We start from the raw sequence: 95,734 nt of genomic DNA on the forward strand, positions 1-95,734 counted from the left end.
TTCGAAGGCCGGGCGATCACAGCCGGGCCAGCGACACGTCAGATCGCGGCAGCGCACGAAATCAGCCAACGCCTTCGACGGCACATACCCTGGCTCCGGTGGGGCGTCGCCGGGGTGGGTCAGCGAGACCTGCTTGGCCGTGGCGGCCAACTCGGCGATCAGTTCGGCGCCGATGAGCCCGTCAGCACCCACCAAGGACGCCAGCGGTTCGCCGTGGCGCTCACCGCTGGGTTGTTCGGCAATCACATGGATGATCACCGGGCTTGGCGCGGGCCGCTTTCCGGCCGCGCAATCGCTGCGCCCGCAGCCACAGCCCAACCGCTCGACCCCCCGGCGGCCAAGGCCCCCAACGCATCGGCGCGGCGCTGGTCACGGCTGCGCGGATCATGCTCACAGACCGTGGCCGCCAACGCGCTCAACCGCCGATCCAACACCTGGGCATCCGGGGTCACCAGGGTGCCCTCGATCTGGGAGATCCCGCCGATCCCCTCGTCGATGCGGATCTGGCGATCGCTGTGGTGTTCTTTGCGCCGGCGCAGCGCGTCGGCATCGACGCTGGCCACGATCTTGTCGATCTGAGCACCCAGCGCGCCACCTGCACCGGCCAGCTGGGCATCCACCGCGGCCAACACCTGCCGATCTTCGATCAGCTCGGTGCGATACACCAGCGTCTGAAACGCCCGATAGTCGATATCACCGGCCCGAAACACCGCCGCGACCCGCGGCAACTGCTCCCGCATCGCCCGGGCATAACGCAACCGGCTCGCCGCTAGGCCCTGCCTGATCCGCAACGCGCACCCACCTCGGCCGCCACCGCCTCCATGGTGTCGATCGCCCAATCCTGAGTCTCGCCACTGTGCGCCAGCCGATAGCCAAACAACTCCCCGATGGCAGTCAGCTGCGCGGCCGCGGCCCGATTCTCGGCCCGCGGAGCCGCACACATCTGCTCCACCAACGCCGCCGGCTCCACCCGTGAATCGAACATACATTCGATTATGCCACAGCCGACCGACACCCGGTGCCCGCCGCCAGGCTCGGGGACACCATCAAGGCGTGGGGCACCGGCGCCTTGCGCACTCGCTACGGCCTGGCCACGGCCGTTTCCGCGGCCGCGTCCACGGCGGGCCGGAACCCGTTGTCCGGCGGGCACCTACGTCACCGTGCGCTACTCCGATTCCCGGTACCACGCAACGACGTACACCACCATGGCCGTAGCCAACGCAATCAACACCCAGATCACCACGGCTTGGTCGATCCACGAACCCGCCGGCGGCGAGCCGGGGAGGATATTGCGCAGCGGCACCACGGCGAACAGCATCGCCGCATACCACGTGGAGAACGGTGGTAAGAATTTTCGCCGGCCGGTGACCATCTGGATGGCCACGAACAGGGCCAGCGTCGGCAGCGTGACGAGGACCAGGCAGATTCCCAGGTCGAAGACCAGCGGCCCCTTGGCTCGCTTCAGCGTGATGATCACGTTGTCCGGGCGATCCGAGGTCTGACTCGCGTCCCCGACGCGCTGGACGCTGATGTCCCAGCCTTCCAGCGATCCGGTCACTTCGACGCGGGCGGGCTTGTACTGGCGAGTGTCACCGGCCCCGACCAGCACATCGGCCTGGACGGTGTCGGTGGTGTAGGTGTCGAATGGCCAGTTACCGGGATCGCCGTGCGCCTCGATGGTGGTGGCGACCTGTGCCGGCGATTTCCCCACCGGATACTGCAGGTCACCCAGGTCGTTGGTCGGATAAAGGCGCACCGAAGTGTCGGTGGTCAGCACGTCGAGACGCTTGTCGATCATCGAATCGTCAGGCATCACAAGAACTTTCACGTCGAGGCGATTTGCCACGGTGTGCAGTTGCTCGAATCGCACCAACACCACCGTGTCCTCGGTGGTGCCCACATCCGGCTTGGGCAATGGCCCCGGCGTGCTGGCCAGCCAGTGATAGCCGACCAGCGATAGGACGTAGACAACAGCGACACCGACGATGATCGACACGTCGAGTACCAGGTGTTTCCGCCGCGACATATGCGGGCGGGCCGGCGGCGCCGCCGATCCGCCCGGCGGAGACGCCGTTGAACCGGCCGGTGCACCCGGCTCCGGCGCCGCCGGCGCGTGGTTATCGGTCATCTGCGGTCACCGCCGGAGAGACCGCTGACATGTACCTGCCCCCGAACACGGAGTCAGATGGTAGCAACCGGCGTTCCCGCCGGTGACGTTTCTAGATCAGTCCGATTGCCGGCGGTAGGCGAAGATGAACAGGCTCATCGCCACGATCAATGCGATCAGCACCCATAGCGTGACGGCTTGGTCGATCCAGGAGCCGGGCGGCGGGTTGCCGGGCAGGATATTGCGCAATGGGACCACGGCGAACAGCATGGCGGCGAACCACGTCACGAACGGTGGCAAGAACTTCTTCCTGCCCAACGCCATCGGGATGGACACCCATAGCCCCAAGGTCGGCAGGCTGACCAGGACCAGAATGATGCCCAGGTCGAAGATCAGCGAGCCCTTGGCCCGGTGCAAGGTGATGATGACGTTGTCAGGACGGCTGGTGGTCTGACTGGACTCGCCGACGCGCTGCACGCTGACGTCCCAGCCGTCCAACGACCCGATCACCTCGACCCGGGCGGGTTCTTTCACCCGGCTCTCGCCGGACCCGACAATCACGTCGGCAGAGATGACACCCGTGGTGTAGGAGTCGAACGGCCAGTTGGCGGGATCGCCCTCGGCCTCGATCGCGGTGCTGACCTGCGCCGGCGACTTCCCGACCGGGTACTGCAGGTCGCCGAGGTCGTTCTCCGGATACAACCGCACGGCAAGGTCTTGGGTCAACACGTCGAGGCGTTTGTCGAACTTCGAATCTTCCGGAACGACAAGGACATTCACCGTGAGGCGGTTGGCGACCGTCTCCAGCTTCTCGAGCCGGACCTGCACGACGGTGTCGTCGGTGGTGCCCAGGTCCGGTTCCGGCAGCGGGGGCGCCGACGTGGCCAGCAAGTGCACACCGAATAGGGACAAGGCGTAGACGACCACGATGCCAACGACAGCGGCCATGCCGATCACGAGGCGCGTTCCGCGCGACTTGCCCGTGGCCGGAGCTGGTGTCGGCGCCGGAGCCTGATGGGTCATCGCGACCGGCTCTTCGTGGTGAACACGGGGCAGATGCTAGTGAGCCGCACCGGCGATCAAGCGGCAACGCGCCGGTCCATCGACCCGCAAATTTCTTAGCCTGATCCGCGCTCGGCCACACAGCGGAATCCGATGTGGGTGGTCGCGGTGTCTTGCGATTGCGGCGAGCGGGCCGCCGGTCGGTACCGGTGGCAATACTCCGGCGCACACAGATGGGAGCCGCCCTTGAGCGTTTGGCTGATGGTGGGGTCGGCGGGCCCGGCAGGCGCGCAGCACGCCTTCGGAGGCTGATCGGTCCGGTGGTGCGCGGAGAACTCGGTTGCGGTCCATTCCCAGACGTTGCCGATCATGTCGACCAGACCGAAGCCGTTGGGCGGGAAGGTGCCCACCGGCGAGGTGCCAACCCAGCCCAGTGCGCCGTCGTTGCGGTACGGGAACTTGCCCTGCCAGGTATTGGCCATCAGCTGCCCGCCGGGCTTGGCCTCGTCGCCCCAGGCATATGTCGTCGTGGTTCCCCCGCGCGCCGCGTACTCCCACTCGGCCTCACTCGGCAGCCGCCGGCTTGCCCACCGCGCGTAGGCGGCCGCGTCGGGATAGGCCACCTGCACGACGGGGTGGTCGGGTTTGTCGGCGATATCAGTGTCCGGGCCGAATGGTCGGCGCCAGCTCGCGCCGGGCGCCCAATCCCACCACTGCCGCCAGTCGCGCAGGTCGACCGGGCCAGCGGTCGGAAGGAACACCATCGCCCCCGGACACAGGTCGTCGGCGTTAGCCCCCGGATACAGCGCGGGATCAAGAGGTTGTTCCGCCACGGTCACATACCCGGTGGCAGCGACGAATTCCGCGAACTGTGCATTGGTTACCGGGTGGAGTTCGATGGCAAAGGCGGGCACGGTGACGGTATGAATCGGCGCTTCTTCGGGGTAGAAGCTCGTCGACCCCATGCGGAACGACCCGCCCGGCAGGTCGACCAGTTCGGTTAACACGGCTTCAGGGTATGGCTCAGGGTATGACGACGGCGAAGTCCTGCATCAAAGCCGATTTTGCCGAACGGAAGCCGGGCACCGCCGCGGGGCCCTCCAGGTGGATGGCCACCAGGTAGTTCTTGGTGTTCGTCCAGATGTGAGTGACGCGGTCGGCGAATTCGATCGGACCCGACGATCCCTGCAGCGTGCCGGTCAACAGCTGGCTGCTGAAGCCGCAGAACGGTACCCCGGTGACCAGGAGGTTGAGATGTCGCATCGACCCGCCCAGGCTGGCGGTGTAGGCCAGGAAAGCGCGGTCCGGCTGCAGGTCGGTGGGGGCGATGGTCACGGTCGCCTTCATGCCGTTGGGGCCGGTCAACATCAGTGCCGTAGCACCGCTGCCCGGAGTCGACGTCCAACCGTCCGGCACGCTGATGGTGATCCTGGGCGCGGCCGGGTCGGAGACGCTGGCCAGGGTCGCTCGGCCCTCGCCGGTCAGCGACGGCGAGCAGGCGACCGTGTCGGGCGGGATGTGCTCGGGGTGTGTGGTCACGATGCCGGGCACCGGCTCCGCCGGGCCGGGACGTGCGGGTGCGCCCGGGCCACCACCGCGCTCACCGCAGCCGGCCACGATGCCCGGCAGGCATAGCAGCGTCACTGCCCACAGCAGTCGCGCCAACCGCCTAGTCGCGCGAAAAGGCAAGGGCGAGTTCTTTTTCCACGTCTTCATACGGTCGTCCGGATAGGTCGATCGTCACTTCGGCGATGGTTCCCCCGGTGAATGCGAACGGCGCTTTGTAGCGGCTGGACACCGCCGAACCGCCGTTGTGTCCGACGGTGATGCCGGCACCTGCCAGCCCGAACGTGCCCGGGTGTGTCACTACATCCGCCAGCGTGCCGACCTCGTGGTGGTCGAAGTACATCGCCAGGTCACCCAGCGGGGTGTGGCTGTTGGGCACCGTTCCCGTCCGCGCATAACGCACGCCGAGCAGATGTCGGCCGAGCGGGATCGGGCCGACCGACGAGAGCAGCTGCTGGCGCTCACCAAGGAAGTTGTAGACGTAGTGCAGGCGTCCGTCCTGGATGAACAACACGTGTCCGCCGTGCGCGCCGCCCTGTTTGAAGAGCACACCTTCGGCCCCGGTGGTGTCCACCGTCACCTCGGCCACGACGGCGAACGAACGGCCGCGAATTTCGGCGGCGGCCCCGATACCGACGTCTGCGCAGTCGGGATAGTAGATGTAGGTGGATCGTTCGGTGACCAGGTAGGGCCGCGACCGCATCATGGTCTCCACGATGTTGAGATCCGACAGGGGCAGGCCGTTGTACTTGGCCGCCTCGGAATACCACAGCGCCTTGAGTTCTTCGAGCTTGTCCGGATGCTCGGCGGCGAGGTCATGGCATTGGCTGCGGTCTTTTTCGATGTGGAACAGTTCCCACCGATCGGTGTCGAAATGCGACCAGCCGGCCGGTGTGGCGGCATGGATGGTGTTGGCGAACCACCCTCGATGCCAAATCCCGCGGGTGCCGAGCATGGCGTAGAACTGGGTGTGCTTACCGGTGTCGGTGGCCGAATCGTCAAGGGCTGCTTTGAAACTCACCCCGTCGAGGGGCTTCTGGGTGATGCCCTTGACGGTGTCCGGCGGCGTCATGCCCAGCAGCTCGTAAACGGTCGGGGTGACGTCGGCGACATTGACGTAGTTGTCCCGGACTTCACCGTGGGCCGCGATACCGGCCGGCCAGGAAATGATCGCCGTATCGGCAATCCCGCCCTCGTGCGAGGCGTAGCGCTTGAACAGCTTGTAGGGCGTGTTGAAGGCCATCGCCCACCCGATCGGGTAATGGTTGTACGTTTGCGGTCCCCCCAGGTGGTCGAAGAGCTTCATGCTCTCTTCGACGGTGTCGATATAGCCGTTGAAGAATTTTCCTTCGTTGACCGACCCGTTGGGTCCGCCCTCACCGCTGGCACCGTTGTCGGAAATCACCACGATGACGGTGTTATCCAGCTGTCCCGATTCCTCGAGGTAGTCCAAGATCCGGCCGATCTGCGCGTCGGTGTAGCTCAGGAAACCGGCGAACACCTCGGCCATCCGGCTGAACAGCTTCTTTTCTTCGTCGTTGAGCGAGTCCCAGGGCCGCACGGTGTCCTGCAGCGGCCATGGCTCGCCTTGCGGTCCCTTGACGTCGAGATAGGGGTTGATGGGCGACAATTCGGTCTCCGGCGGCACGATCCCCATCGACTTCTGCCGTTCCAGCACGACCTCGCGATACTTCTCATAGCCCATGTCGAACTTGCCGGCATATTTGTCCGCCCACTCCTTGAAGACGTGGTGCGGTGCATGCCCGGCGCCTGGGCACAGGTAGGTGAACCAGGGTTTGTCCGGCGCGATCACCTTGGCATCGCGGATGAATTGGATCGCCTTGTCCGCCAAGTCCTTCGACAGGTGATAGCCGTCCTCGGGCGTGCCGGGCGGGCTGACCGGGTGGTTGTCGTACACCAGGTCGGGATACCACTGATCGGTCTCGCCACCCATGAATCCGTAGAAACGTTCGAAACCCCGAGACGTGGGCCAATGCCGCTTCGTCGAGGCCATGTTGGCCTCTTCGAGCGGTGTCAGGTGCCACTTGCCCACGCAATAGGTGTTGTAGCCGCGTTCGGCAAGCGCCTCCGAAAGTAGGGCGGTGTCGGCCGGTATGCGTCCGTTGCAGTTGGGGAAACCGTCGGTGAATTCTTCGATGGTGGCCATGCCGACGGTGGTCGCGTTGCGCCCGGTCAGCAGCGACGCCCGCGTCGGCGAACACAGCGCGGTGGTGTGGAATTGCGTCAGCCGCACGCCGCGCTCGGCGATGCGCGTCATGGCGGGCATCTCCACCACGCCACCGAAGCAGTCCCAGGTCGCGATGCCAGTGTCGTCCCAGACCAGATACAAGATGTTGGGCGCGTTCTCGGGCGCGGTCGGCGCCGCGTAGGGACCCCAATCCGGTTCCGAGTCACGGATGTCCAGCTTGATCTTGCCTTGAAACCCGGTTGACCCCGTCGTCACTGCACACCCACTTTCTGTACGCACATTTATCGGCGTCGCGTGGAGATTACCCCGGACAGAGGTGACCCGACCGCACAACGACGCGGCAGTGCACAATTTGGGCGCTTGTCAGATCTTGCGGCCCTCCGCCAGCTTACATTGTCAACATAGTATGACAAATTTTCACTGGGCCGGCATCGGGGTTGACCAGGCGCTCCGCGGTCGCAATGCGTTGCGGCGGTTGCTACCGGTCCACTCCACGAGCGCCAATACCTCGATTTGTTCCCGACGCGGCGCGCAGCAGTGGCTCTCGCGCCGTGCTCCGGCTACCGCACCGACCGCAACGCCCGTTCGATGTTCTGCGCGCGGGATCCGCCTCCGGCTCAACCAGCAACCGGTGCCTGTCGACTCCGGGACGCAGCACGGGGTGTCGGGCGATTCCCCTCACCCACGCAGAGCTGTCATGTCCACGAAGAAGCGCTGGGCCAGGTGAGGGAAAATCAGCTGACCCGGCGCTCAGGAAAACTCTGGTTGCCGTTACTTGGCCTTCTCGAGGATCTCGACCAGCCGCCAGCGTTTGGTCGCTGACAACGGACGCGTCTCCATCAGCGAAACGCGGTCGCCGATACCGGCGATGCTGTTCTCGTCGTGCGCCTTGACCTTCTTGGTGGTGCGAATGATCTTGCCGTACAACGGGTGTCGCACCCGGTCTTCCAGCTCGACCACGATGGTCTTCTGCATCTTGTCGCTCACCACGTAGCCGATACGTGTCTTGCGACGGCCGCGCGGCTTGGGAGCGCTCGGAGTGTGCTTGGGGCCCTTCGCTTTCGAGGGGACATCCTTGGGTACCGCCTCTTTGGACGCTGCCCTGCGTGGGGCTTTAGCCGCCGCGGGTGACGCCTTTGCTCCAGTCTTAGCCTCTGCCATCACGATTCCTTACCTTCGGGACCATCGGGACCATCGGGACCGGAAGCCAGACCCAGTTCTCGTTCGCGCAGCACGGTATAGACGCGTGCGATTTCCCGACGCACCGTGCGGAGCCGGCGGATGTTGTTGAGCTGGCCGGTCGCCATCTGGAAGCGCAGGTTGAACAACTCTGCTTTGGCTTCGCGCAGCCGCTCGGTCAGTTCCTCGTCGGTGAGCTCACGCAGTTCGCCAGGGGAAATTCCCACTGCCATCAGAACTGCTCCTCTCGCGTAATAATGCGTGCCTTGATCGGCAACTTGTGGATCGCACGGGTCAGCGCCGCCCGCGCGATCGCTTCATTGGGGTAGCTGAGCTCGAACAGCACCCGGCCCGGCTTGACGTTGGCCACCCACCACTCCGGGGAGCCCTTGCCCGAACCCATCCGGGTCTCGGCGGGCTTCTTGGTCAACGGGCGGTCCGGGAAGATGTTGATCCACACCTTGCCGCCACGCTTGATGTGCCTGTTGATGGCGATACGGGCCGACTCGATCTGCCGGTTGGTGACATAGGCGTGCTCGAGGGCCTGAATCCCGTAGTCGCCGAAATTCACCGACGTTCCACCGCTGGCGATGCCTCGCTGGCGGGGATGATGCTGCTTGCGGTGCTTGACCTTGCGGGGAATCAACATGATTCATTCACTCCGTACTCTGCGCTTCAACGGCCGGCGCGGCCTCGTTGCCGGCCGCCGCAGTGCCCTCTTCGCCGCCGGCGGCGCGGCCGGCGTCGGTGCCCGTCGCCGTCGTGCCCGAGGCACCGCTGCGGCGCGGACGGGTACCCGCCGGCCGCTCACGGCGCGGCCGTTCGGGGCCCGCGGGGACTGCGGCGGTCAATTCGCGCTTGCCGCCGACGATGTCGCCCTTGTAAATCCACACCTTCACGCCGATCCGGCCGAAGGTGGTCTTCGCCTCGTACAGGCCGTAGTCGATGTCTGCGCGCAAGGTGTGCAGCGGAACCCGGCCTTCGCGGTAGAACTCCGAGCGGCTCATCTCAGCGCCGCCAAGACGGCCCGAGCACTGAACCCTGATCCCCTTGACGTTGGGCTGACGCATCGCCGACTGGATGGCCTTGCGCATCGCGCGGCGGAACGCCACCCGGTTGCTCAACTGCTCGGCAACGCCCTGGGCCACCAATTGAGCTTGCGACTCCGGGTTTTTCACTTCGAGGATGTTGAGCTGAACCTGCTTGCCGGTCAGCTTTTCCAGGTCCGCACGGATGCGGTCCGCCTCGGTGCCGCGGCGGCCGATGACGATTCCCGGGCGCGCGGTGTGAATGTCCACCCGGACCCGATCGCGGGTCCGCTCGATTTCCACGTCGGCGATACCCGCGCGCTCCAGGCCGCTGGACAGTAACCGGCGGATCGCGACGTCCTCCTTGACGTACTCGGCGTACTGCTTGTCGGCATACCAGCGCGACTTCCAGTCGGTGGTGATGCCCAGCCGGAAGCCGTGCGGATTGATCTTCTGGCCCACTAGTCTGAGCCTCCCTTCCCAACGGAATTCTCAGATGCAGAAGTCTCAGATGTGTTTGCGGGTGCCTTCTTGGCGGGCGCTTTCTTGGCCGGGGAGGTGGCCGCCTTCTTGGCGCCTGAACCAGGACCCGCCTTCGCGGCGGCCTTGCTGCCCTCGGCCCGGCGGGCCCTCGACGACTTCGAAGACCGCTCGTCCTTGGCCGGCCGGCTCTCCACCACCACGGTGATGTGGCTGGTGCGCCGGCGAATTCGGAACGCACGACCCTGGGCACGCGGACGGATGCGTTTGGCGGTCGGACCCTCGTCGGCGTAGACCGTGGCGACCACCAACGTCGTCGGGTCCAGGCCGTTGTTGTTCTGCGCGTTGGCAGCGGCACTGGCGATCACCTTGGCCACCGGCTCACTGGCGGCCTGCGGCGCCCAGCGCAGGATGTCGAGTGCGTCCGATACCGAGCGGCCCCGCACCAGATCGATGACCCGGCGCGCCTTTCTCGGCGATACCCGCACAAACCGTGCCTTGGCGACGGCCGACGGATATTCGGTAGTGGTAGTCATCGCCGCTTACTCTTCCGGTCGTCTTTGATGTGCCCCTTGAAGGTGCGCGTCGGCGCAAATTCACCGAGCTTGTGACCCACCATCGCCTCGGTGACGAACACCGGGACATGCTTGCGGCCGTCGTGCACCGCGAAGGTGTGGCCGATGAAGTCGGGGATGATGGTCGAACGCCGCGACCAGGTCTTGATGACCTGCTTGGTGTTCTTCTCGTTCTGTACGTCGACCTTCTTGAGCAGATGGTCGTCGACGAACGGGCCCTTCTTCAGGCTGCGTGGCATAGTTGGCTACTCCCCAAATCTCCTAGCGGCTTCCTAGCGCGAGTGCTTCTTGCCGGTGCGCCGGCGGCGGACGATGAGTTTGTTACTTTGCTTGTTCGGATGGCGGGTGCGCCCTTCCTTCTTGCCCCAGGGGCTGACCGGGTGACGGCCACCGGACGTCTTACCCTCGCCACCACCGTGTGGGTGGTCGACCGGGTTCATCACCACGCCACGAACCGACGGGCGCTTGCCCTTCCACCGCATCCGACCGGCCTTGCCCCAGTTGATGTTCGCTTGCTCGGCGTTGCCCACCTCGCCGACCGTGGCACGGCAGCGGACGTCGACCCGGCGGATCTCACCACTAGGCATGCGCAACGATGCGTAGCTGGCCTCCTTGCCCAGCAACTGGATGCTCGAGCCGGCCGAGCGGGCCAGCTTGGCGCCGCCGCCGGGCCGCAGTTCCACGGCGTGGACCAAGGTGCCCGCCGGGATATTGCGCAACGGCAGGTTGTTACCCGGCTTGATGTCGGCGTTGGGACCCGATTCCACCACGTCGCCTTGCGAAAGCCCGTTCGGCGCAATGATGTAGCGCTTTTCGCCGTCCAGATAATGCAGCAACGCGATCCTGGCGGTGCGGTTCGGGTCGTACTCGATGTGCGCGACCTTGGCGTTGACGCCGTCTTTGTCGTTGCGACGGAAGTCGACAAGCCGGTAGGCGCGCTTGTGGCCGCCGCCCTGGTGGCGTGTGGTGATGCGGCCGTGCGCGTTACGCCCGCCACGATTGTGCAGCGGACGCACCAGCGACTTCTCCGGCGTGGACCGGGTGATCTCGGAGAAGTCGGACACGCTGGCGCCGCGACGACCGGGAGTCGTCGGCTTGTACTTGCGAATTGCCATGTCTAATCAGGTCTTTCTCTCGCGCACGGCTAGGCCGGTGCCCCGAACAAGTCGATCGGCTTACTGCCCGGCGCCAAGGTCACGATCGCGCGCTTGGTGTTCTTACGCTTGCCGTATCCGGTCCGGGTGCGCTTGCGCTTACCCGGCCGATTCGCGGTATTCACCGATGCGACCTTGACGGCGAAGATCTTTTCGATGGCGATCTTGATCTGCGTCTTGTTGGAATCGGGGTGCACTACAAACGTATAGACGTTGTCGTCGAGCAACCCGTAGGACTTTTCCGAGATCACCGGGGACAAGATGATGTCGCGGGGGTCGGCGATGGTCGCCATCAGGCCGAAACCTCCTCGGGAGTGTTGGCGGCTGTATTAGCGGCTATGTAGGCGTTGAGCGCCGCCACGCTGAAAACCACGTCGTCGGCGCGCAGCACGTCGTAGGTGTTGAGTTGGTCGGGCGACAGGACGTGCACACCGGGCAGGTTGCGGACGCTCTTGGCCGCCGTCTCGTCGTCGCGCCCGATGACCACCAGCAGCTGCTTACGGTCGGTCAGCGTGGCCAGAAATGTCTTGGCGCTCTTGGTGGATGGGGTTTGGCCAGCGACCAATTCGGTGACGGCGTGGATGCGCCCGTTGCGCGCCCGGTCCGACAACGCGCCCCGCAACGCGGCGGCGATCATCTTCTTGGGGGTGCGCTGGCTGTAGTCACGGGGCTTGGGACCGTGCACTACGCCGCCGCCGGTGAATTGCGGGGCCCGTGTCGATCCCTGCCGGGCGCGACCGGTGCCCTTCTGCCGGTACGGCTTACGACCCCCGCCACTGACGTCGCCGCGCGTCTTCGTCGAGTGCGTGCCCTGGCGGGCCGCCGCACGCTGCGCGGTGACCACCTGGTGCATCAATGCGATGTTGGTCGGTACGTCGAACAACTCGGCCGGCAGCTCGATGGAGCCCTCGACCTTGCCGGCCGGCGTCTTGACGTCAATCTTGAGGGTGGTGGCAGCCATTACTTCTCACCTCGTTTGATCGCGCTGCGGACCATCACGAGTCCGCCGGTGCGGCCGGGAACCGCACCCTTGATCAGCAGCACGCCATTTTCGGCATCGACCTTGTGCACCAACAGGTTCTGCACGGTTACCCGGTCATTGCCCATCCGGCCGGCCATCCGGGTGCCCTTGAACACCCGTGCCGGGGTGGCGCAACCGCCGATGGAACCTGGACGCCGGTGCACCGCCTGGGCACCGTGCGCGGCTCCCTGACCGCGGAAGCCGTGCCGCTTCATGGTGCCGGCGAAGCCTTTGCCCTTGGAGGTACCGGTCACGTCGACGTAGCTGCCGTCGGCGAAGATCTCGGCCGTCAGCTCCTGGCCGACCTCGTATTCGGCCACCGCGTCCGGGTCGTCCAGGCGCAGCTCGGCCAGGTGCCGCCGCGGATTGACGCCTGCGGCGGTGTACTGACCGGTCAGCGGCTTGGTGACCTTGCGTGGACTGATTTCGCCGTAGGCCAGCTGCACGGCGCTGTAGCCGTCGCGCTCCGGCGTGCGAATGCGCGTCACGACGTTCGGACCCGCCTTGACCACCGTCACCGGTACGACTCTGTTGTTCTCGTCGAATACCTGCGTCATGCCCAGCTTGGTACCGAGAATGCCCTTTCGTGCCATTGCTCTGCAGACTCCTACTGGATATTGACGTCGACGCTGGCCGGAAGATCGATGCGCATGAGTGCGTCAACCGTCTTCGGGGTCGGGTCGAGAATGTCGATCAACCGCTTGTGGGTGCGCATCTCGAAGTGCTCCCGCGAGTCCTTGTACTTATGCGGGGAGCGGATGACGCAATACACGTTCTTCTCGGTCGGCAGTGGCACCGGACCCACGACGCTGGCACCCGTGCGGACGACGGTCTCGACGATCTTGCGCGCCGAAGCGTCGATAGCCTCATGGTCGTAGGCCTTCAGCCTGATGCGGATCTTCTGTCCCGCCACGCTTCTCCTACCTCACTCCAATACTTCAGGCCCGGGTCCGGACCTGGTGCCCCCAGCCCGCCGATCGACCCGGCCGATCCCGGGTCGAACTAGCGTGCGCCGGATACTGCGCCGCTGTTTACCTGTCGTGGTCCACCGACCCCCGCGGTCGGGCGTGTCGCCCGCACGCAGCCTTGTAGGCGGCCGAAATCGGTCGCGCTCCAAGGATGGGGCCGGACGCGCCCGTGTGGGCGCCGGTTGTGTGCCTGGCCAGGCGCAAACCTGGCGCAAGGCAACCTGAACAGTATGCCCCAGATCACGGCTCCGGCCAAATCCCAGGTCATCGACGTCGGCGGGCCGCCCCCGGTCTGTCCAAGGCCGTCCACGGTCGTCGCCGGCAGCGACCCTACCAGCGCTTTTGGCTTGTTCCACCCGCACGCCGGCGGCTACGCGTACGCTCCCATCCCGTGATCGGGCCGGATTTGGGAGAACCTGACGCCGCGCAACCCATGATCGACTGGATCAACGGTGCCCGGCGGCCGAGCTGGCCGCCGAATTGATGGCGGCCTTCGACCCGAACGTGCCCGGGAGTACTCCGGTCCTGGCGTTGACAGAGTTCAGTGACTGGATGTTCCGCGGCTTCCCGCGGCGCAGCGGCCTCATTGCGCCGGCTAGACCGGTGCTCGAGCCGATGCTGGAAGCGATTCAGCTGTTGGAGCATTCCGAACTGATTGTCGTGCGCTGGATCATCAATAACGAGTTCAGGTGGAGCGCTACCCGGCTGGGCTTGGCGACGCTGGCCGAAGGCAAGGCCGCGGTCAGGCGGCGGATCAAGGATCGGACCGGCCAGTAAAACAGCTCAAATTCGTCGAGCGAGAGGCGGATTCGTCCGTTGACTCATGCCGATTCGATGTTGGTGGCAGCCACCGTTCCGTCCCGCCGGCACTGGACGTACAGAAAGCCGTCGACTGCTGCCCGCGCGCATTCCCGATAGTCGAAGTCCGGCAGGGTGCTCAAGCGTCCCAGCACCAGTGGACCGATCAGCAGGGCGATCGCGCGGGATCGGTCGATCTCGCCTAATTCGGCTGCCTCCGGGCTGTCGAAAATTGCGTCAAAAGGCGCCGCATACTGCTGGGCGATGCGTTCGCGCAAGGTGGCGAGCGCAGTGCCGTCATCACCATGGGCGTGCCGCGCTTCCGGCAGTTGTTCAAGATCGCCGCCCAGCGCGACCCAGGCCATCGCAGTCAGCATGCCCGGCGCTTCGGCAATCAGCTCGGCCTGAGCCTGCAACAATGCGATGAGCCGGTCCCGCAGCGAACCTTCCGAAGGCGGCATGGGCGCCGGCGGTATCAGAGTGTTGAACGTCGCGGCCAGCAGGTCATTACCACTGGAGAAGTGCCGGTACAACGTGGCTCTGGCAACGTTGGCGCCACGAGTGACCGCCTCCACGGTCACCGCCTTCGGCCCGCCGGACCGCAGCAGCGCAGCGGCGGCCTCCAACAACCGAGCCCGAGACCGCTCCGGGCGAGGATCAACGCTACTGCCGGTGATCTGCACTACCTCCGTTTAAGAACGAGACTATCCGTCTATATACAAGACCGTTAGTCTCGGCAAGTACTCGCCGCCGGAAGGAGGCGTGCAGCATGGTGAACACCCTCGTCCGGCCTCATCAGCGTACCGACGGGATGCCGTCGGGTACCTCTCATCGCGCTCGAATTTGGACCCTGGCGGTGGCCTGCACGGGCGTGTCACTCGTCGTTGCGTCGATGGTCGCGCTGAACACCGCACTGGGCGACCTCGCGGTGGCGACCTCGGCGACGCAGTCCCAGCTGACCTGGGTGGTCGACGGTTACACCGTGGCGCTGGCCTGCCTGCTGCTACCGGCCGGGGCCATCGGCGACCGTTACGGCCGGCGGGGCGCGCTGCTGTTCGGTCTGACCGTCTTCTCGGTGGCCTCGGTGGCGCCCGCGATGTTCGACACCCCACTGCAAATCATCGCGGCCCGGGCGGTGGCCGGCGCCGGCGCGGCGTTCGTTATGCCCGCGACGCTCTCCCTGCTGACCGTTGCCTATCCAAAAGAAGAACGGATGAAGGCCGTCGGGATCTGGGCCGGAGTGGCCGGCTCGGGAGGGGTGCTGGGCATGTTCGGTTCCGGCATCCTGCTCAGCTTCTGGGATTGGAAATCGATCTTCTGGGCGCTCGGCGCCGCGGGCGCGTTGGTCTTTGTGCTGACGTGCACCGTCGCGTCGTCACGCGAACCCGATGCGCCGCGAGTCGACTGGCTGGGTGCGGTACTGATCGGCGCCGCTGTCGCGGTGTCGGTATTCGGCATCTTGCAAGCACCCCAGCGCGGGTGGAGCGACACCGTCGTCGTCGGCGGCCTGGTCGCCGGAGCGGTCCTTGCCGGGGCGTTCGGTGTCGTCGAATTCCGGCGGCGGCAACCGCTTCTCGACGTGCGACTGTTCGCCGATCCCGGCTTTGCGACCGGGGTGGGAACAATCGTCATGCTGTTCGGGGCCACCTTCGGCTTCTTCTACCTCGGCATGCAATACGTTCAGCAGATCATGGACTACTCCGCTCTGATGACGGCGGTCGCCTTCGGCCCGTTCATGGTGCCGCTGGGCATCTTGTCGGCACTGTCGTTCTGGTACGTCCCGAAACTTGGTCTGCGGCTGGTGCTGTTCGTAGGAATGGTGGTGATGTCGGTCGGCTTCCTGTGCATGCGCGGGCTGTCGGTGGACTCGTCGTATTTCGACCTGGCGTGGCCCGCGTTGATACTCAGCGCCGGCATCGGGTTATGCACGGCACCAACGACTTCGGCGATCATGGCGGCTGTTCCCGACGAAAAGCAAGGCGTGGCATCGGCGGTCAACGACACCACCCGGGAGGTGGGCGGAGCGTTGGGAATCGCGGTGGCCGGCTCGATACTGGCCGGACGCTACGCGCAACAGCTCGCGACGAGTTTGTCGGCCTTCCCGCCGGCCGTCCGCGACCCGGCGACCGATTCGCTGGCCAAGGCCGTGGAGGTGGCCAATAGGCTTGGGCCCCAGGGAAAGCAGCTTGCGGACGTCAGCAAGGCGGCGTTCCTGACCGCCATGCACGCCTCGACGCTGGTGATGGCCGTGATCGTGGCCGTGGCAGCGGTGCTGATCGGATTGTGGGCACCCGGCCGGGATGGCCGCCAACTGGGTCCGATCCGCCGGATCGTCGCACCGGCGCCGGCAAAAGCAGGACGGCACCGAGCCTGACGCTCATACGACGAACTGGGCCGCCCGATGCCCCAGCATCACAATGGTGGCATGCGGACCGCGGCTGGTGATCACCGGCAGGACGGAACCGTCGATCACCCAGAGGTTTTGGATACCGTATACCCGGCACCGGACGTCGACGACCCCCCGCGGGTCACCGTCGACCCCCATCGGGGCACTGCCACACAGGTGTTGTGACGTCGACCACGCCGCATGTCCGACATCGGTTGCGCCACCGGCTATTTCGCGGACAGAATCGACGCCACGCCGCAGAGCGGCGACGTCGGCCGGCTCGCTGTCGTAGCGATGCTCGATCCGCGGCGGCACGTCGGGATCCGCCGAGACCAGCGTGATCCGCCCGCGCGCCCGCGGACGCATCAGCGCCACCCCGATATGCGGCCAATCAGGCTGTCCGCCAGTGCCATTACCGGTCATCGAAACGAAACCACCTGTATAGGGCCTGATCTCGAGGTCTTCTGCGGTGTGGAGCACCACCTCCAGCACCGGCCGTTCGGGAGCCACGCTCCATGTCGTGGGGAGAACCCATTCCGGATGGTCGCTGCAGTTCATTCCGACCGGCAGCGCCGCCACCACCGGCACGCCGACCGCACGCAGCATTGCCTCGTCACCGATGCCGGACAGCATGAGCAGATGCGCCGACTCAATCGCACCGGCGCACAGAACAATTCGGTCGGCCGTCAGGGTAATCGGCCCGGATGGGCCGACCGCGTCGACACCGACGGCTCTGCTGCCGGAGAAGCACAACCGCAATGCCCGTGTCTGCTCCAGCAGTGTCAGGTTTGGTCGTCGCAGCACGGGCAGCAGATACCCGGCGCCGGACCCGGTCCGGACGCCGTCCACGATGTTCAGCGGGACCGGGCCCACCCCCGAGACACTCGACGGTCCAACGTCGTTGAGGTCGTCGATCCAGGAGAACCCGGCGCGCTCGGCGGCAGTGATGAAGCGCTGGGTGATGCCGGTCATCTGGTGCGTCCGCCGCACCAGGATGGGGCCGGCGCTGCCGTGCGCGGGCGTGCTGAAATCCAGATCGGTCTCGATGGCCCGGAAGTGTTCGAGTACGTCGGGCCAGGTCCAGCCGGGTAGCGCAGCACGATCGAAATCCTGTGGTAGTCCGCGGCAGAAGTAGCCGCCGTTGATCGCACCGCAACCACCGAGCGTCGCTCCGCGCACGATCGCCAGCCGGCGAATCGGCCGGTCGGTGAGCTGGGCCTGGTAACGGCGGACCAGCGGACTGCCGATGCCGATCGGCAGCCGGAAACCATCGGAGGTTTGTGCCAGCAGCTGCGGATCGGCCAGGCCGGGACCCGCCTCGAGGACGGTCACGACACAGCGGGGATCGGCAGAAAGACGGGCGGCCACAACCGATCCGGCGCTGCCCGCGCCGACGATCAACACGTCGCTGTGCCCGGCGGCAGCAGTCAAGGTGGCCGTTACACCCGAATTTGCGGTTTGAGCGCGCCGACATTGCGTTCGCGCACCACGCCGTACCACAGGCCCAGGCCGTAGGCGAGGTCGTCGACGCGCTTGAGTAACACGTAGGTCAGCACGCCGATGGGTTCGGCATCGCCGGCGTCGCCATCCCTGGCCTCTTTGCGGCGCAGCCAGTCGACCACGCCGTCGATGATCGCGGCGACCAGCACGACCCGCCGACAACGCCGAAACAGCAGGGCCGCGACCAAGGTCACCGGCCAGTAGTGCCGGCACATAGCCGACGCCAACTGCAAAGCCGCGGAACATAATCCGCGTGTGGTGACTACCAGCACATCCGACAGTGAGGTGTCGGCGCTGCGCATGGTCCTGGCGATGCGGCGACCGGTCACCACCGCGATGACCAGCGACGCCAGCTGCCAAAGCCCGGTGCCCAGTGACATCAGGATCCAGGCCGTCAGGGCCCAGCCGGAAATCACCAGCGGCGCGGTCTTGTCGGGGTGCCGCACCGACAGGGGCGCGGCCGAACCGCCGTAGAAGGCCTTGCGCGCGATCCAGTCCCGTAGCTGGGTGCGATGGTCGTGCGCGACCAGCGCGATCGGCTCGTAGCGCAGCCGGGCGCCGGCTTCGATCAACCGCCAGCACAGGTCGACGTCCTCCCCCGAGTGCAGCGTCTCGTCGAAACCGCCCACACCGCGCAGGGCGGCGGCACGACAGACGATCGCGGCGCTCGGCACATAGGACACCGGGCTGTGCGGTAACACCGGCGCCTCCCGCAGACCGAGATCGAGCGACGAGCGCACCGCCTCGTAACGAGCCACCAGGTTCTCGCTTTGCGCCATCCCGACGATGCGGGGCGCGACCAAGGCGACGGTGGGATCACAGAAGTGGCCCAGCAGCGCTTCGAGCCATCCCCGGCGTGGCGCCACGTCGGAATCCAGGAATGCCACAAAGTCGGTGGCGCAGGCCGCCAGACCGGTGTTACGTGCCGCCGCCGGACCCTTGCTGCGCGGGTGATGCAGCACCTCGATGTCGCAACGCGCCCCGGGAAAGTCTTCTAACTCGACCGGGCACGCCGACCCGTCGTCGACCACGATGACGCGCAATCCACGCAGTGAGGCCACCAGCCGGCGCGCACCAGATATGTTGTCGCGCACCGGTATAACCACGGTGACGTCGCGATGCGAGGGACCGCTGGCGGGGCGCGGATGCGCCACCGTGGCATCCAGCAGGGTGCGGGCCAGCTGCGCGCTGAGCTCGTCGCGTACCTTGAGCCGGCCGTCGGAAAGCATGTCCTGCGCGGCGGGAGCCAGCCGCAGCAGCCGGGTCGGTGAACCACCGAGCAGGGCCGAGCCGTCGCCGAGCACCCGCACGCGGCGGTCGACCTGCACCGCGAACCCATCCGGCAGTCGGGTCTGGGTCATGCCAGCATTCCGTCGGGTCCGGGCAACCACCGGGCGATCCGACGCCGGCAATCATCGACCATCTCCGCGAAGATCCGTCTCCCCGCCGCCGCCGTCGCCGTGGTCGGGTCGCCCAGCACCCCGGTCGGGCTGACGGCCGCGACTCCGCCGCGCCGCATCGACGGCAGCAATTCCGGCAGCGGCGCGCCGTTGCCGGCCAGCAACCGGTCGGTCAGCACATCGTCCGGCGAAATATGCAGCAACACCGATGTTTCGGTGTGACCGGCATGGGCGTCGGTGCCCACGGCGCTGCACGAGCACCATCCGGCGTCACGACCTTCGGAGCGCAGCAGGCCGACCGCGCGGCGCAACGCCTCGACATTGCCGCCGTGACCGTTGACGAAAACCAGCCGATCGGCCCAGCAGCTGGCCGACCTGCCGTACTCCACCAGCAGCACGGCCAGCGCGTCGATACCGATGGAGATGGTCCCGGCAAAACTCTGATGCTCACCGCTGGCGCCGTAGGCGATCGCGGGAGCCACCAGCCAGTCCGGCCGGGACATGCGCGCGGCCACCGCCCGGGCGACGGCGGTCGCGATCCGGGTGTCGGTATCCAGTGGCAGGTGCGGTCCGTGCTGTTCGGTAGACCCTAATGGAACCACTATCGACGGCGAGATGCTTGGTAGCTGGCTCGACGTCGAGTTCCCCAGTTCGCCGCGTACGGGCACTCGCCGATGGTAGGCCGAATTTACCTGCCGTGCACCGATTGTTACCTCTTCTACTGAATTTTTTTCGGCGCCACCGATATTGACGCAGCCGGAATTTACTTGGAAGTTACACACCCAATGCCCGAGCGAAACCGGCGGGCACGATGATGTCGTCCGGCCGCAGGTCATGGACCGAACTATGCGCGAGACCCATCAGCGCCGAGTCGATGCCGCTGCGCAGGATGTCGAGGACGTTTTCCACGCCGGCTTGGCCGTTGGCGGCCAGTCCCCAGAGGTACGCGCGGCCGATCATCACCGCGCGCGCTCCCAACGCCACCGCCTTGACGACGTCGCTGCCCCGCCGGATACCGCCGTCCAGCAACACCTCGATCTGGTTGCCCACCGCTGCCGCCACGGCGGGCAGAGCACGAATCGAGGCGGGCGTGCCGTCCAGGTTGTTGCCGCCGTGGTTGGATACCGATATCGCGGAAACGCCGGCGTCGACAGCTCTTTTGGCGTCGTCAACCCGCATCACTCCCTTGAGCATGAACGGGCCACCCCACAGCTCGCGCAGCCAGGCGATGTCTTCCCAGGTCGGCGGCGGTGTGCCCAGCCACTCGCCGTAGGCGGCGAAGAACGTTGGCCCGGGTTCGCCGCGGCGGCCCTGATTGGGCACCCGCAGATCCGGTGGGCGCAGCGTCTTGCCGAACTTCCACAACCAGCGCGGCCGGACGATCGCCTCCGGGAACCGCTGTACCACCGACCACAAGCTCATCTCTTCGGGGATCTTGGGGCTACCCCAGTCGCGCCCATGCGAGAACGACCAGTCGGTGGTGACGATCAGCCCCACCGCTCCGGCCTGCCGTGCCCGTTCGACACGTTCGGCGATGGCGTCGCGGCCGCCGAGCCAGTAGATCTGGAAGAAGATCTTAGGATTGGCGGCGACGACCTCCTCGATCGGTTTGCTGGCGAACGAAGACAAGCCCATCGCGGTGCCCCGGGACGCCGCCGCCCGGGCGACGGCCACCTCGGCGTCGGGATCGACCGCCTGCACACCGGTCGGTGAAATGATCACCGGCAGCGAAATGTCTTGGCCCATAACGGTCGTGGCCAAGTCACGCTTTTCCGTCGCACCAATGACGTGTGGCGCGAGGCCGAGTTCAGCGAATGCCGCGACATTGTCGGCGACCGTGATTCCGTTTTCGCTTGCCGCGATCAGCGACGAGTACACCGACTTGGGCAATCGCCGTTTTGCGCGTTGCTGGGCGATCGCCACCGTTTCGAACCAGGCATCGGCCATGACTACAGCGGGCTTTCGTTGCAGAGCCTGGCCGGCGGGTGCGCCGGCGGACGGACGGTCAGCGTCAGGGGCACCGGTCCATTCTTCTTCCGGGAGTGGTCGACGCGGGGGCGCGGGGTATCGCGGTCCCGGGCCAGGGCCGGCATACCGTGTCCTTGGACGCATTCGGGATCCGGCCCGTCCAGCGGCAGGCCGGTGAAGAACTTGGCCGCCATGCAGCCGCCTCGGCAGCTGTCGTAGTGCCCGCAGCTGCCGCAGGCGCCCGCGGACTGCGGCGCCCGCAGTTCACGAAATAACGGAGCGTTCTTCCAAACGTTGTCGAAGCCAGTCCCAAAACCGGAGTCGGACAACACGTTTCCGGCCAGGAAGCGCTCATGGATGGCGAACGGGCAGGCATACACGTCGCCCACCGGGTCGATCAGGCAGACCACCCGACCGGCGCCGCACATGTTGAGGCCGGCCAGCGCCCCGGATTCGCCCAGCGGGGAAAGGTGGAAGAAGGAATCGCCGGTGAGCACCTTCTCGCCGTTGAGCACCAGCCAGTCGTAGAGCTGCACCTGCTGATCGGCGGTGGGGTGCAGGTCCTCCCAGACATCGGCGCCCCGCCCCGACGGGCGCAGCCGGGTGATCCGCAAGGTGGCGCCGTAACGGCTTGCCAGCGCAGCGAATTCGTCGAGCTGGGAGACGTTGTGGCGGGTGACCACCACCGAGATCTTGGCGGCTCCGGTCTTGCCGAAGCCGGCCTTGGCCAGGTTCTCCAAAGCGCGCACCGCCATCGCATATGACCCGGTGCCGCGGACCGCGTCGTTGACCTCGGCGGTCGCGCCGTCGAGGGATATCTGGACGTCGACGTAGTCGCTGGCCGCCAACCGCGCTGCCACCTCGGGGGTGACCCGAACGCCGTTGGTGGAGAACTTCACGCCGACGCGGTGGGCGGTCGCGTAATCCACCAGCTCCCAAAAGTCGGGACGCACCGTGGGTTCACCACCGCCGATGTTCACGTAGAACACCTGCATGCGTTCCAGCTCGTCGATGATGTCCTTGCACTGGCGCGTGGACAGCTCGCGCGGATCACGTCTGCCGGACGACGAAAGGCAGTGCACACACGCCAGGTTGCAGGCGTAGGTCAGCTCCCACGTCAGACAGATCGGCGCGTCCAGCCCGTGTTCGAACTGCTCGATGAGCCGGGGCACCGTCACCGGCCCTCCCGCGGAACCAGCATCGCCGAAGCGGCCAGCACACCCAGCGCATGCAGATAGGGACCCTGCGCCGCGTCGTCGACACCCGCGCCGCGACATGCGGAGCGCACGTCGGGGTAGTCGGCCAGCGACTGCACCACCGTGAGGATGGTGCGATTCTTCAGAAACGACAGCTTGCGGGTGCCGAAGTGATACAGCAACGCACCGAACGGCTCGGGCCGAACCGCCACCTGCGGATGCAGTCGCCAGCCGCGATCCGGGTCGAAGTCGTCCGGCACGCCCGGCGGCGATGCGGGCCGCGTAGCGGCCCGAGGAGAAGCCGGGCAATCCGGCACCGCGTCAGTAGACCCCGCACATGCCGTCAATGGAAACCTCTTCAACCAGGGTCTCGGTGACGAGCTCGACGTCGGTGTCAGTCTCGTGGTCCACGTGGATACCTTTCGTCCTGGGTCGTCCCGGGCCTCGACAATGTGAGGTGGTACTGGTCACACTGATCGCCAGAATATGGCATCGAGTGCCGAAATGAAAGGGCGGGGTCTGATGCTGCACCAGTCGCGGGTGGGCCGGCGCCGCTCGACGACGAAGCATCACATCACCGACGTTGCCATCGAGTTGTTCGCCGCCCGCGGTTTCGCCGAGGTCAGCGTCGACGACGTCGCACAGGCGGCCGGCATCGCCCGTCGCACCCTCTTTCGCTACTACGCATCCAAGAACGCGATTCCGTGGGGTGACTTCGACGCTCACCTCGCGCAGTTACAGCACCTGCTCGACAACATCGATCCGCAGATCCGACTAGGCGCGGCCTTGCGCGCGGCGCTGCTGGCGTTCAACACCTTCGACGACTCCGAGACCGTCCGGCACCGCCAGCGCATGCGTATCATCCTGGAAACTGCTGAGCTGCAGGCATATTCGATGACGATGTATGCCGGCTGGCGAGCGGTGATCGCCGGGTTCGTGGCCCGCAGGCTCGGCGGCAAGACCACCGACCTATTGCCTCAGACCATCGCCTGGACGATGCTCGGGGTCGCTTTGAGCGCCTACGAATACTGGCTGGGTGACGAATCCGTCTCGCTGCCCGAGGCACTCGGGAATGCCTTCGACGTCGCCGGCGCCGGATTGGACCGGCTGGGATGAGCGGCCCCACGAACAGGGAGCACCTGCTGCACACCCTGCGATCGCAGGGACGGTTCTGCGCCGGCTCCGGCTCGCCGATGTACGGCGACCTGTCCGAACTTGTGGCCGCCGACGTCGAAGCGGGCGGGGTCTTCGCGACCATCCTGGCCGGCCACGAGGACGACCCAGCACGCCACGCGGTGCCGCTGCGTCTGCTCGGCGGCCTGCACCGGTTGGTGCTCGACGGCCGGGCGCCGACGTTGCGCCGCTGGTATCCGAGCACCGGCGGCAGCTGGGATGCCACAGCCGCCTGGCCAGACATCGTGCGCGTCGCGGTCAATCGCACCGATGCGTTGCTCGCGGCCCTGGACCAACCACCACAAACCAACGAGGTCGGCCGATCCGCCGCGCTGATCGGCGGCCTGCTACACGCCAACCACGAATTCAACTTGCCGATAAGACTTTTCGAGATCGGTGCCAGCGCCGGTCTGAATCTGCGGGCAGACCGGTACCGCTACCGCTACGACGGCGGCCAGTGGGGACCGGCCGAGACACCGGTGACGATCGACGACGCGTGGCACGGTCGGTTGCCGCCGCCCGCTGCGGTGCGCATCGTCGAGCGCCACGGCTACGACATCTCGCCCATCGATGTGACCGACGCCGACGGCGAATTGACCGTGCTGAGCTTCGTCTGGCCCGACCAGCACGCCCGACTGCAACGGCTGCGTGGCGCCATCGAGGTCGCCCGGAAGGTTCCGGCGCAACTGCACCGTCGGACCGCGGCCGAGGCGGTCGGCGCTCTGACACTGGCCGACGGCGCGCTGACGGTGCTGTGGCATTCGATCACCTGGCAGTACCTGTCCGCCGACGAGCGGGCCGCGATCCGCGCCGCGGTCGAGCATCTGGGCGCGCAAGCCGGCACCCGCACCCCGTTCGCGCACCTGACGCTCGAGCCGGCGCGCAGCGGACCCGGCAGTCCGCTGAAGTTCCTGATCCGCGCCGCCAGCTGGCCTGACGGGCGGATGCGGGTCCTGGGCGAATGTCATCCGCATGGGCCGCCGGTGACCTGGCAGTAGTGTTTGTCGCGCCTACATCGCGGGCCTGTCTGCCGATCGGACGACATTACCCGCGCCATTAGGGGGCCACCGCACCGGCACGCACCGGACCATCAGCCCCGAGGAGACATGGCAGGCCGTACAACCCCTGCTTTCCGCCGCCGGTATCACTCGCGTCGCCGATATCACCTGGCTGGACAGTCTCGGTATTCCCACCGTGCAGGCGGTGCGCCCGGCGTCACTGACGGCATCGGTGAGCCAGGGAAAAGCGACCAGCTACCGCGCGGCCAGGTTTCGGCCGTGATGGAGTCGCTGGAGTATTGGCATGCTGAGAACGCCACCGCCGACTTGAGGTTTACCTCCGCCGATGATCTCGACCCGGCGTTGACCTACGATTCCGGTTCGCATCACCGCGGCGCCGGGCTCGACCGGATGGCCGCGACAACTCTGCTGGCCGTGGTCCGTTGTGGCGGTGGATATTTCGGTGAACGACCGGTGGGAACCACCGATGTTCACCATGCACACCCAAGGCTGGCGTCCGGCAACAGCTATTGCGAGGCCGCTTTACACGGGCTGTACGAGATCATGGAACGACATGCCGTGGGTACGGCGGTGGCCGGATCGACGATGTGGGCTGTGCGGCCACCGGATCTCGATGGCGCTGACTGCGCCGATCTGGTCGACCAGGTTCATCGAGCCGGCAGTCAATTGCGCATTGCCCGCCTGGACGTGTGGCAGGACCATTACTGCTTTGCAGCCGAACTGATTTCACCGACATCGAGCGTGCAGTTCGGCGGCAGCGGCTTGCAGCATGACCCGAAGGTGGCCTTGTCGCGGGCGATCACCTTGGCCGCTCAATCCCGGCTCACCGCTATCAGCGGCACGCGTGAAGACATCCCGGCAACGATCTATGAGCGGCTCACCGAAGCGCCGGCCGCCAGCGATGTCCGATCGGCAACCCGTATTCCGGTGGCGGCCCCGGCGTCGTGGTGGGTACCGGACACCGATTCGTTGCCGACCCTGGTAGCAGCAGCCGCGACGGCGGTTGCGCGTCGGACCGGGATAGAAGCGGTGGCGGTGGTGTGCGATTCCCCCGGCGCCTGCGTTCCCGTCGTGAAAGTCGTCGCGGTCCGGCCTGTCGTTGTCCTCGGTGGCGTCACCGATGCGAACCCCGCTGCAGGAGGTCGGCTGAGCGTGCCCGAACGCGAGCTCGCCGTCGGCCCGGCCGAGTATCCTCGGATGCTGTTGTGAGCGCGACACCGATAGTTCTGTGCGGCAGCAACTACGGCGCCTGCTACGTCCCGTCGCTGCAGGAACTGACCGACTCGTTCGAGTTGGTCGGCATACAAGCCGCCGGCAGCGAGCGTTCCGCGCGGCGACATGTTCCGCTCTGGACAAGCGTCGCCGAAGTTGCCGACGAGGCGCGGGCCGCCATCGTCGCGCTTCCGCCGCCAACCCCGGGAATGGTGACCGCACAGCTGCTGCGCCGCGGTGTCCACGTCCTGATGGAGCACCCGGTGCGCGCCGACCTACTCCGGAACTGCGTCAAGACGCCTTGTCGGCGAAGGTGATTCACGCCGTCAACTGCCACTTCGGGGAGCCCGGCGCGTGCGTTCGTCGGCGAATGCCGTCAGCGCCGTGCGTCGAACCCGCCGACGTACGCCTCCGTCGTTACCGCGCCCCGATCGGCGTATGCCACATTCGATCTGCTCGGGCGTGGGCTCACTGGCCGGGTCGGCACTGGAGCGCGAAGTGGCGCCTAGCGCTACACCACAACACCCGTTCACGAGCTTCCGCGGGGTGATCGACGACGTGCCGGTACGCGTGCAATGCAGCCATGACGTCGGCGCCGCCGACGACGGGAGCGACAGCCCCGTGCCGCAGCGCATCGAAATCGGATTCCCAGACGGCAGTCTGCTGCTGCACTCATACGCCGGCCCGGTCATCTGGCTGCAGACGTCCGAATGCAGTTGCGCGGCACCACGATCCGCTGTGGCAAACGTGCGCACCGGAGATTACACGTTTTCGGGATTGATGGACGAGCGTGTGCAGGCGAACCGTCGAGCGTTACGGGAATTCCGTCAGCAAATCGACACCGGAAATCAGCCGGACCACCAGACGGCCGAATGGCTGACCGCCGTGGCAGAGCTGGCAACGGCCACGCGGACCCGTCAGACCCTCGCTGAATGAGGCTCAACCGGCATCCGGTGATTCCAGCACTTCGGAGATGGGCGCGCCGGCGGCGATCTTGGACCGCAGCTTCATGACCTTGCCCGGCATCGCGCCACCTACGACACCGACCAGCACACCATCGCGCTCGTAGTAGGCCAGGAACCTTCGGCCGTCGTCCTCGACGAGGTGGACGATATCGGTGGCGTGCGGCTCACCCAGGCACTGGATCTTGACGTCATACTGATCGCTCCAGAAATAGGGGACGACCACGTTGGACGGTACATCGCGGCCCAGCATCGCCGGCACCACCACCCGGGCCTGGTCGGCAACATTGCTCCAATGTTCCACGCGCACTTGGTGTCCCATCGGATCCCGCCAGGAGGCGACGTCACCGAGCGCCCATACGTTGGGCGCACTGGTGCGTCCGGCTGCGTCACAGATCACGCCGTTGTCGACTTTGACGCTGCTTCCGTCGAGCCAGCGGGTCGCCGGATGCGACCCGATTCCGACAACCACCAGGTCGGCCGGCAGTTCGGTGCCGTCGGTCAGGACCACCATGTCGACATGGCCCGCACCGCGGACCTCGGCCACGCCGATGCCGGTGCGCACGTCGACGCCCTCGGCCCGATGCAGACGGGCGACCAGCTGACCGATCTGCTCGCCGAGCACCGACGCCAGCGGCGTTGGCTGCGGCTCGACCAGCACCACGGCCACACCCAGACCGCGCAGGCTGGCAGCCACCTCGCAGCCGATAAAGCCGGCCCCGACGACGACGGCGCGGGTGGCGGCCGACGCGTGGGAGCGCAACGCCATGCACTCGTCGTAGGACCGCAGCACCCGAATGCCCTCGATGTCCGGGAACGTCGGAATCCGCCGCGGCACCAGACCGGTCGCGATGACGAGCTCGTCGTAGCCCAACACGGTTCCGTCGGCCAGGGTCAGTGACTGCGCGACGGTGTCGAGGCCGGTGGCCGCCGAACCCAGGCGAAGGGTGATGTCCTTCTCGTCGTACCACTCGCGGGGTTTGAGGGCGACGTCGTCGACCTCCTTGCGCAGCACTTCCTTGGACAACGGCGGCCGATCGTAGGGGAGGTGGACCTCGTCGCTGACGATCGTGAGGCGACCCGCGTAGCCGGCCCGGCGCAGTTGCTCGGCGGTCCGGGCTGCGGCCAGTCCCCCACCGACGATCACGATCCCGTTACCAGAACCGGAGTCCGGGCTGGTCTCCGGGCCCGCGTCAACTTCGTTTACGCTTTCGCTACTGGTCACCTGCAGTTCATACACGATCGCGCGTCAGTACTTCAAGGCGCCCTTGTCGACGGGTATCTGCGTTCCGGTCAGCGTGCCCGAGCCGTCGCCGGCCAACCACACGACCACGTCGGATACCTCATCGGGGGTCATGAATCCCTTGGGCTGCAACGGCATTGGCGGAAAGCTGTGCACATAGCCGGGGTGCTTGGCAAATATCTGCATCATCACTTTCGGCTCGATCATCGGGCTGTCGACCGAATACGGGTGGATGGAGTTGACCCGGATCCCGAATTCGCCGAGCTCGAGCGCCAGCGTGTTGGTCAACGCAACCAATCCGTGCTTGCTCGCCGCGTAGTGTCCGTTACCCGGCGTGGCCTTCAGCCCCGCCGCAGAGCTGACCACCACGATCGACCCGCCGTTGCCCGCCTCGATCATGGCGGGCACCGCGGCGCGTAGCGTCTGCCAGGTGCCGGTGAGGTTGATCCCGACGACGGTGTCCCACTGCTCATCGGTGAGTTCCCAGAGCCGCCCCCAGCCCAGCACTCCGGCATTGGCCACCAGGATGTCCAACCGACCGAACGCCTCGATGCCATCGGCCACCAGCTGCTGTAGCGCCGCGCCGTCGCGGACATCGGCCTCGCGCGCCAGCACCTTGCGGCCCTCCGCCTCTACCGCGCGGACGGTCTCGTTGAGGTCCTCCGGCGTGGCCGCGGGGTAGGTGAGACAGTCGGACGCCGGCGCGCAGATGTCCAGCGCGATGATGTCGGCCCCCTCCCGGGCCAGCCGCACCGCGTGCGACCGTCCCTGAGCGCGGGCAGCTCCGGTGACGAATGCGACCCGTCCCTGTAGTGATCCAGCCACGTGCACCCCTTTCGCCGCCTGTCAGGCTAGCAGCGGAATTGGAACGTGTTCTAACGCCCGGCAACGGGGTGACGACGCGGCCCGGGCCGGCGGTGTGGCCCACCGAAAGCCCTACCCGAGCGGGCTGGACGGCCGCTCGGATCGCCGCTACTGGGTCCAACGGGCCGGCGACTGGCCCGCTCAGATCTCGGCGATGATCTGGGCGCGCCGGCTGGCGTACTCCTGATCGTTCACCACGCCGCTGGCCCGCAGCGACTCCAGCTCCTGCAGCCGCTCGGCGATCGACGCCTGCGAGGCGGCCGGCTGGGATGCCGGCGCCTGCTGCTCGGCCGCCCGTCGCACCACCGCTTGGATCTGCTGGCGCAACGCCGGATTCGACCGGATGTCGACCATTCGGTTGAGTGGAATGCCATTGGCCTTCAGGATCTGCAGGATCTCCATCAGCGGGCCGGCCTGACCGCTCAAGTCGTAGGTCTTGTTGTCCTCGGCCAGGGTGAACTGCGCCGGGAGCAGGCCGTTGACCAGAGAGCTGCGCTCCCAGTCGATCAGGTATTGCTGGGTGGTCGGATCGACCAGGACGACGAGCTTGCGTGCGGTCAGGTTGCCGAGCCGGGTCACGCTGGCGATGACCCGGTCTTCGCTGTCGAACGGCATGATGCCGGGTCCGGCGATGTGCAGGTGCACCTTGACCACTGGTTGGTCGTTGATCCGGGTCCCGGTTTCGGTGAGGCCGGTGATTTGCGCGAGCACCAATACGCCGCGCTGCTCGAGTTCGGCCGTCTTGGCCGCCGTCTTGGCGCCCCAATTGGTCAATGCCAGCGCGATCAGCACATCCGCCACGGTGATCAGGAGACCGACATAGAACATCCACGACAGCAGGCTGCCCACGCCCAGCGTGAAATAGACGATCAAGAAGATCGGCCCGACCAGACCGCCGCACAACAGCACCAACAACTGCATCTTGATATAGCGCGCCAGCATGTGCCTGCTCCTCGCTTTACGGTTAGGTCGTGTCAGATTAGCGCGCATGCTCGGCTACCGATCACATACTGCGCCGCGGCCCCGGTCGCTTGCCGAGGGCAACAAGCACCAGGCCCGGATTGCCGTGATCGGCAATCCGGGCCTGGTGATGAACCGGTTAGCGCTACTTGATGATCTTGGTGACCCGGCCGGCGCCGACGGTGCGGCCGCCTTCACGGATCGCGAACCGAAGACCTTCGTCCATAGCCACGGGCTGGATCAGCTTCACCGCGATGTTGGTGTTGTCACCGGGCATCACCATCTCGGTGCCCTCCGGCAGCGTCACCACACCGGTCACGTCGGTGGTGCGGAAGTAGAACTGCGGACGGTAGTTGTTGAAGAACGGCGTGTGCCGGCCGCCCTCGTCCTTGGACAGGATGTAGACCTGGCCCTCGAACTCGGTGTGCGGGGTGGTGGTGCCGGGCTTGATGACGACCTGGCCGCGCTCGACGTCCTCACGCTTGACGCCACGCAGCAACAGCCCGACGTTGTCGCCGGCCTGGCCCTGGTCGAGCAGCTTGCGGAACATCTCCACACCGGTGACGGTGGTCTTGGTGGTCGTCGGGCGGATGCCGACGATCTCGACTTCCTCGTTGACGTTGACCACGCCGCGCTCCACACGACCGGTGACCACGGTGCCGCGGCCGGTGATCGTGAAGACGTCCTCGACGGGCATCAGGAACGGCTTGTCGGTCTCACGGACCGGGTCGGGGATCGACTCGTCGACCGCATCCATCAGCTGCTCCACCGACTCCACCCACTTGGGGTCGCCCTCGAGGGCCTTCAGTGCCGAGACCCGCACTACCGGGGCGTCCTCGTCGAACTCCTGCGCGGCCAGCAGCTCGCGGACCTCCATCTCGACGAGCTCGAGCAGCTCCTCGTCGTCGACGGCGTCGGCCTTGTTCAGCGCGACCAAGATGTAGGGCACACCCACCTGACGCGCGAGCAGCACGTGCTCACGGGTCTGCGGCATCGGGCCGTCGGTGGCGGCGACCACCAGGATCGCACCGTCCATCTGAGCGGCGCCGGTGATCATGTTCTTGATGTAGTCGGCGTGGCCCGGCGCGTCGACGTGTGCGTAGTGCCGCTTCTCGGTCTGGTACTCCACGTGCGCGATGTTGATGGTGATACCGCGCTGACGCTCCTCAGGCGCGTTGTCGATCTGGTCGAACGCCTTCGACTCGTTCAGGTCCGGGAACTTGTCGTGCAGGACCTTGGTGATAGCCGCGGTCAGGGTGGTCTTGCCGTGGTCAACGTGACCGATGGTCCCGATGTTGACGTGGGGCTTGGTCCGCTGGAACTTCGCCTTCGCCACTTTTGTGTCCTCCTGGACTGTTGGTGCTTATAAAAGCAGTTTTGATGTTTTTCAGTTATGCCGCGGTGTTGACCGGGCTAGCTTACGCGCAACGCTCGGCTCACTCGCCCGTCGCCTTCGCTGTGCTCATTGCTCGACTCCTTGCCGAGTAGGCTTGTCCCGATTGCTCGGGTCCTCACTCGTGAGCTTCGCTCACTCGCCGTCACCTCGCGCCGCCTACTCGCCCGTCGCCTTCGCGATGATCTCCTTCGACACCTGAGCCGGCACTTCGGCATAGGAGTCGAACACCATCGAGTAGTTCGCCCGGCCTTGAGTCTTGGACCGCAGGTCGCCGACGTAGCCGAACATCTCCGACAGCGGCACGTGCGCCTTGACGACACGCGAACCGCCCCGCTCCTCCATGGCCTGAATCTGACCACGGCGGGAGTTCAAGTCGCCGATCACATCGCCCATGTAGGTTTCGGGCGTGGTGACCTCGACGGCCATGATCGGCTCCAGGATGACCGGCTGCGCCTGTGCCGCCGCCTTCTTCAGCGCCTGGGAACCGGCGATCTTGAATGCCATTTCTGAGGAGTCGACCTCGTGGAAGGCACCGTCGAGCAGGGTGACCTTCAGATTCACCAGCGGGTAGCCGGCAAGGACGCCGTATTGCATGGCGTCTTGGGCTCCGGCATCGACCGACGGGATGTACTCGCGCGGGATACGGCCACCGGTGACCTTGTTCTCGAACTCGTAGGTCGCACCGTCTTCGCCGGTGAACGGCTCCAGTTTGATGATCACCTTGGCGAACTGGCCGGAGCCGCCCGTCTGCTTCTTGTGGGTGTACTCGACGGTGTCCACCACGCGGCGAATGGTCTCCTTGTAGGCCACCTGCGGCTTGCCGACATTGGCCTCGACCTTGAACTCCCGACGCATCCGGTCCACCAGGATGTCCAGGTGCAGCTCGCCCATCCCGCCGATCACGGTCTGACCGGTCTCTTGATCCAGATGCACCTTGAAGGTGGGATCCTCCTCGGCCAGCTTCTGGATCGACAGGCTCAGCTTCTCCTGGTCGCTCTTGGTCTTGGGCTCGATGGCCACCTCGATCACCGGGTCGGGGAAGGTCATCGACTCGAGCACGATCTGGTTGTTCGGGTCGGCCAGCGTGTCACCGGTCGTGGTGTCCTTGAGGCCGATCACCGCGTAGATGTGGCCGGCGCTGGCCCGTTCGACAGGGTTCTCCTTGTTGGAATGCATCTGGAACAGCTTGCCCAGCCGCTCCTTTTTGCCCTTGGTGGCGTTGATGACCTGGCTGCCGGACTCGACGGTGCCCGAGTACACCCGGATGTAGGTCAACTTGCCGAAGAACGGGTGAGTCGCGATCTTGAACGCCAGCGCGGCGAAGGGCTCGTCAGTGGTCGCATTGCGGACGACCTCTTCGTCCTCCTTGCCGGGCGGGTGGCCGATGGCCGGCGGCACGTCCAGCGGCGACGGCAGATAGTCCACGACGGCGTCGAGCATCGGCTGCACGCCCTTGTTCTTGAAGGCGCTGCCGCACAGCACCGGGTAGATCTCACTGGCGATCGTCAGCTTGCGGATCCCGGCCTTGATCTCGGCGACGGTGAGTTCCTCGCCGCCGAGGTATTTCTCCAGCAACTCCTCGTCGGTCTCGGCGACGGTCTCGATCAGCTTGGTGCGGTATTCCTCGGCCTTTTCCTGCAGGTCGGCCGGGATTTCGATGGTGTCGTAGGTCTCGCCCAGCTTGGTCTCGCCGCGCCACACCTTGGCGTTCATCTCGACCAGGTCGACGACGCCCTCGAAGTCGGCCTCCGAGCCGATGGGCAACTGGATCGGCACGGCGTTGGCCCCCAGCCGCTCCTCCATGGTGCGCACCGAGAAGTAGAAGTCGGCGCCGATCTTGTCCATCTTGTTGACGAAGCAGATGCGCGGCACGTCGTACTTGTCGGCTTGGCGCCAGACTTGCTCGGACTGCGGCTCGACGCCCTCTTTCCCGTCGAAAACGGCGACGGCCCCGTCGAGCACCCGCAGGTTGCGTTCCACCTCGACGGTGAAGTCGACGTGTCCCGGCGTGTCAATGATGTTGAGCTGGTTGTCTTTCCAGAACGTCGTCGTCGCAGCAGAGGTGATGGTGATGCCGCGCTCCTGCTCCTGCTCCATCCAGTCCATCGTCGCGGCGCCGTCGTGCACCTCACCGATCTTGTAGTTGATGCCGGTGTAGTACAGGATTCGCTCGGTCGTCGTGGTTTTGCCGGCATCGATGTGTGCCATGATGCCGAAGTTGCGGACCCTGCTCAGGTCAGTTAGCACGTCCTTCTGTGCCACAGAAGTCTTCCCACTCTTTCGGTTGCGTATTTAGTTCGCGTTAGTTCGCGTTAGTTCGCTGTCGGTTGCGCCCGGCCGCTTTTCGCCGGCGGCTCTCACCAGCGATAATGCGCAAAGGCGCGGTTCGCCTCGGCCATCTTGTGGGTGTCCTCACGCCGTTTGACAGAGGCCCCGAGGCCGTTGCTGGCATCCAGAATCTCGTTTGCCAACCGTTCGATCATCGTCTTCTCCCGGCGTTGCCGCGAGTAGCCGACGAGCCAGCGCAGCGCCAACGTGGTCGACCGGTCCGGGCGCACCTCGACCGGCACCTGGTAGGTCGCACCACCGACGCGGCGGCTGCGGACCTCCAAGGCCGGTTTGACGTTGTCGAGAGCGCGCTTGAGGGTGATGACGGGATCGGTGCCGGTCTTGTCGCGGGCATGTTCGAGCGCACCATAAACAATGCGCTCGGCCAACGATTTCTTCCCCTTCAGCAGAACCTTGTTCACCAGTTGGGTGACCAGCTGCGACCCGTACACCGGGTCGTTGACCAACGGACGCTTGGGCGCCGGCCCCTTGCGCGGCATCAGCTCTTCTCCTTCTTGGCGCCGTAACGGCTGCGAGCCTGCTTGCGGTTCTTCACTCCCTGGGTGTCGAGCGAACCGCGGATGATTTTGTACCGCACACCGGGCAGGTCTTTCACCCGGCCGCCACGGACCAGCACCATCGAGTGCTCCTGCAGGTTGTGACCCTCGCCGGGGATGTACGCCGTGACCTCGACCTGGCTCGTCAGCTTCACCCGCGCGACCTTGCGAAGCGCCGAGTTCGGCTTCTTCGGAGTGGTGGTGTACACCCGGGTGCACACGCCACGGCGCTGCGGGCTGCCCTTGAGGGCCGCGGTCTTGACCTTGGCGATCTTGTCCCGACGACCCTTTCGGACCAGCTGCTGAATGGTTGGCATCTACCGGCTTTCTGTGTCGCTGTCTGAGGGTCCGGTACCGGTCCCCGTACTGTTAGTTGTCAAGTCTTGTACTGCAGTTATGCCCTGCCTCGGAATAAACGTCGTATAAACGCCGTACCCCGCTGCCGGGTGTGTCGCATGCGGTTGGCCTCCGAACTCAATCCGCCTCGTCCTTGACATCTCGGTGACATCATGGACATGCGAATTGGCCCGGCATCCACGCCCTCAAGTCGGGCGCTGTAGGCCGCCAGGCACGAGCAACCACAATACCGCTCGCCGGTCAGGCAGGTCAAAGTGGTGCCCGGACCAAGCGGAGATCCGTTACCCGGGCGTCCCCAATCAGCGTTAGGCCTGCTTGGCACCGTGCTCCGCGGTGCGCTTTTCCATCCCCGCCGCCAGGCGCAACACCATGTCGGAGAACACCGCGTCGGTATCGATCTCATCCATCACGCCGGTCATTTCCAGCAGCACAAACCCGTGTAGTGCCGACCAGAACTCCAGCGCCGCGTAAAAGGCCTCTTCGCCTTCCAGGCCGTAGGACGACAACACGGCGATCACCGGCGCGGCGGCGCTTCTGGTCGCCGCGGCGTAGTCGGGATCGTCGCCGCCCAACGGCATCCGGGTGAATGCCGAGTACCGACCGGGATGGTGGTGGGCATAGCTGCGGTACGCACCGGCCATCACCAATACCGCGTCATCGCGGGCGCGCCCCTCGCCAACCCTGTTCAGCATCGTGATGATGTCGTCGATCACCCGCACCCGCACCGCGCGGCGCAGGTCTTCGAGGCTGTCCACGTGGTTGTACAGCGACGGCCCCTTGGTCCCCAGTTGGTTGGCCAGCGCGTTGATGGTCAGCGAATCCCAGCCCTCCCGGTCCAGGAAAGTCAGGGCGCCCTCGACGATGGTGTCTCGGCTCAACTTGGCCGGCCGCGCCGCAACTTTCACGGCACGCTGGCGCCCAGCCGTCGACGGGGGTTCCGGCGAAGCTGCCATGACGATCGTCCTTCAATTGCTCCACGTGCGAATGACAGTGGGTCATCGCCGCTGCGGTTGTGGGAGGTCAACGGTGGGTCAACTAATGACTCTAGTTGACGCGACCGTGGATCGACCGGGCCAAACGCGGCCGCGGCGGGGTGCCAACCAAATGAGCTCAACGCTGTCGTCGGGCAGGGGACTACACCTAGGCTAGGTGCACACCTCAATCGAGCACCGATCACGCGCCCAACGGAGGGGGGCCCGCTGTGAAATGGACAACCGCCGCCGCGTCACTGGCCAGCTGCGTCGTCACCATCGTCACCACCGCCGTCACGTCAACCGCGCTACCACCGGCCGCGCACGCGAAAAATGGCGACACCCATATCACCGGCGAGGGCCTCGAGCAGGTCTTGGACTGCAACGATTCCACGCTGTTGGTCAACGGCACCGCCAATATCATCACCGCGAAGGGAACGTGCTGGGCGGTGACGGTGATGGGCTCGTCCAACACCGTCGTTGCCGACACGGTGATCAACGACATCACCGTCTACGGTTGGGATCAGACGGTGTTCTTCAAGAACGGCGATCCGTTCATCTGGGATCGCGGCCGCGAACTGGGTATGGTCAACCGGCTCCAGCGAGTGGGCCCCTAAGGAATCGAGGAGCCTATGCGCGCTCACGTCCCTACCTCGCGGCTGTCCGCGATCGCTCTGACACTGGCACTGGGCGCAACGGCCGTCGGGCTGGTCGGCTGCAGTTCGACGGCCAATCCCCCGCCGGCCACCAGCAGCTCCGCAAAGCCCACAACCGCGACGAGCAGCGGTACCGCGGCGCCGTCCACATCGGCCGGCCCCCCGACAACCGCATCGATCGAGATCGGCAACACGCTGAACTACGGATCGATCGGGACGACCGCCACCCTGGACTGCGCCGACGGCAAGTCACTGAATGTCGCCGGTTCGGAAAACACCCTGACCGTCAACGGCACCTGCTCGACGGTGACCATCGGCGGAACCAACAACAAGATCACCTTCGACAAGATCGACCAGCAGCTGAGCGTGTTGGGGCTCAACAACACCATCACCTACAAGAACGGTGACCCGAAAGTCGACAACATCGGATCGGGCAACACCATCAACAAGGGCGGCTGACGCGCCGTCGGGTCACGCCGGCGCGCCGTGGCGGCCGGCACCCCCCGCGAAGCGTGCGGCCCCCGCCGAGGCCTCGGCCGCCACCCGGGAGATGCTGGCGAATTCCAGATCGAGCGCCGCCGACTCCGGCAGTCCCCATTGGTGCAGCACCGACAACCGATCCGACCGCAGACACTGCTGAGGCAGGGCCGCCAACTCGGCCGCCATTGCCTCGGCCGCCTGCCTCGCCTGCCCCTTGGGCACCACCCGATTGGCCAGTCCCATCGCCAGCGCCTCATCGGCCGCCACCGCCCGGCCGGTAAGGATCATGTCCATCGCCCGGCTGTGCCCGATCAGCCGCGGCAGCCGCACCGTGCCGCCGTCGATCAGCGGTACGCCCCAGCGGCGGCAGAACACGCCGAACACGGCGCCCTCCTCGGCCACCCGCAGGTCGCACCACAAGGCCAATTCCAGACCACCGGCTACGGCGTAGCCACTGACGGCGGCGATCACCGGTTTGGACAACACCATCCGCGTGGGCCCCATCGGACCTGGCCCCGTCCGGTGTACGGCATTGGCCTCCGCTGTGCCGAAAGCCTTCAAATCGGCTCCGGCGCAAAAGGTTCCACCATTGCCGCACAGCACCGCTACCGATGCGGTGTCGTCGCGGTCGAATTGCTCGAACGCTGAGTAGAGCGCGGCGGCCGTCGGGCCGTTGACCGCGTTGCGTGCCGCCGGCCGGTTGATGACCACCGTGGTCACCGAACCGTTGCGGTCCACGTGCACCAGATCGCTCATGTCGCCTCCAGGAGTTGGGATGTGTCAAGGCGTTTCGCCAGCTCGATGGCGAAGTCGTGGTATGCCTCACGCAGCCGGGTTCCCGGCCACTGCGCGGGCAACAGCTCGGTGGGCAGCATCGGGTCGGTCAGCAAATGACGGACCATCGCGGCGGCCACCGCGAAGCGGCCGGGAATGTCTGCCGCGTGGGAGATCTCCTCCAGCAATTGCTGGCCGGCGTCGGCCCACTCGGCGAGGTCCCATAGTCGCGCGGCCAGCTCGGTGGGTGCGTCATCGCGCGCTCTGAACACCCGCACCCGGGCGCGCATGTCGGGGGCCAGTTTCAGGTCGAGATTGTCGGGACGAAGCCACACCCCTTCACGCAGTTCACCGAACCGCTTGTCCTGCAGGGTGGTTCGCAGTGCAGCGCGGGTGCGGGCGTCGTCGCCGACACTGGTGACGACGATCATGTGCCAGTAGCCGTGCCAGGCCCGTACCGGCGAACGCATGGCCTCATCCTGGCGCCGCTGGCGGGCCAGCAACCGATCCGAAAGCCGATACCCGTCGGCGGACCGGACCAGATCACCGGCGCTCACCATGCGGGTCAGCGCCACCCGCAACGCCGTTTCCTTGATACCGAAATCGGCGGTAAGCCTGATTAATTCGCTGGCACTGGCCCACGCGGGATGCGCGCCGAGCAGCACGCTGAGCACCACGGACCGGGCGGTCATGCGCGCCAGCGATTTCGGCATGAAGCTACACTCCTGACGCTTTCCGGCCGTAGTCCCCGAACGGCTCGTCGCGGTGTTTGACCGCATCCCGGAAGCCGTGCTCGACCGCGTCGGCGACGAAGGCGTGTCCCTCGGGCGTGTGCCGGGCGATGCCGTCGAACACCGTGCTGACCATTCTGCTGGTGGCCACACCCTGTTGCAGCAGAGCCGAATTGAGCGCCAGCTTGATCATGACCAGCTGATTGACCGGCAGCGCGGCGATCCGCTGCACCAGCCGCTCGGTGCGTTCGTCGAGGTCTTTCGGATCCGGCGCCTCGACGGCGAGGCCCCATTCGGCCGCTTGGGCGCCGGTGAGGCAATCGCCGGTGAACAGCAGGCGTTTGGCACGCTGGTCACCGAGCCGGTGTGCCCACAACCCAGCCGCGGGTACACCCCAGACCCGGGTCGGCGGGTAGCCGATCTTGGCGTCGGCGGCGGCGATCACCTGATCGGCGTGCAGCGCGATGTCGGTGCCGCCGGCCACGCAGTAGCCGTGGATCTTGACCACCGTCGGCTTGTCGGCATGCATCAGGCTGGAGAACCCGCGCACGAACCGGCTCATCATCTGGTAGTCGATCATCGGGTCCCAGGGCTGGTTGGGCAGGTGGTTGACGGTCTGGGTCTTACCGTCCAGCACCGTGCCCTGGTATGCGCCGGTGCCGCCCGCCGAGCCGGTGCGATCCGCGTAAGCGGACAGGTCGAAGCCGGCGCAGAAACCGTCGCCGCGTCCCGAGACCAGAATGACGTGCACGTTGGGATCGAGGTCAGCGCGCTCGACCAGCGCCGACAACTCGAGCGGGGTATCCGCGACGATCGCGTTGCCCTTCTCGGGCCGGTTGAACGTGATCCGCGCGACCCGGTCGGTGACCTCGTAGGTCATCGTTTTCAGATTGTCGAACTCGACCGGTCGGATCGCGTGTGTCATCCCTTGACTAAAGCACGCTCGAGGATGGGGGCCAGATCCAGTCCGGTCGGCATGGTGCCGAAGGCCCCGCCCCACTGGCCGCCGAGCCGGGTGGCCAAGAACGCCTCGGCGACGGCCGGATGCCCGTGGCGCACCAGCAGCGAGCCCTGCAGGGCCAGGCAGATGTCCTCGGCGATCTTGCGGGCCCGGTATTGGATGGTGTCGAGGTCACTCAGCTGCGGCCCTAGCTTCTCGACATGGCCGTCCAGCCGGGCGTCCTGTCCCGCGCTCTGCGCCAGGTCTTCGAACAGCACCTCGACGCATTCGGGCCGAGTTGCCATGGCCCGCAACGTGTCCAGTGCGCTGACATTGCCCGAGCCCTCCCAAATGCCCATCAGCGGCGCCTCGCGGTACAGCCGCGGCATACCGGAGTCCTCGACATAGCCGTTGCCGCCCAGGCATTCCAGCGCTTCGGCGGCGTGCGGGGTGGAGCGCTTGCACACCCAGTACTTGCTGGCGGCCAGGCCGATGCGGCGCAGCAGCGCTTCTTTGTCGTCGCCGCGTGCCGCGTTGTCGGTGGCCCCGGCCATCCTCATCGCGACGATCGTGGCCGCCTCGGCCTCCACTGCCAGGTCGGCCAGTACGTTGCGCATCAACGGCTGGTCAATGAGGTAGGCGCCGAACGCCTTCCGGTGCTGAGCGTGGTGGATGGCCCGGGTCAGCCCGGTACGCATGCTGGTGGCGCTGCCCAGGGTGCAATCCAGCCGGGTGAGGTTGACCATTTCGATGATGGTGGGGACGCCGCGGCCCTCCTCGCCGACCAGCCACGCGATGGCGCCGTCGTATTCGACCTCGCTGGAGGCGTTGGCGTGATTGCCGAGCTTGTCCTTCAGGCGCTGCAGCAGCATCCGGTTGCGGGTGCCGTCGGGCAGGATCCGCGGCAGCATGAAGCAGGACAACCCCTTTGGGGCCTGCGCGAGCACCAGAAAGATGTCGCACATCGGCGCGGAGGTGAACCACTTGTGGCCGGTCAGGCTGTAGGTGCCGTCGGCGTTCGGGGTCGCCTCGGTGGTGCCGGCACGCACGTCGGAGCCGCCCTGCTTCTCGGTCATCGACATGCCCGCGGTGATACCGCGTTTCGTGGTGGCGAGCTTGAGCTCCGGATCGTACTCGCGGCTGGTCAGCAGCGGCTCGTAAACGCTGGCCAGCTCGGGGTTGTGGCGCAGCGCCGGGACGACGGCGTAGGTCATCGAGATCGGACAGATATGGCCGGGCTCGACGGTCCACACGGACGTCTTGGCGGCCCGCACCACGTGGGCGCCCGGCCGGTCGTCGGCCCAGGGCGCGGCGTGCAGCCCGTGCGCGATCGCGGTGCGCATCAGTTCGTGGTAAGCCGGGTCGTATTCCACCTCGTCGATGCGGTGGCCCACCCGGTCATGGGTGTGCAGGACGGGCCGGTTGCGATCGGCCAGCTCACCCCAGCGCTGGGCTTGGTGGCCGCCCGAGATCGCCCCGAGCTCGTTCACCTCGTCCAGTCCCCACTGTCCGCCCTCGCGGATCAGGGCTTCGACAAGCATCGGAGAAGTAGCGGGATTGTGGTTGTCCAGCGGCGGGACCTGATTGGTGACGACATGGGTGTCTGGCATGCCACCAATATTACATTTTCCTGACAACCGTACAAGAGGTGTAATGGTCTTGCTCAGCTGGGATGGGCGACGAAGAACTCCCACAGCATTTCGGTGGCCACCGATGGCCACTCATGGCCACCGTCGTCAACGGTGACCAGCACCACGCTGCGGTTGTTCGGGCATGCGGCGCTCGACGTGGTAATCCGGCCACTGGTCGTGGTGGCAGGGGTCGCACATTGATCAACATTGCGCCAGAACGCATTCAGCTCCTCGACCGGCGGCCCGTCGATCTGGGCGAAGCCGGCCCCCGGCCCGCCGAAGTAGCGGACAAGCGGATCTCCGGTGCCGTGAATATGCATGACCGAGGCCGGATGCGGGGATGGGCACGGGTCCAGTTGCGTTCCCGAAACCGGGCCGATCGCGGCGAAGATCCCGGTGTTGCAGGCCAGGGTATAGGCCATGATGGCGCCGTTGCTCATGCCGGTGGCGTAGATCCTGGTCGGTTCGACGGGCACGTTCGCGGCGACGTCGGCAACCACCGCCCTGACAAAGGCGACGTCGTCGACGCCTTCGCGTGCGGACCGGCCGCAGCAGCCGCCGCCGTTGGCGTTCCACGCTCTGTTCAGACCGTCGGGGTAGGCGACGACGAACTTCTCCGAATCGGCCAATTCGTCCCAGTCGTAAGATCTTTCAGCCTGTCGGGAGCTGCCGAAACCGCCGTGCAGCATGACGACCAGCGGTGCCGACGAGGGCAGTCCCGCGGGCTTGTAGAGTCGGTAGGAGCGCTGGACTCCGCCGACGTCGATGGTATGGAAGCTGGTGCCGTTTCCGAAGCCGGCGGGCGGCGGGGGCGGAGCGTGCGCGCAGCCAACGAGCATTCCCACGACGCCCAGCAGCGTGACGAACCGGCGAACCATAGGTTAACGGTAGGCCCGCGACACTTGCTTAACGAGTTTTAAATGAGCCGTGAAATCAGCCGTTGACTTTTTCCCGCAGAAACGCGATGTCGTCCTTGCGGCCCTCGTCGGCGGTTTCGCAGATCACCGGGGCATCGGCGGCCTTCACCACCGCGACCAGGTGGTCGGGATCGATCTGACCGTTGCCGATGTTGGCGTGCCGGTCGGCGCCTGAGCCCGCGGCGTCGCGCGAGTCGTTGCAGTGCACCAGGTCGATGCGGCCGGTCAAGGCCTTGATCCGGTCGACCGCGTCGATCAGCTGCTCACCCGCGGCCCAGGCGTGGCAGGTGTCCAGGCAGAAGCCAATTCCCTTGTCGCCGATGCGATCCCACAGCCTGCCGATGGTATCGAAGTAACGGGCTATCGCGTGGTCGCCGCCCGCGGTGTTCTCCAGGTACACCGGCACGTCTGTTTCGAGGTAGTCCAGCGCCTTGACCCAGCGCTCGAAACCGGCCTCCATGTCGTTGTCGTCGGCGTGGCCGCCGTGCACGATGACCGCCGTCGCGTTGATGGCCGCGGCCGCGTCACAGGTGTCCTGCAGGATCTTGCGCGACGGGATGCGGATGCGGTTGTTCGCCGATGCGACGTTGATCAGATACGGCGCGTGGACGTACAGCGGAAATGTCGACGCCTTCAGCGTCTCGGCGTCGTCTCGCGGCTTGGGCTTCTTCCAGCTCTGCGGGTTGCCGAGGAAGAACTGCACCACGTCGGCGCCGTCGGCCTGGGCGGCGGCCAGGGGATCGTCCGAGTGGACATGGGAACCTATCAGCACCCGGCCAGTGTAATGCGGCCAGCAGACACAGAATCGCACTGCGCGAGCCCGCAACGTGCGACTCTGTGTCTGCTCGGCAGTGAAAAAAAGCCCCGGGCATGGCCCGGGGCTTTTTTTACCGGTAGTCGCTGTAGCCGTAGTCGTCCAGCGGAACGGCGGCGCCGGTGGCCTGGCCGAAGTCCGGGCTGTAGTACTGATCCTCGTAGGACGGGATCGTATAGGCGGCTGCGCGGGCTTCCTCGGTCGGCTGCACCGCGATGTTGCGATACCGGTTGATGCCGGTACCGGCCGGAATCAGCTTGCCGATGATCACGTTCTCCTTCAGACCATTGAGCTTGTCGCTGCGGCAGTTGATCGCCGCATCGGTCAGCACCCGGGTAGTCTCCTGGAACGACGCCGCGCTCAGCCACGAGTCGGTGGCCAGCGACGCCTTGGTGATACCCATCAGCACCGGACGGCCGGCGGCGGGCTCGCCGCCCTCGGCCACCACCCGACGGTTCTCCGCCTCGAACTCGGCACGGTCGATCAACGAGCCAGGCAGGAACTCCGTCGAGCCGGAGTCGATGATGGTGACCCGGCGCAGCATCTGGCGAACGATCACCTCGATGTGCTTGTCGTGGATCGACACACCCTGCGCGCGGTAGACCTCCTGGACCTCGCGGACCAGGTGGATCTGCACCTCGCGGGGACCCTGGACCCGCAGCACCTCGTGCGGGTCGGCCGAGCCTTCCATCAGCTGCTGGCCCACCTCGACGTGGTCGCCGTCGGAGAGCACCCGCTCCGAGCCGTCCTCGTGCTTGAACACCCGCAGCCGCTGCCGCTTGGAGAGCTTGTCGTACACGACCTCCTCGCTGCCGTCGTCGGGCACGATGGTGATCTTGTAGAAGCGCTCACCGTCTTCCAGCCTGACGCGGCCGGTGACGTCGGCGATCGGCGCCTTGCCGCGCGGCACCCGGGCCTCGAACAGCTCCTGCACCCGTGGCAGACCGCCGGTGATGTCCTCGCCGACACCACCCTGATGGAAGGTACGCATGGTCAACTGGGTGCCCGGCTCACCAATGGACTGGGCGGCCACAATACCGACGGCTTCGCCGATGTCGACCAGCTTGCCGGTGGCCATCGAGCGCCCATAACACGTCGCGCACACGCCGGTGCCGGTGGTGCAGGTCAGCACCGAACGCACCTTCACCTGCGTGATCCCCGCGGCCAGCAGCGCATCGATCTCCGGATCACCCAGATCCTCGCCGCGCGCGACGACCACGTTGCCCGCCTCGTCGACCGCGTCGATACCCAGAGTCCTTGCGTATGCCGAGGTTTCGATGTACGGGTCGCGGATCAGCGTTCCGTCGGGCTGACGCTCGGCCAGCTCGACGACGATGCCGCGCTCGGTGCCGCAGTCGTGCTCGCGCACGATGACGTCCTGGCTCACGTCCACCAGACGACGGGTCAGGTAGCCCGAGTCGGCGGTACGCAACGCGGTGTCGGCCAAGCCCTTTCGAGCACCGTGGGTGTTGATGAAGTACTCCAGCACGGTCAGTCCCTCACGGAACGACGACTTGACCGGACGCGGGATGAACTCACCCTTGGGGTTGGTCACCAGACCCTTCATTCCGGCCAGCGTCCGGGTCTGGGTGAAGTTACCCGTGGCACCCGAGTCGACGATGGTGATGATTGGGTTGTCGCTGGGATAGTGCTCCCGCAGCGCCTGACCCACCTCGTCGGTGGCTTCCTTCCAGATCTCCACCAAGGCCTCGTTGCGTTCGTCGTGGTTCAACGCACCACGCTGGAACTGCTTTTCGACCTTGTCGGCGCGATCCTCGTAGCGGTCGAGGATCTCCTTCTTGCGGGGCGGAACCAGCACGTCGGCCATCGAGACCGTGACACCGCTTCGGGTTGCCCAGTAGAACCCGGCGTCCTTGAGCTTGTCGACGGTCTGCGCCACCACGATCATCGGGTAGCGCTCGGCCAGGTCGTTGATGATCGCGGCCTGAACCTTCTTGTGCATCTGCTTGTTCACGAACGGATAGCCCGGCGGCAGCAGCTCGTTGAACAGCACCCGGCCCAGCGTCGTCTCGGCAATCCACGGCTCGCCCGGATGCCAGCCGTGGGCCCCGAACAGCTCGGTCTCGATCTCGGCCGACGGACGCAACTGGGTCAGCCGGACCTTGATCTTGGCCCGCACCGAGAGCACACCGCGGTCGGCCGCCATGATGGCTTCGGCCGGCGAAGAGTACACCCCCGACTCGGGAAGCTCGGGTGCGGCCGGCTGGTATTCGCCGGTGTCGCCGTCGACCTCGGTGGTCAAGTAGTACAACCCGGTCACCATGTCCAGACGCGGCATGGCCAACGGGCGACCGGAAGCGGGCGACAGGATGTTGTTGGACGACAGCATCAGGATGCGGGCCTCTGCCTGCGCCTCGGCGGACAGCGGCAGGTGCACGGCCATCTGGTCACCGTCGAAGTCGGCGTTGAACGCCTCACACACCAGCGGGTGCAGCTGGATCGCCTTGCCCTCGATCAGCATCGGCTCGAACGCCTGGATACCCAGCCGGTGCAGGGTGGGCGCCCGGTTCAGCAACACCGGGTGCTCGGCGATGACCTCCTCCAGCACATCCCACACCTGCGGACGCTGACGCTCCACCATCCGCTTGGCGCTCTTGATGTTCTGCGCGTGGTTGAGGTCGACCAGGCGCTTCATCACGAACGGCTTGAACAGCTCCAGCGCCATCAGCTTGGGCAGACCGCACTGATGCAGCTTGAGCTGCGGACCGACCACAATAACGGACCTGCCCGAGTAATCGACACGCTTGCCGAGCAGGTTTTGACGGAACCGGCCCTGCTTGCCCTTGAGCAGATCGCTCAGCGACTTGAGCGGACGGTTGCCCGGCCCGGTGACCGGACGGCCGCGGCGGCCATTGTCGAACAGCGCGTCGACCGACTCCTGCAGCATCCGCTTCTCGTTGTTGACGATGATCTCGGGTGCGCCGAGGTCGATCAGTCGCTTGAGCCGGTTGTTGCGGTTGATCACCCGGCGGTATAGGTCGTTGAGGTCGCTGGTGGCAAACCGGCCACCGTCGAGCTGCACCATCGGGCGCAGCTCCGGCGGGATCACCGGGACGGCGTCGAGCACCATGCCCATCGGCGAGTTGCCGGACTGCTGGAAAGCGGCGACCACCTTCAGGCGCTTGAGGGCGCGAAGCTTCTTCTGCCCCTTGCCGCTTCGGATGACCTCACGCAGCGACTCGGCTTCGGCGTCGATGTCGAAGTTCTCGATGAGCTTCTGGATCGACTCCGCACCCATGGCGCCGGTGAAGTATTCGCCGTAGCGGTCCTGCAGCTCGCGGTAGAGGTTCTCGTCGACAATCAGCTGCTTGGGCGCCAGCTTGGTGAAGGTGTTCCAGATGTCCTCCAGCCGGTCCAGCTCGCGCTGGGCACGGTCGCGGAGCTGGCGCATCTCGCGCTCGCCGCCGTCGCGAACCTTGCGCCGGGCGTCGGCCTTGGCGCCCTCGGCCTCCAGCTGGGCCAGGTCGGCCTCCAGCTTTTGGGCACGCGCCTCCAAGTCCGCGTCCCGCTGGTCCTCAACGGCCTTGCGCTCCACCATCATTTCGGCCTCGAGCGTGGACAGCTCGTTATGCCGCATCTCCTCGTCGACCGCGGTGATCACATATGCGGCGAAGTAGATGATCTTCTCGAGGTCCTTGGGCGCCAGGTCCAGCAGGTACCCCAGGCGCGACGGCACGCCCTTGAAGTACCAGATGTGGGTGACGGGTGCGGCCAACTCGATGTGGCCCATCCGCTCGCGGCGCACCTTGGCGCGCGTCACCTCGACACCGCAACGCTCGCAGATGATGCCCTTGAAGCGCACCCGCTTGTACTTGCCGCAGTAGCACTCCCAGTCGCGAGTCGGCCCGAAGATCTTCTCGCAGAACAAGCCATCCTTCTCCGGCTTGAGCGTGCGGTAATTGATGGTCTCCGGCTTCTTGACCTCGCCGTAGGACCACTGCCGGATGTCCTCCGCAGTGGCCAGGCCGATGCGGAGTTCATCGAAGAAGTTGACGTCTAGCACGTAACTCCCTTTCCCCTTGCGGGTTTAGTTACTTCCAAGAAGGATCAGGCCAAGTCCTCGACAGAGGCGGATTCGTTGCGGGACAAGTTAATTCCGAGGTTCGCCGCCGCGCGCTCCAGATCCTCGTCCTCACCTTCGCGCAGCTCGATCGCCGCGCCGTCGGACGACAGCACCTCCACGTTGAGGCACAGCGACTGCAGCTCTTTGAGCAGCACCTTGAACGACTCGGGGATGCCCGGCTCGGGGATGTTCTCGCCCTTGACGATCGCTTCGTAGACCTTGACCCGGCCGACGGTGTCGTCGGACTTGATGGTCAACAGCTCCTGCAGCGTGTACGCCGCGCCGTAGGCCTGCATGGCCCAGCACTCCATCTCGCCGAACCGCTGGCCACCGAACTGCGCCTTACCGCCCAGAGGCTGCTGGGTGATCATCGAGTACGGGCCGGTAGAACGGGCGTGGATCTTGTCGTCCACCAGGTGGTGCAGCTTCATGATGTACATGTAGCCAACGGTCACCGGGTACGGGAACGGCTCGCCGCTACGGCCGTCAAAGAGCACCGCCTTGCCGTCGCCGTCGACCAGTACGTCGCCGTCGCGGTTGGGCAGTGTCGATGACAACAGCCCCTGGAGCTCGGCCTCCTGGGCGCCGTCGAACACCGGAGTCGACACGATCTGGTTCGGCTCGGCGCTGCGCAACGCCTCGGGCAGGTTGGCCGCCCAGTCGGGTGAACCAGCGATCTGCCACCCGCTGTGCGCGCACCACCCCAGGTGGGTTTCCAGGATCTGGCCGATGTTCATCCGTCGCGGCACACCGTGGGTGTTCAGGATGATGTCCACCGGGGTTCCGTCCGGAAGGAACGGCATGTCCTCTTGCGCCAGGATCTTGCCGATGACGCCCTTGTTGCCGTGTCGCCCCGCCAGCTTGTCGCCGTCGGAGATCTTTCGCTTCTGCGCGACGTAGACGCGGACCAGCTCGTTGACGCCGGCGGGCAGCTCGTCATCGTCCTCGCGGGAGAACACCCGGATGCCGATCACCTTGCCGGACTCGCCGTGCGGCACCTTCAGCGAGGTGTCGCGGACCTCACGGGCCTTTTCGCCGAAGATCGCCCGCAGCAGCCGCTCCTCGGGCGTCAGCTCGGTCTCACCTTTCGGGGTCACCTTCCCGACCAGGATGTCGCCGTCGCGGACTTCGGCGCCGATGCGCACGATGCCACGCTCATCCAGGTCGGCCAGCACCTCGTCGGAGACGTTCGGGATGTCCCGGGTGATCTCCTCGGCGCCCAGCTTGGTGTCGCGGGCGTCGATCTCGTGCTCCTCGATGTGGATCGAGGTGAGGATGTCTTCCTCGACGAGCCGGTTGGACAGGATGATGGCGTCCTCGTAGTTGTGACCCTCCCACGGCATGATGGCCACCAGCAGGTTCTTGCCCAGCGCCATCTCGCCGTTCTGGGTACACGGACCGTCGGCGATGACCTGGCCGGCCTCGACCCGGTCGCCAGCGTCCACGATCGGCGACTGGTTGGCGCAGGTGCCGTGGTTGGAGCGGGCGAACTTACGCATCCGGTAGGTGTGCCGGGTGCCGTCGTCGGCCATCACGGTGATGTAGTCGGCGGACACCTCCTCGATCACCCCCGACTTCTCGGCGACGACGACGTCGCCGGCGTCGATGGCGGCACGCAACTCCATGCCGGTGCCCACCAGCGGCGCCTCGCTGCGCACCAGCGGAACCGCCTGGCGCTGCATGTTGGCACCCATCAGAGCCCGGTTGGCGTCGTCGTGCTCGAGGAACGGAATCATGGCCGTGGCCACCGACACCATCTGGCGCGGTGAGACGTCCATGTAGTCCACCTCCGACGAGGCCACGTACTCCACCTCGCCGGCCTTGCGGCGCACCAGCACCCGCGGCTCAGCAAAAAGGGAAGCACCGGCCTCATTGATCTTTAGCGGCGAGTTGGCCTGCGCCACGACGTGGCGGTCCTCCTCGTCGGCCGTCAAGTAGTGGATCTCATCGGTGACCAGCCCGTCGATCACCTTGCGGTACGGCGTCTCGATGAAGCCGAACGGGTTGACCCGTGCGTACACCGACAGGGAGCCGATCAGGCCGATGTTGGGACCCTCCGGGGTCTCGATCGGACACATCCGGCCGTAGTGCGACGGGTGCACGTCGCGGACTTCCAGGCCGGCACGCTCACGGGACAGACCGCCGGGGCCCAGCGCCGAAAGCCGGCGCTTGTGGGTCAGGCCCGACAACGGGTTGTTCTGGTCCATGAACTGCGACAGCTGGCTGGTGCCGAAGAACTCCTTGATGGCGGCGACCACCGGGCGGATGTTGATCAGTGTCTGCGGCGTGATGGCCTCGACGTCCTGAGTGGTCATCCGCTCCCGGACGACGCGCTCCATCCTGGACATGCCGACCCGGATCTGGTTTTGGATTAGCTCACCCACCGTGCGCAGCCGGCGGTTGCCGAAGTGGTCGATGTCGTCGGTTTCCACCGGCACCTCGACCCCGCCCGGCACGGTCATGACGGCGGGCTGGCCATCCTGAGAGGCGTGGTGCAGGCGGACCAGATACTCGATGGTGGCGACGACGTCTTCTTCCGTCAGCGTCGTCGTGGTGATCGGGTGATCGGTGTTCAAGCCCAGCTTCTTGTTGACCTTATAGCGGCCAACTCGGGCCAGGTCGTAGCGCTTCTCCTTGAAGAACAGGTTCTCCAGCAGGGTCTGGGCGGACTCCTTGGTCGGCGGCTCGCCCGGACGCAGCTTGCGATAGATGTCCAGCAGCGCCTCGTCGGTGCCGGCGGTGTTGTCTTTTTCCAGCGTCGACATCATGATCTCGGAGAACCCGAACCGCTCGGTGATCCGCTCGCTGGTCCAGCCGAGGGCCTTGAGCAGCACGGTGACCGGCTGCCGGCGCTTGCGGTCGATGCGCACGCCGACGGTGTCACGCTTGTCGACGTCGAACTCCAGCCAGGCCCCCCGACTGGGGATCACCTTGACGCTATGCAGCGTCTTGTCGGTGGACTTGTCGATGGTCTCGTCGAAGTAGACACCGGGCGACCGGACAAGCTGGCTGACCACGACGCGCTCGGTGCCGTTGATGATGAACGTGCCCTTCTCGGTCATCATCGGGAAATCACCCATGAACACCGTCTGGCTCTTGATCTCGCCGGTGTTGTTGTTGATGAATTCGGCCGTCACGAACAGCGGGGCCGCGTAGGTCATGTCCTTGTCTTTGCACTCGTCGACCGGTGCCTTGACCTCGTCGAAACGGGGGTCGGAGAAAGACAGCGACATCGACCCGGAGAAGTCCTCGATCGGCGAGAGCTCGTCGAGCACCTCTTCGAGGCCTCCGATCACGTTCACAGCGCCACGTGCGGCGGCAGCTTCACGCCAGCTCGGCTCGCCAATCAGCCACTTGAACGAGTCGACTTGCACATCAAGCAAGAATGGAACCTCGAGCGGTTCGCGGAGCTTGGCGAAGGAAACCCGATTTGGGGCTCCGGGCACGGAGCTGTTTGAAGAACTTTGCGGGCGACTCTGAGCGGGACTAGCGTCTGTTTTGCTTTGGCGGAAATCAGCCAAGATGCGTCCTTCCAGCACCTCGTGCGACTACCTGGAGCCGGCGGTCACCGGACCTGTTCGCCGCAGATAATTGTGTCGGTTAGGCCGGCGAACGACTGTCCGGATCTCACGCACGCAACCGAACAACTGAGCCGGAAACTGGGCTCAGGCTTAGACCACGATGTCAAGTGGCGGGTGAGGTGGGCAGGAGGTAGCCAGCGCAACGTCCTACACTAGCGCAGGACGGCGCATTCCTCAAATAGCTACCAATATGTGTCCCCGGGAAGCGGGCGCTGGCTGGCATTTCGACTTGCCCTGGTACAGGTACAACACATGCTGCCCAACAGATTGACCCGTTTACGCCCCGTCGTCAAGGGGACGGGCGGCAAGTGACCGCAAGTTAGCGTGAATTCTTGCTCACCGGCCGCCCGCGAACACGACCACTGTTAGTTACGTCACCGCGCATGAGATTGACTGAACAGCCGCCGTCACCGCTACCGGGCACGGCGCTTCGGCCGGCGTGTCGCTGGGGCTAGCCGCCGAACTCGCTCGCGTGATACTTGTGCGTGCCCTCGAGATCGTCGAGGATCGCCTCCTGGGCCTTCTTCGGCAACGTGTGCAGCATCGCGCGCACCCGGGCCTGGCGCCGCCCCACCGCTTTGCGCTCCGGCATGCCCGGCGTCGCGGTGATCTGCGGCGGCACGCCCTCGATCTCTTCGACGCCACCCGCCTGGTGACCGGCGTCGAGCAGCGCCTGCTCTTCGGCCATGGTGGCCTCGTCCTTCTCCTCGGACATGCCGATCGGCCCGATGCGCCGGCCGTTGAGGAACTGTCGCACCACCGGCTCGTCGCTGGTCAGCAGCACTTCGCGAGGGCCGAACATGACCAGGTGCTTGCGGAACAACATGCCCATGTTGTCGGGCACCGTGCGGGCGATGTTGATGTTGTGGGTCACGATGAGGATGGTCGCGTCGATCTGGGCATTGATGTCCATGATCAGCTGGCTCAGATAAGCGGTACGGACGGGGTCCAGACCTGAGTCGGGCTCGTCGCAGAGAATGATCTGCGGGTCGAGAACCAGGGCCCGGGCCAGGCCGGCACGCTTGCGCATACCGCCGGAGATCTCGCCGGGGAACTTCTTCTCGTCACCGCCCAAGCCGACCAGCGCCAGCTTCTCCATGACGATGTCACGGATCTCTTTTTCTTTTTTCTTGGTGTGCTCGCGCAGCGGAAAAGCGGTGTTGTCGAACAGGTTCATCGACCCGAACAACGCACCGTCCTGGAAAAGCACACCAAACAACGTCCGGATCTCGTAGAGCTCCTTGGCCGAACACTCGATGATGTCGGTGCCGTCGATGACGATCGAGCCGCGTTCCGGCCGAAGCAGGCCGATCAGGGACTTCAGGAACACCGACTTGCCAGTACCCGACGGTCCCAGCAACACGCTGACCTCGCCGGCGGGGATCGTGAGCGTGACGTCCTCCCAGATCCTCGAGGAACCGAAGGACTTCGTGAGTCCGTTGACCTCGATAGCGACGCCCATGGGAAATCCTTCCGACGCTCAACATTTGCAAGATGCCCGCCACCTGCCACTTTATGTGGCTTGAGTCACTGTAGCGCACCGCTGGGGCGCGACATCAGGGTTGGATACATAACAATCCTCGCCGAGGCCGGCGGGCGGTGTCCGGGCGCCTCAAGGAGTCGCCGGCGCCCAGTTGCCGTGGAAGCCCATCGGGACCCGCTGCGGCAGGTGCACGGTAGCCATCAATTCGCACGTCTGGGCGTCCAGCAACAACAGCTGGCCCTCGGCGCGGTCGCGGTGGTAGCCGTACCCCATAAGGATGCCGTCGTCCTCCGCCCTTTCCCCCGACGTACCCGATGGATTCGGGACGAAGCACATCTCACCGATCAGCAGGGCGGCATCCAGCGGGGCCACCTGACAGGATCCGGTCTCGTAGTCGTGCTTGTAGAGCGAGGTGGACATTTCCGTCGTTCCGCCGGTCAGGTAGCCGCCGTCCACGCCGAGGGTGTAGCCGAACCGATGCCGGCCGCCCAGCACGGTCTCGTTGATCCGGGGAAACTCCTGCGGCCGGTCGTCGCGGCATTCGGTGGTGACGGCACCGGTGGCCAGGTTGACGGTCCAGCGATCCAATGACGGACGAGTGTCGCCGGGGCCGTGCCGGTCGTGGTCGAACATTCGCGCATACCGCACCACGTCGAGTATCAACAGCTCGGACCCGTCTCGGGTTTCGGTGTAGGCGTTGAGCGGGTGGTAGACGTAGCAGGGTTCGATGTCGAACCACCGGACGTCCTCATTGCCGCCGTCTCGGGGCATGACTCCGATACGGGCCGGATAGTCGGCGTTCCAGGCGTAGGGCATGCGATCAGACGGCTTGGGGTTGCGGTTCATCATCGCGGCGATCGGGCCGGGAACCCGGACGTGACCGATCACCGCCTGCATTACCAGTCGCGCGGGCAAACTCAGCCAGCGCGGCAGCTTCGCGGGTAGCACCTGCGACGCGTCGAAGGTGACCGGCAGGTCGTAGATCACCACGTACTTGTCGGTCAAGGAGAAGTCGTGCATCATCGGCGACCCGGTCACCTCGATATCTACGGTGCGCCGGGCCCGCCCTCGAGTATCGATCACGGAATACTGCACGGTCCGTCCGCGAGCAAACGAGTACGACACCGCATGCAGTTCGCCGGTCCGCGGGTCGCGGTGCGGGTGGGCGGTGTAGCCGCCGGTGAGGGTGCCGTCGAAGTCGCATGTCCCGACGGTGTCGAGGTCCTCGGTGAGCTCGTAATTGGCGACGCCGCCCTCGACGAGCGCCACGGTTCGTCCGGCGTGGGACAGCACGCTGGTGTTGGCGCCCAGGGACAGCATGCCCGCCCGGGGATCGAGCCTGCTCGGAGCCGGCTCTCCGAGGGCCGCGCAGACCGGCAGGCTGCGCACCCAGCGGTTGCGATACCAGCTGGCTCCCCCTTGACGAAGGGCGACCCCGTGGACCATCCCGTCACCGCTGAACCAGTGATAGACGGCGGGATCGACCTCGGCGACCGGGTTGGGCCCGTTGCGCAGATACCGTCCGTCGAGATGCTCCGGGATCTGCCCGGTGACCTTCAGATCGGTCGCGGTCACTTCGGCGTGCACCGGCGCCAGCGGACCCTCGAGATAGGGGTTCCCGACTTGGTCGGTTCGCATTGTCGTCACGGCCGAACTCCTATAACGTCGTTATTTCAGTGTTATTCGGACCGTACGCCTGCGCTGAGACGATGGCAAGGGGATGACGAGAAATGACTGAACAAGCCCAACCCGCCATTCGCGGTGTTCGCGGCGAGATGCTGCACGCCGCCGTCGCCCTGCTCGACGAGCACGGACCCGATGCCCTGCAAACCCGCAAAGTGTCCGGGGCCGCCGGGACCTCGACGATGTCGGTCTACACCCATTTCGGTGGCATGCGGGAACTTATCGCCGCGGTGGCTGAAGAGGGCTTGCGGCAGTTCGGCGCCGCGCTCGCGGTGGCACCGACGACTGACCCCGTCGCCGATCTATTGGCCATCGGAGCGGCGTATCGACGCTATGCCATCGAGCGCCCGCACATGTATCGCCTGATGTTCGGCAGCACCAGCGCGCACGGCATCAAGGCGCCGGCCCGCGATGTCCTGACGTTGACGGTCGTAGAGATCGAGCAGCACCACCCTAGCTTCGCGCACGTGGTGCGCGCGGTGCACCGCTCGATGCTGGCGGGCCGAATCACTGTGGGTTCGACGGCCGACGGCGCCGTCCCGGACCAGGTGGTCGTGTCCACTGCGGCCCAGTTTTGGGCGTTGATCCACGGCTTCGTGATGCTCGAACTGGCCGGCTTCTTCGGCGAGGAGGGCGCGGCGATCCCACCGGTGCTGGCCGCGATGACCACGAACTTGCTTGTGGCGCTGGGCGATTCACCCGAGCGGGTGCGGCTGTCGCAGCGCTCCGCGTTCGGTTGAGCGCGCCACGCCCCCGGTTCCGGTACCGGGGGCTTTGGCGTGCGGACTTACTTGACGGTGACGGTGGCGCCGGCAGCCTCGAGCTTGGCCTTGGCCTCGTCGGCGGCCTCCTTGGCAACCTTTTCGAGCAGCGGCTTGGGTGCGCTGTCGACCAGGTCCTTGGCCTCCTTGAGGCCCAGGCCGGACACGATCTCGCGGACAACCTTGATGACGCCGATCTTCTTCTCGCCGGCGGCCTCGAGGATCACGTCGAACTCGGACTGCTCTTCGGCGGCCTCGGCCGGCGCGCCACCGGCGGCAGGACCGGCCGCGGCGACGGCGACCGGTGCGGCCGCGGTGACCTCGAAGGTCTCCTCGAACTTCTTGACGAAGTCGGAGAGCTCCAACAGCGTCATTTCCTTGAACGCGTCAAGCAGTTCGTCTGTCGAGAGCTTGGCCATGGTGTGGGTCCTTCCTGGTTTCGGGTAGTGGGGTTATTCGGCTGATGCCGGTTCTGGAGCCGGGGTTTCAGGGGCGGAAGCCGGCGCGTCTGCGGCAGGTTCTGCCGCAGCCCTCTTTTCCTGGAGCGCCGCTGCCAGTCGGGCAACCTGCGACGCGGGCGCGTTGAACAGCCCGGCGGCCTTGGCGAGGTTGCCCTTCATCGCGCCGGCGAGTTTGGCCAGCAGCACCTCGCGGGACTCCAGGTCGGCGATCCGCTCCACCTCGGCGACGGTCAACGGGTGGCCGTCCATGTAGCCGCCCTTGATGACCAGCGCCTTGTGTTCCCGGGCGAAGGTCTTGAGGGCCTTGGCCGCGTCGACCGGTTCACCGGTGACGAACGCGATCGCCGTCGGGCCCGCGAACAGCTCGTCGAGACCTTCGATACCGGCCTCGGAGGCCGCTCGCTTGATGAGGGTGTTCTTGGCCACGGCGTAGCTGGCCGACTCGCCCAGCGATCGGCGCAGCTGGGCCAGGTTGGCCACCGTCAAGCCGCGGTATTCGGTGATGACGGTCGCGGTCGAGGCCTTGAAGCGCTCGGCGATGTCTGCAACGGCGGTGGCCTTGTCAGCCCTGGCCATGCATACCTCCTACAAGTGTGCGACGTGGCGTCTGCGGCCACCTCGAAACGTCGAAGAAAGTCGAAGAACGTCTAGGAACCACGAACGCCCCGGCGCAGGAAGCGGCACGGGGCGTAACTGATGCACCGACGCTCGCGCCGACGCTGATGCCTCGTCCTCCTGCGTGGGCCGCCGGGTTGTTCCCGGACCTTCAACCGATTGCTCGGTGACCGACGGTCTTCGGTGGATCGGCAACAACAATAGCGGTACCGGTTCAATCAGCCAAAACTGCGTGGGCCCGGCGCACGGGCGGCATCGAGTGTGCTCCCGCGGCTCCGGCTGAGCATGCCGGGCGGCGACACGCCGACGTTTCCGAGCAGGTTGGCGGGCAACGGCCGACCCTGGTCCGTCGCGGCGCCGGGGCTAGCTAGCCGGGCCCCACCAGTCGAGCCGCGCCGACCAGCCCGGCCGCACCGCCGAGCTGGGCCGGCACTACTCGCAGCCCGGCCAGGAAATCGAGCCGGGCATAGTCGGCCAGCGCCGCGCGCAGCGGGTCGAACAGCAGTCGCCCCGATTTGGCCACTCCCCCGCCGATGACCACGAGGTCCAGATCGCACACCGCCCCGACGGACGCGATCATCGCCGCCAGCGCGGTGGCGCCCCTGCGGAAAGCGGTCAGCGCCAACGCATTTCCGGCCACCGCTGCCTCGGCGAGCTCCTTGGCTCCGGCGCCGCGCGGTGCGGACCAGCCGTTGTCGCGGGCCCAACGCACCATCGACGGGCCGGACGCGATGGTCTCCACGCAGCCGCGGCCACCGCACGCACACCGCGCGCCGTCCTGGTCGACCACGACGTGACCGACGTGACCGGCGTTTCCCGTGCGGCCGGGATAGGGAGCACCGTTGAGCACCAGCCCGCCGCCGACACCGGTGGACACCACCATCCCCAGCAGGAATCGGGCGCCTCGGCCCGCGCCGAGCCGGTGCTCGCCCAACGCCATACACACGCCGTCGCCGCCCAGCTCCACCGGCACGCCGGGTACCACCGCCGAAACCCGGTCGCGCAGCGGAAACCCCCGCCACGACGGGATGTTGATCGGGCTGACGGTACCACTATGCCGGTCAATCGGACCGGCTGAGGCGATGCCCACGCCACCAACGGTGCCGCCGGCGACCAGTAACGCATCGGCGATTATCGCGGCGACCACGTCCCAGATCCGTTCGGCTCCTTCAGCAGCCGGGGTCGGACGTTCGGCGGTGTGCACCAGCGAGCCGCCCGGGTCGGCCAGGCCTACGGCGATCTTGGTGCCGCCAATGTCAAGGCAGAGCGTATGCATCAGTGACGGTGGGTGTTGTCGGGCTGTCGCGGGTCGGCGGGATGCTCATACCCCGGGGCCAACCGCACCAACGCGGCGCGGCGCGCGTCCAGCCAGGTTCGAAAGGCGCGCCGCCCGGCGGCGCCCAGCAAATGCGCGGTGATCGCCGGCCGCACCTCCCGCAGCGGCGGACCGGCTATCGCGGGGACCCGCCAGCCGTGCCCACCGGGACGCGGCGCGGCGAACCGCAGCGGGTTGCGCAGATGGTAGTCGGCCACCTGGTCGTCGGTGACCACGACCGCGGCGGTGACATCGGCGAACAGCGCCCGCGCGAGCGGATCGGCCAGCACCGCCGCAGCGACGCTGCCGATCTCCAATCGCGCCGCCACATCCGGCAGCAGTTCGGCTTCGGTCGGAGCGGCTGCCGCGGTCAGTCCGCGCGCCGCCGCCTCGGCGGCGATCAGGCGCTCGGTGACGATCAGTTGGGTCAGCCAGCGCCGCAGCTGGCGTCCCTCGCTGGTGCCGCTTGGCGGCAGGGCGGCCGCGCGCGGACCGTTGCGTAACCATGCTTCCCGCGCGTCGACCTCGCCGACGGGGACGGGAACTCCGGCGACGGTCGCAACCAGGTCCAAGCTCATGTCACCGTCACCTTCACCGCCGGCGAGTACACCAGCCCACCGGCGCAGCCGACCCGCACCAGCGCCCACCACTGGCCGGGTTCCAGCCACGGCGGCGGGGTTACGTCGAATGCAAGCTCCACCGTGCCGCCGGCGGGCAAGACAGCAGCTCGTACGGCCGGACCGAGCCACTCCCAGGTGCCCCAGGGGCTGATCAGGTGGGCCTCGACTGCCACCTCGGCTCCGGCACGGCTGCCGAGGGTGACGGTGAGGCGGGCCGAGTCCCCGGCGGCCACGTCGATGTCTGCCGGCCCGTCGAGGAGGTAGGCCAGCTCCTGCTGAGGTGTCCCGACCGCGAGGACGCACACGTCCTCGACCACCTGCCGCCACGCGGCCGGCGCCTCCCGGTCGGTGACGGCCAGCTGGGCCCGGACCGGATACAGCCCCGGCGGCGTGTCGGCCGGGATCATCACAACGACATCGGCTTCCAGGTATTCACCGGCACCCAAGGTGAACGGCAGCCGGGCCGGCGCCACCGACCAGCCGCCGGGGCACACCACATCCACCGTGCCGCTCAACGCGGAGTCGCTGCAGTCGCTGGCGGCGGTGACATTCAACACCACCTGTTCTCCCGCCTCGGTATTGACCAGCCGGGGATGTAGGTGGGCGACGGCCGGCAGTCCGCCCAGCGGAGCCGGGCCGCGGTTGTGCAGCCAGTAACGGGCATACAGCGGCTGCGCCGTTTCGGCTTGCGGCGCGAGCTCGGCGTCGCCGGGCGTCCCGCTGATGTCGAGCCGGGCCACCACGGTCGCGACCTGGTAGCCGTGCAGGTCGATTGATCGCTTGCGCTGCCGCGGGGATTCCAGCAGGTCGGCCAACTGGAATCCGGCTACCTTACCGACGTCGGAGCCGATCCGGACGCGGGTAGCGGCCCCGGTGGTCTCCACCAGCCGAAGCGCCACCACCGCGGGATCGACCGGCCGGGCGCTGCCGGCCGTCAACGGGTTGCCCGCCGCTTTGAGCGCGCCCAGGTGAACCGCATCGGCGGGTTCGACCTGCAGCAGCGAGCCGACCTCCGGCAGCCTTGGCGCCGATTTTCGCGGGGTCACCGCGATGAGGGGATGGGAGAACTGCGCGCTGCGGGCCGGGAGCCCGGCGCGACGCCAGTCGCCGTCAGCGCAGACCAGGGCGTAGTCGAAATCGTGTGTCCAATGCTGCAGTTGGAAGTTAGAGCCGTCGGGCGCGGTGCGCCGCGGTTCGTCGATCCAGACACCGGACGGCCAGCCGGTGCAGGAGCGCATCAGCGCGGTATGCAAGGTGCCCTCTGTGTCGACGGCGAAGCTGGGCACCCCACGGTTGAGCAGCGCCACCGTGCGGGCCTCGAAGGGTTGCATCGCAGCCGGTGCCTGTTGACTGACTTCGATCTCGGCGTCGCCGAGGTCGGCGATCACCGAGGTGATCGCCGCGGCGAGGTTGGCGTCGTCACGGCCGTCGATAACCAGCACCGGCAGCGCGCCCGGCGCGCGCAGGTCCGCGCCGGGCACCCAGACCGCCGGCAACGGCGCCGCGGCGGGCACCCACACCCTGGCCCGGCCAGTCTCGGCCAGCTGCCGTTGGAGTTCGGCGGTGTATGCGGGGTCGGCCTCGGCCAACACCGCCTTGGCGAATACGTTGCGGTCCGGCCCGCCGAGCGTGATCCGGGTATCCGGCAGGTTGGAGTCCACGTCGAGGTTGCCGTAGCGCGGCTTGTTGGCGCCGCTGCAGGTGGCCGTGACGCCGGCGCGAACCAGCGCGACCATCAGCTCGCGCGCCATGGGGCCCGACATTGTCTCGTCGGGCGAGACCACCTCGGCGACCGAAACCGCCCGGACGGCGTCGCTGCCGGCGCGGACCCGCGCCGCCGACGACAGGCCGAACCAGCCGTAGGCCGGGTCGTCCAGCGTCCACGGGTGCTCGGCGGTGTCGACCGAGCGGTGCTTCGATTCACCGGCGCGGTGCAGCAGCGCGAAACCGCGTCCGACGACGGCATCGCCCACCTCGCTGACCGGCATGCCGCCCCGAACCGGGCACGGCCAGCGCAGCCGCAGCAAGCGGTCTTCGCCGGTGAACCCGTCGACCGTGGTGCGGCAGTCGATGCGGGGCACGCCGTTCCACAGGGTCAGGGTTTGCGTGTAGCGCAAGACCGTACCGATCCGGCCGCGCACCACCAGCCGCTGGCCCAGCGGGCACCGGTAGGCCCGCACCTGCGCCGGCGATTCCGACGAGCAGACCACCGGCCCCTTGGGCAGCAGGTGCCACGGACCCTCACCCTGCGTCGGGTGCGCGGGGTATTCCTCGTAGACGGCAAGCTCGTTGCCCACCTGGCCGTCGGCGATGAGCTGACGACCGTCCTGCATCAGCGAAGACACCGCTCCGCCGCGCGCGGGGTCGACGGTCAAGCGGTAGTGCTCGTTGGCGATCGCGTCACCGGATGCCGGTTGCCAGCCGGCCGGGCCGTCGGCCGCGTCCAGTCGGTAACACCGCCAGCCCAGCGACGGCATGTCCGGCGCCAGCCAGGTGATCGTCCGCCCGTCGTGCTCGACGAGTGCGGGAACCTCGGCGCCCTCGCAGTCATAGACCCGCACCCCGGCGACCTGCGGCGCTTCGAGCCGCACCGTGACGATGTCGGTGCGCCGGTGGGTCAGCGGGTTCCACACGACGACGGCGCCCTCGGTAGCATCGACCAGGCCGGAAATTGACGCCAGCGCGTTGTCGCGGGCGGTGCGGCCCAGTTCCCACGCGTCACGCCAGCCGGTCAGCAGATCGAGGTAAACCTGGTCGGATTCCGACCCGGTGATCGCGTCGTGGTGCGCGCCGTAGGCCAACTGCACCCAGGCCTTGGCCAACGCCGCCTGCGGATACCGGGCGCCGGTCAACACCGCGGCGAACACGGCGAATCGTTCGGCGTCCAACACCGCGTTCTCGGCGGCCCGATTGGCTTGCTTGGTGTCGATGTACGAGACGTCCTTGCCGGTGTAGATCGGGTTCATGTCGCGGGTCTGCGGCGACGGCACGGCACCACGCTCGGCGAGTTCGGTGCGCACCGCCGCGAAGAACTCCCGCGGCAGCCCGCACACGAACCGCGGCCAGGTGTAGCGCGCGGCCCAGTCGCGGTGGATCTCGGTCACCCACTTGTTCGGCGGGGTGTAGTCGGTTCCGACCGGCAGCAGGACGTTCCGGGTCAGCGCAACCCTTTTGAGCTGGTCGAAAAGCGCATACGTGGCTTCCTCCGCCTCGGCCAGCGAGGTCGACGAGTCCATCCACCAGCCCGCCGAATAGTGTGCCGGCATGTAGTGGGTGAGCAATCCGCGGCCCGACGGCGAGATCCACTCGAACTCGCTGGAAAACTGCATCCGGTCAACCGGGCCGCCTTGGGTGGGGCCCCATTGATGGTGTGGCCCACGAGCCCACGAACTCGACGTCAGTCCCGCGTCGGCGGCAATGCCGGGGAATTGCGGGTCGTGGCCGAACACGTCGAGCTGCCAGGCGGTGGCCGGATCAGCACCCAGCACGTGACGTTGAAAACCACTGCCGTGCACCAAGTTTCGAATCGTCGTCTCCGGACCGGTGAGATTGGTGTTGGGCTCGTTGTAGGTGCCGCCCATCACCTCGACACGTCCCTCGGCCAGGAACCGGCGCAGATCGGCACGGTCCTCGGGGTGGGTGTCCCAGTACGGCTTGAGGTAGTCGACTTCGGCGAGCACGAACTTGTAGTCGGGATCGCGACGCGCCAGCTCCAGATGGGCGCGCACGAGTTCGAAGCCATTGGCCTGTCGGGCCCGCCCCGGCGGGTCTTCACGCCACTGGCTGGTGTAGCCGGCCTGGGTGTTCCACCACACGGGGTCATAGTGGAAGTGGCTGACCATGTACATGGTCCAGCCCGGCTCGGCCACCGTGAATTCGAAAGCCAGACCCGCTCTAGGGGCGCGCACCCGCGCGGGCAGCCGCGACCCCACCACCGGCCGGTCCACCGAGACCGCGATCTCGACCATCTCTTCGCCGGAAGCCACGACCGTCTCCCCGCGCAGGCCGTCACCGTCGACGCGCAGCGGTGTCGGTTCGGCGCATCCGGCGACGATGACGCGTACCAGTTGCAGCGGCTGGCCGGGCGGGCCTACGAACCGCTCGGTCGATGCCGCCGAAACCAGTTGCATGACCGCACCTTACGGTGCCTTACCCGCACGACGAAGACGTTCGCCCACCGCACCCGCCGCCGCCTGCACCTCCGCCGGCTCCAGCACCTCGAACTCGGCACCCACGAGGGCGCGGCGCTGATCGCGTGCCGCAGGAACTCGCGTGCGTCGCCTCATCCGGATCGAGCAGCAGCGGCGGCAACGCCGCGCCTGCGCCGAGCCGGTAGCCGCCGCTGAAGCCCTTGCTCGCTGCCACCGGATAACCAAGCTCGCGCCGACGCTCGACGTCGCGCCGCACGCTGCGGCCGGTCACCGACGGTCCGGCGGAAGGACACTACGCCCGGTACACATTGAGTGAATTGATCCTGCACATCAACCGTGAGGCGATCCATCACGGCGCTGAGATCGCATGTCTGCGAGACCTTTACCTGCACAACCAGTTGCACGACCGAAAGGATTGACAATGTCGGCCCTTGCCGCTCCGGTCACCGATGAGCGCAGCGCCCTGCGCGAGTTCCTGGCCTATCACCAGAGCGCCTATTTCGCAGTGTCTTACGGCCTGACCGACAACCAGGCGGGGCGGTCTTATCAAACACGTCACCGGTATGCAAAGGGTATGGATGGCAAGGGTGGCCGCCGCGCCGGACGCCCTGCAGGAGGATCCGCGGCCGTTAGAGCAACGCACCGCCGAACACGCCAACGAATTTGTGATGCGGCCCGAGGAAACTCTTGCGGGTTCACTCGAGGCATTTGCCGCGCAGAACGCGGAATCGCTGCGGCTGGTCGACACCACTGATCTCGACGCCGCGGTGCCGGTCCCGCGGGACGCCCCCTGGTTTCCCAAGGACGTCAAAGCCTGGTCGGTGCGCTGGGTCATCCTGCACGTGATCAACGAACTGGCCCGCCATGCCGGGCACGCCGACATCGTCCGGGAAAGCATCGACGGGGCCACCATGTACGAATTGATCGCCGGCCTGGAGAAGTGGCAGCCGCAGCCGTGGCTGAAACCCTGGCAACCCAAATAGACCGCCGAACGTGTACTCAGTGCGAAAATCCGCGCCGATTTTCGCAGTACATACACGTTCGGCGAAGGCATAGCCCATTCGTTGGCCGCTATTGCCGCGGGTGAGGCGGCGCACGCAAATTGTGAGTCGGCTCCACCAATTTGGCACACTGCACAGATGAGTTCCACCAAACACCGCGACGTGGCCAAGCTCGACCGGGTGCCGTTGCCGGTCGAAGCGGCCCGGGTCGCCACCACTGGTTGGCAGGTCACCCGCACCGCTGCTCGGGTGCTCACCAGGCTGCCGGGCAAGGGTCCGTGGCAGCAGAAGATCATCAAGGAAATCCCGCAGACCTTTGCCGATCTGGGCCCCACGTATGTGAAGTTCGGGCAAATCATCGCCTCCAGCCCAGGGGCGTTCGGCGAGTCGTTGTCGCGTGAATTCCGCACCCTGCTGGACCAGGTGCCGCCGGCCGACACCGACGAGGTGCACCGGCTTTTCGTCGAGGAGCTCGGCGACGAGCCGGCCAAGCTGTTCGCCACGTTCGAAGAAGAGCCGTTCGCCTCCGCGTCGATCGCCCAGGTGCACTACGCGACCCTGAAGACCGGCGAGGACGTGGTGGTCAAGATCCAGCGACCGGGCATTCGCCGCCGGGTGGCCGCCGACCTGCAGATCTTGAAGCGTTTCGCACAGGCCGTCGAACTGGCCAAGCTGGGCCGCCGGCTCTCGGCCCAAGACGTGGTCGCCGACTTCTCCGACAACCTGGCCGAGGAGTTGGACTTCCGGCTGGAAGCGCAATCGATGGAGGCGTGGGTCTCGCACCTGCACGCCTCCCCGCTGGGCCGCAACATCCGGGTGCCGCACGTACACTGGGACTTCACCAGCGAGCGGGTGCTGACCATGGAGAAGGTGCAGGGCATCCGCATCGACAACGTCGCCGCCATCCGCAAGGCCGGATTCGACGGCACCGAACTCGTCAAGGCGCTGCTGTTCAGCGTGTTCGAGGGCGGGCTGCGGCATGGCCTGTTCCACGGCGACCTGCACGCGGGCAACCTGTACGTCGATGACCAGGGCCGCATCGTGTTCTTCGACTTCGGGATCATGGGCCGCATCGATCCCCGTACCCGCTGGCTGCTGCGCGAGCTGGTCTATGCCCTGCTGGTCAAGAAGGACCATGCCGCCGCCGGCAAGATAGTCGTGTTGATGGGCGCCGTCGGGACCATGAAGCCCGAGGCCCAGGCCGCCAAAGACCTGGAGAAGTTCACCACCCCGCTTACCATGCAATCGCTGGGCGAGATGTCGTATGCCGATATCGGCCGGCAGCTGTCGGCGCTGGCCGACGCCTACGACGTCAAGCTGCCCCGCGAGCTGGTGCTGATCGGCAAGCAGTTCTTGTACGTCGAGCGCTACATGAAGCTGCTGGCACCGAAGTGGCAGATGATGTCGGACCCGCAGCTCACCGGGTACTTCGCCAACTTCATGGTCGAGGTCAGCCGCGAGCATCAGTCCGACGTCGAAGTCCAGTAGAGGTCTAGCGGAGGTCTGGTGGAGGTTCGCAGCGGCACCGCGGTCGCGGGGCAGGTGAAGCTGTACTACGAGGACATGGGTGATCCCGACGACCCACCCGTGCTGTTGATCATGGGTCTGGGTGCCCAACTGCTGCTGTGGCGGACCGCCTTCTGCGAAAAGCTCGTCGCCCAGGGTCTGCGCGTCATCCGTTACGACAACCGCGACGTCGGCCTGTCCAGCAGGACCGAGCACGCCGACCCCGCCCAGTCGATGCCCGCGCGGCTGCTGCGCTTCTGGTTCGGCCTGCGCAGCCAGGCCGCATACACGCTGGAGGATATGACGGACGACGCGGCCGCGCTGCTGGACCACTTGGATATCGAGCACGCCCACATCGTTGGCGCATCGATGGGCGGGATGATCGCCCAGGTCTTCGCGGCACGGTTCCCGGAGCGGACCAAGGCCCTGGCGATCATCTTCTCCAGCAACAACCGAGCGTGCCTGCGGCCGCCGGCACTACGCGCCTTGCGGGCCATGCTCAGCGGCCCACCGCCGGGTTCGCCGCGCGAGGTGGTAGTCGACAACGTCGTGCGGGTCACCAGGATCACGGGCAGTCCCGGGTATCGCCTGCCCGAGGAACGCGTCCGGGCCGACGCGGCCGAGAACTACGATCGCAGCTTCGACCCGTTGGGGGTGCGCCGACAGTTCAACGCGGTCCTGGGCAGTGGCAGCCTGCTCCACTACAACCGGCGCATCGCGGCGCCGACCGTGGTGATCCACGGCCGAAAGGACATAATGGTGCGGCCTTCCAATGGCCGCGCGGTCGCCCGCGCGATCGATGACGCTCGACTGGTGTTGTTCGACAGGATGGGCCACGATCTGCCCGAGCCGTTATGGGACGGGGTGGTCAGTGTGCTGATGAGCAACTTCGCCAGGGCCGGCTGAGTCTTGAACGAGGATTGTAGGGTTGCACAAGGAGGTTATCTCAAGTGGCCGAGCTGACACCGTATTACGAGGACTCGCAAGCGGCGTACGACATTTCGGACGACTTTTTCGGGCTTTTCCTTGATCCGACGTGGGTCTACACCTGCGCCTACTTCGAGCGCGACGACATGACCCTCCAAGAGGCCCAGCTGGCCAAGCTCGACCTGGCGTTGGACAAGCTGAAGCTCGAACCGGGGATGACGCTGCTGGACGTCGGGTGCGGCTGGGGCGGCGCGCTGGTCCGGGCCGTCGAGAAGTACGACGTCAACGTCATCGGCCTGACGCTGAGCAAGAACCACTGTCAGCGCAGCCGAGACCGGCTCGCCGCCATTCCCACCCAGCGACGGGCCGAGGCACGGTTGCAGGGCTGGGAAGAGTTCGACGAGAAGGTGGACCGGATCGTTTCGTTCGAAGCGTTCGACGCCTTTCACAAGGAGCGGTACGGCGCGTTCTTCGAACGCGCATACGAGATCATGCCCGGCGACGGGCGGATGTTGCTGCACAGCCTGTTCACCTATGACCGCAGGTGGCTGCACGAACAGGGCATCGCGCTCACCATGAGCGACCTGCGGTTTCTCAAGTTCCTGCGCGAATCGATCTTCCCGGGCGGCGAACTGCCTTCCGAACCCGACATCGTCGACAACGCGCAGGCCGCGGGTTTCTCCGTCGAGCAGATCCAATTGATGCAACAGCATTATGCCCGGACCCTGGACATGTGGGCCGCCAACTTGGGCGCCAACCGCGAACGTGCCATCGAGATCCAGTCCGAAGCGGTCTATGACAACTTCATGCACTACCTGACCGGATGCGCCGAGCGGTTCCGTCGCCGGTTGATCAACGTCGCCCAGTTCACCCTGGCGAAATAGCCCCATACCGGCCCTGGCCTGGGCAGACTCGGTCGTGATTTAGTGCTGCGGCGCCAAATCGGATAACATTCCCCGAGCACTTGGGGGAGCGTTTTTCGGTGCATCTTAGGTGAGCACCGTAGGGCCGGTCCTGGCCCGGAAAGGCATTCATAAGGTCATGGCTGAACAACTGACGCCGCATTTCGACGACGTGCAGGCGCACTACGACTTGTCCGACGACTTCTTCCGGCTGTTCTTGGACCCGACCCAGACCTACAGCTGCGCCTACTTCGAGCGCGACGACATGACCCTGGAAGAGGCCCAGATCGCCAAGATCGACCTGGCGCTGGGCAAGCCGGATCGTGTCCATCGGCGCCTTCGAGCACTTCGGCCACGACCGCTACGACGACTTCTTCGCCATGGCGTACCGGGTTCTGCCCGCCGACGGCGTGATGCTGCTGCACACCATCACCGGACTGACCGGACCGCAGATCGTCGAGCGCGGCATGCCGATGACCTTCGAGATGGCGCGCTTCATCAAGTTCATCGTGACCGAGATCTTCCCCGGTGGCCGGTTGCCCTCGATCGAGAAAGTCGAGGAGCACGCGGGCAAGGCCGGCTTCACCCTGACTCGGCGCCAGTCGCTGCAGCCCCACTATGCACGGACCCTGGACCTATGGGCGCAGGCGCTGGAGGCGCACCAGGACGAGGCCATCGCGATCCAGTCCGACGAGGTCTACGAGCGCTACATGAAGTACCTGACCGGTTGCGCCAAGGCGTTCCGCATCGGCTATATCGACGTCAACCAGTTCACCCTGGAGAAGTAGTGACTGCGACCATCGCAGATCCCAGTCGGGAAAAACCGGCCTCGCAGCGACTTTCAATGCGATGGATGCGCCCTACCCGGTGTAGGGTGCCGTGGATGATCACCGCGTGAGGGTGTTCGTCTGTTCTTGGAGGACATATGGCTGGTAAGACAACAAGTGCGGTGAGCACCCGGTCCAACTTGGACGACGTCCAAGCTCATTACGACTTATCCAACGAGTTTTTCGCCCTGTTCGTCGACCCCACCCGCACCTACAGCTGCGCGTACTTCGAACGCGACGACATGACCCTGCACGAAGCCCAGCTCGCCAAGATCGACCTGACGCTGGACAAGCTGGGACTGCAGCCCGGGATGACGCTGCTCGACATCGGTTGCGGCTGGGGCTCGGTGCTCAAGCGCGCGGTCGAGAAGTACGACGTCAACGTCGTGGGGCTGACGCTTTCCAAAAACCAGCACGCCTACTGCCAGCAGCTGCTCGACGAGGTCGACAGCAGCCGCTCGCGCCGGGTGCTGCTGCGCGACTGGTCCGAGTTCACCGAACCGGTGGACCGCATTGTCGTCATCGAAGCGTTGGAGCACTTCGGCTTCCACCGCTATGACGACTTCTTCAAGTTCGCCTACCAAGCCCTGCCCGCCGATGGCGTGATGCTGTTGCACTCGATCACTGGATTGCATGTCAAGCAGGTCATGGAACGCGGCATACCGTTGACCATGGAGATGGCCAAGTTCATCAGGTTCATCGTGACCGACATCTTCCCGGGCGGCCGGCTGCCGATGATCGAGACCGTCGAAGAGCACGCGCAGAACGTCGGTTTCACGGTGGCCCGCCGCCAGTCGCTGCAGCTGGACTTCGCCAAGACTCTGGACTTTTGGGCCGAGGCACTGGAGGCGCGGAAGGACGAGGCGATCGCCATCCAGTCCGAGGAGGTCTACGAGCGCTACATGAAGTACCTGACCGGCTGCGCCAAGGCATTCCGGATGGGCTACATCGACTGCAACCAGTTCACACTCGCCAAGTAGACTCTGGTGCCACAGACGGGCCATGGGTGCACACGCTCGCGTCGATAGGTAGTAACGCCTCGGGGATTCGTCGGGTGGTTGCACAAATCAAATCGAGGCTTCGCGTGCGTTCGGGCAATGATCACTATCCAGGAGAACAGGACGACAATGGCTGAAAATACGCCGACACAGACGAAGACCCGGACGCGCTCGGAAGATATCCAGGCGCACTACGACGTCTCCGATGACTTCTTCGCCCTGTTTCAAGACCCGACCCGGACCTACAGCTGCGCCTACTTCGAGCGCGACGACATGACACTCGAAGAAGCTCAGTACGCCAAGATCGACCTCAACCTGGACAAGTTGGATCTCAAGCCGGGCATGACGCTGCTCGACATCGGCTGCGGTTGGGGTACCACGATGAGGCGGGCCGTCGAGCGCTTCGACGTCAACGTGATCGGCCTGACCCTGTCCAAGAACCAGCATGCCCGCTGTGAGCAGGTGCTGGCCTTCGTTGACAGCAACCGCTCGCGTCAGGTGCGGCTGCAAGGCTGGGAGGACTTCACCGAGCCCGTCGACCGGATCGTCTCCATCGAGGCCTTCGAGCACTTCGGACACGAGAACTACGACGACTTCTTCAAACGGTGTTTCGACATCATGCCCGAGGACGGCCGGATGACCGTCCAGAGCAGCGTCGGCTATCACCCGTTCGAGATGGCCGCCCGCGGCAAGAAGCTGAGCTTCGAGACGGCGCGCTTCATCAAGTTCATCATCACCGAGATCTTTCCCGGCGGTCGGCTGCCGTCGACCGAGATGATGGTCGAACACGGCGAGAAGGCCGGTTTCATCGTCCCCGAACCCCTTTCGCTGCGCCCGCACTACATCAAGACGTTGCGGATCTGGGGCGACACGCTGGAGTCGAATCGGGACAAGGCCATCGAGGTCACCTCCGAAGAGGTCTACAACCGGTACATGAAGTACCTGCGTGGCTGCGAGCACTACTTCACCGACGAGATGCTGGACTGCAGCCTGGTCACCTACCTCAAGCCGGGCGCGGCCGCCGCCTAGCTAGTTGGTGTCGGATTAGGGCTGCGCCGTTCGTCTAACAGGTAGAAAGTGACGCACCGGGTTTCGCTCACTACCGCAGGTGACGACATGCAGTACTTCGCCCTATTGATCAGCCAGGAGCGCGACCGCACGCCCGACGAGCGGGCCAGCGAGATGGCGGCCTACGAGGCCTTTCACACCAGGTGGCTTCGGCGATCCGCGGCGGTGACGCGCTGCTGCCGGCGGCGACCGCCGTGCGCATCACCGGCGGGCCCGACGCGCCGATCGTCACCGACGGCCCGTTCGCCGAGACCGCGGAGGTGGCCGGCGGCTACTACCTGTTCGAAGCCGAAAACCTGGATGGGCACTGGCTTTCGCGCGCGACATCCCCGCCGCCAAGCACGGCGCGGTGGAGGTCTGGCCGATGTTCGGCAGCTTCCAACCGACCCGGCGGGAAGGCAGCCGCGGTCGCGCCGGACAGCCCCGAATGGCAGGCGTTGGCCGCACCGCACCACGAATTCATGGCCGCAGCAGGCGATCACATCACCGGCGGAGCCGCCCTGCATGAACCATCCACCGCGACCACCGTGCGGGTGCGTGGCGGCGAGGTCCTCATCACCGACGGGCCCTACGCCGAGGCACCGAGGTGGCCAACGGCTTCTATGTGCTCAGCGCAGCCGACTGGGACGAGGCCGTCAAGCTCCCGTCGATGACCCTGCCTCCGCCCGTGCACCTACGTCAGCAGGCCGGTATATCCGGACTGTAACGATCTGCCGATGGTCAACCTGGCCAGCGTCTTCCGTCGCGAATGGGGTCCGGCCGTCGCCGCGATCACCCGCTGGTCCGGCGACCTGACCATTGCCGAAGACGCCGTCCAGGAGGCCTGCGCGGAAGCGCTTCGCACCTGTTGCCGTGACGGACCGCCGGAACGGCTCGGGGGGTGGCTGGTAACGGTCGCCCGCAACCGCGTCCGGGACCGCCTTCGCCGCGAATCTGCGCGCCCTGGAAAGGAAATGGCGGCCGTGATAGACGAGATTCGGGCGCGTACCGATGGCAGCGACCCACATCCGGTTCGCGACGACGAACTACGGATGATGTTCACCTGCGCCCACCCGGCATTGGACCGGCAGTCGCAGCTAGCGCTCACACTTCGGCTGGTGTCCGGGCTGACCGTTGCGGAGATCGTCCCGCGCGCCGCTGCAGACCGAGACTGCGGTCGGTCAGCGAATCACCCGCGCCAAGAACAAGGTTCGCCGTGCCAATATCCCGCTGCGAGTGCTGCCGGCCGAGGTGCTGGCCGAGCGGACTCCGCATGTGCTCGACTGCATCTACTCGGTGTTCACCGAGGGCTACTGGTCCACGGCAGGTCCGTCGGCGATTCGTGACGAACTGTGCGACGAGGGAACCCGGTTGGCCGGAGAGCTGTGTGCGCTGATGCTGAACGAACTGGACGCACCTGCGCTGGCGGCCCTTGTGCTGCTGCATGATTCGCGGCGAGCGACGCGGGTGGACGCCTCCGGGGCGCTGGTGCCGCTGGGAGGAACAAGACCGTCACCGCTGGGACCGCGGCCGCATCGCCCGCGGCCTGGACCGGCTCCGGCAGGCCCGGGGAGCGACCGGACCGTACCTGCCGCAGGCGGTCATCGCGGCATTGCATGCGACGGCACCTTCGTGGAAGCAGACCGACTGGACCGCGATCTGTGCGGGCTATGACCGGCTATTGAAGCTGACCGACTCGCCGGTGGTGCTGGCCAACCGAGCACTGGCGGTTGGTTTCCGCGACGGCCCCGGCGCCGGTTTGGCGGCACTGGAAAAGGTGGCTCACCACCCGCGACTGGCCCGTTCCAACCTGGTCGCTTCGGTGCGTGCCGATCTGCTGCGCCGCGCCGGACGCCGATCCGAAGCCCTGGTCTGGTACCGAAGGCGTTGGACGGCAACGGTTCCGAGCCGGGCCGGGCATTCCTGCGGCGCCGCATCGCCGAGTGCGGCGGCTAACACCGCCGAGCAGACACAGAATCGCATCGCTTCGGCGATTGTTGTGCGATTCCGCGTCTGCTCGCCGGGGGAAATTAGGCCTCGGCGAAGTTGCGGGTGATGGACGGGTCGACCGGAATGCCGGGGCCGGTCGTCGTCGACACGGTGATCTTCTTCAGATAGCGGCCCTTCGATGCCGACGGCTTGAGCCGCAGCACCTCGTCGAGTGCGACGCCGTAGTTCTCGGCCAGCCGCTTCTCGTCGAACGACGCCTTGCCGATGATGAAGTGCAGGTTGGCTTGCTTGTCCACCCGGAAGTTGATTTTGCCGCCCTTGATGTCGGCGACGGCCTTGGCGACGTCGGGGGTGACGGTGCCGGTCTTGGGGTTGGGCATCAGGCCGCGAGGGCCCAGCACCCGGGCGATGCGACCGACCTTGGCCATCTGGTCGGGAGTCGCGATCGCGGCGTCGAAGTCCAAGAACCCGCCCTGGATCTTCTCGATCAGGTCGTCACTGCCGACAACGTCGGCTCCCGCGGCGACGGCAGCATCGGCCTTTTCCCCTACCGCGAACACCGCGACACGCGCGGTCTTGCCGGTGCCGTGGGGCAGGTTGACGGTGCCGCGGACCATCTGATCGGCCTTGCGCGGGTCAACCCCGAGCCGGATCGCCACCTCGACGGTCGCGTCCTGCTTGGTCGACGACGTCTCCTTGGCGAGCTTGGCCGCCTCCAGCGGCGTATAGAGCTTGCTGCGATCCACCTTTTCGGCGGCGGCGCGGTATGCCTTGCTGGTCTTGCTCATATCCGATATCCAATCTGGTGTTGGGTCGTGGTTTCCAAACGGGCCGAAGCGAGCCCTCCCACAAGTCGGCTCTATGCCGACCTATTCGACGGTGATGCCCATCGACCGGGCGGTGCCGGCGATGATCTTGGCCGCGGCGTCGATGTCGTTGGCGTTGAGGTCGGTCTTCTTGGTCTCGGCGATCTCGCGGACCTGATCCCAGGTGACCTTGGCGACCTTGTTCTTATGCGGCTCCGCCGAACCCTTGGCCACACCTGCGGCCTTGAGCAGCAGCTTGGCCGCGGGCGGCGTCTTCAGCGCGAAAGTGAAGCTGCGGTCCTCGTAGACCGTGATCTCCACCGGGATGACCTGGCCGCGCTGGTTTTCCGTTGCGGCGTTGTACGCCTTGCAGAACTCCATGATGTTGACGCCGTGCTGACCGAGCGCAGGGCCAACCGGCGGCGCCGGGTTGGCCTGACCCGCCACGATTTGCAGCTTGATCAGCCCGGCGACCTTCTTCTTCTTCGGGGGCATGGCGACTCGCTTGTTCCTTCCTGGTTAAACCTGGTTGATGCGCTGTGCTTGACTGTCCGCCCGCTCCGGCCGGCGGGGGCGGGACCCCGCCTGCGGCAGGCCGGCTAGATCTTGGAGACCTGGCTGAAGGTAAGCTCCACCGGTGTCTCGCGGCCGAAGATCGAGACCAGCACCTTGAGCTTCTGCTGTTCGGCATTGACCTCGCTGATGGTGGCCGGCAATGTGGCGAACGGCCCGTCCATGACGGTGACCGATTCGCCCACCTCGTAGTCGACCTCGACAACCGGACGTTCCAGCCCGCCCGCTTCGGCGATGGCGGCGGTGCTGGCCGCCCCCTTCGCCGCCTTCTTCGCCGCTACCCGGGGCAGCAGGAACTTCACCACGTCGTCGAGGGAGAGCGCCGATGGGCGCGAGGTTGCCCCGACGAACCCGGTGACCCCGGGCGTGTTGCGCACGGCTGCCCAGGAGTCGTCGGTCAGGTCCATGCGCACCAGGATGTAGCCGGGCAGCACCTTGCGGTTGACCTGCTTGCGTTGGCCGTTCTTGATCTCGGTGACCTCTTCGGTGGGCACCTCCACCTGGAAGATGTAGTCACCGACGTCAAGGTTCTGCACCCGGGTTTCCAGGTTGGCTTTGACCTTGTTCTCGTACCCCGCGTAGGAGTGGATGACGTACCAGTCGCCGGGCTTGCTGCGCAGTTCCGCCTTGAGCGCAGCGGCCGGGTCGACCTCTTCAGCGGGGGCTGCTACTTCCTGGGCGGTAGTGGCCTCTTGCAGGTCCACCGCCTCACCCGCGGACGTGTCACCGTCGAAGGTAGTCACGGTTTTCAGTCCTCTCTGTCACTGCCAAGTCTCAGCCGAACACCAGCATCACGAGCCTGCCCAGGCCGAGATCGGCGCCGCCCACCAGCGCCACCATGAAGGCAAGGAATACCAGCACCACCGACGTGTAGGTGATCATCTGTCTGCGGTTTGGCCAGATCACTTTCCGCATCTCGGCCACAACCTGCTTCATGTAGTTGTAGACGAAGATGAACGGGTTGGCCGAGCGTGCGGCCGGTCTGCCGGCCTTCGTGGTTTTCTTGGCCTTCACCGACTTCTTAGCCGATGTCTTAGCCGACTTCTCAGCCGACTTCGTGTCTTTCTTGGAGCCCTTCTTCGAGACCTCGGTCGCGGTCGATGACTCCGTGTCCTCGGCGTCCTCGTCGGCCGCTACCGCACGCTGCCGAGACCGCTTGCCGGTCGGTCGTTGCGGCCGCACCACGGACTTCGTCACCACGGCCGTGCGCCCACCGCTGTCGCTGCCATCCTCGGTTGCGCCGCCGTCGCTTGCGGCGCCGTCGGCGGCGTCGCGCTTGTCGCTCACCGCGTGCTCCTTTGTTCGCTAACTATCCCGCCAGCCGTCCCGCTAAGACTGGGGATCCTCCCAGTGTCCAGCATGGCATGTCTTTGCCTTCAGCAGGGGCGACAGGACTTGAACCTGCAACCTGCGGTTTTGGAGACCGCTGCTCTGCCAGTTGAGCTACGCCCCTTCGCGGTTGGCAGGCCAACCTACTCGTGCCGGGGTTGACGTGACACGCGCGCACCCGGTCGGTGGTCACGAACCGAAGTGAGACAATTCGTTCGTCTCGCTCCCGTCGCCGGCTTCGCTCGACCGACTCACGGAAAAGTGCGCTGATGTTGGGAAACCCCGGGGTCCGAGTGTACTAGAGTCTACCCAGGCGCCGGTGCCAGATACTAATTACGCAATCCTGATGACCTGCCCGGATTCCTTGTCCCATTTGAGTTTGGCGGAGCCGTCGCCCTGCTGACCCATCAGGGTGGTGTAGGCCTCCAGTACCAGCTCGCCATCGTCGTTGTGGCAGGTGTTCTTTGTGACGACGATGTCGGCGCCGAAACGCTCGTCCACGGAGTGGATCTCCATCCGGGCCCACAGCTTGTCCCCGGCGAGCACGGGTTTGTAGTACACGAACCGCTGGTCGACCTGGACGATCTGCATGGTCTCCATGCCGATGTCGACGTTTCGGAAGAAATCGAGCTGCACCAGCTTGGCCAGGATTGTCACGAAGGTCATGGGCGCGACGATCGCGTCGTAGCCCAATTCGGCGGCCGCGTCCTCTTCGAAATAGGCCGGGTGGTCGCACTTGATGGCTTGGGCAAACTGGCGGAGTTGCTCGCGGCCCACGATGAAGTGGTCGGGGTAGCGCCAGATCATCCCGCGGATATCGGTCTTCAAGGCCATAGTTACGCCAATTTCGCCGACGCGATCGCCCGCCCGAAGATTTTCTTGCCGCCGGTGGTGGCAGTGAGCGCGATGGTGACCGACTTGCTGTCGGGATCCACCGACTTCACCCGGCCACTGAACACGAGCTCGGCGCCCTTGCCGTCGTTGGGCACCGGTACCACCGCGGTGAACCGCACGTTGTACTCGGTGATCGCACCCGGGTCTCCGACCCACGACGTGACGTAGCCACCGCCGATGCCCATCGTCAGCATGCCGTGGGCAATCGCGGTGTCCAGCCCGACGACCTTGGCGATGTCGTCGTCCCAGTGAATCGGGTTCAAGTCGCCCGACACGCCGGCGTAGTTCACCAGATCCTGGCGGGTCAGCGGATAGGTCCGCTCCGGAAGCTGGTCGCCGACCTTGACCGAATTGAACTCACGCAGCGCCATCTGAAAATCCCACTTCCCCATCCTCGCCCGCACGACCCGCCAGAGTCGTGAAGGTCTCCTGCACGATGTCACCGTCTTCATTGGTGATGATGTTCTTGGTGACGATGATCTGGGTGCCGTGCGCCTCACGCATCGAATCCACGAACACGTCGCAGTAGAGCTTGTCACCGGCAACGATCGGCTTGGCGAACTTCAGCACCTGGTCGACCTGGACGACCTGCGCATCCTGGACGGCGATGTTCGCGTGCTTGAAAAACGCCGATTGCGCCTTGTAGCCGAACACACAGATGAACGTCAACGGCGCCAACAGGCCGTCGTAGCCGAGTTCTGCGGAGGCCTTCTCCTCAAAGAAGAAGGCGTCGTCGTTTTGCACGGCCTGCGCATGCTCGCGGATTTTCTCGCGCTCTACCTCGTAATGGTCGGGGTAGCGGTAATGCATCCCGACAATGTCCGTTGTCAGTGGCACGGCTATCGAATCTACCGAATCAGTTTGGCTACCGTATGCGGTCACCGCGTCTCGCGGTGCGCTTGATGCTTGCCGCAGTTCGGACAGAACTTCTTCAGCTCCAGGCGGTCCGGGTCGTTGCGGCGATTCTTTTTGGTGATGTAGTTGCGGTGCTTGCACACCTCGCACGCCAAAGTGATCTTCGGCCGCACGTCGGTACTGGAAGCCATGACGGTTCTCTCTCGAATCTGGTGTCAAACGTCTCGGTGTTGTGTTGTAGCGATGGCCGGACTCGAACCGGCGACCTAACGATTATGAGTCGTTCGCTCTAACCGACTGAGCTACATCGCCTCTGGGCCGCCCCGCCTTGGTTCAGGGCTGCCCTCCTGCTCGGCGTCCGCCGAGCCCCCTAACGGAATCGAACCGTTGACCTTTTCCTTACCATGGAAACGCTCTACCGACTGAGCTAAGGGGGCCGCTCACCCGCAACGGCCAATCGTGCCCCGGGCAAAAAGAGGGTACAGCCTGGGGCGCGGCGTCACCAAACCACGTGCGCGGCGCGATGCGCCAACCGGCGGGCCCGGACACGCTGGACGACGAGGGCACGACGGGTGTGCGGATCAGCCGCTGCGGTTGCCCCGATGCGGATCGAGCACACTGAGATCGCTGAACTCGTCGTATTCCTCCTCGTCGGCCTCCCCGCTACCGCCCTCGGCGAGAAGGGTGCGCAACGCGAGATGGACCGCTTCGCGCGCATCAGCCAGGCCGTACCGACGGATCGCTTCCTGGACCAGATCGTCGTCGATCTCGATCTCGACCTTCTTCCGCATGCGCCAACAATACCCACCGGCTTCGCCCGGGTAATCACAGAAGGCCCGCATTTCGCATCCGGGCCAGTGTGGCGTCAAGGCCGCCAGGATTGGACCGATCTTGGATCAGTCATAGTCTGGTGACGTGTCAGATTCGGACCGGCTGTATTTCCGGCAACTGCTCTCCGGTCGCGACTTTGCCGTCGGCGACATGATCGCCGCGCAAATGCGCAACTTCGCGTATCTGATCGGCGACCGCCAGACTGGCGACTGCGTGGTGGTCGACCCCGCCTACGCCGCCGGCGACCTCGTCAACAGGCTGGAAGCTGACGACATGCACCTGTCGGGGGTGTTGGTGACGCATCATCACCCGGACCATGTCGGCGGCTCGATGATGGGTTTCGAGCTCAAGGGATTGGCCGAGTTGCTGGAGCGGGCCACCGTACCGGTGCACGTGAACACCCATGAGGCATTGTGGGTTTCCCGGGTGACCGGGATTCCGATGAGCGACCTGACCACCCATGAGCACCGGGACAAGGTCGCCGTCGGCGACATCGAGATCGAGTTGCTGCACACTCCGGGCCACACGCCGGGCAGTCAATGTTTCCTCCTCGACGGCCGGCTGGTCGCCGGTGACACGCTGTTCCTGGAGGGCTGCGGGCGCACCGACTTCCCCGGCGGGGATTCCGACGAGATCTACCGCAGCCTGCAACAACTCGCCGCGCTGCCCAGCGATCCGACGGTATTTCCCGGGCACTGGTATTCGGCCGAACGCAGTGCGCCACTCTCGGAGATCAAGCGGTCGAACTTCGTCTATCGCGCCGCCGATCTGGGTCAGTGGCGCATGTTGATGGGCGGCTGAGCACGGGCGCCAAATCCGGGTGGATCCCCGCCGCGTGCCCGTCGCCGCGATGCGGGGCCGGATCTGGGATCGTGCGTTACACAATTTCGCCGGCGGATCGGTGTGGTGGTATAAGCGGAGGGTGGATTCCATGGGGTGGGTCCAGAGCAGCTGGCATGGGGTCACCGATGTCGAGTCCGGCACCTGGTTCGCGGTGGCTGCATGGGCGGCGCTGGCGCTCGGCGTTATCGCACTGGTCGTGATGAACTATCAGATTCGCCGCAACCGCGAACTGACGTTCGAGCAGACGCGACCGTATGTGTCGATGCTGATGGAGCCGCACGTCGCGGACTGGCATGTGATCGAACTCGTGGTCCGAAACTTCGGTCGCACCGCGGCCTATGACATCCGGTTCTCGTTTCCCAATCCGCCGACCGTGGCCGAGTACGAGAACGCCTCGGACGGTTACGCCGACGTCGTCGAATTACAGTTGCCCCGCGAACTGCCGACGCTGGCGCCCGGTCAGGAATGGCGGATGGTGTGGGATTCGGCGCTCGACCGCGCCGAGATCGGCCATGGCGTCGAATCCCGGTTCGAGGGGACGGTGATCTACTACGACCGCCCCGAGCGGCCACGCGGCTGGCGGTTCTGGCGCCGGGGGCGGCGTCCACTGGAGACAAAAGTGGTGCTGGACTGGGATGCCCTGCCGCCGGTTCAGCGGATCGAGCTGATGACGACCCACGACCTGGCGAAGCGGGAAAAGCAGAAGCTGGAGCTGTTACGCAGCGTGCTGACGTACTTTCACTACGCCAGCAAGGAAACGCGGCCCGAGGTTTTCCGCAGCGAGATCGACCGGATCAACCGCGCCGTCCAGGAGACCCAGGACAGGTGGCGCACCCGCCAACTCGACGAGCCCACCGACGTCAGCCTGCGCTGGGGTGACGCGGAAAGCGAGCTGGGCAAGCATCGCAGTCAGCGGGTCTGAGGTCGCGCTGCGACCGGGCACGCGGTGCGCGGCGAAGGTGATCTGATTCAATCGACGTCCCTACCGAAGGAGTAAACGAATGAGCGGCCCGATCACCTATACCCACGACGAAACCATCGCGGTGATCCGGATGGATGACGGCAAGGTCAACGTGATCGGTCCCGCCATGCAGCAGGCGCTCAGCGAGGCGATTGACCAAGCCGACCGGGACAACGTCGGCGCGCTGGTCATCTCCGGGAATCATCGGGTATTCAGCGGCGGCTTCGACCTCAAGGTCCTGACCTCCGGCGAGGTGCAGCCCGCGATCGATATGTTGCGCGGCGGCTTCGAATTGGCCTACCGGCTGCTGTCCTATCCCAAGCCGGTGGTGATGGCCTGCACCGGTCACGCGATCGCGATGGGCGCTTTCCTGTTGACCTCCGGCGACCACCGCGTGGCCGCTCATGCCTACAACATTCAGGCCAATGAAGTCGCGATCGGCATGACCATTCCCTACGCTGCCCTGGAAATCATGAAACTACGGCTGACTCCGTCGGCCTACCAGCAAGCCGCCGGGCTGGCCAAGACATTCTTCGGCGAAACCGCGCTGGCGGCAGGCTTTATCGACGAGATCGCGTTGCCCGAAGTGGTGCTCAGCCGCGCCGAGGAAGCCGCGCGTGAATTCGCCGGTCTCAATCAACAAGCCCACGCCGCAACCAAATTACGCGCCCGCGCCGACGCCCTGAAAGCGATGCGCGCCGCCATTGACGGAATAGAAGCGGAATTCGGGGTGTAACGGCGGCAAAAGCCGGTACCAACCGCCGCGTTTCGAATTCTCACCGCCGGGTAACTTGCGCCGGACCGGATCGCCCAGCCCTGGGGAACCAAGACCCCCTACGGACCCGGCCAAGACTGGCCGCAGCGCATCGATCAATATCTGGCCGACGGCCTGAACCCGGAATCGGTGGATCAGTGGGTGCAGTCGACTGCGGTGTTGCACTCCAACGGTGAGGCCTGGACATCGCCGTCAAGGATGGGCGCATCGTCGGCGTCCGGGGCCGCGCCGTCGACCGGGGGAACCGCGGGCGCCTCGACCCCAAAGACCTGTTCGGCTGGCAGGCCAACGCGTCACCGGACCGCCTCACCACACCGCTGATCCGCCGCGGCGGCCAATTGCGACCGTGTGACTGGGACACCGCCATGGACACGATCGTGCAGCACAGCCGGGAGCTGCTGGACAAACAGGGGCCCAGCGCGATCGGGTTCTATACCTCCGGACAGCTGTTCCTCGAGGAGTACTACACCAGGCCGTCATCGCGCACGGCGCTATCGGCACCAACCACGTCGACGGTAACACCCGGCTGTGCACGGCGACGGCTGCCGAGGCGCTGAAGGAGACATTCGGCTGCGACGGCCAGCCCGGATCGTATACCGATGTCGAGCACGCCGACGTCATCGCGCTATTCGGGCACAACGTGGCCGAGACGCAGACGGTGCTGTGGGCGCGGATGCTCGACCGACTGGCCGGCGACGCGCCGCCCGCCATCGTGTGTGTCGATCCCCGTCTCACCCCGGTGGCCCGGCACGCCACGGTTCATCTGGCGCCGCTACCGGGCACGAATGTGGCGCTGATGAACGGATTGCTGCACGAGATCATCGCGCACGACTGGGTCGACCGCGACTACATCGACGCGCACACGGTCGGTTTCGACGAGCTACGCAGCCGGGTGGCGGAGTTCCCCCCACCGCGCGCCGCCGAGATCTGCGGCGTCGACGCGGACGACATCCGCCGCGCGGCAAGGCTTCTCGGCACGGCAGAGCGAGTGCTGTCCACGGTGTTGCAGGGCTTTTACCAGTCCCATCAAGCCACCGCGGCAGCCGTCCAGGTGAACAACATTCACCTGGTGCGCGGCATGCTCGGAAGGCCGGGCTGCGGCGTCTTGCAGATGAACGGGCAGCCGACGGCCGAGAACACTCGCGAGTGCGGCGCCGACGGCGATCTACCCGGCTTCCGTAACTGGTCCAACGACGACCACATCGCCGACTTGGCCCGAGTGTGGAACCTTGAGCCGCAACAGATCCCGCACTATGCTCCGCCCACGCACGCGATGCAGATGTTCCGCTTCGCCGAAGAGGGCACGCTTCGGATGCTGTGGGTTACCGCCACCAATCCGGCGGTGTCGCTGCCGGAGCTGTCGCGGATCCGGGACATCTTGGCGCAGAAGCGATTATTCCTGGTGGTCGAAGACATCTTCATGACGGAGACGGCCGAGCTGGCCGACGTGGTATTGCCGGCCGCCGCGTGGGGCGAGAAGACGGGGACGTTCACCAACGCCGATCGCACCGTGCACCTATCCGAAAAGGCAGTTGAGCCACCAGGGTTCGCGCGCAGCGACCTGGAGATCTTTCTCGACTACGCGCGGCGTATGGACTTTCGCGACAAGGACGGCCGGCCGCTGGTGTGGTGGACCGATCCCGAGTCGGCGTTCGAGGCGTGGAAAAAGTGCAGTGCCGGGCGGCCCTGCGACCACACCGGCCTGAGCTACGACAAGCTGCGTAGCGGCAGTGGCATCCAATGGCCTTGTAACGCAGTGCATCCCGACGGTACCGAACGGCTGTACACCGACGCCGGATTCTGGGCGCATCCCGACTACTGCGAGGCTGCGGCGGCTGCGCGCCGGAACCGGTGGTGCGGCATATGCGCCGACCACGGCGGCCTCGGCACCATTCGACGGCGCGGTGCCCGATACGGTAGGCGGAGCGGCGGCCCGCGCAGTCGAGGCCCTGGTCACCGGCGGTGCGTCGTGAAGCTCAAGCTCGCCATTCGCGAATTGCACCGCTCCGAGCGCAAACTCGCCCACCGACTCAACGTGATGGCCGCACGCCACCGCAGCGACCAGGACATCTATCACCTGGCGCGCGACCAGGCCGGCTGGTCGCAGCATCACCTCGAAGAGCTGGCCAAGCACGGCCGCCACTACGGGCTGCGGCTGTCCGCCGAACCGCATACCGGCGCGTTGACCGGCTGTGCGCAGACCCGGATGAGCGGCATGCTGCGGCACCGCCCACAACCGGCCCTGTTGCTGCTCGCCGACCTGCGCCGAATACACCGGATCGCCGCGGGCACATCGCTGGACTGGGAGCTGCTGGGCCATGCCGCGCAGGTGGCGAAGGATCTCGAACTGCTGGAGCTGACGTCGCGCTGCCACCCGCAGACACTTCGCCAGATGCGCTGGGCCAACGCGATGCTCAAAGAACTCTCGCCGCCGGTGCTCACCAGCTGAAACCGCCGGGCGCGTCAGTTCTGCGCCGAAACCCATTGATAGGGAAGGAATTTCCCGTCGAAGGTCACCACTACCCGGTCCCCCGAGGAATGTGTCTGCCGCTGCACGTCGACGCTGAAGTTGATCGCACTCATGATGCCGTCGCCGAACTTCTCGTGGATCAGCTCCTTGATGGCGCCGCCGTAGACCTGCAGTGCCTCGTAGAAACGGTAGATGGTGGGGTCGGTGGGCACCGCGGTGGGCAGGCCGCCGCGCATCGGCGGGGCGGCCAGCACCGGCACCACCGACCTGTCGAGACCCAGCATCTCCACCAGGACGTTGCCGAGTTCGGCGGGAATGGGGTGCTGTCCGAGGAGCGCCGCCGTCGTCCACACCACCGGCCTGCCGATGGCGTCGGCCAGCTGCTGCCAGGTGAGCCCCTTCGCCAGGCGGGCCAGCACGATCTGTTCGGTGATCTGGTTTCTGTTCATCACCCCAGCATGCCCGCCACCGTCAGGCGCGGGTCGCCGCGGGGTTGCCGGCAGAATGTATTGGGCGTCGCTCACCACCGTGGCGCCGGCCGCTATGGTGGCCCGCGATGGCACTTCATCTCCACCGTGCCGAGCGCACCGACCTCCTTGCCGACGGACTCGGTGCCCTGCTGGCCGACCCGCTGCCCGACCCGTTCGCATCGGAGCTGGTGCTGGTCGCCGCCCGCGGCATGGAACGCTGGTTGAGCCAGCACCTGTCCCAGGTGTTGGGCAGTCGCGGCGCCCACGCCGACGGCGTGTGCGCCTGCGTCGCATTCCGCAGCCCGCAATCGCTCATCGCCGAGATCACCGGCACTGCCGACACCGACCCATGGTCGCCGGAGGCCATGACGTGGCCGCTGCTGGAGGTGATCGACGCCGTCCTCGACGAACCGTGGTGCCGCTCACTGGCAACGCATCTGGGCCACTTCGACACCGACGCCGTCGAGGCAGAGTTGCGCCGCGGTCGCCGCTATTCGGTGGCGCGCCGCCTAGCCGGGCTGTTCGCCGCCTACGCCCGGCAGCGTCCTGCGCTGCTGGCCGGCTGGCTGGACGGGCGCCTCGACGACGTGGACGCCGACCTGGCGTGGCAACCCCAGTTGTGGCGGGCATTGGTAGCCGCGGTCCCGGCCGATCCGCCGCACCTCCGGCACGAAAAAACCGTGGCCCGGCTGACCGCGGGCCCGGCCGACCTGCCGGCGCGGCTGTCGCTCTTCGGGCATACCCGACTGGCGTGCACCGACGTGCAACTGCTCGGCGCGCTGGCCACTCATCACGATCTGCACCTGTGGCTGCCCCACCCCAGTGACGATCTGTGGCAAGCGCTCGGCGGTGTCCACGGCGCGGTGCCACGACGTCAGGACACCAGCGGGCACGCTGCCCGGCATCCGCTGCTGCACACCCTCGGGCGCGACCTGCGGGAGCTGCAACGGGCGCTGCCGACCGCTCCGGCGACCGACGAATTCCTCGGCGGGGCAACCAAACCCGACACGTTGCTGGGTTGGCTGCAAGCCGACATCGCCGCCAACGCGACGCGCCCGGACGGGCGGCGGCTGGCCGTCGGCGACCGGTCGGTGCAGGTCCACGCCTGTCACGGGCCGGCCCGGCAGGTCGACGTGCTGCGCGAGGTGCTGCTGGGCCTGCTGGAGGACGACCCGACCCTGGAACCGCGCGACGTGGTGGTGATGTGTCCCGATATCGAGACCTACGCGCCGCTGATCGTCGCCGGCTTCGGGCTGGGCGAGGCAGCCGGTAGCGGGCATCCGGCGCACCGGCTACGGGTCCGCCTGGCCGACCGCGCGCTCACCCAGACCAATCCGCTGCTCGGCGTCGCCGCCGAACTGCTCGGCATTGCGGCCAGTCGGGCCACCGCCAGCCAGGTGCTCAACCTGGCGCAGGCCGCCCCGGTGCGCGCCCGCTTCGGTTTCACCGACGACGATCTCGACGTGATCACCGACTGGGTGCGCCAGTCCAACATCCGGTGGGGATTCGACCCGCAACATCGCCGGCCGTACGGCCTGGAGCGTTTCCTGCACAACACCTGGCGGTTCGGCATCGACCGCATCCTGACCGGCGTGGCCATGTCGGACGACTCGCGGGCGTGGCTGGACACCGCGCTGCCCCTCGACGACGTCGGCAGCAACCGGGTGGACTTGGCGGGACGCCTGGCCGAGTACGTCGCGCGGTTGCATCAGGTGGTCGAACGACTCAGTGGCGCAATGGCGTTGACCGACTGGCTGGACGCCTTGACGGACGGGGTTGGCCTGCTCACCCGCTGCGATGAGGAGTGGCAGCGGGCGCAGCTGCAGCGGGAATTCGCCGACGTGCGCGCGCAAGCCGGTGCCCGCGCGTCCACGCTGCTGCGGCTCCCCGACGTGTCGGCGCTACTGGATGCATCGCTGGGCGGGCGTCCCAGCCGGGCCAACTTTCGCACCGGCACCCTGACCGTGTGCACCATGGTGCCGATGCGATCGGTGCCGCATCGGGTGGTGTGCCTGGTCGGGCTCGACGACGGCATCTTCCCGCGGCACAGTGTGCCCGACGGTGACGACCTGCTGGCGCGGGCGCCGATGACCGGTGAGCGTGACGTGCGCTCCGAGGATCGTCAGTTGCTGCTTGACGCGATCGGTTCGGCCACCGAGACATTGGTGATCACCTACACCGGCGCCGACGAGCACACCGGGCAGCCGCGTCCGCCGGCCGTGCCGCTGGCCGAGCTGCTCGACGCGCTGGATCGCACGACGGTAGCGCCGGCTCGCCGGCAGATCCTCACCAGACATCCGTTGCAGCCCTTCGATCGCAAGAACGTCACACCCGGCGCACTGGTGCCCGCCACACCGTTCACCTTTGACCCTGCTGCGCTCGCGGCCGCCGAAGCGGCCACCGGGAAGCGCTGTGCGCCCGCGGCTTTCATTGGCGACAGGCTGCCTGAACCGCCTGCCGGTGAGGTGACGCTGGCCGATCTGCTGGACTTCTTCAAGAACCCGGTCAAAGGGTTCTTCCGGGCACTCGACGTCACCCTGCCGTGGGACGTCGACACCGTCGAGGACGAAATGCCCGTCGAGATCGACGCCCTGCAGGCGTGGACGGTCGGCGACCGTTTACTGCACGACATCCTGCGCGGCATGCATCCGGATGCGGCCGCCAACGCCGAATGGCGTCGCGGAACCCTGCCGCCCGGGCGGATTGGGGTTCGCAAGACCAAGGAAATCCTCGACCGTGCGTGCCAGCTGGCCCGGGCCGCATTGCCACACATGGCGGCCGACGGCGACGCCTACGACATTGACATCGATCTCGGCACCGGCCGGCTCAGCGGGACCGTCACGCCCGTCTACGGCGAGCATCTGGTCTCGGTGACGTACTCGAAACTGGCGCCCAAGCATGTGCTGACGTCATGGATCGGGCTGGTCGCGTTGGCCGCTCAACGTCCGGGCCGCGATTGGGCGGCGCTGTGCATCGGCCGCGGAACCAGCAGGAACCGCACCGCCAGAAGGGAATTCGCGCCTCCGCCGGACCCCGTGGCCGTGCTGCGCGATCTGGTGTCGCTGTACGACGCGGGCCGGCGAGAGCCGTTGCCGCTGCCGCTGAAAACGTCGTACGCGTGGGCGCAGGCGCGCCGGGACGGCGACGAGCCCGCAGCGGCCGCGCGAGAACGGTGGGAGTCCAACCGGTTTCGCGACGGCGACGAGCGGGAGCCCGCGCACCTACGGGTCTGGGGCGACAAGCCCGCCTTCGGTGTGCTGCTTGACGCGCCCCGCCCGGGCGAGGAGATAGCCGGCGAGGACACCCGCCTGGGTGCGCTGGCGGCCAGGCTGTGGCTGCCGCTGCTGAACGCCGAGAGGACCGGCTGATGGAGCGCTTCGACCTGCTGGGGCCGCTGCCCGAGCACGGCGCCACCATTGTGCTGGAGGCCAGCGCGGGCACCGGCAAGACGTTCGCGCTGGCCGGTCTGGTGACTCGCTACCTCGCCGAAACTGACGTCACTCTCGACGAGATGCTGCTGATCACGTTCAACCGCGCGGCCAGCCGCGAGCTTCGCGAACGCGTCCGCGACCAGATCGTGGCGGCGGTGGCCGCTTTGGACGGCCGGATGCCGCCCGACACCGATCTGGTCAGGCACCTGCTGGGTAGCGGGGCCGAGCGCGCCGTACGGCTGGCCCGGCTGCGTGACGCGCTGGCCAACTTCGATGCCGCCACCATCGCCACCACGCACGAGTTCTGCGGCTCGGTGCTGAGATCCCTTGGCGTGGCGGGTGATAGTGATTCCGGCTTCACCTTGCAGGAGAGCCTCGACGACCTGGTGGCCGAGATCGTCGATGACTGCTACCTCGCGCGCTTCGCCAACAGCGACACCGATCCGGTGCTGACGTATGCGCAGGCGCTCGCGCTGGCCCGCAGCGTCGTCGCCGATCCGTACGCGCAGCGGCGCCCGCTGGGTCCCGACCCGGACAGCGCGGCCGGTGTCCGGTTGAACTTCGCCGAGCAGGTGCTCGACGAGCTCGAGCGACGTAAGCGCCGGCTACGGATTCTCGGCTACGACGACCTGCTGCTGCGGTTGTCGAAAGCCCTCGCGGCGGTGGACTCGCCGGCTCGCGACCGGATGCGGCGCCGGTGGCGAATCGTGTTGGTCGACGAATTCCAGGACACCGATCCGATCCAGTGGCAGGTGCTGGAACGTGCCTTTCGGGGCGAGTCGACGCTGATCCTGATCGGCGACCCGAAGCAGGCCATCTACGGCTTTCGCGGTGGCGACATCTACACCTACCTCAAGGCGGCCCGCACCGCCGATGCCCGCTACACCTTGGGAGTCAACTGGCGCAGTGACGGGGTGCTCGTCGAGAGCCTGCAGACGGTGCTGCGGGGTGCCGCGCTGGGCCACCCGGAGATCGTGGTGCACGACATCGAGGCGCACCACGGCGGACATCGACTGGAGGGGGCGCCGCGCGGCGCGCCGTTTCGGCTGCGCGTCGTCAGGCGGCAGACCGTCGGCTACGACGGTACCGCCAACGTGCCAATCGGCTTGTTGCGCGAGCATATTCCCGCCGACCTGGCCGGGGACATCGCGTCCCTGCTGTCCAGCGGCGCCAGCTTCGCCGGACGGCCGGTGGCGGCCGGGGACATCGCGGTGATCGTCGAGCATCACCGAGACGCCCGGGCCTGCCGGGATGCCTTGGCGAGGGCGGGTATCCCGGCGGTCTACACCGGCGACACCGATGTGTTCGCGTCCCGGGCGGCCAAAGACTGGCTGTGCCTGCTGGAGGCCTTCGACGCGCCGCAGCGCACCGGGCTGGTCCGCGCCGCCGCCTGCACCATGTTCTTCGGCGAGACTGCGGAAACCCTTGCCGCTGAGGGTGATACGCTGACCGACCGGGTGGCCGCGACGCTTCGTGAGTGGACGGACCAGGCTCGGCTGCGGGGTGTGGCGGCGGTGTTCGAGGCCGCCCAGTTGGGCGGTATGGGCCGCCGGGTGTTGGGCCAACGCGGCGGCGAACGACACATGACCGACCTGGCGCATCTCGCCCAGCTGTTGCACGAGACGGCTCATCGGCAACGCTACGGCCTTCCGGCCCTTCGTGATTGGCTGCGCAGGCAGTGCGACGACACCACCCGTGCCGCCGAGCAGAACCGCCGCCTGGACAGCGACGCCGCAGCGGTGCAGATCATGACGGTGTTCGTGGCCAAGGGTCTGCAGTTTCCGATCGTGTACGTGCCGTTCATGTTCAACCGGAACGTCCGGCGCGACGACATCCTGCTCTATCATGACGACACCGATACCCGCTGCCTTTATCTCGGTGGCGACAAGAGCCGATCGGTCGAGGAGTTGAACCGTGCCGAGGCGGCCCGCGACAACATCCGGCTCACCTATGTCGCGCTCACCCGGGCCCAGTCTCAGGTGGTGGCCTGGTGGGCGCCGACCGTCGACGAGGTCAACGGCGGCCTGTCGCGGCTACTGCGCGGTCGTGGCAGCGGTGACCCGGTGGTGCCGGATAGGTGCACACCGCGCATCTGCGACGACGACGCGTGGGCGGTGTTCACGCGCTGGCAGCAAGTCGGCGGACCGTCGGTCGAGGAATCGACGATCGTCTCCCCCGCCGCCATCGAAACGAGCTCGGCGGCTGACGGTTTCGCGGTCCGGCATTTCCACCGCCAGATCGACACCAGCTGGCGGCGCACGTCGTATTCGGCGCTGGTGCGCGCCGCAGAAGCGACCGCGACATCAGGCGTGACCAGCGAACCCGAGGTCGACGTGCGCGACGACGAGGTGGATGCGGTGCTCGTCAGCGAACCGGGCTCGGGTGCCCAGCTCGACTCGCCGCTGGCGGCCATGCCGTCTGGTGCGGCGTTCGGGTCGCTGGTACATGCGGTGCTGGAAACGGCCGACCCGCAGGCCGTCGACTTGGCCGGCGAGCTCGAGGAGCAGCTGCGACGGCACGCGCCATGGTGGCCGGTCGACGCGGATGCCGCCGAGCTGGCGACGGCGCTGGTCCCGATGCACGATTCGCCGCTGGGCCCGCTGGCCGGCGACTTGACGCTGCGCGATATCGGGGTGCGGGATCGGCTGCGGGAGCTGGACTTCGAGATACCGTTGGCGGGTGGTGATCTGCGGGCCGGCGCGCCGCGGGTGTCTCGGGTGTCACTGTCGGATGTGGGTGAGCTGCTGCGGGTGCACCTGACGCGCAGTGATCCGTTCTGGTCCTATGCCGATCGGTTGACGTCGCCCGGTTTGGGCGATCAGTCGTTGCGGGGGTATCTGTCGGGGTCGATAGACGTGGTGTTGCGGTTGCCGCAGCAGCGATACCTGGTGGTGGACTACAAGACCAACCAGTTGGGCGGCACCGCCGCCGATTACGGTTTCGCCCGCTTGACCGAGGCCATGCTGCACTCCGACTACCCGTTGCAGGCGCTGCTGTATGTGGTTGTGCTGCATAGGTTTCTGCGGTGGCGGCAGCCCGGATACGATCCGCGGCGGCATCTGGGCGGGGTGCTGTATTTGTTCGTGCGGGGAATGTGTGGTGTTGACACGCCGATCTTCGACGGGCACCCGGCCGGCGTGTTCGGCTGGGCCGCGCCGGCCGACTTGGTGGTGGCGCTGTCGGATCTTCTGGATGACGGGAAACGGGCCGCGTGAGCGCTGTCGACGTCGACACCGCCACTACCGCCGCGGGCCTGCTACGCAGCTTCAACGAGGCCGGCGCGCTCGATCTTGCGGACGTTCATGTGGCACAGCGTCTTTGCGCCCTGGGCAAGGAGACAGATGACCGGGTGGCGCTGGCCGCGGCGCTGGCGGTGCGGGCACTACGCGGCGGGTCGGTGTGCGTGGACTTGTCGACGATCGCGGGGGCCGCTGACGGCCTACCGTGGCCGGACCCCGAGCAGTGGCTGGCTGCGGTGCGGGCCAGCACGCTGCTCGCCGATCCGCCGGTGCTGCATCTCTATGACGACCGGCTGCTGTACCTCGACCGGTACTGGCGCGAGGAGCAGCAGGTGTGTGACGACCTGCTGGCCATGCTGGTTCCCAGACCATCCGGGCCGGCCTTTGAGCGACTGTTCCCGTCCGGCTACCACGAGCAGCGAGCCGCCGCGGAGATCGCGCTCTCGCAAGGTGTCACGGTACTGACCGGCGGGCCGGGGACCGGCAAGACCACCACGGTGGCGCGCCTGCTGGCGGCGCTGGCCGAACAGGCCGAACTGGCCGGCCGGTCACGGCCCCGGATCGCGCTGGCGGCGCCGACCGGCAAGGCGGCGGCGCGGCTGGCCGAGGCGGTGCGACACGAGGTGACCCGTCTCGATGCGGCCGATCGCATGAGACTCGGGCAGTTGCAGGCGGTTACGCTGCATCGGCTGCTCGGTAGCAGGCCCGACACGTCGTCGCGGTTTCGCCACGATCGCGGCAATCGGTTGCCGCACGACGTGATCGTGGTTGACGAGACGTCGATGGTGTCGCTGACGCTGATGGCGCGGCTGCTGGAAGCGGTTCGTCCGGGCGCGCGGCTGATTTTGGTGGGCGATGCCGATCAGCTGGCGTCGGTGGAAGCCGGTGCGGTGCTGGCGGATCTGGTGGACGGGCTGGCGGCGCGAGACGACGTGCGGGTGGCCGCGCTGCGCACCTCGCATCGGTTCGGCAAATCGATTGGCACCCTGGCCGACGCGATTCGCGGTGGCGACGCGGACCGGGTGCTGGCGCTGCTGCGATCGGGTGACGAGCACATCGAGTTCATCGACGACGAGGACCCGACGCCACGGTTGCGGGCGGTGTTGGTGCCACACGCGTTGCGGCTGCGCGAGGCGGCGCTGCTGGGAGCCGTGGACGCCGCGTTGGGCACACTCGACGAGCACCGGATGCTGTGTGCGCACCGGCGCGGGCCTTTCGGTGTCGGGCACTGGAACCGACAGGTGGAGGCCTGGCTGGCCGAAGAGACGGGCCAGCCGCCCTGGTCGCAGTGGTATGCCGGGCGGCCGCTGCTGGTGACCGCGAACGACTACGGGTTACGGGTGTACAACGGCGACACCGGGGTGGCCGTGGCCGGCCCGGACGGTCTGCGCGCCGTCCTGGCCGGTGCGGCCGGGCCGCTCGACTTCGCCACGGGCCGGTTGTCCGACGTCGATACCATGCACGCCATGACCATCCACAAGAGCCAGGGCAGCCAGGCCGACGAGGTGACAGTCCTGCTGCCGGAACAGGATTCGCGACTGCTGACGCGTGAGCTCTTCTACACCGCGGTCACCCGGGCCAAGGCGAAGGTGCGGGTGGTGGGTCACGAGGCGTCGGTGCGGGCCGCGGTCGAGCGACGCGCGGTGCGGGCGTCCGGGTTGCGAATGCGGTTGCAGCGTCGGTGATTTCGGCGGGAGGCGGCCAGACAGCCGTCTCATCGGTCCGCGACCCTGCGTACTACGAATTCGTAGTACTATCGTGGCATGTCCGAAGTGCCGGTGCGCGAATTGAACCAGAACACTGCCGGGGTACTCGCCCGGGTAAAACGCGGTGAGCACATCGACATCACCGAACGCGGAACCGTCATAGCTCATTTGGTTCCGGCCCAGGAGAATCCCCTAGCCGAGATGATCAGCTCCGGAAAGCTTCATCCCCCCGCCATCAGCGGGCCGGCGCCACGTTTGACCGGGCCTATCAAAACTGAGCACGAGGCCGGCCAGGTGCTGCGCGAGTTGCGCGACAATGAGCGTTACTGATGCTCTATCTCGACACCTCGGCCCTGATCAAACTGATCCGGCGGGAACCGGAAAGCGATGCTCTGGCGGAGTGGCTTGACACGCAGGTGCCCGCGGCATGGGTGTCGTCGACGCTGACGGAAGTGGAGCTGCCTCGCGCCCTGCGGCGCGTCGAACCTGAGCTGCTTAGAGCCTGTTCGTAAACGGGTGTGACTGTAGTGGCAGATGATAGCGATGTGATAACGATTGCGTGTCATGTGAGGGCGTGAGGCGGGGCTCGCGGTAGCCCGGATACTTCCTGTTCGCTGCCACTGCACACTTCCTTCCTCCAGGCTCTCAAGATCAAACCTGGTTCGGAAGTCTCCGAGAAACCGGGGGAAGCACAGGCTACGCGGTACCACCAGAACACATCGACCCACCCCGGCTGAGCCGCACATCGTATTGCTGGTCGATGAGCTGGCCACCTTGACCGCCTACGCTGACCGTAAACAACGCGCAGAGGTCGAACAGCTGCTCGGGTTGTGGCTGGCTCAGGGCCGCGCGGTCGGAATATCGGTGATCGCCGCCGTGCAAGACCCCTCCAAAGACGTCGTCGCGCTGCGCCAACTGTTCCCCGTGCGCGTCGGCCTGCGCATGACCGAGCCCACCCAGACCGCGATGATCCTCTCAACAGCAGCCCATCAGGGCGGGGCGCGTTGCGAAGACATCCCCGACGCCACCCCCGGGGTCGGCTACGTGCTCACTGAAGGCAATAGCCGCCTGGCGCGGGTACGGGCCTTCTGCGTCACCGACAACGACATCTGCTGGCTGGCCACTCACTTTCAGCCACCCACACCAAACCACAACGGCCCAAGGACACGGCGATGACCACCCCAACAACGATCGTGCTGCCGGGTTTGGCGGCCACCGTTGATCCCGGGCCGGTGATCGCCCAGATGCTGCGCCGGGCATCCTCGCCGAGTTACGGGCCGTGGTGGCACCGGGTGGAATCGGTCGGGTTTTGCGCCTACCCGATCCAGCTCTCGGGCATCGACAACGTCGGGCGTGGGCACAGTGTGTGGACGCGCTGCAACAACCGTCGCGCTGCGGTGTGTCCGTCGTGTTCGGATCTTTATGCCCGCGACACCTGGCAACTCGTACACGCCGGGGCTGCCGGCGGTCACCACGACATGCCCGCCGACGTCGCCGATCGGCCGCAAGTGTTCGCCACGCTGACCGCACCCAGTTACGGCGCGGTGCACAACGCCACCGGCAGGCCCTGCCACCCCCGCAATCCCGGCGGGCCGGCGGCGCGTTGCCAGCATGGAAAACTCGTGCACTGCACCACAACCCACAGCGTCGACGATCCCGTGGTGGGTCAGCCGCTCTGCGGGCAGTGCTACGACTACCTCGGGCATGTGCTGTTCACCTGGCATCTGCCCGAGCTGTGGCGGCGGTTGACCATCGCACTACGACGCGCCGTCTCCACCCAGCTGAAAACCGTTGGGGTCACGCCCGGATCGGTGCGGGTCAGTTTCGTCAAAATCGTGGAACTGCAAGCCCGCGCCGTCCCCCACATCCACGCCCTGATCCGCCTGGACCCCGCTGACCCTCCCGACACCAGCGGGTCGGGCGACCACCAGTGTTACGGCCCCGCCGCCCCTTGGGGCGGTGGGGTGACCCGCCCGGTAGCCGACCAAGACGGTGACTGGTCGTCGTCGATCACCGCTGCCGAGTTGGCCGCTCTGATCCAGCGCGCCGCCCGCCACATCAGCATCGACGTCACTGTCGGCGAAGGCGGCCCCGACCAGACTGTCGTGCGCACCCTACGGTTCGGCACGCAGATCGACACTCAATCCTTGGAACAAGAAACCACCACAGCCCCAGACAATCCCGCCACTCAGGCCGCCCCCAGCACGGTGTCGCGGTTGTCGCCGCGCCGGGTCGCGGCATACCTGGCCAAATACGTCACCAAATCCCTACACGACTTCGGTATCACCGCCCGACGCTTGTCGGCCGAAGCGATCGGCGGCCTGGACGTCAGCGAACACGTGCGCGCCATCTTGACCACCATCGCCGACCTCGCCGATACGGTCTCGGCGGGATCATCGTTGACCGGGATCGGGCGCTGGCTGCACACCCTGGGCTACCGCGGCCACATCACCACCAAATCGCGGCGCTACTCGACCACCATGAGCGCGCTGCGCACCGGGCGCGCCGCCTGGACCCGCGACCAGGAAGCCAAACATTCAGGCCCGCAAGACGATACACACTCCGCCCATTCCGCTGCCGCGGTGACGGCGAGCACAAGCGGGCGGCGCGAACCGATCGACGCAGACGACGTGTTGTGGGAGTTCGACCGCGCCGGACACACCAGCGCCGGCGACCGCGTCTTGGTCATCTCCGCAGCCCTGCGCCACATCAGCGCCCGCATCACCGGCATCACCGAATCCCGAACTACCGCCACGCGCACCCCAGCGACATCCCGCGGAGCCGGGTGATGACCAAAACACCCGCAGGCCGCGCTGCCGGCAGTCACGATGACGGCGCGGTCCCGCTCTATGAGCGTGCCGAATTCATCGCCTGGCTGCGCGCTTCATGTGAACGCCAGAACCTGCCCGTCACGGTGAGCGACCCGACCGTGATCGCCCGCGTGGCGACCCTGCTCGGAGCGGACAACCAGGAGTACTCGGCGGTTCATACCCGCCACACCGGCCGCACCCGCCCGATATCGAGGCTGCGCGAACCGGGCGTGCCCGGAGCGATCACGGCGTGATCCAACACCGCCTTGACGACGGCTTGCTGTCGACCCAAGTCCAGATCAGCCCACCCGCTACGCAACGCTGCTCCCGTGCCGGCCAACTCATAGATCGCGGTGGTGTCCGTGGCCGCGGCGATATCGCGGCGCGCGGTGGTGATGCGGTCGGTGATCGGGTCGCGCGCGGCGATCCACTCCCGGGCGGTGATCACCCCATCGGCGTACAGGCCGGCCAGCTCATCCAGACGGTCTTGATCGGTGTCGACTTGAGCGGCCAACACAGCCACGTCCTGGTCGGTGCTCGCTTTGCCTGTCAGCGCGTCGGACAGTTGGGCTGAGTCCAGCCGGGCCAGCACCGCCTCGGTTAACAACTCCTCCACCGGGGCAGCCACCACCGTCAGCCGCCCGCACCCGCCCTGGTCTGGGCCGCTCAGACACACATAGCGGCGCACCGGCGTCGCGGGACCGCCGTGGCGGGCTTGGGAATACAACCGGCCCCCGCAGCGCCCGCACCGCAGCAACCCCGATAGCAGGTAGGTGCGCGGCGCGCGGGTCTTGTGCAGCGCCCGAGCAGCCATGCGGGCCAACACTTGATCCCGTTGCGCCGCGGTGATGATCGCCGGCCACACTGCGGGCCCGATCACTTGCCCGTGATGCTCACGCAGGCCTGCGATACGCCCCGAGCACAAGATTTGACGCACCGCCGAGGTACCCCACGACGTCGATGCCGCCGGCGCGATACCGGAATCGTTGAGCCACACCGTCAACGAGCGGATCGAAGCCCCCGCCAGATACCGGTCCACCATCTGGCGCACTACCGCGGCCTCGGCCTCGCGCAGCGTGACCTTGTCGGGCTCGTAGCCAAACGGGCGCACCGAGCCGTGCGGCAACCCTTGTTCGGCGTTCTGCAACATCTTGCGGCGAATACGCGCGGACTTCCTGCCCGACTCCTTCGCGGCGAACGCCGCGAAAATCCGGGCCATGAATAACCCGTCATCATTACCCAAATCGATGTCGGCGGTCACCGTGGCTAGATCACGCACGCCCACCGACTCGCACAAGGCCACGAACTCTTCCAACTCGACCGGGCGGCGATGCAACCGATCCAAGTTGTAAACAATCACCGCATCGCGCACACCGGCGCCAAGATCGGCAGCATCCGCGCATACTCCCGGCGCGGCTTACCCGAAAACGCCGATACGTCGTTATCGACATACTCATCACCCACCGGCCAGCCCCGATCAGCGGCCAGCTTGCGGCAATCCTCCAACTGCCGCGCCACCCCCAACCCAGTCCCCTCCACATCAGCCGAAATCCGGGCATAAATCGCCGCCGATCGCACCCCGGAACGCTGACCAGCGGCTTTCGTCTTGACCACGGGGGTATATTAGCAATGCGTGAGCTTTGACGGATGTGTGGGCCCCAACGGCCAGGGCACCGTATGGTCGATGTCACAAAATTCGGCGGGCACGTCACATCCGGGGAACCGGCACGTCAAATCGCGGATTCGGATGAACTCCGCCAGCTTGGCCGACGGTCGGTGGTGCGGCTCTAACCCAAGGCCGCCGGGTTGGCGCACGGGGCTGATGGTGGCCCCGCCGCGGATCAACTCGGCCAGCAGCGGCGCAGGCACCACACCCCCGCTGGTAATCAACGTGGCCGGCGGCTTGACCGATGACGCGGCGGGCTGATCGGGTTCGGGGTCCGGCGCCAACGCCTCGGCCAGCGTCATCTCCGGAGTGATTGGCCGCGATGGGGGCACCTCACCCGACATGTGCGGGTCAGCTGCAGCATCCAGCGCGCAGGACTCGGCGACGACGTGGATGACCACACCGCTGGCCCGCTCGTTAGTGTCGCCGGCACCGCAGGGGCAGTCGGCGTTACCGCACCCGCACACCAGCCGTTCGGCGCCTGCGGCCAATGCGCCCAGCGCATCGGCGCGGCGCTGAGCCAGGGTGCGCGGGTCGTCGTCGCACACCCCGTGGGCCATCTGTTTCAGCCGCCGATCCAGCATCGCGGCGTCGGTGGCATATAGCCGGCCCCACAACGCGGCGGTGCCCACGTCGTCGTCGGGTTCGCCGAAGCACACGTCGCGGCTGCGGGCCGCCGCACGGGTGCGCCGCAACGCACCGGGGTCGTAGCGATCAACCCACCCGTCGATGGCCTGCTCCAATTTGGACGCCGACAACGGCCCCCACGCACCGGCGTGTTCGGCCACCGCGGCATCGACGAGTCGCTGCGCCTCGGGGTCGCGGACCAGATAGGTCCGCCACGCGATGACCGACATCAACCGCGCGCTAACCCCCCCGGCCAAAAACAGCGCCGCCACCTTGGGCAGCCGATTCAAGGCCAGGCTCAGATGCATCTGCCCAGACGCCCTGCCCTGACTCAGACCCAGCGCGGCAGCCACCTCGGCAGCAGCGCTGTCCCATTCGTCGCACGCCCAGTCTGCGCGCTGGTCACTGGCGGTGCGCCGACAGGTCAGCGCGGCGATCGCCGACAACCGCCGAGCACTCGCGGCCGCCTCCGCGCGAGCGCAGTCCTCGATCGCTGCCACCAGCGCAGAGTCGTCGCATCGGCGCAGTTCAGCCGGATCCGGCAACGACACTTCGAACATATGAGCGATACTAGGCGACGGCACCGACAACACGATCTGAACTGACCACCCGCCCGACAACGACGCGTGAAGCCGATGCGGTAACCGCGGTGCTGGCAAGAACGCGAGCATCAGGCAGCGCGGCGAGATCGCGTTGCCCGGTCCGGCGGAAGACAGCGGCGAAAACGCTGACCAGGTCATCCACGCGCGCCGACGCCGACGGAACCAGTGGCGAGGTCTCGTCGCACAGTGCCACTTGCCACAGGCTCAGACCGTGGGCTCGCCCCAGTCGCGCAGCGGAATCTGTCAACCTGAATGAGGCACCGTCGAGCGGTAATTACTGAGCGGCCTCCTCGGTGTCGTCTGGCTTGTTGATTGAGGTTCCCCCCAAACCGTAGAGGCATCGACAATGAGGAGCACGATGCCAGAGAAGCGGATGAAGTACGACCGGGAGTTCCGTGAGGGGGCTGTCCGG

At 66.4% G+C, this 95,734-nt stretch carries 83 protein-coding genes, 3 tRNA genes and 12 pseudogenes; 33 read left to right on the forward strand and 65 right to left on the reverse strand.

The features are described from left to right. From CDN38_RS08990 to rpsJ, 17 genes and pseudogenes are all read right to left on the reverse strand, one after another. A pseudogene (locus CDN38_RS08990) lies at positions 1–985 on the reverse strand (13E12 repeat family protein); the annotation flags it as partial. Positions 986–1,165: 180 nt separating this feature from the next. Continuing rightward, positions 1,166–2,128: a DUF4436 domain-containing protein gene (locus CDN38_RS08995; protein WP_075511100.1), complete on the reverse strand. Its 963-nt coding sequence runs from the start codon at positions 2,126–2,128 to the stop codon at positions 1,166–1,168. Positions 2,129–2,224: 96 nt separating this feature from the next. Continuing rightward, complete coding sequence (locus tag CDN38_RS09000; RefSeq protein WP_075511101.1) at positions 2,225–3,130, reverse strand: DUF4436 domain-containing protein; 906 nt, start codon at positions 3,128–3,130, stop codon at positions 2,225–2,227. Positions 3,131–3,225: 95 nt separating this feature from the next. Continuing rightward, the gene (locus CDN38_RS09005; protein ID WP_075511102.1) at positions 3,226–4,116 is read right to left on the reverse strand and encodes a formylglycine-generating enzyme family protein; all 891 of its coding nucleotides are present in this window, start codon (positions 4,114–4,116) and stop codon (positions 3,226–3,228) included. Between the two features lie 16 nt (positions 4,117–4,132). After that, positions 4,133–4,774 carry a hypothetical protein gene (locus CDN38_RS30600; RefSeq protein WP_233026820.1) on the reverse strand — a complete coding sequence of 214 codons (642 nt, stop codon included), beginning with the start codon at positions 4,772–4,774 and terminating at the stop codon, positions 4,133–4,135. Between the two features lie 4 nt (positions 4,775–4,778). Further along, entirely contained in the window at positions 4,779–7,139 is a 2,361-nt protein-coding gene (locus CDN38_RS09015) for an arylsulfatase (protein WP_075511103.1), read from the reverse strand. 516 nt (positions 7,140–7,655) lie between these two features. Beyond that, complete coding sequence (gene rpsQ / locus CDN38_RS09020) at positions 7,656–8,048, reverse strand: 30S ribosomal protein S17 (protein ID WP_142361257.1); 393 nt, start codon at positions 8,046–8,048, stop codon at positions 7,656–7,658. Then, positions 8,045–8,296: a 50S ribosomal protein L29 gene (rpmC, locus tag CDN38_RS09025; RefSeq protein ID WP_075511105.1), complete on the reverse strand. Its 252-nt coding sequence runs from the start codon at positions 8,294–8,296 to the stop codon at positions 8,045–8,047. Before rpmC ends, rpsQ begins: the two co-directional genes overlap by 4 nt. Further along, entirely contained in the window at positions 8,296–8,712 is a 417-nt protein-coding gene (gene rplP, locus CDN38_RS09030; protein WP_011739064.1) for a 50S ribosomal protein L16, read from the reverse strand. The genes rpmC and rplP overlap by 1 nt, the downstream gene beginning before the upstream one ends. Before the next feature lie 7 nt (positions 8,713–8,719). Then, on the reverse strand, positions 8,720–9,553 hold the full coding sequence (gene rpsC / locus CDN38_RS09035; protein WP_099318909.1) for a 30S ribosomal protein S3: 834 nt from the start codon (positions 9,551–9,553) through the stop codon (positions 8,720–8,722). After that, positions 9,553–10,107, reverse strand: a complete 555-nt coding sequence (gene rplV, locus CDN38_RS09040) for a 50S ribosomal protein L22 (RefSeq protein WP_075511107.1) — start codon at positions 10,105–10,107, stop codon at positions 9,553–9,555. The genes rpsC and rplV overlap by 1 nt, the downstream gene beginning before the upstream one ends. Beyond that, a complete protein-coding gene (gene rpsS / locus CDN38_RS09045) occupies positions 10,104–10,385 on the reverse strand; it encodes a 30S ribosomal protein S19 (RefSeq protein ID WP_003892827.1) in 282 nt (93 codons plus the stop codon). The genes rplV and rpsS overlap by 4 nt, the downstream gene beginning before the upstream one ends. Positions 10,386–10,418: 33 nt before the next feature. Next, the gene (gene rplB / locus CDN38_RS09050) at positions 10,419–11,261 is read right to left on the reverse strand and encodes a 50S ribosomal protein L2 (protein ID WP_075511108.1); all 843 of its coding nucleotides are present in this window, start codon (positions 11,259–11,261) and stop codon (positions 10,419–10,421) included. A gap of 29 nt (positions 11,262–11,290) precedes the next feature. Beyond that, on the reverse strand, positions 11,291–11,593 hold the full coding sequence (gene rplW / locus CDN38_RS09055; protein ID WP_075511109.1) for a 50S ribosomal protein L23: 303 nt from the start codon (positions 11,591–11,593) through the stop codon (positions 11,291–11,293). After that, positions 11,593–12,261, reverse strand: coding sequence for a 50S ribosomal protein L4 (gene rplD / locus CDN38_RS09060; RefSeq protein WP_075511110.1), 669 nt, complete (start codon positions 12,259–12,261; stop codon positions 11,593–11,595). The genes rplW and rplD overlap by 1 nt, the downstream gene beginning before the upstream one ends. Continuing rightward, positions 12,261–12,914: a 50S ribosomal protein L3 gene (gene rplC, locus CDN38_RS09065; protein ID WP_023370920.1), complete on the reverse strand. Its 654-nt coding sequence runs from the start codon at positions 12,912–12,914 to the stop codon at positions 12,261–12,263. The genes rplD and rplC overlap by 1 nt, the downstream gene beginning before the upstream one ends. Before the next feature lie 14 nt (positions 12,915–12,928). Then, on the reverse strand, positions 12,929–13,234 hold the full coding sequence (gene rpsJ / locus CDN38_RS09070; protein WP_003873519.1) for a 30S ribosomal protein S10: 306 nt from the start codon (positions 13,232–13,234) through the stop codon (positions 12,929–12,931). Positions 13,235–13,519: 285 nt separating this feature from the next. On the opposite strand from rpsJ, the gene CDN38_RS29380 reads away from it, so the two are divergent. Next, on the forward strand, positions 13,520–13,684 hold the full coding sequence (locus CDN38_RS29380) for a hypothetical protein (RefSeq protein WP_180276266.1): 165 nt from the start codon (positions 13,520–13,522) through the stop codon (positions 13,682–13,684). A 136-nt stretch (positions 13,685–13,820) separates the two neighbouring features. Continuing rightward, positions 13,821–14,066: a hypothetical protein gene (locus tag CDN38_RS09075; protein WP_142361258.1), complete on the forward strand. Its 246-nt coding sequence runs from the start codon at positions 13,821–13,823 to the stop codon at positions 14,064–14,066. A gap of 44 nt (positions 14,067–14,110) precedes the next feature. Here CDN38_RS09075 and CDN38_RS09080 read toward each other — a convergent pair whose 3' ends face one another. Beyond that, positions 14,111–14,713, reverse strand: coding sequence for a TetR/AcrR family transcriptional regulator (locus CDN38_RS09080; protein WP_267888281.1), 603 nt, complete (start codon positions 14,711–14,713; stop codon positions 14,111–14,113). A 245-nt stretch (positions 14,714–14,958) separates the two neighbouring features. Here CDN38_RS09080 and CDN38_RS09085 point away from each other — a divergent pair, with 245 nt between their 5' ends. Then, positions 14,959–16,461 carry an MFS transporter gene (locus CDN38_RS09085; RefSeq protein WP_306316087.1) on the forward strand — a complete coding sequence of 501 codons (1,503 nt, stop codon included), beginning with the start codon at positions 14,959–14,961 and terminating at the stop codon, positions 16,459–16,461. Positions 16,462–16,464: 3 nt separating this feature from the next. On the opposite strand, the gene mftG is transcribed toward CDN38_RS09085, so the two are convergent. The 7 genes from mftG to mftA form a co-directional block, all read right to left on the reverse strand. Further along, positions 16,465–17,904: a mycofactocin dehydrogenase MftG gene (mftG, locus tag CDN38_RS09090; RefSeq protein ID WP_075511113.1), complete on the reverse strand. Its 1,440-nt coding sequence runs from the start codon at positions 17,902–17,904 to the stop codon at positions 16,465–16,467. An 8-nt stretch (positions 17,905–17,912) separates the two neighbouring features. Further along, positions 17,913–19,334 (reverse strand): mycofactocin biosynthesis glycosyltransferase MftF, encoded by a 1,422-nt coding sequence (gene mftF, locus CDN38_RS09095; RefSeq protein ID WP_075511114.1) that lies wholly within the window; start codon positions 19,332–19,334, stop codon positions 17,913–17,915. Next, entirely contained in the window at positions 19,331–20,080 is a 750-nt protein-coding gene (mftE, locus tag CDN38_RS09100) for a mycofactocin biosynthesis peptidyl-dipeptidase MftE (protein WP_075511143.1), read from the reverse strand. Before mftE ends, mftF begins: the two co-directional genes overlap by 4 nt. 67 nt (positions 20,081–20,147) lie before the next feature. Beyond that, entirely contained in the window at positions 20,148–21,320 is a 1,173-nt protein-coding gene (mftD, locus tag CDN38_RS09105; RefSeq protein WP_075511115.1) for a pre-mycofactocin synthase MftD, read from the reverse strand. 2 nt (positions 21,321–21,322) lie between these two features. Continuing rightward, positions 21,323–22,519, reverse strand: a complete 1,197-nt coding sequence (gene mftC, locus CDN38_RS09110; RefSeq protein ID WP_099318910.1) for a mycofactocin radical SAM maturase — start codon at positions 22,517–22,519, stop codon at positions 21,323–21,325. Beyond that, complete coding sequence (mftB, locus tag CDN38_RS09115) at positions 22,516–22,797, reverse strand: mycofactocin biosynthesis chaperone MftB (RefSeq protein ID WP_075511116.1); 282 nt, start codon at positions 22,795–22,797, stop codon at positions 22,516–22,518. The genes mftC and mftB overlap by 4 nt, the downstream gene beginning before the upstream one ends. A gap of 61 nt (positions 22,798–22,858) precedes the next feature. After that, entirely contained in the window at positions 22,859–22,948 is a 90-nt protein-coding gene (gene mftA / locus CDN38_RS09120; RefSeq protein ID WP_036395329.1) for a mycofactocin precursor MftA, read from the reverse strand. A 111-nt stretch (positions 22,949–23,059) separates the two neighbouring features. Between mftA and mftR the strand changes: the two genes are divergently transcribed. The 5 genes and pseudogenes from mftR to CDN38_RS09145 all read left to right on the forward strand — a co-directional run bounded on the left by mftR (position 23,060) and on the right by CDN38_RS09145 (position 26,877). Next, positions 23,060–23,653 carry a mycofactocin system transcriptional regulator MftR gene (mftR, locus tag CDN38_RS09125; RefSeq protein WP_075511145.1) on the forward strand — a complete coding sequence of 198 codons (594 nt, stop codon included), beginning with the start codon at positions 23,060–23,062 and terminating at the stop codon, positions 23,651–23,653. Further along, a complete protein-coding gene (locus CDN38_RS09130) occupies positions 23,650–24,708 on the forward strand; it encodes a DUF2332 domain-containing protein (RefSeq protein WP_075511117.1) in 1,059 nt (352 codons plus the stop codon). Before mftR ends, CDN38_RS09130 begins: the two co-directional genes overlap by 4 nt. A gap of 16 nt (positions 24,709–24,724) precedes the next feature. Then, positions 24,725–25,879 (forward strand): annotated as a pseudogene (locus CDN38_RS09135) (YcaO-like family protein). Between the two features lie 55 nt (positions 25,880–25,934). Beyond that, positions 25,935–26,258 carry a Gfo/Idh/MocA family oxidoreductase gene (locus CDN38_RS09140; RefSeq protein ID WP_075511118.1) on the forward strand — a complete coding sequence of 108 codons (324 nt, stop codon included), beginning with the start codon at positions 25,935–25,937 and terminating at the stop codon, positions 26,256–26,258. A gap of 229 nt (positions 26,259–26,487) precedes the next feature. Next, complete coding sequence (locus CDN38_RS09145) at positions 26,488–26,877, forward strand: hypothetical protein (RefSeq protein WP_142361259.1); 390 nt, start codon at positions 26,488–26,490, stop codon at positions 26,875–26,877. A gap of 3 nt (positions 26,878–26,880) precedes the next feature. On the opposite strand, the gene CDN38_RS09150 is transcribed toward CDN38_RS09145, so the two are convergent. From CDN38_RS09150 to CDN38_RS09185, 8 genes are all read right to left on the reverse strand, one after another. Next, complete coding sequence (locus CDN38_RS09150; protein ID WP_408633063.1) at positions 26,881–28,134, reverse strand: NAD(P)/FAD-dependent oxidoreductase; 1,254 nt, start codon at positions 28,132–28,134, stop codon at positions 26,881–26,883. Positions 28,135–28,152: 18 nt separating this feature from the next. After that, complete coding sequence (locus CDN38_RS09155) at positions 28,153–28,971, reverse strand: mycofactocin-coupled SDR family oxidoreductase (protein ID WP_075511147.1); 819 nt, start codon at positions 28,969–28,971, stop codon at positions 28,153–28,155. Between the two features lie 180 nt (positions 28,972–29,151). Further along, entirely contained in the window at positions 29,152–29,952 is an 801-nt protein-coding gene (locus CDN38_RS09160) for an SHOCT domain-containing protein (RefSeq protein ID WP_075511120.1), read from the reverse strand. A gap of 163 nt (positions 29,953–30,115) precedes the next feature. Continuing rightward, the gene (gene tuf, locus CDN38_RS09165; RefSeq protein ID WP_023370882.1) at positions 30,116–31,306 is read right to left on the reverse strand and encodes an elongation factor Tu; all 1,191 of its coding nucleotides are present in this window, start codon (positions 31,304–31,306) and stop codon (positions 30,116–30,118) included. Positions 31,307–31,522: 216 nt separating this feature from the next. Next, on the reverse strand, positions 31,523–33,628 hold the full coding sequence (gene fusA / locus CDN38_RS09170; RefSeq protein WP_075511121.1) for an elongation factor G: 2,106 nt from the start codon (positions 33,626–33,628) through the stop codon (positions 31,523–31,525). Positions 33,629–33,723: 95 nt separating this feature from the next. Next, a complete protein-coding gene (rpsG, locus tag CDN38_RS09175) occupies positions 33,724–34,194 on the reverse strand; it encodes a 30S ribosomal protein S7 (RefSeq protein ID WP_023370878.1) in 471 nt (156 codons plus the stop codon). Next, positions 34,194–34,568 (reverse strand): 30S ribosomal protein S12, encoded by a 375-nt coding sequence (rpsL, locus tag CDN38_RS09180; protein ID WP_007167812.1) that lies wholly within the window; start codon positions 34,566–34,568, stop codon positions 34,194–34,196. The genes rpsG and rpsL overlap by 1 nt, the downstream gene beginning before the upstream one ends. A gap of 345 nt (positions 34,569–34,913) precedes the next feature. Further along, positions 34,914–35,561: a TetR/AcrR family transcriptional regulator gene (locus tag CDN38_RS09185; RefSeq protein ID WP_075511122.1), complete on the reverse strand. Its 648-nt coding sequence runs from the start codon at positions 35,559–35,561 to the stop codon at positions 34,914–34,916. A 248-nt stretch (positions 35,562–35,809) separates the two neighbouring features. On the opposite strand from CDN38_RS09185, the gene CDN38_RS09190 reads away from it, so the two are divergent. Then, positions 35,810–36,196, forward strand: a complete 387-nt coding sequence (locus CDN38_RS09190) for a DUF3060 domain-containing protein (RefSeq protein ID WP_075511123.1) — start codon at positions 35,810–35,812, stop codon at positions 36,194–36,196. A gap of 15 nt (positions 36,197–36,211) precedes the next feature. Beyond that, positions 36,212–36,694 (forward strand): DUF3060 domain-containing protein, encoded by a 483-nt coding sequence (locus CDN38_RS09195; RefSeq protein ID WP_075511124.1) that lies wholly within the window; start codon positions 36,212–36,214, stop codon positions 36,692–36,694. Positions 36,695–36,706: 12 nt separating this feature from the next. Here CDN38_RS09195 and CDN38_RS09200 read toward each other — a convergent pair whose 3' ends face one another. From CDN38_RS09200 to CDN38_RS09245, 10 genes are all read right to left on the reverse strand, one after another. After that, positions 36,707–37,471 (reverse strand): crotonase/enoyl-CoA hydratase family protein, encoded by a 765-nt coding sequence (locus CDN38_RS09200; protein ID WP_075511125.1) that lies wholly within the window; start codon positions 37,469–37,471, stop codon positions 36,707–36,709. Further along, a complete protein-coding gene (locus tag CDN38_RS09205) occupies positions 37,468–38,190 on the reverse strand; it encodes a PaaX family transcriptional regulator C-terminal domain-containing protein (RefSeq protein WP_099319359.1) in 723 nt (240 codons plus the stop codon). The genes CDN38_RS09200 and CDN38_RS09205 overlap by 4 nt, the downstream gene beginning before the upstream one ends. A 16-nt stretch (positions 38,191–38,206) precedes the next feature. After that, positions 38,207–39,145 carry a crotonase/enoyl-CoA hydratase family protein gene (locus tag CDN38_RS09210; protein ID WP_075511127.1) on the reverse strand — a complete coding sequence of 313 codons (939 nt, stop codon included), beginning with the start codon at positions 39,143–39,145 and terminating at the stop codon, positions 38,207–38,209. Continuing rightward, on the reverse strand, positions 39,142–40,770 hold the full coding sequence (locus tag CDN38_RS09215) for an acyl-CoA dehydrogenase family protein (protein ID WP_075511128.1): 1,629 nt from the start codon (positions 40,768–40,770) through the stop codon (positions 39,142–39,144). Before CDN38_RS09215 ends, CDN38_RS09210 begins: the two co-directional genes overlap by 4 nt. A gap of 53 nt (positions 40,771–40,823) precedes the next feature. Further along, a complete protein-coding gene (locus CDN38_RS09220) occupies positions 40,824–41,669 on the reverse strand; it encodes an extracellular catalytic domain type 1 short-chain-length polyhydroxyalkanoate depolymerase (RefSeq protein ID WP_075511129.1) in 846 nt (281 codons plus the stop codon). Between the two features lie 55 nt (positions 41,670–41,724). Then, positions 41,725–42,480 (reverse strand): deoxyribonuclease IV, encoded by a 756-nt coding sequence (locus tag CDN38_RS09225; protein WP_075511130.1) that lies wholly within the window; start codon positions 42,478–42,480, stop codon positions 41,725–41,727. Positions 42,481–42,595: 115 nt separating this feature from the next. Further along, complete coding sequence (locus CDN38_RS09230; protein WP_075511131.1) at positions 42,596–46,546, reverse strand: DNA-directed RNA polymerase subunit beta'; 3,951 nt, start codon at positions 46,544–46,546, stop codon at positions 42,596–42,598. A 44-nt stretch (positions 46,547–46,590) separates the two neighbouring features. Next, a complete protein-coding gene (rpoB, locus tag CDN38_RS09235) occupies positions 46,591–50,127 on the reverse strand; it encodes a DNA-directed RNA polymerase subunit beta (protein WP_142361260.1) in 3,537 nt (1,178 codons plus the stop codon). A gap of 511 nt (positions 50,128–50,638) precedes the next feature. After that, on the reverse strand, positions 50,639–51,649 hold the full coding sequence (locus CDN38_RS09240) for an ABC transporter ATP-binding protein (protein WP_075511133.1): 1,011 nt from the start codon (positions 51,647–51,649) through the stop codon (positions 50,639–50,641). Between the two features lie 150 nt (positions 51,650–51,799). Continuing rightward, positions 51,800–53,308: a carotenoid oxygenase family protein gene (locus tag CDN38_RS09245; RefSeq protein WP_408633064.1), complete on the reverse strand. Its 1,509-nt coding sequence runs from the start codon at positions 53,306–53,308 to the stop codon at positions 51,800–51,802. A gap of 92 nt (positions 53,309–53,400) precedes the next feature. On the opposite strand from CDN38_RS09245, the gene CDN38_RS09250 reads away from it, so the two are divergent. Continuing rightward, entirely contained in the window at positions 53,401–54,093 is a 693-nt protein-coding gene (locus tag CDN38_RS09250) for a TetR/AcrR family transcriptional regulator (protein WP_075511135.1), read from the forward strand. Between the two features lie 47 nt (positions 54,094–54,140). Here CDN38_RS09250 and rplL read toward each other — a convergent pair whose 3' ends face one another. The 6 genes and pseudogenes from rplL to CDN38_RS30605 all read right to left on the reverse strand — a co-directional run. Next, positions 54,141–54,533: a 50S ribosomal protein L7/L12 gene (rplL, locus tag CDN38_RS09255; protein WP_036398434.1), complete on the reverse strand. Its 393-nt coding sequence runs from the start codon at positions 54,531–54,533 to the stop codon at positions 54,141–54,143. Positions 54,534–54,566: 33 nt separating this feature from the next. Next, positions 54,567–55,151, reverse strand: coding sequence for a 50S ribosomal protein L10 (gene rplJ, locus CDN38_RS09260; RefSeq protein ID WP_036410590.1), 585 nt, complete (start codon positions 55,149–55,151; stop codon positions 54,567–54,569). Positions 55,152–55,557: 406 nt separating this feature from the next. After that, complete coding sequence (locus CDN38_RS09265; protein WP_075511136.1) at positions 55,558–56,466, reverse strand: ROK family protein; 909 nt, start codon at positions 56,464–56,466, stop codon at positions 55,558–55,560. Then, complete coding sequence (locus CDN38_RS09270; protein WP_099319360.1) at positions 56,466–57,083, reverse strand: DUF7158 domain-containing protein; 618 nt, start codon at positions 57,081–57,083, stop codon at positions 56,466–56,468. The genes CDN38_RS09265 and CDN38_RS09270 overlap by 1 nt, the downstream gene beginning before the upstream one ends. Beyond that, positions 57,080–61,255: a glycoside hydrolase family 38 N-terminal domain-containing protein gene (locus tag CDN38_RS09275; protein ID WP_075511137.1), complete on the reverse strand. Its 4,176-nt coding sequence runs from the start codon at positions 61,253–61,255 to the stop codon at positions 57,080–57,082. Before CDN38_RS09275 ends, CDN38_RS09270 begins: the two co-directional genes overlap by 4 nt. 130 nt (positions 61,256–61,385) lie before the next feature. Then, positions 61,386–61,547, reverse strand: a pseudogene (locus tag CDN38_RS30605) (transcriptional regulator); the annotation flags it as partial. Between the two features lie 4 nt (positions 61,548–61,551). Between CDN38_RS30605 and CDN38_RS30610 the strand changes: the two are divergent. From CDN38_RS30610 to CDN38_RS09325, 10 genes and pseudogenes are all read left to right on the forward strand, one after another. Further along, a pseudogene (locus tag CDN38_RS30610) lies at positions 61,552–61,695 on the forward strand (DinB family protein); the annotation flags it as partial. Positions 61,696–61,697: 2 nt separating this feature from the next. Next, positions 61,698–62,259 (forward strand): annotated as a pseudogene (locus tag CDN38_RS09285) (DinB family protein). A 156-nt stretch (positions 62,260–62,415) separates the two neighbouring features. Continuing rightward, entirely contained in the window at positions 62,416–63,765 is a 1,350-nt protein-coding gene (locus tag CDN38_RS09290) for an ABC1 kinase family protein (protein WP_075511138.1), read from the forward strand. Positions 63,766–63,780: 15 nt separating this feature from the next. Next, on the forward strand, positions 63,781–64,689 hold the full coding sequence (locus tag CDN38_RS09295; protein WP_269821533.1) for an alpha/beta fold hydrolase: 909 nt from the start codon (positions 63,781–63,783) through the stop codon (positions 64,687–64,689). A 44-nt stretch (positions 64,690–64,733) separates the two neighbouring features. Beyond that, positions 64,734–65,594, forward strand: a complete 861-nt coding sequence (gene mmaA1 / locus CDN38_RS09300) for a mycolic acid methyltransferase MmaA1 (RefSeq protein ID WP_075511140.1) — start codon at positions 64,734–64,736, stop codon at positions 65,592–65,594. Positions 65,595–65,751: 157 nt separating this feature from the next. Then, positions 65,752–66,400, forward strand: a pseudogene (locus CDN38_RS09305) (class I SAM-dependent methyltransferase). Positions 66,401–66,537: 137 nt separating this feature from the next. Next, positions 66,538–67,419: a methoxy mycolic acid synthase MmaA3 gene (gene mmaA3 / locus CDN38_RS09310; protein ID WP_075513354.1), complete on the forward strand. Its 882-nt coding sequence runs from the start codon at positions 66,538–66,540 to the stop codon at positions 67,417–67,419. A gap of 117 nt (positions 67,420–67,536) precedes the next feature. Then, on the forward strand, positions 67,537–68,466 hold the full coding sequence (gene mmaA4 / locus CDN38_RS09315) for a hydroxymycolate synthase MmaA4 (RefSeq protein ID WP_408633009.1): 930 nt from the start codon (positions 67,537–67,539) through the stop codon (positions 68,464–68,466). 87 nt (positions 68,467–68,553) lie between these two features. Beyond that, positions 68,554–69,211, forward strand: a pseudogene (locus CDN38_RS09320) (YciI family protein). A gap of 10 nt (positions 69,212–69,221) precedes the next feature. Further along, a pseudogene (locus CDN38_RS09325) lies at positions 69,222–70,440 on the forward strand (RNA polymerase sigma factor). Between the two features lie 74 nt (positions 70,441–70,514). On the opposite strand, the gene rplA reads toward CDN38_RS09325, so the two are convergent. The 12 genes from rplA to CDN38_RS09385 all read right to left on the reverse strand — a co-directional run bounded on the left by rplA (position 70,515) and on the right by CDN38_RS09385 (position 75,682). Continuing rightward, positions 70,515–71,222 carry a 50S ribosomal protein L1 gene (gene rplA, locus CDN38_RS09330; protein ID WP_075513352.1) on the reverse strand — a complete coding sequence of 236 codons (708 nt, stop codon included), beginning with the start codon at positions 71,220–71,222 and terminating at the stop codon, positions 70,515–70,517. An 81-nt stretch (positions 71,223–71,303) separates the two neighbouring features. Continuing rightward, positions 71,304–71,735 (reverse strand): 50S ribosomal protein L11, encoded by a 432-nt coding sequence (gene rplK, locus CDN38_RS09335; protein WP_036398447.1) that lies wholly within the window; start codon positions 71,733–71,735, stop codon positions 71,304–71,306. Positions 71,736–71,839: 104 nt separating this feature from the next. After that, positions 71,840–72,556: a transcription termination/antitermination protein NusG gene (nusG, locus tag CDN38_RS09340; RefSeq protein ID WP_075513351.1), complete on the reverse strand. Its 717-nt coding sequence runs from the start codon at positions 72,554–72,556 to the stop codon at positions 71,840–71,842. Between the two features lie 31 nt (positions 72,557–72,587). After that, a complete protein-coding gene (secE, locus tag CDN38_RS09345) occupies positions 72,588–73,100 on the reverse strand; it encodes a preprotein translocase subunit SecE (protein WP_075513350.1) in 513 nt (170 codons plus the stop codon). Between the two features lie 93 nt (positions 73,101–73,193). Next, a tRNA-Trp gene (locus CDN38_RS09350) sits at positions 73,194–73,266 on the reverse strand. A gap of 209 nt (positions 73,267–73,475) precedes the next feature. Beyond that, complete coding sequence (gene hadC / locus CDN38_RS09355; RefSeq protein WP_075513349.1) at positions 73,476–73,976, reverse strand: (3R)-hydroxyacyl-ACP dehydratase subunit HadC; 501 nt, start codon at positions 73,974–73,976, stop codon at positions 73,476–73,478. Between the two features lie 2 nt (positions 73,977–73,978). Then, the gene (gene hadB, locus CDN38_RS09360; protein ID WP_075513348.1) at positions 73,979–74,407 is read right to left on the reverse strand and encodes a (3R)-hydroxyacyl-ACP dehydratase subunit HadB; all 429 of its coding nucleotides are present in this window, start codon (positions 74,405–74,407) and stop codon (positions 73,979–73,981) included. Continuing rightward, entirely contained in the window at positions 74,394–74,873 is a 480-nt protein-coding gene (gene hadA, locus CDN38_RS09365; protein WP_075513347.1) for a (3R)-hydroxyacyl-ACP dehydratase subunit HadA, read from the reverse strand. Before hadA ends, hadB begins: the two co-directional genes overlap by 14 nt. A 41-nt stretch (positions 74,874–74,914) precedes the next feature. Beyond that, positions 74,915–75,082 (reverse strand): 50S ribosomal protein L33, encoded by a 168-nt coding sequence (rpmG, locus tag CDN38_RS09370; protein WP_003898538.1) that lies wholly within the window; start codon positions 75,080–75,082, stop codon positions 74,915–74,917. Between the two features lie 47 nt (positions 75,083–75,129). Next, a tRNA-Met gene (locus CDN38_RS09375) sits at positions 75,130–75,203 on the reverse strand. 52 nt (positions 75,204–75,255) lie between these two features. Then, a tRNA-Thr gene (locus CDN38_RS09380) sits at positions 75,256–75,328 on the reverse strand. A gap of 144 nt (positions 75,329–75,472) precedes the next feature. Further along, positions 75,473–75,682, reverse strand: a complete 210-nt coding sequence (locus CDN38_RS09385; RefSeq protein ID WP_075513346.1) for a type II toxin-antitoxin system VapB family antitoxin — start codon at positions 75,680–75,682, stop codon at positions 75,473–75,475. A gap of 124 nt (positions 75,683–75,806) precedes the next feature. Between CDN38_RS09385 and CDN38_RS09390 the strand changes: the two genes are divergently transcribed. From CDN38_RS09390 to CDN38_RS29975, 5 genes and pseudogenes are all read left to right on the forward strand, one after another. Beyond that, the gene (locus tag CDN38_RS09390; protein ID WP_075513345.1) at positions 75,807–76,523 is read left to right on the forward strand and encodes an MBL fold metallo-hydrolase; all 717 of its coding nucleotides are present in this window, start codon (positions 75,807–75,809) and stop codon (positions 76,521–76,523) included. Between the two features lie 130 nt (positions 76,524–76,653). Then, a complete protein-coding gene (locus CDN38_RS09395; protein ID WP_075513355.1) occupies positions 76,654–77,487 on the forward strand; it encodes a DUF8453 domain-containing protein in 834 nt (277 codons plus the stop codon). A 79-nt stretch (positions 77,488–77,566) separates the two neighbouring features. Next, on the forward strand, positions 77,567–78,262 hold the full coding sequence (locus tag CDN38_RS09400; RefSeq protein WP_075513344.1) for a crotonase/enoyl-CoA hydratase family protein: 696 nt from the start codon (positions 77,567–77,569) through the stop codon (positions 78,260–78,262). Between the two features lie 69 nt (positions 78,263–78,331). Then, positions 78,332–80,129, forward strand: a pseudogene (locus CDN38_RS09405) (molybdopterin-dependent oxidoreductase); the annotation flags it as partial. A gap of 141 nt (positions 80,130–80,270) precedes the next feature. Beyond that, positions 80,271–80,750, forward strand: a complete 480-nt coding sequence (locus CDN38_RS29975; protein ID WP_201258313.1) for a hypothetical protein — start codon at positions 80,271–80,273, stop codon at positions 80,748–80,750. Between the two features lie 14 nt (positions 80,751–80,764). On the opposite strand, the gene cynS is transcribed toward CDN38_RS29975, so the two are convergent. Next, positions 80,765–81,220: a cyanase gene (gene cynS, locus CDN38_RS09410; protein WP_075513343.1), complete on the reverse strand. Its 456-nt coding sequence runs from the start codon at positions 81,218–81,220 to the stop codon at positions 80,765–80,767. Between the two features lie 107 nt (positions 81,221–81,327). Between cynS and recC the strand changes: the two genes are divergently transcribed. The 7 genes and pseudogenes from recC to CDN38_RS09445 all read left to right on the forward strand — a co-directional run bounded on the left by recC (position 81,328) and on the right by CDN38_RS09445 (position 92,406). After that, a complete protein-coding gene (recC, locus tag CDN38_RS09415; RefSeq protein ID WP_075513342.1) occupies positions 81,328–84,609 on the forward strand; it encodes an exodeoxyribonuclease V subunit gamma in 3,282 nt (1,093 codons plus the stop codon). After that, on the forward strand, positions 84,609–87,887 hold the full coding sequence (gene recB, locus CDN38_RS09420) for an exodeoxyribonuclease V subunit beta (protein WP_075513341.1): 3,279 nt from the start codon (positions 84,609–84,611) through the stop codon (positions 87,885–87,887). The genes recC and recB overlap by 1 nt, the downstream gene beginning before the upstream one ends. Next, positions 87,884–89,596 (forward strand): exodeoxyribonuclease V subunit alpha, encoded by a 1,713-nt coding sequence (recD, locus tag CDN38_RS09425; RefSeq protein ID WP_075513340.1) that lies wholly within the window; start codon positions 87,884–87,886, stop codon positions 89,594–89,596. Before recB ends, recD begins: the two co-directional genes overlap by 4 nt. A gap of 78 nt (positions 89,597–89,674) precedes the next feature. Then, the gene (locus tag CDN38_RS09430) at positions 89,675–89,947 is read left to right on the forward strand and encodes a type II toxin-antitoxin system Phd/YefM family antitoxin (RefSeq protein ID WP_075513339.1); all 273 of its coding nucleotides are present in this window, start codon (positions 89,675–89,677) and stop codon (positions 89,945–89,947) included. Beyond that, a complete protein-coding gene (locus CDN38_RS09435) occupies positions 89,947–90,129 on the forward strand; it encodes a PIN domain-containing protein (protein WP_082277408.1) in 183 nt (60 codons plus the stop codon). The genes CDN38_RS09430 and CDN38_RS09435 overlap by 1 nt, the downstream gene beginning before the upstream one ends. A gap of 178 nt (positions 90,130–90,307) precedes the next feature. Continuing rightward, positions 90,308–90,793: pseudogene (locus tag CDN38_RS09440) on the forward strand (FtsK/SpoIIIE domain-containing protein); the annotation flags it as partial. Continuing rightward, positions 90,790–92,406 carry a replication initiator gene (locus CDN38_RS09445; protein ID WP_075509348.1) on the forward strand — a complete coding sequence of 539 codons (1,617 nt, stop codon included), beginning with the start codon at positions 90,790–90,792 and terminating at the stop codon, positions 92,404–92,406. The pseudogene CDN38_RS09440 and the gene CDN38_RS09445, both read left to right, overlap by 4 nt. A gap of 196 nt (positions 92,407–92,602) precedes the next feature. Here CDN38_RS09445 and CDN38_RS09455 read toward each other — a convergent pair. From CDN38_RS09455 to CDN38_RS28925, 3 genes and pseudogenes are all read right to left on the reverse strand, one after another. Further along, positions 92,603–94,005 (reverse strand): annotated as a pseudogene (locus tag CDN38_RS09455) (recombinase family protein). A 57-nt stretch (positions 94,006–94,062) separates the two neighbouring features. Next, positions 94,063–95,280: pseudogene (locus CDN38_RS09460) on the reverse strand (HNH endonuclease signature motif containing protein); the annotation flags it as partial. A gap of 10 nt (positions 95,281–95,290) precedes the next feature. Continuing rightward, on the reverse strand, positions 95,291–95,515 hold the full coding sequence (locus tag CDN38_RS28925) for a hypothetical protein (RefSeq protein WP_180276311.1): 225 nt from the start codon (positions 95,513–95,515) through the stop codon (positions 95,291–95,293). Between the last annotated feature and the right edge of the window lie 219 nt (positions 95,516–95,734).

The sequence above is a fragment of the Mycobacterium ostraviense genome, from assembly GCF_002705925.1.
GTDB lineage: Bacteria > Actinomycetota > Actinomycetes > Mycobacteriales > Mycobacteriaceae > Mycobacterium > Mycobacterium ostraviense.

What these genes read in the sequence shown, in the direction of transcription:
- rplB (WP_075511108.1), bottom strand. Translation starts at nt 11,261, where the DNA reads ATGGCAATTCGCAAGTACAAGCCGACGACTCCCGGTCGTCGCGGCGCC.
- mftD (WP_075511115.1), bottom strand. Translation starts at nt 21,320, where the DNA reads ATGGCCGATGCCTGGTTCGAAACGGTGGCGATCGCCCAGCAACGCGCA.
- CDN38_RS09160 (WP_075511120.1), bottom strand. Translation starts at nt 29,952, where the DNA reads ATGCTGGCGCGCTATATCAAGATGCAGTTGTTGGTGCTGTTGTGCGGC.
- rplJ (WP_036410590.1), bottom strand. Translation starts at nt 55,151, where the DNA reads ATGGCCAGGGCTGACAAGGCCACCGCCGTTGCAGACATCGCCGAGCGC.
- rpmG (WP_003898538.1), bottom strand. Translation starts at nt 75,082, where the DNA reads ATGGCTTCCAGTACCGACGTGCGGCCGAAGATCACTTTGGCGTGCGAG.
- mmaA4 (WP_408633009.1), top strand. Translation starts at nt 67,537, where the DNA reads ATGATCACTATCCAGGAGAACAGGACGACAATGGCTGAAAATACGCCG.
- CDN38_RS09200 (WP_075511125.1), bottom strand. Translation starts at nt 37,471, where the DNA reads ATGAGCGATCTGGTGCACGTGGACCGCAACGGTTCGGTGACCACGGTG.
- rplP (WP_011739064.1), bottom strand. Translation starts at nt 8,712, where the DNA reads ATGTTGATTCCCCGCAAGGTCAAGCACCGCAAGCAGCATCATCCCCGC.
- rplV (WP_075511107.1), bottom strand. Translation starts at nt 10,107, where the DNA reads ATGACTACCACTACCGAATATCCGTCGGCCGTCGCCAAGGCACGGTTT.
- CDN38_RS09185 (WP_075511122.1), bottom strand. Translation starts at nt 35,561, where the DNA reads ATGGCAGCTTCGCCGGAACCCCCGTCGACGGCTGGGCGCCAGCGTGCC.
- recB (WP_075513341.1), top strand. Translation starts at nt 84,609, where the DNA reads ATGGAGCGCTTCGACCTGCTGGGGCCGCTGCCCGAGCACGGCGCCACC.
- CDN38_RS09000 (WP_075511101.1), bottom strand. Translation starts at nt 3,130, where the DNA reads ATGACCCATCAGGCTCCGGCGCCGACACCAGCTCCGGCCACGGGCAAG.
- hadC (WP_075513349.1), bottom strand. Translation starts at nt 73,976, where the DNA reads ATGGCCTTGAAGACCGATATCCGCGGGATGATCTGGCGCTACCCCGAC.
- rpsL (WP_007167812.1), bottom strand. Translation starts at nt 34,568, where the DNA reads ATGCCAACCATTCAGCAGCTGGTCCGAAAGGGTCGTCGGGACAAGATC.
- CDN38_RS09245 (WP_408633064.1), bottom strand. Translation starts at nt 53,308, where the DNA reads ATGCGAACCGACCAAGTCGGGAACCCCTATCTCGAGGGTCCGCTGGCG.
- CDN38_RS09195 (WP_075511124.1), top strand. Translation starts at nt 36,212, where the DNA reads ATGCGCGCTCACGTCCCTACCTCGCGGCTGTCCGCGATCGCTCTGACA.
- CDN38_RS09445 (WP_075509348.1), top strand. Translation starts at nt 90,790, where the DNA reads ATGACCACCCCAACAACGATCGTGCTGCCGGGTTTGGCGGCCACCGTT.
- rplK (WP_036398447.1), bottom strand. Translation starts at nt 71,735, where the DNA reads ATGCCCCCGAAGAAGAAGAAGGTCGCCGGGCTGATCAAGCTGCAAATC.
- mftF (WP_075511114.1), bottom strand. Translation starts at nt 19,334, where the DNA reads ATGACCCAGACCCGACTGCCGGATGGGTTCGCGGTGCAGGTCGACCGC.
- CDN38_RS09240 (WP_075511133.1), bottom strand. Translation starts at nt 51,649, where the DNA reads ATGGGCGTCGCTATCGAGGTCAACGGACTCACGAAGTCCTTCGGTTCC.
- mftR (WP_075511145.1), top strand. Translation starts at nt 23,060, where the DNA reads ATGCTGCACCAGTCGCGGGTGGGCCGGCGCCGCTCGACGACGAAGCAT.
- CDN38_RS29380 (WP_180276266.1), top strand. Translation starts at nt 13,520, where the DNA reads ATGCCCCAGATCACGGCTCCGGCCAAATCCCAGGTCATCGACGTCGGC.
- rpsG (WP_023370878.1), bottom strand. Translation starts at nt 34,194, where the DNA reads ATGCCGCGCAAGGGGCCGGCGCCCAAGCGTCCGTTGGTCAACGACCCG.
- CDN38_RS09215 (WP_075511128.1), bottom strand. Translation starts at nt 40,770, where the DNA reads ATGCCAGACACCCATGTCGTCACCAATCAGGTCCCGCCGCTGGACAAC.
- rplA (WP_075513352.1), bottom strand. Translation starts at nt 71,222, where the DNA reads ATGAGCAAGACCAGCAAGGCATACCGCGCCGCCGCCGAAAAGGTGGAT.
- CDN38_RS09130 (WP_075511117.1), top strand. Translation starts at nt 23,650, where the DNA reads ATGAGCGGCCCCACGAACAGGGAGCACCTGCTGCACACCCTGCGATCG.
- rplL (WP_036398434.1), bottom strand. Translation starts at nt 54,533, where the DNA reads ATGGCCAAGCTCTCGACAGACGAACTGCTTGACGCGTTCAAGGAAATG.
- hadB (WP_075513348.1), bottom strand. Translation starts at nt 74,407, where the DNA reads ATGGCGCTGCGTGAGTTCAATTCGGTCAAGGTCGGCGACCAGCTTCCG.
- rpsS (WP_003892827.1), bottom strand. Translation starts at nt 10,385, where the DNA reads ATGCCACGCAGCCTGAAGAAGGGCCCGTTCGTCGACGACCATCTGCTC.
- CDN38_RS09385 (WP_075513346.1), bottom strand. Translation starts at nt 75,682, where the DNA reads ATGCGGAAGAAGGTCGAGATCGAGATCGACGACGATCTGGTCCAGGAA.
- rplW (WP_075511109.1), bottom strand. Translation starts at nt 11,593, where the DNA reads ATGGCGACCATCGCCGACCCCCGCGACATCATCTTGTCCCCGGTGATC.
- CDN38_RS09275 (WP_075511137.1), bottom strand. Translation starts at nt 61,255, where the DNA reads ATGCAACTGGTTTCGGCGGCATCGACCGAGCGGTTCGTAGGCCCGCCC.
- CDN38_RS09210 (WP_075511127.1), bottom strand. Translation starts at nt 39,145, where the DNA reads ATGACACACGCGATCCGACCGGTCGAGTTCGACAATCTGAAAACGATG.
- rplD (WP_075511110.1), bottom strand. Translation starts at nt 12,261, where the DNA reads ATGGCTGCCACCACCCTCAAGATTGACGTCAAGACGCCGGCCGGCAAG.
- mmaA3 (WP_075513354.1), top strand. Translation starts at nt 66,538, where the DNA reads ATGGCTGGTAAGACAACAAGTGCGGTGAGCACCCGGTCCAACTTGGAC.
- CDN38_RS09220 (WP_075511129.1), bottom strand. Translation starts at nt 41,669, where the DNA reads ATGGTTCGCCGGTTCGTCACGCTGCTGGGCGTCGTGGGAATGCTCGTT.
- CDN38_RS09265 (WP_075511136.1), bottom strand. Translation starts at nt 56,466, where the DNA reads ATGCATACGCTCTGCCTTGACATTGGCGGCACCAAGATCGCCGTAGGC.
- CDN38_RS09395 (WP_075513355.1), top strand. Translation starts at nt 76,654, where the DNA reads ATGGGGTGGGTCCAGAGCAGCTGGCATGGGGTCACCGATGTCGAGTCC.
- CDN38_RS08995 (WP_075511100.1), bottom strand. Translation starts at nt 2,128, where the DNA reads ATGACCGATAACCACGCGCCGGCGGCGCCGGAGCCGGGTGCACCGGCC.
- CDN38_RS09400 (WP_075513344.1), top strand. Translation starts at nt 77,567, where the DNA reads ATGAGCGGCCCGATCACCTATACCCACGACGAAACCATCGCGGTGATC.
- CDN38_RS09270 (WP_099319360.1), bottom strand. Translation starts at nt 57,083, where the DNA reads ATGAGCTTGGACCTGGTTGCGACCGTCGCCGGAGTTCCCGTCCCCGTC.
- CDN38_RS09435 (WP_082277408.1), top strand. Translation starts at nt 89,947, where the DNA reads ATGCTCTATCTCGACACCTCGGCCCTGATCAAACTGATCCGGCGGGAA.
- CDN38_RS09250 (WP_075511135.1), top strand. Translation starts at nt 53,401, where the DNA reads ATGACTGAACAAGCCCAACCCGCCATTCGCGGTGTTCGCGGCGAGATG.
- recC (WP_075513342.1), top strand. Translation starts at nt 81,328, where the DNA reads ATGGCACTTCATCTCCACCGTGCCGAGCGCACCGACCTCCTTGCCGAC.
- cynS (WP_075513343.1), bottom strand. Translation starts at nt 81,220, where the DNA reads ATGAACAGAAACCAGATCACCGAACAGATCGTGCTGGCCCGCCTGGCG.
- rpmC (WP_075511105.1), bottom strand. Translation starts at nt 8,296, where the DNA reads ATGGCAGTGGGAATTTCCCCTGGCGAACTGCGTGAGCTCACCGACGAG.
- rplC (WP_023370920.1), bottom strand. Translation starts at nt 12,914, where the DNA reads ATGGCACGAAAGGGCATTCTCGGTACCAAGCTGGGCATGACGCAGGTA.
- CDN38_RS09430 (WP_075513339.1), top strand. Translation starts at nt 89,675, where the DNA reads ATGTCCGAAGTGCCGGTGCGCGAATTGAACCAGAACACTGCCGGGGTA.
- CDN38_RS09290 (WP_075511138.1), top strand. Translation starts at nt 62,416, where the DNA reads ATGAGTTCCACCAAACACCGCGACGTGGCCAAGCTCGACCGGGTGCCG.